Raw genomic sequence first — 115,343 nt, 5'->3', positions numbered from 1 at the left:
CCGGCAGGGCACGGGAGTAGATCACCGAGTAGGAGTACTCCAGGAAGCTCGTCTCCATCTCCTGGGTGACGTCCACGTCCACGATGTGCTCGACGAAGTCCTCGGGCAGGTCGTCCTGAGGGGAACGTGTGGCTGAGCGGCGACGAGCCATCGAGCGGCAACTCCTTGGAATCGGTGCGTGCTCCTGTGTCCGGAGCAGGCGGTTGGCTAGTGTGAAGTCTATGGGTTCCAACGACGAGACTCCGCAGCAGCAGGCCTACCCCGAGTACTGGGAGGCGGACGTGATCCTGCGCGACGGCGCCACGGCCCACCTGCGGCCCATCAGCCCGCAGGACCAGGACCTGCTGCAGGAGTTCCACTCGTCCCAGTCCGAGGACAGCATCTACCTGCGCTTCTTCTCCTACAAGCCCCGGCTGTCCCAGCGGGAGCTCGAGCGCTTCACCACGGTGGACCACCGGGACCGGGTGTGCTTCGTGCTGATCCTGGGCGAGAAGCTGATCGGGGTGGGCCGCTACGACCGCACCTCCCGGCGCGCGGCGGAGGTCGCGTTCATGATCTCGGACCACCACCAGGGCCGGGGCATCGGCTCCATCCTGCTGGAGCACCTGGCCGCGGCCGCACGGGAGAACGGGATCGACCGCTTCACCGCGGAGGTGCTGCCCGAGAACCGCAAGATGCTGCACGTGTTCGTGGAGGCCGGCTACGACGTCTCCCGCCAGTTCGAGGACGGTGTGGTGGTCGTGGAGTTCGACATCGACCCCACCGAGAAGTCCCTGGCCGTGATGGCCGCGCGCGAGCACCGGGCCGAGGCCCGCTCCGTGCAGGACCTGCTGACCCCTGCCACGGTGGCCGTGATCGGGGCCTCAGCCCACGGGGACCACGCGGGCCACCACGCCGTGGAGGGCATCCTCGACGGCGGCTACACGGGCACCCTCTACGGAGTGGGGCACACCCCGTACGAGCGGGCCGGTCTCACCTTCGTCTCCTCCCTCGCGGAGATCGAGGGCACCGTGGACCTCGCGGTGGTCGCCGTCCCGCGCGAGGCCGTGGAGGAGGCGGTGACGGACTGCGGCCGGGCCGGCGTGCGCGCCGTCGTCGTGATGACCGGCGGCTACGCCGAGGACGGGATCGAGGGGGCCGTGGCGCAGCGGCGCCTCGTACGGATCGCCCGTGCCGCGGGCATGCGCGTGGTGGGTCCCGCGAGCCTGGGGCTGATCACCACGGACCCCGAGGTCTCGCTCAACGCCTCCGTGCTGCCCGAGATGCCGCGCCGGGGCGGGCTGGGACTGTTCTCGCAGTCCGGTGCGGTGGGCACCATGCTGTACGGCGCCGCCCTGCGCCACGGCGTGGGGATGTCCAGCTACCTCTCGGCGGGCAACCGCGCGGACGTCTCCGGCAACGACCTCATGCAGTTCTGGGAGGACGACCCGGGGACCACCGTGTGCGGGCTGTACCTGCAGTCGGTGGGCAACCCGCGCAAGTTCTCGCGCATCGCCCGCAGGCTGTCCCTGAGCAAGCCCGTGATCGTCGCCAAGTCGGAGGTCACGGGGCTGCGCCTGCCCCCGGGCCACACCGGACGGGTGACCCAGGCCCCGGCCGGTGCCCTGGACGCGATGTTCCGCCAGGCCGGGGTGATCCGCGCGAGCACCGCCGAGCAGCTGCTGGACATTGCCGCGATCACCGAGAGCCAGCCGCTGCCCGCGTCCCGGCGCATCGCGGTGGTCTCCAACGCGCTCGCCCTGGCCCAGCTCACCGAGGACACCGCGCTGCGCCTGGACCTCGAGCCCACCGTGGTGGACGGTTCGGTGGACACCTCCAGAGGCCCGGCCGCCGCGCACGACGCCGTGCTGGCCGCGGCGCGCGAGCAGCTCGCGGGCGACGCCGCGGACAGTCTCGTGCTCGTCCTGATGCCCGTCCCGGGCCTGGACCATGACGCGCTGGTGCGCGACCTGGCGCTCGCCGCCCACGATGCCGGGCGCACCACGGTGGCCGTGTTCACCGGACAGCACGGCCCCGACGCCGTCACGGCCACCGTGCGCGTGGCGGACGACGCCGCCCTGCCGTGCTTCGACTCCCCGGGCACCGCGATGCACGCCCTCGCCCAGGTGGTGGACTACACCACGTGGCGCTCGCAGGACCAGGGTGTGGTGAACGACCCGCAGGACGTGGACCTGGCCGGGGTGGAGGGCTTCCTGGAACGGCACCGGGACAAGGTCAGCGGGGACACCCTCTACGAGCTGAGCGCGGCGGAGCGCAACGAGCTGCTGGGTCTGGCGGGGATCCGCGTGCTGGAGTCGGTGCACTTCACCGACCCCGAGGAGGCCCCCGCGGCCGCGGAACGGCTCGGCTACCCCGTGGCGCTGAAGACCACCGACCCCTTCCTGCGCCACCGCCTGGACCTGGGCGGGGTGGTGCTCAACATCGAGGACGCGGACCAGCTGCGCGCGGCCATCGACACCATGACGCGCACTCTCTCCGGGTGGAACGTGACGGACTTCGAGGTGCAGCCCATGGCCCCCACGGGACAGACCGTGGTGCTGCGTGCCGCCGAGGACCCCCTGATCGGCCCGGTGCTGTCCTTCGGCATGGCCGGGGACGCCGTGAACCTGCTGGACGACTGGGCCCACCGCGTGCCGCCCCTCACAGACCGGGACATCACCCGCATGGTGCGCGCACCCAAGGCCGCGCGCAAGCTCTTCGGGTACCAGGGGGTGCCTCCGGTGGACACCGCGGGGCTCGAGCAGCTCGTGAACCGCGTGGCCTTCCTCAAGGACCGGTTCCCCCAGATCGCCTTCCTGGAGCTGAACCCCGTGGTGCTCTCCGGCTCCGTGCTCACCGTGCTCTCGGCCTCCGTCAAGATCGGCGACCCCGGGCAGCGCACCGACAGCGCCCGCCGCGCGATGCTGGGCTAGGGCGCACCCCGGAGTGCGGGACACCATTGCCGGCCGCTTCGAGCTGCTGACCCCCATCGCGGAAGGGGGCAGCGGCGCCGTGTGGCGCGCGCACGACCTGCGGCTGGGGCGGGAGTGCGCCGCCAAGGTGCTGCGCCAGCGCGATTCCGCGGACCTGCTCCGGTTCGTTCGCGAGCAGTCCGTAAACCTCGAGCACCCGTACGTCGTGGCGCCGTACGGCTGGGCGGCGGAGGACGAGCACGTGGCGATCGCCATGGAGCTGGTCTCCGGCGGAACGCTGGAGGCGGCCCTGCAGGACAATGGTGCGGTGGCGGACTGGCTCGCGGAGGAGCTCGTGTGCCAGCTCCTCGAGGCCCTGCGCTTCGTGCACACCCGCGGCTGGGTGCACCGGGACGTCAAGCCCGCCAACGTGCTGCTCGAGCCCACGGGCTCCCAGCTGCCCGTGGCCCGGCTCGCGGACTTCGGGATCGCGGTGCGGCTCCACGACGCCCGCCTGACCCACACGGGCACCGTGGTGGGCACCCCCGGCTACCTGCCGCACGAAGCCTACGCGCCGGGCAGCCCCTCGCGGGCCATGGACCTCTACGCCGCGGGGGTCACCGCCGTGCGCATGGTGCTGCCCGAGGCAGACCTCAGCGGAGATCCACTGGGCCCGGACGACGTCGCACGGCTGGGCCTGTTCGAGGACTCGCCCGCCCTGCGCTCCGGGGTCGAGGGACTGCTCAGCCGCATCCCGGACGAGCGCATCGACGCGGCGGACCGGCTCCTCGGACAGCTGCTGGCCGGGGCCGAGGCACGGGCGGGCCGCTCCGGAGAGACCGCCGACGGCGAGCCGTTCGAGGTCTTCGACGTGCTCGAACCCACCACGGAGCGCGAGCTGTCCCCGGTGGCCGACGCCGCCCGGTTGCCCTCGGCGGGCGGCGGGCACGACGCGCCGATCGCGTGGCACGCCGTGCACCGGCAGGCCATCCCGAACCCCGCTCAGCCCGCGATGGCCGAGCAGGGCCAGGACCCGCTGCGTCCGTTCGCACCCGTGACCGCGCCCGGCCCCCGCGTGGACCCAGCGGCGGGCGGTGTGAGCCGCGTGGGCTCTGCCGCGCTCGCGGATCCGGAGGAGCTGCCGGGGCCGGGGACCCGGCCAGCACCGGCGCGGCAGGACACCCCCGGGACCGCAGCACCGGCCACGGACGCCACCCGCTCGCTCGAGGTGGGGGACAGCACCGAGCGACTCGACCCCTCGGCGGTCTCCCTCCCGGACCCGCCGCGCACGGGCCGGACAGCGACCGCGCCGCCGGACCCCTCCCGCTCCGCCCCCGCTCGCGTGGAGAGGCAGTCCCACCCGGAGCACCCGGGGGAGATCACCACGCGGCAGCCCCCGACCACGACCGCGGGCCCCGTCGACTCCCCGCATCCGCACCGTTCCTCCGACGAGGCGATCCCACCGGGGGAGCGGACCGTGCGCATCTCGGCCACCGGTGACGGTGGAACGGACGGCTCCGTTGCGGGGGGCACCACCGATGGGGCGACGCCCGGGAACGGGACAACGCGCCGTCGGGAGCCGGGGCGTCGTGGGCGCGCGCGGTGGCCGTGGTGGCTGGCGGCCCTGGCGCTCGCGGCACTGGCCCTCGTGGCGGGCTACGTGTGGCTGGGGCCCGTGCTGGCGAACTGGTCCGGCGGTGTGGCCCCGGGTGGCCCGGAGTCTGCTGCGCCGAGTGGGCCGGCACCACGGGCAACGCCCTCCGAGGACGCCACCACGCCCGCCCCGGAGGGCACACCCGTGTGCACGCAGCTGGAGGACGGAACCGTCTCGTGCGTCGTCACCCCGTGATCCTGCGACCCCTCCGGCCGGAGGTCATGCAGTGACCCACGAGGTGCAGGGTGTGCTCAGGGCGGCGCGGTGGAGGACAATGGCGCCATGACTTACTCAGCACCCGATGGCTCCCGGCTGATCCAGGACATCGAAAAGGCCGGGTTCTACCCCCAGCTCGTCTCGGACGTGGTCAAGGACTCCCTGGACGGCAGGCGTCCCGTGTCCCACCTCGTGCAGCTGGAGACCCACTTCACCAACACGGAGCTGCACCGCCACATCACCGCGCTGGTGCTCGCCGAGGATGTCCTGCACATCACGCACGTGGACGACCAGAGCTTCGACGAGACCGGCGCGGACGCCGTGGCGCGCGTGTCCACCGAGACGGTCCCCATCTCTCAGATCCGCTCGGTGACCCTCAGCTATGCCTACCACCAGCCGCAGAACTACGAACCGGGTACTGCCATCATGGAGCTGAACCTCGCGGTGAGCTGGACCGGGACCCAGCAGCTCGAGCTGTACCCGGCCATGTGCGAGGACCCCGAGTGCCAGGCGGACCACGGCTACACGGGCACCGCCGCGAGCGAGGACGTGGTCATGCGCATCAGCTCGGAGGCGGACGGCCGGGACGCCGTGGAGGGCGCCCGCGAGTTCGCCCGGACCCTGCGGCGGGCCAACGTGGCGCCGCTCACGGACGCGGGGGCGCAGATCGCCCCGACGCCCGTCCACCAGGCCCCGGCGCGCAAGGACGCCGCGGCACCCCGCACACGCTTCGGGCACCGGCACAACGGCCGGGACGCGGGGCGCACCTCGTGAGTTCCGACGACGCGGCGGCCGCCCCCGCGCTGCCCGCGCCCCCGCGCTACGGCACGCGCAGCATCGCGGAGGTGCTCTCCTCGGCGGCCGCCGCGGTGGGGGTTCCGGGCGAGTGCAACGCGCTGAGCCTGCCCTCCGCCCAGCGCTACGTGGTGGTGCTCGTGGACGGGCTCGGCTCCCGGCTGCTGCGCGAGGTCGGCGGCTACGCCCCCACGCTGCGCGGCGCCGAGTCCCTCGGGGAGCTCGACGCCGCGTTCCCCTCCACCACGTCCGTCTCCCTCTCGTGCCTCGGCACCGGTGAACCGCCTGGGCGGCACGGGATGCTGGGCTACGAGGTCCTGGACCCGGAGCGGGACCGCGTGGTCAACATGCTCGGGCAGTGGCCCGCGGACCTGGACCCGCTCGCGTGGCAGCAGCGGCCCACGGTGCTGGAGCGCTCGGCGCCGCACGTGGCCGCCGCCACGGTGAGCGCACCCCGGTTCGAGTCCTCGGCGCTGACCCGAGCGGCCCTGCGCGGAGGCCGTTTCGTGGGGGCTCAGGGGGTGCACGCGCGCACGGCGCGAACCCTGGAGCAGCTCACGGAGGGCCGCAGGGGGCTTGTCTACTTCTACTGGGACGAGCTCGACAAGACCGGGCACCGCGAGGGCTGGCGCTCGGACGCGTGGCTGCACGCCCTGGAGGAGCTGGACTCCGCCGTCAGGCGGCTCGTGTCACGGCTTCCCGCCAACACCAGGGTGCTGCTCACCGCGGACCACGGCATGGTGGATGTGGCGCAGGAGCACAGGGTGGACGTGAGCGCCGATCCCGCGCTGCTGTCGGGCGTGCGGCACACCGCGGGCGAACCCCGGGCGGTGCAGCTGCACGTGTCCCCGGGCGTCGATCCCGAGGGCGTGGCCGCCGCGTGGCGTGCCCGCTTCGGGGACGCCGTGTGGGTGCTCACCCGCGCGGACCTCGCGCAGGACGGGTACTTCGGTGCGGCACCCGATCCGCAGCTGCTTCACCGCGCGGGGGACGTCTGGGTGCTCGCGCGTGAGGAGCTCGCTCTCTACGACGTCTCACGGCAGGGCACGCGACCCCTGGCCATGGTGGGTCAGCACGGGTCCCTCACGGATCAGGAACGGCTGGTGCCCGCACTGCTCTGGTGACACCCCGGCCGGTCGAGGAGCACCGGGGCGTGGCACCGAGGGTGCGGCTCCGGGGCATGGCACGTGCTCGGGCTGCCCGGGAACGGGCGGGCCGCTAGCCGCCGCTGCCGACCCCGGCGCCGGTGGCCGTGCCCTTGCCCGGCTTGGTCGGGGCCGGCGGAGGCGGGACGGTCGGGTTGGGCGCGGGCAGCTGGGGAACCGTGGGTTCGGGAGCCGGGGGAGTGGGAACCGGGGCCTTGGTGGGTGCCACGGGTGCCTGGGTCTTCTCCGGGGCCCTGCTGGGCTGCGAGGGCACGGGTTGCGGGGCCACCGGCGGCTGGGGCACCGGGACAACGGGCGGCACGGGAGCCACCGGGGGAGCCGGAGCGTAGTACTGCTCGGGCGGCACGGTGGGCTCCGGGGTGGTGGTCGGAGTGGGGGACGGCGACCGGGTGGGGGAGGGGGTGGGCGTGGCCGACGGCGTCGCGGTGGCGAAGTCCGCCGGGGCGGGCTCGTCGGAACCGCCCGACAGACCGGTGAACGCCACGGCACCCACACCGGCGAGCACGAGCAGCGCGGCACCACCCAGCGCCGCGGTCGCGAGGTAGCGGCGTGCACCTGTCCCCGGCTCGGAGGTCGTGGCCCCGGTGGGTTGCGAGTCGTCGCCGAATAGATCGTCCTGAATGGAGTTGCCCATGCACTGTTCCCTAAAGATCGCCCGTGAACGCGCGCGGCCGGGCAATGCTCTCCCCTGATCCCGGCCTGCTCACGAGACTGTACCGCGTGCCGTGGGAATCTCCCACTGCAGCACGTGGCTCCGTGGAGCGGGCCTCACGAACGGTTCGCGCCGAAAACGATGTCGTCCCAGCTGGGGACCGAGGACCGCTTGGCCTTGGGGGTGCGGCCGCGGGGCCCGGCAGGCGTGGCTGCGGAGTCGCCCTCGCCATCCTGACCGTCACTCCCTGCTGCGCCCGTGTGCTCAGGGGTCGTCTCCCCGCCCGATCCGGCCGTTGCCGAAGTCTCTGCAGGGTCCGCGCGGTCGGCCTCGCCGTCCGCACCCGCCGGGTTCTGCCGCGCCTGCTCGGCGCGCCCACGCAACGGGGTCACGGACGAGTGCGGCTCGCTCTGGCCGCCCCGGGAGTCGTCCTCGGTGTCATGCTCCGTCTCCGTGACGTCCACCCAGGGCTGCGGGGCGTCGGTGTGGACGGTGCCCTCCGGGGCGTCGTCGTGCTGGGCGGCGGGGGTGCCGGTTCCGGAACCCTGACCGGCCACCGGCGTGGAATCGTCCACGATCTCGATCCCGTCCTGCTGCAGCGCCTGTGCCTCGGCCACCTGCGAGGCGGCGGGCTGGATCGGGCGGTCGAAGACGGGGGAATCCACCGGTGCGTCGATGGGGCGGGGACGCTGCTCCACCTGGCCCATTCCGCGTCCGAGGATCTCCGCGAGACGGTCGTCGCCGTCCTCGTCGGTCCCGAGACGCCGGCCGCGGCGCGACTGCAGCACGTCCAGCAGCTCGTCCGCCTGGCTCGCCTCGTGCTGCAGCTGCCGCAGCTGCGGGCTCGGTGCGCTCACCGGCGCCGCCGGGGCCGCGGCGCCGAGGGGGCCCGTCTCCCGGGGTTCCTCGCCGAGCGCGTGGGCCCACTCGTTCTCGGGCCGCACGGAGCGGGTGACCGGGTTGTAGCTCCACTGCGCCGGGCCCTCGGAGCCGGGTCCGGCGGCGTCGTGGTCCGTCACGGTGAAGCTCAGCTGGACGGTCCACAGGTGGTCCTCGCGCAGCCAGGCATCCCAGTCGAACGAGGCGCGGTCCACCCCGAGGCGCGGGGCGCGCTCGGAGACCGTCTCCTCCAGGGTCTTGGGCTCGCCCTCGAAGACGGAGCGGTAGCCGTCGTGCGAGGGGTTCGTGCCGGACACCGTGACCCGGCACGCCTCCGTCACCATGTGGGAACGCTCGGCGAGGATGGGCCACTCGTAGCGCTTCACGCGCTCGGGCTCCCACCCGGACTCGGCGACGACGTCGTCCACGCTGGCACCGGCGCGGAACCGGGCCTGGATGTCGCGCGGACCGAAGGAGGATGCGCCGCGGCCACGGGCCGGAGGCTTGCGGCGCGTGTGCTGGATCGTCTGCCGCAGCTGCTGGTCGATCTTCAGCCGGTACCGAGTGGAATCGGGGGTCTCCACGATGAGGTGCTCACCGTCGTCGTGCACTGCCACCAGGCGCAACTGCTCCATGCTGTCCTTCCCTCACCGGCGCGCCGCCCACGTGTCCCGTGGGGCGCGACCGCGCGTACGTGGCGCCAGTCTACTGGCAGGCCCCGGCAGGGACCGCAGGAGTGGGGACGGGGGCGTGCCGCGGCATCGCAGGAGGAGCAGCAGGCCGGCCGGGATTCGCCGCGCGCGGGGCCGAGGACCACCGCCGGAAACCGCAGGAGACCGGGAACGAAGTGCGTGCCGCGAGGTGTGCAGCACACGGCCGTGTGCCCTGTGAGAGAACTCCCCTGGGGGTACTGGCTTTTTCCGCCCCCATGGTGAACAATCTACGCGACACGGCCCCGGGGGAGATCGCCCGGGAACCGTTTCTCACAGCGATCTCGTGAAGACCGGTTGGAGCGGATAGACACATGGCCACAGACTACGACGCGCCGCGCAAGCAGGACGAGGACCTCAAGGAAGACTCCATCGAGGAGCTCCAGTCCCGGCGGTCGGACCACCAGTCCGGAAGCGTTGACGAGGACGAGGCCACCGCGGCCGAGAGCTTCGAGCTGCCCGGCGCGGACCTCTCCAACGAGGAGCTCTCCGTGGTGGTGCTCCCCGCGCAGGACGACGAGTTCACGTGCGGCTCGTGCTTCCTCGTGCGCCACCGTTCGCAGCTCGCCGAGGAGCGCAACGGTGTGAAGTACTGCCACGAGTGCCTGGGCTGATCCCGCAGGCACCACGACGACGGGCGGTCACCCTGGTGGGGTGACCGCCCGTCGTCGTCTGCGGCCCCGCTGTCCCGCCCCTTCGCCCTGCGGCACTGCACGGCGCGCCCGGCAGGCCCGGGAGGGCGCGGGGGAGGCGCTGCGGGGTGTCTCAGCGCGGTGCGGAGCTGACGGCGCGCCGCTGTCCCTCGTTGATCGCCCGCGCGAGCTCGTCCGGGTGGCGGGTGGCGGTGAGCCAGTAGGGGGTGGGGTCCACGGGGTCCACGATCTGGATCCGGCACAGGTCGGGCACGGAGACCCGGAAGTTCATGAAGGCCCGCCCGTCGAGCCCGGGCCCGCGGGCGGCGCGGGCCTCGGCCCCCCGCAGGGCCTCGGCCGCGCCCACGTACTCCCGCTCGATGTGGGCGCGGCCCACGCGCAGGTCCTCGTCCGTGAGCACGATGCGAGGTGCACCCAGGTGCACCGCCAGCCCGATCCCGACCACGAGCACGGCGGCCACGATGAGGCCCACCACGGTGCTGATGGGTGCCACGGCCACGAACCCGGCGCCTCCCACGAAGGCGACGATGAGCCACACCCACCAGGAGACCGTGAGCCTCTCCTCGTAGCGCACGGCCGGTGCGGCTGCGGCACCCGGCTCGCAAGGGGTGGCCTGTTCACGGGGCTGCCGCTGCGCGGCGGGGACGGGGCCCGGTCCGGTGGTGGCCGCGGCGCGCGAGGGGTTTCCACCGGCGCCGGGGGTCGAAGGGTGAGAGCTCATGGTTCCACCTTGGCACACTCTGCTGGGCAGTGCCCCGGGAGCGCACGCGGGGCGGGCGCCGGGGCGTCCTCCGTGCCTTTCACCACCGGCGCACCCCGGGCGAGGCACCATCTCGGCCCGGGTGCGGCCCCGTAGCCCGCGCACCGGTTCCCAGGAGGCGGGGTGCAGGCCCCGGGACCCACCGGGAACGCCCGGGCGCGGCGCGTTAGAGTGGGCCACTGTGACTGACGTGAGTGAGCCCGCCACGGTGGACGTGGCCCTGCACCTGCTGGACCCCGAGCTCCCCCCTCCCGCGTACGCGCGGGCGGGAGACGCGGGCGCGGACCTGCGCGCCCGGCAGGACGTGGAGCTGCCGCCCGGAGAGCGGGCGCTCGTGGACACCGGTGTGGCGGTGGCCATCCCGGCCGGCCACGTGGGCCTGGTGCACCCCCGTTCCGGGCTGGCGGCGAAGCACGGCATCACCGTGCTCAACGCCCCCGGCACGGTGGACAGCGGCTACCGCGGGGAGCTGAAGGTGTGCCTGCTCAACACGGACCCGCGAGAGGCCTACACCGTCCGCCGCGGCGAACGGATCGCCCAGCTCGTGGTGCAGGAAGTGGTCACCGCCCGCTTCCGGACCGTGGCCGAGCTTCCCGGCAGCGAGCGCGGGGACCGGGGCTTCGGCTCGTCCGGGACCCACTGACGGGCCCCCACCACCCTTCCGCCACCCCTCGACGACTCCTTGGAGCAGATGATGTTCGGACGCAAGAAGCGCAGCAGCACCGACACCGCGGACGCGGCACAGCAGACCCACGAGACGACGGGGGCCACCTCGCCGGACGCCGCGCAGAGCACGGACCCGCGCGCCAACGGCCCGTGGGACGAGTCCGAGTTCACGGGCGAGCGCGGCGACTACCTGAACATGGGTGCCCTGCTGGTCCGGCCCCGGTCCGCCGTGGACGTGCGCATGGAGGTGGACCAGCAGACGCAGGTGCCCCGCGCCGTGCACCTGGACTTCCGTGACGGCTCCGTGCAGCTGCAGGTCTTCACCGCCCCCAAGTCCTCCGGGCTGTGGGACGAGGTCCGCGCCGAGCTCGTGGCCGCCCTGCGCCGGGACGGGGGAGACCCCACCGTCTCGGAGGGACCGCTGGGTCTGCAGGTCGACGCCCGTTTCCCGGGCACCACCTCGGACGGCCGCCAGGGCTACCGGCTGGCCCGGTTCGTGGGCATCGACGGACCCCGCTGGTTCCTGCGCGCCGTCTTCACGGGGGGTGCCGCAATGCCCGGGACCACGGCGGAGGTGCTCGACGACGCCGTGCGCGACCTCGTGGTGGTGCGGGGCCAGGATCCCCACCCGCCCCGCGACCTGCTCGCGTTCACGATGCCCGACGACGCCACCCTGCGCCGCACCGATGCACCGCACGCGGAGCCGGCACCGGCGGAGGGCGAGAGGAGCACGGGAGGCGACGCCGCGGCGTCGGGCCCCAAGGTCCAGGCACCGCGCCGCGGCCCCGAGATCACCGAGATCGGCTGACGGTGACCGGCAACAACCCCCTGACGGGGGCCATCGACGTGATGGGCGGCCCCGAGGCGGCGGAGCGGGACCTCACCCCGTCCACCGCGGACCGCCCGCGACGTCGGGCGGTGGTGGAGGGTGTGGTGGTGGAGGTCACGATCGCTCCCGTGACCTCGCCTCCCCGGTTCCGGGCCCTGCTCAAGGTGCCCCGCCCCGGCAGTGCGGTGCCGTGCGCGGTGGAGCTGCTGTGGCACGGTCAGCGCACGGTGCCCGGTGTGGCGGCAGGCACCCGGCTGCGGTGCCTGGCCGTGCTCTGCCACCCGGACGGGGTGCCCACCATGTACAACCCCCGCTACGAGATCGTGACCCCCAAGAAGGTGTGGCGATGAGCCCGGCCCCGGACCTCCCGGATCTGCCCACCACGGAGAACGGGGGAACCGGCTCGAGCGCAGTCGGCCCCGGGGCCGCACAGCCGCGGGGTGACCGGCAGCCCGGCTCGGACCGGGTGCCCGGTCCGAACCGGCGGCGGAACGGCGGAGGCCCCGGTCATGGAACCGCGCAAGAGTCGGCAGCTGCGGGTGCAGCCCCGGACTCCGAGGCCCCCGTGCGCCGCATGGCCGCGGACGTGGCGGAGCGCTCGGGCCTGCGCCGTGACGAGAACGGTCAGCTGGACGTCCTCTCCGCCCTGGGCGGCTGGCGCGGTATCGCGGAGTCCGTGCTCCCGGGTCTCGTGTACCTGGTGTGCGTGGTCGCGGTGGGTCAGCTCTCCGTGGCGCTCGCGGCCTCGCTCGCGGTGGCCGCGGTGTTCACGCTGCTGCGTCTTGCCCAGCGCCAGCCCGCGACCCAGGCCTTCGCCGGGCTCGTGGGGGTGGGCATCTGCGCCCTGTTCGCGCGGGTGGGTGGCGAGGCCCTGGACTACTACGTGTGGGGGTTCATCACCAACGCCGGCGGCATCCTGGTGCTCGGCCTCTCGGCGGCGCTCGGGTGGCCCCTGCTGGGCGTGGTGTACGGCTACGTGCGCGGCGAGGGCGTCGAGTGGCGGGCGGACCCCGTGCGGCGCGGCGCCTACCAGCGCGCCAACGGGCTGGTCATCGCCCTGTTCGCGGCCCGCCTGGCCGTCCAGCTGCCCCTGTTCTTCGCCGAGAACGTGACCGCGCTGGGGATCACCCGGCTGCTGATGGGGGCTCCGCTGTACGCCGCCGCGCTGTGGGCGGCATGGCTGTGGAGCCGCCCTCGTCGAACGCCGCGTGCAGGTTGACGTCCCGGGCCGTGGTGAACATGGCCCGCAGCTGCTCCTCGCCCTCCGCGGTGGTGATGAAGAACAGCTCGTCGCCACCCTCCAGGAGGTCGTCGCCGGACGGGGCGATCGGCACGCCGTCCCGCAGGATCGCCACGAGCGCCACGTCCGGCGGCCACGGCACCTGTGACACGGTGCTCGCCACCACCGGGTGCTCCCGCGGCACGGTGTAGGCGGACAGCGTGGCGGTACCGGTCTGGAAGCTCAGCAGCCGGACCACGTCCCCGATCTCCACGGCCTCCTCCACGAGCGCCGTCATCAGGCGCGGCGTGGACACCGCCACGTCCACGCCCCAGGCGTCGTCGAAGAGCCACTCGTTCTTGGGGTTGTTGACGCGCCCCACGGTGCGCGGCACGCCGAACTCGCTGCGCGCGAGCAGAGACACCACCAGGTTGGCCTTGTCGTCCCCGGTGGCGGCCACCACCACGTCCGCCTCCTCCGCACGGGCGCGCTGCAGCACCTCGAGGTCGCACGCGTCCCCCACGACCCACTGCACGCCGCGCAGGTTGGAGCGCCCGATCACCTCCGCCGTGGCGTCCACCACGACGACGTCGTGACCGTGCGAGAGCAGCTCCCGGGCGATCGAGGAGCCCACTGAGCCCCCGCCCACGATGACCACGTGCATCAGCGCCGCCCCCGCGCGTCATGGGTGGCGGCCAGCGCCACGGCCTCCATGACCTCGTCCGACGGCGGCCGCGACAGGATGCGGGCCACCCGCTCGACGTCCTCGACGCGCATCACGGCGTGCACGATGTCTCCTTGCTGGTAGCTGGTGTCGCTCGCGGGGAGGATGCCCTCGCCGAAGCGGGTGACGAAGGCGATCCGCACCCCGGCGGCCTCCTCGATGCGGTCCAGGTGCAGCCCGGACCAGGAGTCGTCGAGGGGCAGCTCGCCGAGCTGCAGGCGCCCGGAGGCCTCCCGGAAGTCACCCGTGATGGCGTGCTCCGGCAGGATCCGGCGCAGCACCTGGTCCGCGCTCCACCGGACGGAGGCGACCGTGGGGATGCCCATGCGCTGGTAGAACTCGGCGCGGGTGGGGTCGTAGATCCGCGCCACCACGTGTTTCACCTTGAACGTCTCCCGGGCCACGCGGGCCGCGATGATGTTGGAGTTGTCCCCGCTGGAGACCGCGGCGAAGGCGTACGCGTCCGCGATCCCGGCGCGCTGCAGCACGTCCCGGTCGAAGCCGTGGCCCGTGACCTTGCGGCCCTCGAAGGAGGGGCGCAGCTTCCGGAACGCGCGGTCGTCCTGGTCGATCACCGCCACGGTGTGCCCGGAGTCCTCGAGGGCGTGTGCGAGGGTGATCCCCACCCGCCCCACGCCCATGATCACGAAATGCGCCATGGGGCACAGCATAAGTCCAGCGGCGGCGGGACATGGACCCGCTCAGCGACTAGCGTGTTCCCACGTGTATGTGTCCCAGATGCTCCGTCGCGCGCTCGTGGGCAAGCCCATCCACAACGAGCGCGCCGCGGGCACCGTGCTCTCCAAGGGCACGGCCCTGCCCGTCTTCGCGTCCGACGCCCTGTCCTCGGTGGCGTACGCCCCCGACGAGATCGTCCTGACGCTGGCCCTCGCGGGATCCGCGGCCATCGTGGTGTCACCCTGGGTGGGGCTCGCGGTGCTCGCGGTGCTGGCCGTCGTCATCACCGCCTACCGGCAGAACGTGCGGGCCTACCCCTCGGGCGGGGCGGACTTCGAGATCGCGTCCAAGAACCTGGGACGCCCCGCGGGCGCCGCGGTGGGCGCCGCCCTGCTCGTGGACTACACGCTCGTCGTCGCGGTGTCGATGGCCGCCGCGTCCCAGTACCTCGCGGCCGTGTTCCCGCCGCTCGTGGCGCACCGCACCGCCGTGGCGGTGGTGGGGATCGCCCTCGTGGGGCTGCTGAACCTGCGCGGGCTCAAGTTCATGGGTCGCGCTTCCTCCGTGCCCACCTACGCGTTCGTGGCCGTGGTGCTGCTGCTCGTCCTCGTGGGCACCGTCCAGGACCTGGCCGGTTCGCTGGCCCCGGCGCCGTCGGCCGGGTACGACGTGCGGCCCGCGGAGGGCATGGACGAGGGCCTGGTGGGCCTGGCCGGGGCCATGCTCGTGCTGCGCGCCTTCTCCTCGGGCGCCGTGGCGGTGACCGGCGTGGAGACCATCACCCACTCGGTCCCGTACTTCCGCAAGCCCAAGGCGCGCAATGCCGCGCGCACCCTCGCGGTGCTCGGGGCGCTCTCCGCGGCCCTGCTGCTGGGGGTCCTCTACCTCACGTGGCGCACCGGCGTGGTGGTGGTCATGGATCCCGTGCACCAGCTGGTGATCGACGGGCACGCGCCGGACGCGAGCTTCTTCCAGGTGCCCGTGCTCGCCCAGATCGCCCAGGCCGTCACGGGCCCGGACTCGGTCTGGGTGGTGGTGCTCGCCCTCGTGACGGTGGGTGTCCTGTTCATGGCGGCGAACACCGCCTACTCGGGGTTCCCCGTCCTGGCGTCGCGCCTGGCCCAGGCCGCGCTGCTGCCCCGGCAGCTGCAGAGCCGGGGGGACCGCTTCGCGTTCACCAACGGCATCATCCTGCTGTCCGTGGTGGCCGCGGCCTTCACCCTCGTGTTCGGTGCGAACGTCAACGCGCTGATCCAGCTCTACGTGGTGGGCGCGTTCTTCGCGTTCACACTCACCCAGGCGGGCATGGTGCGGCACTGGAACCGTGTGCGCCGCACGCGCGCGTCCAGGGCGAGCAGCCGGGGGCTGGCCCTGCAGCTGGGCGTGGCCGTGGTCGCCCTCGTGGCCTGCGCGGCCGTGTTCGTGGTGGTGCTCGTGACCAAGCTCGCGCAGGGCGCGTGGCTCACCATCGTCGCCATCGCGCTGACCACCGTGTTCATGCGCGCGATCGCCCGCCACTACCGCTCGGTGGACGCCGAGCTCGAGGTGCGCCCGGACTCCTCGGTGCGTGCCCTGCCCTCCCGGGTGCACTCAATCATCGTGGTCACCTCCGTGCGCAAGCCCGTGCTGCGTGCCCTGACCTACGCCCGGGCCTCCCGGCCCTCGACGCTCGAGGCCGTGGTGGTGGACACGGACCGCGGCCGCACCGAGGACGTGGTGCGCCAGTGGGAGTCCCTGGAGATCCCCGTGCCCGTGACCGTCCTCGCCTCGCCGTACCGCGACTCCGTGGGGCCGGTGATCGCCCACATCCGCGGCATCCGCCGCAAGTCCCCGCGGGACCTCGTGATCGTCTACCTGCCCGAGTACGTGGTGGGGCGCGGCTGGGAGCGCTTCCTGCACAACCAGGCCATCCGCCCCCTGCGGACCCGCCTGCACTACGAACGCGGAGTCATGATCGCCTCCGTCCCCTGGCACCTGGAATCGGTGCGCGAACTGCAGATCACGGAGAACCAGCGATGACCCAGGATCCCGACCACCCCGTGCTGCGCCTGGGCGACGTGGCCCACGGAGGCCATGTGGTGGCCCGCACGGACGATGGCCGCGTGGTCTTCGTGCGCCACGGTCTGCCCGGCGAGCTCGTGCGCGTGCGGCTCACGGATGCCGACCCCGCGGCGTCGTTCTGGCGCGCGGACGTCACCGAGGTCCTCGAGCCGGCGCCCGGCCGCCGGGACGCCCACGTGTGGCCCGCCGCCGACGCCGCCCGCGCGGCCTCCGAGGGCCGGTCCCCGCTCGGGGGTGCCGAGTTCGGGCACGCGGACCTGCCCACCCAGCGCGAGCTCAAGCGGCGGGTGCTCACCGAGCAGCTGTCCCACCTCGCGGGCCACGACTGGGACGGGACGGTCCGGGAGGCACCGGGGGAGAGCGCCGACGGCACCGGCTGGCGCACCCGCCTGCACCTGGACGTCGCGCCGGACGGCACCCCGGGGATGCACCCGCACCGCTCCGAGGACCTCGCGCCGCTCACGGACATGCCCCTGGCCACGGACGCGATCCGGCGCCTCGCCCCGTGGTCCCTGCGCCTCGAGGGCGCCGAGCGCGTGGACGTGGCGGCACCGGCGAACGGGCAGCAGCCCCTGCTGCACGTGAGCCTGCGGGCGGACGCGGGCGAGGCACGGACCCACGCGCTGCGTGAGCGGCTCGGTGCGTGGGGCGCGCAGAACGGGGTGAGCGTCACAGCCCGCTCGGCGGACCACCGCCGGATCGGCACCTGGGCCGGGACGGACGAGGTGCGCGAGACCCTTGCCGTCCCGGAGGTCGCCGGACTCGCCCCCGGCGCACTGGAGTGGCGCGTGAGCCCCACGGGCTTCTGGCAGATCCACCGCGCGGCACCCGGCACGCTGGCCCGGGCGGTCCTGGAGGCCGCGCAGCTGCGTCCCGGGGAGACCGTGTGGGACCTCTACAGCGGCGCGGGGCTGTTCACGGCGGTCGCGGCACTCGCCGTGGGGGAGACCGGGGCGGTCTTCGCGGTGGAGGGCTCACCCGTGACCTCCGCCGACGCCGCCCACAACCTCGCCGACGTCCCGCACGTCACGAGCGTGCGCGGGGACGTGGCCCGTGTGCTCACCGGCCGGGGCGGGGGCCGCCGCGGTGGCTCCCGCGGTGCAGGTTCGCGTGCGGCGTCGTCCGGGGCGACCTCGCGGCGCAACGAGGCCTGGGCGCCCCGACCGCCGCGCCCCGACGTGGTCGTCATGGACCCACCCCGCGCCGGGGCCGCCAAGGAGGTGCTCGCCGCGGTGGACCAGGCGGGCCCCCGGGCGATCGTCTACATCGCGTGCGATCCGGCCGCACTGGGGCGGGACCTCGGGCGGCTGCGCCGCCGGGGCTGGCGGATCGACCGGGTGGAGGCGTTCGACCTGTATCCGAACACCCATCACGTGGAGGCCGTGGCGCTGCTGGGCAGGGATTCCTGAGCGCGCGCCACGTGAGCCGGGACACAGGCACGGGTGATCGGGCTCGCGTGATTACCGAGCGGTAGACCTGCCACGGGCTACACTGGCAGGGACCGTTCCGTGCGTGCGGGGGCACCTGTGTGCGCCGCACGTGGCGAACGCAACCAACGGTGGCGAGAGGAGTTCCACACCATGACTGTGGACAGCTTTGGAGCCAAGGGCGTTCTCAACGTCAAGGGCACCGACTACGAAATTTTCCGACTGAACGTCGTGGAGGGAGCACAGAAGCTTCCCTACAGCCTGAAGGTCCTGCTCGAGAACCTGCTGCGCACCGAGGACGGTGCGAACGTGACGAGCAAGCACATCGAGGCCCTGGGGTCCTGGGACCCGAACGCCCAGCCCGACACGGAGATCCAGTTCACCCCTGGCCGCGTGATCATGCAGGACTTCACCGGCGTGCCCTGCATCGTGGACCTCGCCACCATGCGCGAGGCCGTGGCGGACCTCGGCGGCGACCCCTCCCGCGTGAACCCGCTGGCCCCCGCCGAGCTGGTCATCGACCACTCCGTGCAGATCGACGCCTTCGGCTCAGCGGACGCCATCGAGCGCAACATGGACATCGAGTACGAGCGCAACGGTGAGCGCTACCAGTTCCTGCGCTGGGGCCAGACCGCGTTCGACGACTTCAAGGTGGTCCCGCCCGGAATGGGCATCGTCCACCAGGTCAACATCGAGAACCTGGCCCGCGTGGTCATGACCCGTGAGGTGGACGGCGCCCTGCGGGCCTACCCGGACACCTGCGTGGGCACCGACTCCCACACCACCATGGAGAACGGCATCGGCGTTCTCGGCTGGGGCGTTGGTGGCATCGAGGCCGAGGCGGCCATGCTGGGCCAGCCCATCTCCATGCTCATCCCGCGCGTGGTGGGCTTCAAGCTCACCGGCGAGATCCCCTCCGGTGCCACCGCCACGGACGTGGTGCTGACGATCACCGAGATGCTGCGCGCGCACGGTGTGGTGGGCAAGTTCGTGGAGTTCTACGGCGAGGGCGTCGCGGCGGTGCCGCTGGCCAACCGCGCCACGATCGGCAACATGTCCCCGGAGTTCGGCTCCACGGCGGCCATCTTCCCGATCGACCAGGTCACCCTGGACTACCTCGAGCTCACGGGTCGCTCCGAGGAGCAGATCGCCCTGATCGAGGCGTACACCAAGGAACAGGGCATGTGGCACGACCCCGCCAAGGAGGTGGCCTACTCCGAGTACCTGGAGCTGGACCTCTCCACGGTGGTCCCCTCCATCTCCGGGCCCAAGCGCCCGCAGGACCGCATCGAGCTCTCCCACTCCAAGGAGCAGTTCCGCGAGGACCTCGTGAACTACGTGGTGGAGGACGAGAACGTGGAGGTGGACGCCAACGTGGTCGAGTCCTTCCCGGCCTCGGACGCCCCCTCCCACGACGCGGCCGAGGAGCAGGACCCGCAGCACGAGCCGCGCGACTCCACCGCCGAGCAGCTGCGCGAGCGCGCGGAGAAGACCGTGCCCGTGACCATGCCCGACGGCCGCGAGTTCGAGCTGGACCACGGCGCCGTGTCGATCGCCTCGATCACCTCGTGCACCAACACGTCCAACCCCTCGGTGATGATGGCCGCGGCCGTGCTGGCCCGCAACGCCACGGAGAAGGGCCTCAAGGCCAAGCCGTGGGTCAAGACCTCGATCGCCCCGGGCTCGCGCGTGGTCACCGAGTACTACGAGAAGTCCGGCCTGGTCCCCGCACTGGAGGAGCTCGGCTTCTACACCGTGGGCTACGGCTGCACCACGTGCATCGGCAACTCCGGTCCGCTGGAGTCCGAGATCTCCCAGGCCATCCAGGACAACGACCTCGCGGTGACCTCGGTGCTCTCCGGCAACCGCAACTTCGAGGGCCGCATCAACCCGGACGTGAAGATGAACTACCTGGCGTCCCCGCCGCTGGTCATCGCCTACGCCCTGGCCGGCACCATGGACTTCGACTTCGAGAACGAGCCCCTGGGCCAGGACTCGAACGGGGAGGACGTCTTCCTCAAGGACATCTGGCCGGACCCCACCGAGGTGCAGAAGATCATCGACGCCTCCATCGACACGGAGATGTTCGACCGCGAGTACGGCACCATTTTCGACGGCGACGAGCGCTGGCAGAACCTGGACACCCCCACGGGTGACGTGTTCGAGTGGGATCCCGAGTCCACCTACGTGCGCAAGCCACCGTACTTCGAGGGCATGTCCATGGAGACCACCCCGGTGGAGGACATCGAGGGCGCCCGCGTGCTGCTCAAGCTGGGTGACTCCGTGACCACGGACCACATCTCCCCGGCCGGCTCCTTCAAGTCGGACACGCCCGCGGGCAAGTACCTCACCGAGCACGGTGTGGCCCGCAAGGACTTCAACTCCTACGGCTCCCGCCGTGGCAACCACGAGGTGATGATCCGCGGCACGTTCGCGAACATCCGCATCAAGAACCAGCTCCTGGACGGCGTGGAGGGCGGTTTCACCCGCGACTTCACCCAGGACGGCGGCCCGCAGGCCGCCGTGTACGACGCCGCCATGAACTACCAGGAGGCCGGCGTGCCCCTGGTGGTGCTGGGCGGCAAGGAGTACGGTTCCGGCTCCTCGCGCGACTGGGCGGCCAAGGGCACATCCCTGCTGGGTGTGCGTGCGGTGATCGCGCAGTCCTACGAGCGCATCCACCGCTCCAACCTGATCGGCATGGGCGTGCTGCCCCTGCAGTTCCCCGAGGGCGAGTCCGCGGACTCCCTGGGCCTGGACGGCACCGAGACCTTCTCGATCGAAGGGGTGACCGCTCTCAACGAGGGCACCACCCCCAAGACCCTGAAGGTCACGGCCGCCAAGGAGGACGGCTCCACCGTGGAGTTCGACGCCGTGCTGCGCATCGACACCCCGGGTGAGGCCGACTACTACCGCAACGGCGGCATCCTGCAGTACGTGCTGCGCCAGATCGCCAAGTAGCCCCTGCGGCGCTCACGCACCGCTGACGCCACCGGCCGGTGATCCCCTTCCGAGGGGTCACCGGCCGGTGGCACATGTGCGCGCGGTCCGCGGTGCCGCGGCACGCGGGGGAGGCGCGGGCCCTGGCGCGGCGGTCCCCCGAGAAGTGGCGGGCCCCCGTGCCCGGGCGAGTAAGATCGGACGGAGCATTCGGGCGCCGCCACCTCCCGCGCCGCACCCCGGACGGGTTCCCACCCGTTCCGCGCGGGCCGGTGGGCGCCGTGACACCCACGGAAGAGCAGGCAATGACGCTTCTGGAGAGCATCGAGGGACCCGAGGACCTGGCGGGTCTGGACGCCGCGGCCATGGAGCAGCTCGCGGACGAGATCCGGGCGTTCCTCATCAGCCACGTGTCCGCGACCGGCGGTCACCTGGGCCCGAACCTCGGCGTGGTGGAACTGACCCTCGCCGTGCACCGCGTGTTCTCCTCTCCCCGGGACTCGGTGGTCTTCGACACCGGTCACCAGTCCTACGTGCACAAGCTCGTGACCGGGCGTCAGGACTTCGCCACCCTGCGACAGGAGGGCGGCCTGGCCGGCTACCCCTCCCGTGCCGAGTCCGAGCACGACATCGTGGAGTCGTCCCACGCCTCCTCCTCCCTGTCCTGGGCGGACGGCATCTCCCGGGGCTACGCCCTCACGGGCCAGGAGGACCGCCACACGGTGGCGGTGATCGGGGACGGCGCGCTCACGGGCGGCATGGCCTGGGAGGCCGTGAACAACATCGCCTCGGACCGTGATCGCAAGGTGGTGATCGTGGTCAACGACAACGGCCGCTCCTACGCCCCCACCGTGGGAGGGTTCGCGAACCACCTCAAGGACCTGCAGGCGAGCGTCCAGCAGGGAGTCGACGCCGTGCGGATGGACCGGCGCTACGAGCAGACGCTCGAGAAAGCCAAGCACCTGCTGACCACGTCCGGCCAGCTGGGCCAGGCCGTCTACCGGGGCCTGCACGGGATGAAGCAGGGCATCAAGGACGTGGTGGTCCAGCAGGGCATCTTCGAAGACCTCGGCATGAAGTACGTGGGCCCGGTGGACGGCCACGATCTCGCCGCCATGGAGCAGGCCCTCACGAACGCCCGGAACTTTGGCGGCCCGGTGATCGTGCACGCGATCACCGAGAAGGGCCACGGCTACCTCCCGGCCCGCCTGGATGAGAACGACCAGTTCCACTCGGTGCCCGTGATCGACCCGGAGACCGGCAAGCCCACCGGGACCGCGTCGGCGCGCACCTGGACGCACGTGTTCCGGGACGAGATCGCGGCCATTGCGGACGAGCGCCCGGACGTCGTGGGCGTCACCGGGGCCATGCTGATCCCCATGGGGCTGCAGAAGATGCAGCTGGCCCACCCCGAGCGGGTGGTGGACGTGGGCATCGCGGAGCAGCACGCCCTGACCATGGCCGCGGGCATGGCGTTCGCGGGTCTGCACCCCGTGGTGGGCCTGTACGCGACCTTCCTGAACCGCGGCTTCGACCAGCTGCTCATGGACGTCGCCCTGCACCGTGCGGGCGTCACGGTGGTGCTGGACCGTGCCGGCGTCACGGGCCCGGACGGCCCCAGCCACCACGGCATGTGGGACCTCGCCCTGCTGCAGATCGTGCCCGGACTGCACCTCGCGGCCCCGCGGGACGAGGCGACCATGGTCCAGGAGCTGCGCGAGGCCGTCGCCGTCTCGGACGCGCCCACCGTGGTGCGCTACCCGAAGGGCGCCGTGGGTGCTCCCCTCCCCGCGGTCCAGCGCTGCGAGGACGGCGTGGACGTGCTCGCCCGCCACGGCGAGGGCTGCGGTGAGCACGGGGAGCAGCGGGACGTGCTGGTCGTGGGAGTGGGCGCGATGTGCGTGACCGCCCTCGAGGTGGCCGAACGCCTGGCCGCCCATGGGGTGACCTCCACGGTCGTGGACCCCCGCTGGGTGCTCCCGGTCGCAGACTCGGTCGTGCGTCTCGCAGCCGACCACCGGATCGTCGTGGTCGTGGAGGACGGCGTGCGTGCCGGCGGCATCGGCTCTCTCATCCGGCAGCAGATGCGGGCCCACGGCGTGGACACCGCGCTGAACGAGGTGGGCCTGCCCACGGAGTTCCTGGAGCACGCGAGCCGGGACGCCATCCTGCGGCACACCGGGGTCACGGCGCAGCGCATCGCCCAGGACACGCTGGCCTCGGTGCTGGGCACCAGGGTGCCCTACGCCCGCCCCGCCGCGGACGACGCCGCCGCCCCGCTCACCGCACCGCGCACTGCCACCGAGGCCCCCCAGGAGGACTGACGGGGGCGCGGTTCACGGGGGCCCGGGCGGGATGCGGAGCGAGCGGGGACGTGGTGCACTCCCGCACCCACGACGAGCTGCCGCGGAACCGGCAGCCCGGCCCGCACCCGGGCGCGATGAGTGCTCGGGTGCACGAGGGCCCCGGCGGCCACCACGGGCAGACACGCTCCGCCTCGGGTGGCCGAGCACCGGCAGGAGCTTCAGCCCACGATCACGCGGCCCTTCTCGACCTTCACGGGGTAGGGGGTGAGCCCGGTGCTCGCGGGCCCGCCGGTGACGTCCCCGGTGGCCAGGTCGAACACCGAGCTGTGGCACGGGCACACGAACTGCTTCTTGGCCGGGTTCACGGAGCACCCCTGGTGGGGGCACACGGGGGAGTAGGCGGTGAACGTGCCCTCGGTGGGCTGGGCCACCACGGCCTGCACTCCGTCCGTGTCCACGGAGATCCCGGAGCCCACGGGCACGTCCGCCGCCGCGGCAACATCGGTGGGGGAAGTCGGGCCACTGGGGGAGGCGGCGCCGTCGGTCTTCTCACCGCCGCCGCCGCACGCGCTGAGCGTCACGGCTCCCACGGCGGCCGCGCCCACGATCCCGACCGCGCGACGTCGTGAGGGGCCGGGGGAGCCCGCGGCGGGCGCGGTGCCCGTGACCGCGTCCGGTTCCTCGGCGGAGCGCGGGACGGCGGTGTGCTGGTGCTCGGACATGGCGGCGAGTCCTCTCTCGGTGCGGTCCACTTCATCCTAGAGCGCAACGGCCACCCGGTGGCGAGCGGGGTAAACCGCGCGTGCACGGGGATTTACTCAGTACCATGAGGAGCAGCAGCGGGCCGGTACGATCCGGTTCGCGAAGCACACGAGGGAGGCACCATGATCAAGCGGTTTGCATTTGTGGCCGGTTTCGGAATCGGCTTCGTGGTCGGATCGGCGTCCGGCCGTAAGAGCTACGAGTCCCTGCGCGAGAGCGCCATCAACACCTGGAACGACCCCAAGGTCCAGGCCAAGGTCTCCGAGGGCACGGACTGGGTCAAGTCCGAGGTTCCCGTGGTGGGCGAGAAGATCGCCGAGAGCGCCCAGAAGGCCACCGAGACCGTCACCACCAAGGCGTCCGAGGGCGCCGCGGCGGTCAAGGGCAAGGCCCAGGACGGTGCCGCCTCGGTCAAGGAGAAGGCGCAGAACTCCTCCTCCCACGGCACGGACGCCAAGCTCCCCAAGCCCGCGACCACCGAGAAGGACGTGGACATGGAGCCGGCGCACCCGGTGCCGGACGCCAAGGACATGAAGAAGTGATCCACCCGCGGCCCCGCTGACCGGGGCCGCGCACGGCGACGGCCGCACACCCCGGGGTGTGCGGCCGTCGTCGTCACGTGAGGGGCGGGCGCAGGATCACTCCTGCGGCTCACCGGCCCTGTCCGCCCGGCGCCGGGCGCGCAGCTCACGCCACGCCGCGCCGATCACGGGGGCCACGCGCTCCACCTGCCACGGCCGGGCGCCGAGCTCCCGCAGCCGCTCCGCCACGGCGTCGTCGGACGTGGAGCGCGGGGGCTGCCAGCAGAACCGCCGCAGCAGCTCGGGGGTCAGCAGGTTCTCGGTGGGCAGCCCCAGCTCGTCGGCGAGGGCGGCCACGGCGGGCTTGACCACCTTGAGCCGCGCGGAGGCCTCGGGCCGCTTGGTCTCCCAGCCCTTGACGGGCGGCAGGTTCGTGGACGGGATCGTGGCGGGCACGGGCTCCTCCGTGAGACGTGCCTCCTGCACCGCAGCGAGCCAGCGGGGGGCCTCGCGGGACGCGAGCCGGCCGTGGAAGCCGGGGGTGCCCATCAGTTGCGGCACGGTGCGCGGCATGGCGTTCGCCGCCGCCACGATGGCGGCGTCGGGCAGCAGCCGTGTGGGGGCGATGTCCTTGTGCCGGGCCAGGGACTCCCGTGCGAGCCACAGGTTGCGCACGGCAGTGAGCTTGCGCCTCCCGCGCACGTTGCCCAGGCCGTGGGTGCGCCGCCAGGGGTCCTGACGGGGCGCGGGAGGAGCGGCCGTGCGCACGTGCTCGAACTCCTGCAGCGCCCACTCCAGCTTGCCGTCCTGGACGAGGCGCTCCTCGGTGGCCCAGCGCAGCTGCACCAGCACCTCCACGTCCAGTGCCGCGTAGTTGAGCCAGTCGGTGGGCAGTGGTCGCTGGGACCAGTCCACCGCGGAGTGCTCCTTGGAGAGGGTGAAGCCCAGCAGCTCCTCGGTCATCGAGGCCAGCCCCACCTTGCGCAACCCGAGCAGCCGCCCGCCGAGCTCGGTGTCGAACAGGGCGTCCGGGCGCATGTCCAGCTCCGCGAGGCACGGCATGTCCTGGGTGGCGGCGTGGAGCACCCACTCCACCCCTCGCAGCGCCTCGTTCACCTGGGCGAGCGACCCCACGGCCTCGGGGTCGATCAGGATGGTGCCGGCTCCCTCGCGGCGCAGCTGCACCAGGAAGGCGCGCTGGCCGTAGCGGAAACCGGAGGCCCGCTCCGTGTCGATGGCCACGGGACCGCTCGCGGCGGCCAGCTGCTCCGCCGCGCGGGTCAGACCGCGGGCGGTGTCCACCACGCGGGGAATGCCCTCCGCGGGGCCGTTGAGGTGCACGGTGGCGGGGACGGCGAGGTGCTCGAAGCCGGGCACCACGATGTCGGACGGCCCCGGTTCACGAGCGGGAGTCGGATCGTTGGCTGTGCTGTTGATGTGATGTTCCTCGAACGCTGGCGTGACGGCCGCGGACCTGGCTCCGCGGTGCCGCACGGGCTGACTTGACGGTGCGGTACTACCTATACGTATGCCACACCTTCGTGGTGCGGCGGAAGTCCTGCGGCTGTGCACAGGACGTGCGTCCACGCACGCAGGTGGGATTCGGCCCAGTGCGGTGCTCCGCCCTGGGGTGGCTGCGGAACGGGGGTCCAGGACGCCCTGACCTCGACCTGCGCGACGTCGGCGCGGTCGGTGAGGCTCCCGTAGTGCCGTTCCACGGTGCGGGACGCGGTGCCGCCCTCCGCGGTGAACAGGGCGCCGTGCTCTCCGAGGGTGTCCGTGAGCCACGCCCAGCTGACGTCGGTGAGCAGCTCGTCGCGGCCCATCTCGGTGTCCATGCGGGACCGGAACCAGCTCACGATCCGGAAGGGTCCCTGCCACGGTTGGGGACAGGACTCGTCGTAGAGCACCACGAAGCGACCGGAGGCGGGCGCCTCTCGGGGCCCGGCGGCGTCGTGCGCCCGGGCCGCGCGCGGGGACAGGCTGCGCCCCACCTCCGCCGCGAAGGAGATCGCGTGCGGTGCCAGACCGCGGGGCGGGGCGATGCGGCTGAGCGTGATCTCGGGGCGGAACCGGGCAGACTCCAGGGCCCGCACGACTGCGCGAAACACGTCCGGAGTGCTCTTCAGCTCGGTTACCGCTCCCACAAGGTCACAGTAACCACACTGATCACCATCGGTGCGTGTTTGGCATCGTGTCGTCACTGCGGGCCACCGGGGCCGCGGCCCCGGGCCGTGCGGGGAGTCAGGACGCCGGAACCAGGCGCAGCGAGACCGAGTTCATGCAGTAGCGCAGGTCCGTGGGCGTCCCGTAGCCCTCGCCCTCGAACACGTGTCCCAGGTGCGAGTCGCACGTGGCGCACCGGACCTCCACACGCTTCATGCCCAGCGTGGTGTCCTCGATGTAGCGCACCCGATCCTCCGCGAGCGGCGCGAAGAACGAGGGCCACCCGCAGTGCGATGCGAACTTGGTCTCGGAGCGGAAGAGCTCGGCGCCGCACGCACGGCACTCGTAGACGCCCTCGGTGGTGGTGTCCACGTACTCACCCGTGTGCGGCGGCTCGGTCCCGGCCTGGCGCAGCACCTCGTACTCCATCGGCTCCAGAGCCTCCCGCCACTGCGCATCCGTGCGCGCGGCCGCGGCCTCGGGGCTCAGCGGCCGCTTCTCCTGCTGCGCGTGCGCCGCGTCGTTCTCGTGCACGGTGTGCCTCCCTGTTCATCGGTGGTTGTCGTGCCTGTGCAACCACGCGGCGGCCGGGGTTATGCCCGCGGGCCACCCTCGGGGGAGGGTCCGGCGTGCCAGAATGGCGCCATGACTCGGCTCACGCCCTCCCCGCAGGACTCGGAATCCGCACGCTCCTGGCAGCACGGCGCGCTCGTGGGTGCGGCCGCGGGACTCGGTGCGGCCTCCGCCGCGTTCGCCGTCTCGGGCGGTGCCGCCGCGCTCGTCGCCCGGCACGTGGTCACGCCGTCCTCCCGGCCCGGCAACGTGACGGTGCTCAAGCTGGAGAAGGACCCCCACTCGGGTCTGGACCTCGTGACCCTTCCCGCCACCTCGGACACCCGGGTGGCCGGGACCTACGCCCTGCGCTTCGACGACGGCGCGGGGCTCGTCCGGATCGGCTTCATCGTGCGCCAGACCGGTGGCACGGTCACCCGCGTGGTGGAGCGCGTCTACCGCGGGGAGCTCTCGGTGGGTGCGCGCGGCTGGTGGACCGGCACGGTGTACGCGCGCCCCTCGGACGCCGGTCTCGCCTACGGCAAGGTGGAGATCACGACGCCGCTCGGACCGGCCCCCGCGTGGCTCGTGCCGGGTGACGGGGACACGGCCCGTGCCCACCACACGGGGACCTGGGCCGTGATGGTGCACGGCCGCGGGGCCCAGCGGCCCGAGTGCATCCGCGGGGCACGGGTGGCCCACCAGCTGGGGCTGCACTCGCTGATCCTCTCCTACCGCAACGACCAGGAGGCACCCACCACCGAGGACAACAAGTACGGCCTCGGGTTCACCGAGTGGGAGGACGTGCAGGCGGGCATCGAGTACGCACTCGAGCACGGCGCCTCGGACGTGGTGCTGTTCGGGTGGTCCATGGGCGGGGCGATCGTGCTGCGCACCACGGAGCTCACGCGCCACAGGGACCGGGTCCGGGCGCTCGTGCTCACCGGCCCGGTGGTGGACTGGTACGAGCTGCTCGCGCACCAGACCCGAGTGCACCGCATCCCGCGCCGCGTGGGGCGCCTGGCCGCGGACATGATCTCCCACCGCCTGGGCCCCCGGGTCACGGGGCTCGCGGCCCCTGTGGACCTGCATGCACTGGACTGGCTCTCCCGGTGGCAGGACATCACCACGCCCACGCTGATCCTGCACTCCACGGACGACGAGGTGGTGCCCGTGGCGGGATCCGTGAAGCTCGCGGACCTCAGTCCGCACGTGGACTTCGTGGGGTTCTCGGGTGCGCGGCACACCAAGGAGTGGAACATCGACCGCAAGCGCTACGAACGCGCGATGGGGGACTGGCTCGCCGCGGTGCTGCGGGACGGCGCCTGAGTCCCGGCCGAGCGCCGTCGTACGCGGACGCAGAGACCCCCGGACGCGCGGCGGGCCGGGGGTCTCTGCATGGCGGACGCCGCGGCCGCGAACCGTGCCGGTCCCTGCGCCCGCGGCGTCGGCGTCAGCCGGCCTGCAGCGCGGTGATCTGGTGCTTGACGCGGCCCAGCATCGCGGACATCCCGCGCATCCGCAGCGGGGAGACCAGCTTGGTGAGTCCGAAGCGCTCCGGGAGGTCGTCCGGCACGGCGAGCACCTGCTCCGCCGGGAGCCCGTTGAGACCCTCGTGCAGGATCGACGCGAACCCGCGCGTGGTGGGTGCCTCCGCCGGGGCGGAGAAGAAGAGCGAGACCGGGGCCTCAGGCCCGCTGCCCTCCAGCTCCACCGCGAGGAAGAGCGGGGACTGGCACTCCGTCACCTGCTCAAGCTCCTCCGGGTGCTCGCCCAGCCGCGCGGGCAGCTCCGGGAGCGAGCGGGAGAACTCCAGCAGCAGCTGCAGCTTGTCCGGCTCGGGAACCTCGTGGAACTCGGTGACGAGCTCGGCCAGCTGGGCGGGAAGCTCCTGCGCGCTCACCGGGCGGCTCCCGGGACCTCGCCGCGCGCCTCGCCCTGGGCCACGGGCACGCGCACGGCGTTGCCCCACTCGGTCCAGGAGCCGTCGTAGTTGCGCACGTTCTCGAATCCCAGCAGGTGGGTGAGCACGAACCAGGTGTGGGAGGAGCGCTCACCGATGCGGCAGTAGGCGATGACGTCCTCGCCCGGGGTCAGCCCCACCTCGTCCAGGTAGATCGCCTCGAGCTCCGCGCGGGACCTGAACGTCCCGTCCTCGGCGGCCGCGCGTGCCCAGGGCACCGACGCCGCGGTGGGGATGTGCCCGCCGCGCAGCGTGCCCTCCTGCGGGTAGTCGGGCATGTGGGTGCGCTCGCCCGTGTATTCCTGGGGGGAGCGCACGTCGATCAGCGGGGTGGTGCCCAGCGCCTGCAGCACGTCCTCCCGGTAGGCGCGGATCGGGGCGTCCTCGCGCTGCACCACGGGGTAGTCGGTGGGCGTGACCTCGGTGGCGTCGGTGGTGAGCTCGCGGCCCTCCGCGATCCACTTGTCCCGGCCGCCGTCCATGAGCCGGACGTCCTCGTGGCCGAACAGCGTGAACACCCACAGGGCGTAGGCGGCCCACCAGTTGGACTTGTCGCCGTAGACCACCACGGTGTCCTCGCGGGAGATGCCCTTGCGGGACATCAGCGCGGCGAACGCCTCGCCGTCCACGTAGTCGCGGGTCTCGGTGTCGTTGAGGTCCGTGTGCCAGTCCACCTTCACGGCTCCGGGCACGTGGCCCGTCTCGTAGAGCAGGACGTCCTCGTCGGACTCGACCACGACGACGCCCGGGTCGTCGGTGTGCTCCGCCACCCACTGGGTGGAGACCAGCCGCTGCGGGTGCGCGTACTGCGCGAAGGCCTCGTTGTGCTCTGCTTCTGCCGCCATGAAGACGTCTCCTTGTCCTGGTGCTGTCCTGTCCCGGTGGTGCCGGGGGCGGCGCACGCCGGGGCGTGCGCATCTCGGTTCCCAGCGTAGTGGTGCGGCCGTGGGCCGTGCATGCCGGGTGGTCCTCGTTCGTCACGCCCGCGTGTGGTGTTCACCACCGGCTGAGCCGCGCGGACGTGCCGACGGGGCCGCGCGGCGCGCCGGGTAGCATCGGGGAGAGAACGGGGCGAGCCACGCCCCACCGTCCGTCGAGAGCGGGACCGGTGACCGGGGAGCTGCCCACGCGAGCGGCGCGCCCGGTGCCGGCCGGGAGGCCCTGTCACGTGAGCACGCACATCGAACACCTGGTGGAGCGCAATCCGCGCGTCTCCGCGGAGGACCTGCTGGCCGGGTTCCGACCTTCCGAGCGCTTCGGGGAGGTGTCCTTCGACACCTACCGCCCTGACCCCTCCCAGCCCTCCCAGGCCGAGGCCGTGGAGAAGCTGCGGGCGTTCGCGGCCAGCGTGTCCGGGCGCGGCACGCAGGGCGGTGGCGGTTTCTTCGCCAAGCTCTTCGGCGGGTCGAAGGCACCGGTCGCGGCCCAGGGGATCTACCTGGACGGCGGGTTCGGTGTGGGCAAGACCCACCTGCTCGCCTCCCTGTGGCACGCCGTGCCGGGGCCCAAGGCGTTCGGCACGTTCGTGGAGTACACCAACCTGGTGGGTGCCCTCACGTTCCGGCGCACCGTGGACGCGCTGAAGGAGTACTCGCTCGTGTGCATCGACGAGTTCGAGCTGGACGATCCCGGGGACACGGTGCTGATGTCCCGACTGATGCGCGAGCTCGCGGATGCGGGCGTCAAGCTCGCGGCCACGTCCAACACCCTGCCCGGCTCGCTGGGGGAGGGGCGGTTCGCCGCTCAGGACTTCCAGCGGGAGATCCAGGTGCTCTCCTCGCAGTTCGAGGTGGTGCGCATCGACGGCGAGGACTACCGCCACCGCGGGCTTCCGGAGGCCCCGTCACCACTGGCCGACGACGCCGCGCTCGACGCCGCCGTGGAGCAGCACTTCGCGGGTCGTCGGGTGGCCGTGGACGACTTCGACGCACTCGTGGACCAGCTCTCCCGGGTGCACCCCTCCCGCTACCGGGCGTTCATCGCGGACCTGGACGCCATTGCGTGGCGCGGGGTGCGCACGATCGACCAGCAGGCCGTGGCGCTGCGCTTCGTGGTGCTCGCGGACCGGCTCTACGACCGCGACCTCCCCATCCTCTCCACGGGCGTGCCCTTCGACCGGGTGTTCACGGAGGAGATGATGGCCGGCGGGTACCAGAAGAAGTACTACCGCGCCGTCTCCCGCCTCACCGCACTGGCGCGGGAGGCCGACGAGGCCTGAGGCGGTCCGCCGGCCCTGCCGAGCACCCCGCCCGGGCAGCATCGTCGGGCACCGGGCACCGGGCACCGGGCACCGGCCACCGGCCACTGTGCCCGGGGTCGACGACGTCCGAAGCGCCGGTCATGAAAACGGGGGCCCCTTCCGTGAGGAAGGGGCCCCCGTTGCCCTGCGGGGGGCGAGGTTTTACTCGTTGCCACCGAGGTGGTCGCGCACGGCGTCCTGGCCCTGGTCGACCTGGCCCTCGAACTTGCCGCCGGTCTTCTCGTCGACGGCGTCCCCGGCCTTGTCGACGCCCTCCTTGACCTTGTCCTGGTGGTCGCCCGCCAGGTCCTTGGCCTTGTCCGCGAGTCCTCCGAAGTCAGGCATGATCTGTCTCCTTCCGATTGCTGAACCAGCCCGGTTGCGGGTCGGCAGGTTCCCATCCTGCACGCCGGGGCGCTCGCTGGAAAGGGCCTCGCACAACCGTTCGCCGTGAGGGAAACCGGGAGTGGCACCACGGAGATCCGTCGGCGGGGGTGGTGGGGGCGTGGAGTATCCTGAGAGTCCTTTTCCACGAGGACGGCGACCGGTGCCGCGCCCCGCGCGCACCGCTTCCCCGAGCGACCGCCCCGCCCCCAGCACGCTCAGCACCCCTGAGAACTGCATCCACGAAGGAGCCAGTGCGCACCATGACCACCGAACAGGTCGAACTGCTCCGCCACCCGGCGGAGGCCATCAACTGGAACCGCGTCCAGGACGAGAAGGACACCGAGGTCTGGGACCGTCTGACGTCGAACTTCTGGCTGCCCGAGAAGGTGCCGCTGTCCAACGACGTCCAGTCCTGGAAGACGCTCAGCGCCGAGGAGCAGGACCTCGCCATGAAGGTCTTCACCGGCCTCACGCTGCTGGACACCATCCAGGGCACCGTGGGCGCGGTCTCCCTCATCCCGGACGCCAAGACGCTCCACGAGGAGGCGGTCTACACGAACATCGCCTTCATGGAGTCCGTGCACGCCAAGTCCTACTCCTCGATCTTCTCCACGCTGTCCTCGATGAAGCAGATCGACGAGGCGTTCCGGTGGTCCCGTGAGAACGAGTACCTCCAGCGCAAGGCGGACATCGTCCTGTCCTACTACAAGGGCGACGACCCCCTGAAGAAGAAGGTGGCCTCCACCCTGCTGGAGTCGTTCCTGTTCTACTCCGGGTTCTACCTGCCCATGTACTTCTCCTCCCACGCCAAGCTCACCAACACCGCGGACCTGATCCGGCTGATCATCCGCGACGAGGCCGTGCACGGGTACTACATCGGCTACAAGTACCAGAAGGGCCTGCTGCTGGAGACACCGGAGCGTCAGCAGGAGCTGAAGGACTACACCTACGACCTGCTGGACGAGCTCTACGAGAACGAGGTGGCCTACGCCGAGGCCCTCTACGACTCCGTGGGCTGGACCGAGGACGTCAAGAAGTTCCTGCACTACAACGCCAACAAGGCGCTGAACAACCTGGGCTACGAGGCGCTGTTCCCGCGCGAGATGACGGACGTCTCCCCGGCCATCCTCTCCTCGCTGTCCCCGAACGCGGACGAGAACCACGACTTCTTCTCCGGCTCGGGCTCCTCCTACGTGATCGGCAAGGCGGTGAACACGGAGGACGAGGACTGGGACTTCTGATCCGGTTCCACCCGCAGCGGTTCTGCGCACTCGAAGGCCGTCACGTCACCGCGTGGCGGCCTTCGCCGTCCCCCAATGTGCGACTGTGACCGCTGCGGGGCGGTACCTAGACTTGAGAGCGCTAGGGGAGAGCGTCCCCGTTGCCCGCAGAACGTTCCGGGGGGGATCGTCAGGGCGGTGGGGCAGGGTTGACGCCGCGGTGGGGGTGACTCCGTTCGCACCCACCGCGGCAGACTTTCACAGGGAGCTGAGACATCATGCGTGCTGCTGCGATCGTGAGATCCGCGCTGTCGGTGGCCGAGCTGACGGCACTGAACCAGCTGATGCGTGGAACGGGAACCGTGGAGGGCTTCGAACGGGAACTCGTGACCCGGGTGTACACCGGGGCGATGGGATGGGTCCGGGAGCTCGAGGGCAGTGAGCTGACCCGTGACCAGCGCAAGCGGTGGAACGCCGCGGTGCGCTACGTGGACCGGTACGTGTCCCGCGGGGGCGTCACCATGACGTGCCGCCCGCTGCACTCGCTGAACCAGTCCCGCGATCTGCTGGCGGACCACCGCGTGCTCAAGACGGCCATCGTGGCCGCCGCGGCGCACGGGCCGGTGACCTACCCCCGGCGTCGACCCGCGGGCGTGCAGCGCTCCGGGTCCGAGCACCGGGCCGCCGCGCAGCTGGCCACCACCGGCGCCTGAACCGCGTCCGCCGGGCAGCACCGCCGGCTGGACTAGAGTTGGCGCCAGCATGAAACTCATACGTCAGCGCGAGTCCCTGGGTGCCGAACAGGACTACCGCCGCGCCCTCACCATCCTGGATGCCGCCCGCGGCGGCGCCACCGAACCCGTCCTGCGGGTGTACCAGCCGCGCCCCACCGTGGCGTTCGGCCGCCGGGACGAGCTGAACCCCGGCTTCGCCCGTGCGCGTCAGGCCGCGCTCGATGCCGCGTTCACACCGCTCGTGCGCCGGGTGGGTGGCCGTGCCGCGGCCTACCACGGCGGGTGCCTCGTGATCGACCACGTGGAGCCGGACCCGGATCCCAAGACCGGGATCCAGGACCGCTACCGGTTGTTCGGGGACATGGTGGTGGCCGCGCTCGAGGAGCTCGAGATCCCCGCCCAGGTGGGTGAGATCCCGGGGGAGTACTGCGCGGGCGAGTACAGCGTGCACGCACCGGGCACGGCCGCGGACCCGCAGCAGCCCGTGAAGCTCGCCGGGACGGCGCAGCGCGTGGTGGCCGGCGCGTGGTACTTCTCCACGGTGGTCGTGGTGGCGGAGTCCGAGCCCCTGCGCGGCGTCCTGGAGGACGTCTACGCGTGCCTGGGCGTGCCGTGGGAGCCCGCCACGGCCGGGTGCGTCGCGGACGTGCGGCCCGGGACCACGGTGGCCGAGGTCGAGGACGCGCTCATGGGCGTGTACGACCGCTACGCCACCTACATGGGCCACGGCCCCGTGACCGGGGCCGCCGGCACGGCCTGACCCGGCACACCAGACGACCCGGCAACCAGACTCAGGAGGAGCGCACCGTGTGCGGACGCTACGTGATCGCGAGGACCCCCGGGCAGCTGGCCCTGCCCTTCGACGCCCGCGTGGACGACTCCATCGCGGACTCCGCGGCGCCCAACTGGAACGTGGCACCCACCCACACGGTGCCCGTGGTGCTCGAGCGCCTCGCGGAGGACGGCCAGCTGCTCACGGAGGTCCACGCGGCCCGCTGGGGGCTCGTGCCCTCGTGGGCCAAGGACGTCTCGGTGGGTTCCACGATGTTCAACGCGCGCTCCGAGACCGTCATGGAGAAGCCCTCCTTCCGGGCGGCCGTCACCGCGCGGCGCTGCGCGGTCCCCGCGGACGGCTACTACGAGTGGAAGGCCCCGGACACGGGGCACGGAAAGAAGCAGCCCTACTTCGTGCACCCGCAGGACGGCGCGCCCATCTGGTTCGCCGGCATCTACGAGTGGTGGCGCGTACCCGGTGACGCCGCAGCAGCCGTGCGCGGGGAGCAGACGCGGCCGGGCCGCGCCGCATCGCAGGACGACGCCGCGGGGCAGTGGCTGCTCTCGTGCTCGATCCTCACGCGCGAGGCGCCCGACGCCCGTGACGAGAATCCCCACCTCGCGGCTCTCGGCGCCCTGCACCACCGCCTGCCCGTGGGCATGGACGAGGACACCGCCCGGGAGTGGATTGCGCCGGACAAGGACAAGGAGCACACGCGCGCGCTCGTGGACCGGGTGGTCGCCCAGGCGTTCGAGGTCGCCTCGGGGTGGCGCATGCACCCGGTCTCCACGGAGGTGGGCTCGGTCGCGAACCAGGGGGCCCACCTCGTGGAGCCGCAGGAGCCGCTGTTCTCCTGACGCCGCTCGGCCGCGCGACGCACCGCTTCCTCCCGGGTGCGGGGCCGCGGCCCGTGGTCAGCGTGCCCAGCCAGCAGAGGCGGGCCACCCCTCGCGCTCGCGGGGACGGCGGACCGCGTCACCGGGCGTGGCCCCGTGTCGGCTCCCGTTGCTTCCCGGCGGGCCGGAAGCAACGGAGCGCGGCTTGCGGCCCTACAGTGGGAGTCATCAGGACGGACACGGGATGCACGGACCGAGGGCGGACATGGTGGAACTGGGCAGGAACCTGAGCGAGGACGCGCGCTGGCTGATCGGATTCCTCCGCGCGGCGGGCGGCGCGGTGGTGGCGAGCAACAGTGGCACCGGGTACCCCGAGTCCGCGTACGTCAACATCGCGGTCACGGACTCGGCGCGCATCGTGTTCGGCACCAATGCGGCCTCGCGCAAGTTCGAGAACATCAGCTCGGATCCGCGGCTGTCCATGGTAGTCATGCGCGACGGCCGGGACGAGGTGCAGCTCGAGGGGGAGGCCCGCGTCCTGGTGGACTCCGAGGCCGCGGCGGCCGGCGAGACCCTCGAGGCCCAGCACCCCGGCGCCACCGACACCCACGACCCGCAGAGCCTGCGTCTCGTGGAGGTGAGTGTGCGGTGGGCACTGCACACGGACGTCTCGCAGGAACCGCCGGTGCGCGCAGAACTCAGCCTACGCTGAGCGGGCGTCCGGGCGGCGCGGGGAGCACGGCACGGACTGCCCGCGGAGGCCACTCGGGGTAACGAGCCTCAGAGCTCGTCGTGCTCGGGGGTCCAGCGGTTGAAGTCGAGGGTGAGGTAGAGCGCGAGCGCCGCCGAGTTGTCCTCGGGGATCCGCACGCAGACCTCCTCGTAGCCGCTCTCGTGCAGGGCGGCCATCACCTGGCGCACGAGCTGCTCCGCGAGACCGCGGCGGCGGTGGGAGGAGGCGGTGAAGAGCTCGAAGAGGTAGGGGGCGTCGGGCAGCGTGGTGTCCCGGCGGCGCTCCAGGACGATGGCCGCGGCCACGGGGTGGCCCTGCTCGTCCTCGACCAGCTGGGACTGCTCCGCCAGGAACGGACCGTAGGCGCCCTCGAACGCGTCACGGATGACGGCCTCGGCGCGCTCCTGCGAACCGCCCTTCTCGGTGCCGTACGCCTCCAGCAGCAGCTGTGCGAGAGCGGCGGCGTCGTCCTGGGTCACGGAGCGGCTGGGCGTGGTGACCTGCCGGGTGGTGGGCGCCGTCCGGGCGATCAGGGTGATGTTTCCAGTCATCGTGGCCTCCCACGGGTCGGTGCGGAACGAACTCGATCGTGCCCCCAGAGTAGCCGAGAACACCTCCGGATCCGTGGGAGGACTACCGTGGGGTACGGACCGTCGGGCCCGCCGCCGCCCCGCGCGCCGCGGTGCGGTGTGCGGCGACCACGACGACGCCCGGCACGCCCGGGCGCCCCGGCCTCCGCGCGGGGCCGGCCCCACCGCGGCAGCGAGGAGAACGAGAACCATGACGCAGCACACCGAGACCACCTCGACCCCCGAGGGGGAGACCGCCCGGATCTGCCGGGAGCTCATCCGCTTCGACACGTCCAACTACTCCAGCGGCGAGGCCGAGGGGGAGCGGCAGGCCGCCGAGTACGTGGCCGAGCTGATCCAGGAGGTGGGCCTGGAGACCCAGTACTTCGAGTCGGCTCCGGGTCGGGCCAACGTGTTCACGCGGCTGGAGGGCTCGGACCCCACGGCGGACGCGCTGCTGGTGCACGGCCACCTGGACGTGGTGCCCGCGATGGCGCAGGACTGGTCCGTGGACCCGTTCGCCGGGGAGCTGAAGGACGGCATGATCTGGGGCCGGGGTGCGGTGGACATGAAGGACATGGACGCCATGATGCTGTCCGTCCTGCGGCACATGCGGCGCACCGGAACCGTGCCGAAGCGCGACATCGTCTTCGGGTTCTTCGCGGACGAGGAGGCCGGGATGCGCTACGGCTCCAAGTACATGGTGAACGAGCACCCCGAGGTCTTCGAGGGCGTCACGGACGCGCTGAGCGAGGTGGGCGGCTACTCCACCACCATCGGCGGGCGCCGGGCCTACCTGCTGCAGACCGCCGAGAAGGGCCTGCTGTGGCTCACGCTGCACGCCCAGGGGCAGGCCGGACACGGCTCCGGGCTGCACGAGGACAACGCCGTGACCACGCTGTCCCGCGCGATGGCGAACATCGGCGAGTACACGTGGCCCGTCGAGCTGACCAAGACCACCCGGGCGTTCCTGGACCACGTCACCGAGCTCACCGGCGTGGAGTTCGACCCCCAGAACCCCCAGCAGCTGCTGCGGGAGCTCGGGGACGTGGCCCGGTTCGTGGGCGCCACGCTGCAGAACACCTCCAACCCCACGGTGCTCGACGGCGGGTACAAGACCAACGTGATCCCGGGTTCCGCCCAGGGCGCGGTGGACGTGCGCTTCCTGCCGGAGCAGAAGGAGCACGTGCTGGCGAAGCTTCAGGAGCTCGCGGGGGACAAGGTGCGGATCGAGGCGGAGTTCACGGACATCGCCCTGGAGGTCCCCTTCTCCGGCACCGTGGTGGACGCCATGGTGGCGGCCCTGGAGGCCGAGGACCCGGACGCCGTGGTGCTGCCCTACATGCTGGGGGCCGGCACCGACAACAAGTCCCTGTCCACTTTGGGCATCACGGGCTACGGTTTCGTGCCCCTGCAGCTGCCGGACGGGCTGGACTTCACGGGCATGTTCCACGGCGTGGACGAGCGCGTTCCCGTGGCCTCCCTGGAGTTCGGCTCGCGCGTGCTGGACCGGCTGCTGCGCTCGTACTGAGCGGCACGCCGCTGTCCGGACGACGACGCCGCGCCGCCACGTCCTGGCCACCGCTCGAACACCGCACGACCGTCTGATCGAACACATCGCAACGACCGCACGACGCCGCCCGCCCACCCGTTCCCGCGACCGCACCGCCCCGCCCCGCCCGCGTCGCACACCGGCGGAGCGGGGCGACCGGGCGGCGTCGTCCGAGGAGAGGACACCCATGGACCCCGTGAGAGGCGCAGAGCGCGTGACCACCACCGACCCCGTGACCGAGCTGCTTCCGGAGCACCTGCTCCGGGAGATCAGGGAACGCGCGGCCGACGTGGACCGCGAGAACCGGTTCTTCGCCGAGGACTTCGAGGCGCTGCGGGGGATCGGCTACCTGCGCATGCTCGTGCCCGAGGAGTTCGGAGGCCTGGGCTTCACCCTGGAGCAGGCCTCCCGCGCCCAGCGCAGACTCGCGGGTGCCGCACCCGCCACCGCGCTGGGGATCAACATGCACCACGTGATCGTGGGCATCGGCTACACCCTGCACCTGCGCGGGGACGAGCGGGCGCGCCGCATCTTCGAGGACGCGGTGGCCGGGCACGTCTTCGCGTTCGGGATCTCGGAGGCCGGCAACGACTCCGTGCTCTTCGACGCCACCACACGCGCCGAGCCCGTGGCGGAGGGCTGGCGGCTGCACGGCACCAAGATCTTCACGTCCCTCTCCCCGCGCTGGACCCGGTTGCTGGTCCACGCACGGACCCCGGGGGAGACCGGCCCGGACGCCCCCGAGGACGGCGCCGCGCGTCTCGTCGTGGGACTGCTCACGCGCGACGACCACCGGGACGCGGTGCCGGGGGTGCAGACCCGCGCAGACTGGGACGCCCTGGGCATGCGGGCCTCGCAGTCGTGCACCTCCGTGCTGGACGGGGCCCTGCTGCGGGAGGCGGACCTGCTGACCACCACACCCGTGGGCCCCAACCCCGACCCCGTGGTGTGGGGGATCTTCGGCTGCTTCGAGCTGCTGCTGGCCTCCGTCTACACGGGGATCGCGGACCGCGCCATCGAGGTGGCCGCGGGGATCGTGTGCTCCCGGCGCTCGCTGGCCAGGGACGCCCCCTACTCCGACGGCCCGGACATCCGTCGCCACATCGCCCGCGCCGGGGTGCTGCGGGACGGCGTCGAGCTGCAGCTGCGGCAGTTGTGCGCGGACGTGGACGCGCTGGGCACCGGGCACGAGGTGGCCCACGGTGCGCGCTGGTTCATCCTGTTCTCGGGGGTCAAGCACCGGGCCACCGAGGCCGCCCGGGAGGTCGTGGACCTCGCCCTGCGCGCTTCGGGAGGGTCGCAGTACCGCACGGGCTCGGAGCTGGAGCGGCTGTACCGGGACGTGCTGGCCGGGATGTACCACCCCTCGGACGAGGAGTCCGTGCACGCGGCCGCGGCCACCGCTCTGCTCGGCCCCGTGAGCGGCTGACCCCGGGGCGCGCTGCTCAGAAGGTGCGGTCCACCCGCATGATCCGACGCCGCAGCACGTAGCGCCGCCCTCCGCCGTAGAGCACCACGGAGCGCATGAGCTCCCACTTGCCGTACTCGGCGTGCTCACCCACCCTGGCCCGCGCCTCGGTGGGCTTCTCCTGCGGCGCCACCGTGAGGGAGAGGTACTCGTAGCGCTCGTCGTGCGCGGTCATGGTGGGGTGGCCGGTGACCGAACTGTGTTTCAGGCGTTGTTCTCTCATTGCTCCCATTCTGCTCCGATAACGACTAACGTCTACCTCATGAGCACCGATCCCCGCGCCGCACTGCAGGCGCTCGTCAATGCCCTGGAAGAACATCTTGCCGCGGCCGCCAACCGCCGCTCCGACGACGACCCCTCGGTGGACAAGGCCTACGTAGCCATCGCGAACTCCTTCGAGGCGTACGAGGAAGCGCTCTACGACGCCTACGACGAGGTCACCCCGCTCACCGTGTTCGCGGACGACGACGATGACGACCTCGACGACGAGGACGAGGACGATCTCCTCGAGGACGACGAGATGCTGGACGAGGACCTCGTCGACGAGGACGACTACGACGAGGACGAGACGGCCGAGGACGGTTCCGAGCGACGCTCCGGTCGCTGACCGGCCCCCACACCTGCGTGCGGCCCCCGCCACCCGGCGGGGGCCGCACGCGTCTCCAGGGGGTTCCCAGTGCCTCTCGCCCCGGGGCCCCGGAACGTTCGGCGGGTGTGCCGTACAGTTGTCGCGTGAACTGGATCGAAGCCATCATCCTGGGCCTGGTGCAGGGCCTGACAGAATTCCTCCCCGTCTCCTCCTCGGCGCACCTGCGCATCGTGGGGGAGTTCCTGCCCCACGGTGGGGACCCCGGCGCCGCCTTCACGGCCATCACCCAGCTGGGGACCGAGACCGCCGTGATCCTCTTCTTCTGGCGGGACATCGTGCGGATCATCAAGCAGTGGGCACTCTCGCTCGCCGGCCGTGTGGACCGCAAGGACCCGGACGCCCGCATGGGGTGGTTCATCATCCTGGGCTCGTTCCCCATCGCGATCCTCGGGCTGCTGCTGCAGGACCTCATCGAGACCCAGTTCCGTTCCCTGTGGATCACCGCCACCATGCTGATCGTCTTCGGCCTGTTCCTGGCGGTCGCGGACCACGTGGGCAAGCAGGAGCGCCACCTGGAGAACCTGACCACCAAGCACGCCGTGGGCTACGGCGTCGCGCAGGCGCTCGCCCTGATCCCCGGTGTCTCCCGCTCGGGGGGCACCATCACCGCGGGTCTGCTCATGGGCTACACCCGGGCCGCCGCGGCACGCTACGCCTTCCTGCTGGCCATCCCCGCGGTCTTCTCCTCGGGACTGTACGAGCTGTACAAGGTGGTGACGGGCAAGGTCCCCGCGGGGATCTACACCATGGGCCAGACCGCCGTGGCCACCGTGATCGCGTTCGCGGTGGGGTACCTCATCATCGGCTGGTTCATGCACTACATCTCCGAGCGCAGCTACAGCCTCTTCGTGTGGTACCGCATCGTGCTGGGTGCCGCGGTCTTCGTCCTGCTCGGCACCGGCATCCTGACCGCCTGACGCCCGCCCCGCACTGCGCCCGACGCCGCCCCGTGCCGCCGGGCGCGCACGGCCGCGCAGTGCGGGGAATAGCGTCCCGCAGGCTCCCGTTGCGCTCGTGAGACTCGAACGACCGTCCAACCGAAGGTGAACATGAAGTCCTGGACCTCCCGACCCGTCCCGCCGCTGCCGGGTGCCGCCGCGGCGCCCCGCGTCTTCGACACGAGCACCGGGGAGCCGGAGGAGCTGGCGGCCCGTGACGGACGTGCGGGGCTGTACGTCTGCGGGATCACCCCGTACGACGCCACCCACATGGGCCACGCCGCCACCTACGTGACCTTCGACCTGCTGCAGCGCGTGTGGCGGGACGCAGGGTTCGCCGTGGACTACGTGCAGAACGTCACGGACGTGGACGACCCCCTGCTCGAGCGCGCGAACGCCACCGGGGTGGACTGGCGGGAGCTCGCCGAGTCCCAGACCGAGCTGTTCCGCACGGACATGGCCGCGCTCAACGTCCTGCCCCCGGACCACTACGTGGGGGCCACGGAAGCCGTGGAGTGGATCGTGCCCGCCGTCGAGCGTCTCGTGGAGCGCGGCCTCGCCTACCGCGTGCCGGCCGGAACGGGCCAGGACGGAGAGCCGGCACCCGCCGGGGACGTCTACTTCGACGTCGGGGCCGCCGGGAGACTGCGCACCGAGGACCCGGACGCGTGGGTCGTGGGCGGCACGTGCCGCCTCGAGGGGGACCGGGACGGGATGCTGCCGCTGTTCACGGACCACGGCGGGGACCCGGACCGCACGGGCAAGCGGAATCCCCTGGACCCCCTGCTGTGGCGCGTGGAACGACCGGGTGAGCCCGCGTGGGACGGTGCCTCGCTCGGTGCGGGCCGCCCCGGGTGGCACATCGAGTGCAGTGTGATCGCCCTGCGGCACCTCCCGCAGCCCTTCACGGTCCAGGGCGGCGGCTCGGACCTCGCGTTCCCCCACCACGACATGGGCGCGGGGCACTCCTACGCGCTGTCCGGCACGCCCATGGCCGAGCACTTCGTCCACACCGCCATGGTGGGTCTGGACGGCGAGAAGATGTCCAAGTCCAAGGGCAACCTGGTGCTGGTGTCCACCCTGCGGCGGGCCGGTGTGGATCCCGCCGCCATCCGGCTGGCGATCCTGTCGAACCACTACCGCACGGACTGGTTCTGGACCGAGGACCTGCTGGAGCAGTCGCAGCGGCGGCTGGCCACGTGGCGCGAGGCGGCCGCGAAGCCCGAGACGGCCGGGGCGGACGCGATGCTCGAGGCCGTGCGCGCGGCGCTGGCCGAGGACCTGAACGCCCCGGCGGCGCTCATCGCGGTGGACGCGTGGGCCGCGCGGAACCTGGGCGGGGCCGCGACACGGGGTACGGCGGCGTCGGCGCAGGACACCGAGCTGGCCCGGAGCACGGTGGAGGCGCTGCTGGGCATCGTCCTCTGACAGCAGGCCGCGCGGCGTCGCCCAGAGGCCTAAGACGTGTGCACGCGGGGAGCGCCCCGGTCCGGCAGCCACCGGACCGGGGCGCTCCCGTGTGCGGGGACGTTGGCGTGGCCGGAGGGCCGCCGGTGGCGCTCAGTCGCGGTCGTCGCGACGGCGCAGGTAGCGCTCGAACTCCCGGGCGATCGCGTCCCCGGTGGCTTCGGGCAGGTCCACCGTGTCCTTGGCCTCCTCGAGCTGCCGGACGTAGTCGGCCACCTCGGGATCCTCCTCCGCGAGCTCGTCCACGCCGCGCTCCCACGCCTGCGAGTCCTCCACCACGGGGTCCAGGGGCAGGGACATCCCCAGCAGGTCCTCGAGCCGGCGCAGCAGCGCGAGCTGCGCCTTGGGGGAGGGGGAGTGCGCCACGTAGTGCGGAACGGCGGCCCACATGCTCAGCGTGGGGAACCCGGCGAGGGCGGCCATGTGGGACAGCACGCCCACGATCCCGGTGGGGCCCTCGTACTGCGGCGCCTCGATGTCCAGCTCGGTGCGCAGCTGCTCGGTGTCCGAGGTCAGGGTCACGGGGATGGGCCGCGTGTGGGGCACGTCCGCGAGCAGGGAGCCGAGCATGACCACGAAGTCCACGTCCAGTGCCGTGGCCTGCTCCAGCAGCTGCGCGGTGAAGGCGCGCCACCGGTAGGACGGTTCCCAGCCGTGCAGCAGCACCACGTCCAGGTTGGTGTTCGGCACGCTGGCCCGGGACAGTTTGGTGGAGGGCCAGTGCAGCTTCTGCTCGCCGGACAGCGAGCGCCGGATGACCGGGCGGGAGTACTGGTAGTCGTAGTAGTCGTCGGAGGCCACCTCGAAGACCTCGCGTGCGCCCAGGTGCTCACGGATGAGCTTGAGGGTGTCCGTGGCGGCGTCCCCGGCGTCGTTCCAGCCCTCGAACGCCGCGATGAGCACCGTGACGGTCTCCTGGGTGCCGTCCTGCACCACCCCGAAGGGCCCGGTGCCGGGCTGCTGCGAATTGCTGTCCAACGTGCTCACCCGCCCTACTGTACGGCCAGGATCCGCACCCGCTCCACGGCCTCCCGTCCAGCGCGGGCCCCGGTGGGCGACCTACCATGAGCACCATGCCTGCTCCCCGCGACAGTGATCCCGCGCACGACGACGCCGCCCCGGCCGCAGCGGGTGCCACCCGTCCCCGCGGTGTGCGCCTGGGACGGGTCACCGGGGTGGAGCTCTTCCTGGACCGCTCCTGGTTCGTGATCGCGGCGCTCACGGTGGTGATGTACGGACCCGTGCTGTGGCGGCTGTACCCGCAGCTGGGCTGGGTGAACCTGCTCCTGGCCCTGGGCTTCGCGGTGGGTCTCGCACTGAGCGTGCTCGTGCACGAGCTCGCGCACGCCGCGGCGGGCCGAGCAGCGGGGTGGCCCGTGACCCGGATCGTGCTGACGCTGATGGGCGGGCACACGGCGTTCGGCGCGGTGCACTCCCGGCCGCTGCCCACCGCTCTCGTCTCACTGGCGGGCCCCCTGAGCAACGTGGCTCTCGCCGCGGCGGGCACCGTGGGGCTGTCCTTCGTGCCGGAATCGGCGGCCGGGCCGGTGTGGGCGCTCGCGGAGCTCGTGGTGCTGGCCAACTGGGTGCTGGGCGTGTTCAACCTGCTCCCGGGGCTCCCGCTGGACGGTGGGCGCGTGGTGGAGTCCGTGATCTGGGCGGTCACGGGGTCCGAGTCCCGGGGCACCGTGGTGGCCGCGTGGTGCGGGCGCGCGATTGCCGCGGGAGTGCTCGCGTGGGCCATGTGGACCGGGCAGTGGCGCCAGCCCGCCGTGATCGCGGTGACCCTGCTGGTGGCGGGGTTCATCTATGTGGGGGCGGGCCAGGCACTCAAGCAGTCCCGGCTCATGGGGGTGCTCGACGCCGTGCGTGCCGGGGACATCGCCCGCCCCGCCGTCGAGTTCGCACCCACCACACCGCTGTCCACCGTGGACGCCGCGGTCGTGGCGGTCACCGGGGACGGCTACCGCGGGTGGACCCCGGACGCCGTGGCGCGCGATCCCCGGCGCCGGGCGCTCGGGGTGCTGGACCCGGCCCTCGCCGCACGGGTGCCCGGGCCGCAGCGCTCCCGCGTGGCCATGGGCGACGTCGCGGCCTGGGTCCCGGACGCCGCGCGGGTGACCCCGGAGGTGCGCGGCGGGGACCTCGTGAGGTTCCTGGAGGCCCGCGGGCTGGCCTGGGCGTGGGTGGTCGACGGTGCGGACGAGGTGCTCGGCGTGGTGCACCACGAGGACCTCGCGCGGTACGCGCTGCGGGGCTGAGCCCGCGCCGTGGAGGTGGCGGGCGGCGTCGGGCTACGGTGGGAGAATGGAGCACGGAGCTTCCCCCGAGCGGGGCCTCCACCGAGTCCGGACACCGCAGGTGTCACCCCGGCGTGAAAGCGAGCACATGAGCGAGCAGCAGTCCCCAGAGTCCCGCCCGAGCCCCACCGGTGCCACGGTGCGGGGCGCGGCCAACCGGCGCGGGCCGTTCCGTTCCGGGGAGCGTGTCCAGCTCACGGACGAGAGCGGGAAGATGACCACCATCACCCTGGTGGACGGGGGAGAGCACCACACCCACCGCGGGGTGCTGCCGCACGACACGCTGATCGGGCGGCCCGAGGGCACCGTGGTCACCAACACCGTGGGACTGCAGTACCAGGCCCTGCGCCCCCTGCTCAAGGACTTCGTGCTGTCCATGCCGCGCGGCGCGGCCGTGATCTACCCCAAGGACTCGGGCCAGATCGTGACCATGGCGGACATCTTCCCGGGCGCGCGTGTGGTCGAGGCCGGCGTGGGCTCCGGCGCCCTGAGCATCTCGCTGCTGCGTGCGGTGGGGGACGAAGGGCTCGTGCACTCGTTCGAGCGCCGCGAGGAGTTCGCGGAGATCGCCCGCGGGAACATCGAGACCATGTTCGGGGGCCCGCACCCCGCGTGGCGGCTGAGCCTGGGCGACCTCTCCGAGGAACTCGGCGCCACCGAGGAACCCGGCTCCGTGGACCGCGTCGTCCTGGACATGCTGGCACCGTGGGAGTGCCTGGACGCCGTCGCCACGGCCCTCGCCCCGGGTGGTGTGGTGATCTGCTACGTCGCAACCGTGCCGCAGCTCTCCCGCGTGGCCGAGGCCATGCGCGCCGACGGCCGCTTCACCGAGCCCGAGGCCTCCGAGACCATGGTGCGCGGCTGGCACGTGGAGGGCCTCGCGGTGCGCCCGGACCACCGCATGGTCGCCCACACCGGCTTCCTCATCCAGTCCCGCCGCCTCGCGGACGGCTCGCCCCGGCTCGCGCCCAAGCGCCGCGCGTCCAAGAGCGAGTACTCCGAGGAGGACCTGCAGGCCTGGACCCCCGTGGCACTGGGGGAGCGGATCGTCTCGGACCGCAAGCTGCGCCGCACCGGCCGGGACGCCGCGTCACTGGCCCAGCACGCCGCGCGCGCCCAGCGGGAGATCGATGCCGCGCCCGCGGACGACGCCGCCCGCTCCCGCCCCGAGGGGAGCCGGACCCCCGCGGGGGAGCACCCCGGTGGCCGGGAGGCGGGCACCGCTACGGACTCCACCGGGGAGGACACCGGGCGCGGACGGGGCCGTGATGACTGAGTCCCCCCAGCAGCCCGCCGGCCGGCAGCCCACGGCGGACACCACCCAGCGTCAGATCAACCTGCTGCGGGACCAGAAGCGGAACCTGGACAAGCAGGCCGCCGCCCTCGGGTCCCAGAACGAGAAGCTCGTGCGGCTGCTCAACGCGTCCCGCCAGGAGATCGTCAGCCTCAAGAAGACACTGGCCGCGGAGGCCGAGCCGCCCGCCACGTTCGCCACGGTGCTGCAGGTCAACCACGGCCGCCGCCCGGTGGGAGAGAACACGGGGGACGGTCCCGTGGTCACCGGCCCCACCCTGGACGTGCTCGCGGCCGGGCGGAGGATGCGGGTGGCCGTGAGCCCGCTCGTGTCCTTCAGCACGTGCGAACCCGGGATCGGGGTGCTGCTCAACGAGAACTACGTGGTCGTGGCGGTGCTGGACTACGAGCGCACGGGCGAGGTGGCCACCGTCAAGGAGGTCGTGGACCACGACCGCGTGCTCACCGTGGGCCGCTCGGACGAGGAGCGGGTGCTGCTGCTTTCCGGGCGGCTGCGCCGCGAGCGCCCGAAACCCGGGGACGCCCTCACCGTGGACCACCGCACCGGCTTCGCCCTGGAGCCCGTGCAGCGCACGGACGTGGAGCAGCTCGTGCTGGAGGAGGTCCCGGACGTCAGCTACACGGACATCGGCGGTCTGGGGCCCCAGATCGAGGCCATCCGCGACGCCGTGGAGCTGCCCCACGTGCACCCCGAGATCTTCCGCGAGCACGGGTTGCGCCCGCCCAAGGGCATCCTGCTGTACGGGCCCCCGGGCAACGGCAAGACGCTCATCGCCAAGGCCGTGGCACGCTCGCTGGCCGAGCGCAGCGCCGAGAAGGCCGGGCGCACCCGGCCCGAGGGCTACTTCCTCAACATCAAGGGCCCCGAGCTGCTGGACAAGTACGTGGGGGAGACCGAGCGCCAGATCCGCTCGATCTTCGCCAGCGCCCGCGAGCAGGCCGCCCGCGGGGTGCCCGTGGTGGTGTTCTTCGACGAGATGGACTCGCTGTTCCGCGTGCGCGGCTCGGGGCTGTCCTCGGACGTGGAGACCACGATCGTCCCGCAGCTGCTCACCGAGATCGACGGCGTGGAGCAGCTGGACAACGTGATGGTCGTGGGTGCCACCAACCGCGAGGACATGATCGACCCCGCCGTGCTGCGCCCCGGACGCCTGGACGTGAAGATCCGCATCGACCGCCCGGACCGGCAGGGCGCCCGCGAGATCTTCTCTCTCTACGTCACCGAGGACCTGCCGCTGCGGGACGACGACGTCGCCCGGGCCGGGTCCCGCGCGCTCGCCGCCCAGGAGCTCGTCACGGCGGCCGTGGACCGGATGTACGCCCGGGAACCGGACACCGAGTTCCTCACGATCAGCTACCGGGACGGTACCCGCGAGACCCTGTACTTCGCGGACTACGCCTCGGGCGCGGTGATCCGCAACGTGGTGGACCGCGCCAAGACCCAGGCCGTCAAGACCCTACTGACCACGGGCCGGCGCGGCCTCACGGCGGGGCACCTGGTGGCGGCCGTGGACGAGGAGTTCCACGAGCAGCAGGACCTGCCCAGCACCGCGGAGCCGGAGGACTGGGCCCGGCTCACCGGCCGGCGCGCGGACACCATCCGGGACGTGCGCGTGGTGGAGCACCACGATGGCATGGGCGGCGGCACGGCGTCCCGCGGCACCGGGCCCAGGGCCGAGGCCCAGAACACCGCGCCTCACGGCACTGCGTCCCACCACGCCGGGGGAGGTGCGGCATGACGGTGCGCCGGGTGATGGGCAGCGAGACCGAGTTCGGGGTGCTGGCACAGGGCGCCCCGGACGCGAACGCCACCGTGCTCTCCACGCGGGTGGTCACTGGCTACGCGGCGTGGGTCGCCCGGAACCTGCGCACCGCCCGTGGCGCGCACGGCCCGGACGGGGGCGGACCGGACGGGGACGCGAGCGACGTCGGCCACGAGCCCGTGGGGACCGGGTGGGACTACGGCTCCGAGGCCCCGCTCACGGACGCCCGGGGCTTCACCGTGTCCCGCGAGGACGCCCACCCCACGCAGCTCACGGATGAGGCGCCCGTGTTGACCTCCGAGGAGATCGCCGCGGAGGCCATCAGCGAGTCCGCGATGTACGCCGAGGACATGGACTGGCGGCGCGTGGTCATGAACACGGTCATCCCCAACGGGGCACGCGTCTACGTGGACCACTCCCACCCCGAGTACTCCTCGCCCGAGGTCACCACGCCGCGGGATGCGCTCACGTGGGACGCCGCCGGGGACGTGGTGGCCCACCGCGCCGTGGCGGACCTCGCGCAGCGCAGCGCGCGCACGGACGCCCCCGCCGTGAACCTCTACAAGAACAACACGGACAACAAGTCGGTCTCCTACGGCGCGCACGAGAACTACACGGTCGCCCGCTCGGTGCCCTTCGAGCGGATCACCGCCGCCCTGCTGCCGTTCTTCGCGTCCCGCCAGATCATGTGCGGCGCCGGGCGCGTGGGGATCGGGGCGGACGGCGCCACGCCCGGGTTCCAGCTGAGCCAGCGCGCGGACTTCTTCGAGCGCACGGTGGGGCTGGAGACCACGATCCACCGGCCCATCGTCAACACCCGCGACGAGCCGCACGCCGACGAGGAGCACTACCGGCGGCTGCACGTGATCATCGGGGACGCCAACCTCTCCCACACGGCCACGCTGCTGAAGTTCGGCACCACGTCCCTGGTGCTGAACCTCGTCGAGCACGACCGCGTCCCGGACCTCGCCCTGACGGATCCCGTGGCCGCGCTGCAGACCATCAGCCACGACCCCGCGGTCACGGTGCGGGTGCCGCTGCGGGACGGGCGCACGCTCACCGCGGTGCAGCTGCAGCGCGCGTACCTGGACGCCGCGCTCGCCCTGGAGACCGAGCTCGCCCCCGAGGGCATGGACGCCGAGACCGCGGAGATCCTCGAGCTGTGGGACGAGGTGCTCACGGACCTCGAGGCGGACCCCGGACGGCTCGCGGACCGTCTGGACTGGGCCGCCAAGCACGCGCTGCTGGACGCCTACCGGCGGCGGGACGGCCTGGCGTGGGACGATCCCCGTCTCGTGGCGATCGACCTGCAGTACGCGGACGTGCGCCCCGAGAAGGGCCTCTACCACCGGCTCGTGGCGGCGGGACGGATCCGCACCCTCGTGGACCGGGAGCGCATCGTCCGCGCCGCGGACCACCCTCCGGAGGACACCCGGGCCTACTTCCGCGGCACCGCCGTGGCCACCTACCCGCACGAGATGGCGGGCGTGGGCTGGGACACCGTGAACGTGGCCTTCCCGGGCGTGCGCCGCGGGGCGCGGATCGCCATGCCCGAACCACGGGACCTGAGCAGGGACGTGTGCGGGTCCTGGTTCACGGCCCCCGACGCCGAGCAGTGGGTCCGCGAGGTCGCCCGCCACCGCCCGCACCTCGTGACGGGCAGCGACATCCCGCCCGCTCGGCCGTAGTCGCCACGCCCACGTACCGCGCCCCATCGACCGAGCACCAGGAGGACACCATGGCACAGGAACGCATCTTCGGCACCGGCTCCCGCCGCGAGGAGGAGACCGACACGCCGGAACCCACCACCCCGCCCACGTCCGGGGCCGCACAGGCCCAGCGGGACACGCAGGGAACGGACGATCTCCTCGCCGAGATCGACGGCGTGCTGGAGACCAACGCGGAGGCCTTCGTCAAGGGCTTCGTCCAGAAGGGCGGCCAGTAGTCCCGTGGAACGCCGGATCTACGGGATCGAGACCGAGTTCGGACTGACGCACAGCGCCCCGCAGGGACGCCCGCTGAGCGCGGACGACGCCGCCCGGCGGCTCTTCGCGCCCGTGCTCGCGTGGGGCCGGGCCTCCAACGTGTTCCTGCCCAACGGCGGCCGGCTCTACCTGGACGTGGGATCCCACCCCGAGTACGCGACCGCCGAGGCCGACTCCCTGCACGATGTCGTCGCCCAGGACGCCGCGGGCGAGCGCATCGTGGACGACCTCCGCGCGCAGCTGCAGCAGAGCCTGGACGCCGAGGGCGTGGCGGGCACGGTGCACCTGTTCAAGAACAACGTGGACTCGGCGGGCAACTCCTTCGGCTCGCACGAGAACTACATGATCTCCCGGCGCACCGAGTACACCCGCCTGCTCCAGCACCTGCTGCCGTTCCTCGTGACGCGGCAGATCCTGGTGGGGGCGGGCCGCGTGCACCCCACGGGGCAGCCGGCGTTCGGGGCGCTGACCCCGGGTGACGGCTCCCCGAGCTACTCCTTCTCGCAGCGCGCGGACCACATCTGGGAGGGCTCGTCCTCGGCGACCACGCGCTCGCGGCCCATGATCAACACCCGGGACGAGCCCCACGCGGACGCCCAGCACTACCGGCGGCTGCACGTGATCACGGGGGACTCCTCGATGTCCCAGACCACCACTGCCCTGAAGATCGGCACCACGGACGTGCTGCTGCGCCTGATCGAGGCGGGACAGATCCTCCCGGACCGCACCCTCGCGGACCCCGCCGCCGCCCTGCGCACGGTGTCCCACGACCTCACGGGCACCGCCCCGCTGGAGCTCGCGAGTGGCGAGCGCCGCTCCGCGCTGGAGCTGCAGCAGGAGTACCTGGAGGCCGTCACGAGGTTCGTGGACCGCCACGGCACGCACCACGACCGCCTGGACTGGGTGCTGGAGCTGTGGGAGCGCGGGCTGCGCGCGGTGGCGGAGCAGAATCCCTCGCTCGTGGACCGGGAACTGGACTGGGCCGTGAAGAAGAAGCTGCTGGACTCCTACGCCGCGGCCCACGGCATGGACTACTCCCACCCGCGGATCGCCCAGCTGGACCTCGCGTACCACGACACCTCCGCGTCCCACGGGCTGTTCCACATGCTCGAGCGGCGCGGCGCGGTGGAGTCGTTCGTGGCACCGGAGGACGTCTCCCGGGCCGTGTCACAGGCGCCGCCCACGCGCGCTAGCCTGCGCGGGCGCTTCGTCGCCGCCGCCCACGACGCCGGTGTGAACCACACCGTGGACTGGGTGCACCTCAAGCTCAACGGCGAACGGCAGCAGCGCACCCTGAGGTGCACGGACCCGTTCGCCACCACCCAGGAGGACGTGGAGGAGGCCATCCGGGAGCTCGCCCGCGGCGACGTCTGACCCGCTGTCCGGGCGCGTTCCCAGCCGCGCCCCACACCATTGCTCTACATTGGGGCCGAGCCACGCCCCCGTTGACGAAAGGCCGTTCCGTCGTGCGAAAGATCATCCCCGCCAGTGCCACCGCCCTGGCCCTGTCCCTCCTGCTCACCGGCTGCGGTGCCTCCGGGTGGGACTCCGTGGAGCTGTCCGAGAAGCCCTCCGAGGGCAAGGCCCCCTCGGTCTCGTTCGAGACCCCGTTGAAGGTGGACGAGCCGCAGACCAAGGTGCTCCAGGAGGGCAACGGCCCGGACATCGACCCCGGTGACAACGTCATGCTCCAGGCCGCGCTCTACAAGGGCTCGGACGGCTCCACCCTGGGGGACACCTACAGCAAGGGTGCCGGTCAGGTGCTCACGGTCAACGACCAGCTCAAGGGCTCCCTGCCCCAGATGTACGACGCCCTGACCAACGCCAAGGAGGGCCAGATCATCGCGTACAGCTCCCCGGAGACGGCGGGCAAGGCCGGTGACGGGGACGACGCCACCTCGGTGGAGGTCTACCAGGTGACCAAGAAGCTGGAGCCGGCGCTGAACGAGAAGATGAAGACCCCCGCCAAGGGCATGCCGGCCGTGACCCAGGACGACAAGGGCACCCCCACCATCAAGAAGCCCTCGGGCCCCGAGCCCACGCAGCTTGCGTCCGACGTGCTCATCGAGGGCGACGGGGAGACCGTGAAGGCCACCGACACCGTGGTGGCCAACTACGTGGGCGTGCGCTGGGCGGACGGCAAGCCGTTCGACTCCTCCTACGAGAAGGGCACCCCCGTGTCCTTCCCGCTGGACAACGTGATCTCGGGCTGGAAGGAGGGGCTCCAGGGCAAGAAGGTGGGCTCCCGCGTGGAGATCGTGATCCCCGTGGACAAGGCGTACGGCACCGCCAAGGAGCTCGGCAAGGACGCCAAGTACCCCGCGGGCTCCCTCGTGTTCGTAGTGGACGTCCTGGGTCGCACGGACACCCCCGCGGCCGCCACCGAGGGCGCCTCCGGGTCCCCCTCGGCGAGCTCCGCGCCGAAGGGCTCGGCGAGTGCTTCACCCACGGCGAAGGAGTCCGCCCGGGGCAAGTGAGGGCGGCTACACTTGGCCCTCGGCACCGCCCCGCCCCGGGGCCCACGACGAAAGGTGAAGCCCGTGTCATTCGGACAGCGCAAGCTCGATCGCTCCAAGCCCGAGATCGACTTCCCGCAGGATCCGGTTCCCACCGAGCTGCGGATCGAGGACATGATCCAGGGCACCGGCAAGGAGGCCACCCCCGGTTCCACGGTGTCCTGCCACTACGTGGGCGTCACCTACTCGGGCGGCGAGGAGTTCGACGCCTCGTGGAACCGCGGCGAGCCGCTGGACTTCATCGTGGGCGTGGGCCAGGTCATCCAGGGCTGGGACCAGGGTCTGCTGGGCATGAAGGTGGGCGGGCGCCGTCGGCTGGAGATCCCCTCCGAGATGGCGTACGGCAAGCGCGGCGCCGGGGCGCAGATCGGCCCCGACGAGGCCCTGATCTTCGTGGTGGACCTGCTCGACGTCCGCTGAATGCCACGCCAGACCGGCGAGGCGGTGCGCCGTTCCACCACGGCGTCCGCCGAGCGCCTGCTCAACCTGCTGATCGCGCTGCTGGACCGGGAGTCCGGGTACACGCGCGAGCAGCTGCGCGCCATCGTGCCGGGCTACGACCGCGCGGGCAACCAGGACGCGTTCGAGCGCATGTTCGAGCGTGACAAGGCGCACCTGCGCTCCCTCGGGTACCCGGTCGAGGAGATCCCCGACGACGACCCCTGGGCCTCGGACGCGCAGCTGACTCCGCGCTACCGTGTGCCCCGCGGGTCCTACCGGCTGCCGGAGGTGCGGTTCAGCGCCGAGGAGTCCGCCGTGCTCGCGGTGGCCGCGGACGCCTGGAACGACGCCGCCCAGGACCGGCTCGCACGCCGCGCCCTGGACAAGCTCGAACCCGCCCTGAGCAGCGAGGTGACCCCGGGACGGGACGTGCAGCCCACCGTGGCCGTGGCGGATCCCGCGTTCGAGCCGCTGCTCTCCGCAGTGCTCGCGCACCGCACCGTGCGCTTCGACTACGTGGACCGCACGGGCGCCTACAGCCGGCGCACGGTGCAGCCGTGGGGCGTGGGGTCGCGCTACGGTGCGTGGTACCTGGCCGGCTGGGACACCGACCGCGGCGCGCAGCGCACGTTCCGGCTCTCCCGCATCATCTCCGAGGTCGCGGTCACCCGCGAGACCTTCGAGCCGCCCGCGGACTTCTCCATGGGCGGGCAGCTCGCCCGCATGGTCCGCCAGCCCCCGCGGCTGCGCGTGGTCGTGTTCGTGCGCGAGGGCTCGGGGCAGCTGCTGCGCCGGATCGCCGACCCCGCGGCATCGGGCACGTGGCGCGCGCCCGAGGGCTTCGACGCCGTGGAGCTCGCGGTGCACGACACCGAGTCCGCCGCGGAGCACGTGTGCGCGGCGGGACCCGACGCGTGGGTGCCGTGCGAGCCCTCCGCGGGGGACCCGGCGGCGTCGCCCGCGGTGGACCCCCGGGTGCAGGCGGCCGTGGCGGAGGCCGTGACCCGTCGTCTCGCGGACGCCCGCGCCTTCCAGGCGCGCATGCCCGGCGTGGCCGTGCAGTGGGGCAAGCAGCGCCGCCAGGGTGCCGCGAAGGCCAGCACCGAGCACCATCTCGCCCGGCTGCTGCACATCGTGCGCCACGTCTACGCCCACCAGGGCGCCGAGCTCGAGGAGACGGCCCGGCACTTCGGGATCACGGACGCCGAGCTCGTCAACGACCTCCAGACCCTGTTCGTGTGCGGGCGCCCCGGTCACCTGCCGGACCAGCTCATCGACGCCTCGTGGGACGACGGCCACATCTACCTGGGCAACGCGCAGGAGCTCTCCGAGCCCGTGCGCCTGACCGTCCCCGAGGCCAGCGCCCTGCTCATGGGGCTGCAGACCCTGCAGGCGGTGCCCGGCGGCGACAGCCGCGTGGTGCGCTCCGCCATGCGCAAGGTCGCCACCGCGGCGGACGCCCTGCCGCTCGCGGACGCGCTCGCCGCGCCGGAGGGCGACGCCGCCGCGGAGCCGAGGGACAGCGCGCTCGTCGGCGAGCTGCGGCGCGCCATCGCCCAGAACCGGCGCGTGCGGCTGCGCTACCTCGTGACCTCCCGGGACGAGGTCACGGAACGGCTCGTGGACCCCGTGCGGATGATCCTCTCCGACGGCCACCAGTACCTGCGGGGGTGGTGCCTGCAGGCCAACGCGCCCCGCACGTTCCGGGCGGACCGGATCGTGGGCTGCGAGGACGCCGGGGCCGCAGAGGTGCACCCCCGCATGGAGACCGAGGTGCGCTCGAGCATCCAGCCCGCCAAGCGGCGCCCGGTGCAGGCCGTGGTCGTCACGGACCGGCGTGGGCGGTGGATCGTGGAGCACTACCACGCGAAGCGTTTCGTCGAGGTGTCCGTGCCACCGGCCGAGGGCGGGGGAGGGGACGCGACACGCGCGCAGGGCCCCGCGGGGAACTCCCAGCCGGGGGAGACCGTGCGCGCCCGTGCGGCGGGAGGACCCCGGCCGCTGCCGGAGTTCGTGGCCGCCGAGGTGGACTTCCCCACGCTGGACGCCCTGTCCTCCCTGGTCACGCGGCACGCGGGTCACGTGGGGGTGGTGTCCCCGCCGGAGGCGGTGGCGGCCGTTGAACAGTGGCTGAACAGCAGTGGTCCTGGGGTCTGCCCCGGGCCGCGCGCCTGACCCGGCGCCTATACTGTGAGCATGCTCTGGTGGATGTGGGTCCTGCTGTGGACCGTGGTGGTCCTGGCCGGCGCCGCATTCCTCGGGGTGCTCCTGTACCGGGTGCTCACGGGACACGTGCTCCCGGCGCTGGACGACCTCGAGCGCACCGCCACCGACTTCTCGCAGCGGTGGAACGCGGCGGTGGAGGGTCAGCCCGCTCCGCTGCGCAGCCCCGCTCCACCCGCCATGTTCGCCCCGGTGAACGACACCCGCGCCGCGTACCGCCGTGGACGCGACCAACGACAGACGGCTCGGCTCATCCGACGGATGCAGCGCAAGGACGCCCAGGGTCTTCCCCAGCGCTACGGGGACCTGGTCCGAGCCGAACAGAAAGGACTCCGCCATGTTCGGTCGTCTGGCTGACAGCCCCCTGACCCTTGTCTTGATCCTCGTGGTCATCCTGCTCCTCTTCGGCGCCCCCAAGCTCCCCGGGATGGCCCGCAGCCTGGGCCAGTCCATGCGCATCTTCAAGTCCGAGGTCAAGGAGATGAAGAAGGACGACGAGCCGAACGTCACCGTGAACGGCCAGCCGGTCGCGGACGGTCAGCCGGTCGCGGGCACCACGGCGCAGCAGCCGGCTCCCGCCCAGCCCGCCGCCCCCGCGCAGACCACAGCTCCCGTCCAGAACCCGGTGCCCGCCCAGAGCACCGCCCCGGTCCAGACCACCGCCCCGGCCCAGCCGGTCCAGGAGCAGGTGCCCGGTGCCGCGGCTCCGGCCGCGCAGCCGGTGCAGGCACCGGTCGTGGACCAGCGCCAGAACCCCACCGCGTGATCGTCGTTCCACCAGCGGCGCGCGCGTGATGCCGGGGGCCGGACCAGCAGGTCCGGCCCCCGGGCCGTGCGCGTGCGCAGCTCCGTCAGAGAGGTCAGGCAGCCATGCCCACCACGGACTCCGGGACGGCCGAGGAGTCGGCCCGTCGCCAGCGCCGCGCGCGCCGCAGGACCACCGGGCGGCGTCACAACCCGCAGGCCCAGATGGCGCTGCGCGAGCACCTGCGTGAGCTGCGCAACCGCCTGATCAAGTCCGCCGTGGCCACCGTGCTGGGGGCCGTGGCCGGGTTCATGGTGTACGAGCCGTTCATGCAGTACATCACCGAGCCGCTGAAGCGCCTCGCGGAGACCGGACGCACCGCCACGATCAACTACTCCTCCGTGGGCGGTTCGTTCAACACCATGGTGGAGGTGTCCGTGGTGCTGGGGCTGATCCTCGCCTCGCCCGTGTGGCTCTACCAGCTGTGGGCCTTCATCACCCCGGCGCTGCACAGGAACGAGCGCCGCTACGCCATGGGGTTCCTCGCCGCGGCGATCCCTCTGTTCCTGGGCGGCTGCGCGATCGCGGTCACGGCGCTGCCCGCGGCGGTCTACGCGCTCACGGCGTTCACCCCGGAGGGCGGCTCCAACTTCGTGGAGGCCGGTGTGTACCTCCGGTTCTTCCTGCAGCTCATCCTCACGTTCGGGATCGCGTGCGTGGTCCCCGTGCTGCTGGTGGGGCTCAACATGCTGGGCCTGCTCTCGGGGCGCACCGTGCTGAAGTCGTGGCGCGTGGTGGTGGTGATCGTGCTCGTGGTGGCCGCCATGGCGGCGCCGGGGCCCGACCCGGTGACCATGCTGTACCTGGCCATCCCGCTGCTCGTCCTGTTCTTCGTGGCCGTGGGGCTGTGCCTGTGGCTGGACCGGCACCGGGCCAGGAAGCAGGCCAAGCAGGCCGCCGCCACGGGGCTGAGCGCGGACCGTGGCACCTCCGCGGAGCAGCTGCGCTCCCTCGGGAGCACCGCGGCCGGGGAGTGATCCCGCGGCTGCGAGGGTGTCGGGGCCACCGCGTAGGCTGATCGCATGTCTTCCCCCGCCGAACGGTACACAGCCGCGAAGGCCCGCGCGGCGCACGCGGCCACCGAGCTCTCGGCCTTCGAGAACACCCTGGACTTCGAACTGGACCCCTTCCAGGTGCAGGGGTGCCGGGCCCTGGAGGAGGGCCGGGGTGTTCTCGTGGCCGCTCCCACGGGTGCGGGCAAGACCGTGGTGGGGGAGTTCGCCATCCACCTGGCACTGCAACAGGGGAAGAAGGCGTTCTACACCACACCCATCAAGGCCCTGAGCAACCAGAAGTTCCACGAGTTCTCCCGCCGCTGGGGGGCGGAGCGTGTGGGGCTGCTCACGGGGGACACCTCCGTGAACTCCGAGGCGGACGTGGTGGTGATGACCACCGAGGTGCTGCGCAACATGCTCTACGGCGGGTCCGCCACCCTGGCGAACCTCGGTTTCGTGGTCATGGACGAGGTGCACTACCTCGCGGACCGCTTCCGCGGCGCGGTGTGGGAGGAGGTCATCATCCACCTGCCCGAGTACGTGCAGCTGGCCTCACTGTCCGCCACCGTCTCCAACGCGGAGGAGTTCGGGGCGTGGCTGGACGACGTCCGGGGCAGCACGGACGTGGTGGTCTCCGAGCACCGGCCCGTGCCACTGTGGCAGCACGTGCAGGTGGGCCCACGGCTCTACGACCTCTTCCTGGACGACACCACGGTGGAGGAGGCCGCCCAGCGCCAGTCGGACAAGCACCGCGAGGAGCCCGCGGTGAACCCCGAGCTGCTGCGCCTGTTCCGCTCGCAGCACCCCCGCGGTGGGCGCTCCGGGGGCCGTGGACCGGGCCACCGGGGCCGACGCCGCGGCGGGCACCACCAGGAGCACCGCACCGGGCGCCAGGAGCGCGTCTCACGCCCGCACCTGCTGCGACGGCTGGACGCCGAGGGCCTGCTGCCGGCCATCACCTTCATCTTCTCCCGGGCCGGGTGCGATGCCGCCGTGGCCCAGTGCGCGGCCGCGGACCTGTGGCTCACCACTCCCCAGGAGCAGAAGACCATCAAGGCCTACGCCGCCGAGGCCACCGCGCACATGTCCACCGCGGACCTCGCGGCACTGAACTACGAGGACTGGTACCAGGGCCTGGTGCGCGGCGTGTCCGCCCACCACGCGGGCATGCTGCCGGTGTTCAAGGAAGTGGTGGAGCAGCTGTTCTCGCAGGGGCTCATCAAGGCGGTCTTCGCCACGGAGACCCTCGCGCTGGGCATCAACATGCCGGCCCGCTCCGTGGTGCTCGAGCGACTGGACAAGTTCAACGGCGAGTCCCGCGTGGACATCACCCCGGGGGAGTACACGCAGCTCACGGGGCGCGCGGGCCGGCGCGGCATCGACGTCGAGGGTCACGCCGTGGTGCTGTGGCGTGACGGGATGAACCCGCAGGCCGTGGCCGGGCTGGCCTCCACCCGCACGTACCCGCTGAACTCGAGCTTCCGGCCCACGTACAACATGTCCGCGAACCTCATCGCGCGCTTCGGTGCCAAGCGCTCCCGCTCGATCCTGGAGACCTCGTTCGCCCAGTTCCAGGCGGACCGCTCCGTGGTGGGCATCGCCAGGCGCGTGCGCTCCCAGGAGAAGACCCTGCAGGCCTACCGGGAGGCCATGTCCTGCCACCTGGGGGACTTCTCGGAGTACGCCGCGCTGCGGCGCGAGCTGGCCGGGGAGGAGAAGTCCGCGAGCAGGTCCCGCACCGCTCGCCAGCGCAACGACGCCGCGGTGGCCCTGCAGGACCTGCTGCCAGGGGACGTCATCGACATCCCGCAGGGCCGCAACGCGGGCTGGGCCGTGGTGCTGCGCGAGGACGCACACCCGTTCGACCCGCGCCCCCACATCCTCACGGTGGACGGCAAGCTGCGCCGGGTGGGCGTCAACGACCTCGACGGACCGCTCTCGCCCGAGTCCAGGATCCGGATCCCCAAGCACTTCTCCGGCAAGTCCCCGCAGGAGCGCAAGGACCTCGCCGCCACGGTGCGCGCGGCCCTGCGCGAGCACCGGCCCGCCCGTGAGGGCTCCTCGGGCCGGGCCATCCGCTTCGACCGCGGCACCTCCGCACGCGACCACCGGATCGAGGACCTGCGGCGTCGGCTGCGCGCGCACCCGTGCCACGGCTGCTCGGACCGCGAGCAGCACGCACGCTGGGCCGAGCGCGCGTGGAAGCTGGAGAAGGACACGCAGGGGCTGCGCAAGCAGATCGCCGGGCGCACCGGGAGCATCGCCGCCACCTTCGACCGCGTGTGCGGGGTGCTCGCCCACTTCTCGTACCTGGAGCGGGACGGCTCCGGCCACCTCGTCCCCACCGCGGCGGGAGAACAGCTGCGCCGGCTCTACGGGGAGCGGGACCTGCTCCTGGCCCTGAGCCTGCGGGACGGTTTCCTCGACGGCCTGGACGCCCCCGGTCTCGCGGGCGTCATGACGGCGCTCGTGTACCAGCCGCGCAGGGAGGACCAGGGCGGCCGCCCCAGGATGCCCACCGCCCCCATGGACGCGGCAGTCCAGACGCTGGTGCACAACTGGTCCGTGCTCTCCGCCCAGGAGGCCGAGCACCGCCTGCCGCTCACGGCGGCACCCGAGCTGGGTCTCGCGGAGGCCATGCACCGGTGGGCCCGGGGATCCACGCTCACCCGCACGCTCACCGGCACCGACCTCGCGGCCGGGGACTTCGTGCGGTGGGCCAAGCAGACCATTGACGTCCTCGACCAGCTGCGGACCGTCGCGGACCTCGACCCCGTCCTGCGGGAGACGGCCCACCAGGCCATCGAGTCCGTGCGCCGCGGCGTGGTCGAGTACAGCGTCTTCGAACAGTAGGAACCAACCGGCCCGGGCACCGGCCCGCGGCCAGGAGAGGGAGCACGTGACGGCAGCACAGCAGCACACCCGGGTGTGGCTCAACGGATCGGTCTACTCGCCGGCGGACCCGTTCGCCACGGCACTCCTCGTGACCGGCTCCACGCTCGCGTGGGTGGGCTCGGACGACGCCGCCCGGTCCGTGGCCGGCCCGCAGGTCACCCCCGGCGATCTTCGGGCCGCCGTGGTCACCCCGGCCTTCGTCGCGCACCACCGGGTCGCGGATGCCTCCCGGGACGCCGGCGCGCTGCCGCGCACGGAACAGGGCTACGGGGCCGTGGAGCTGCTCGGCGCGGATGCCGAGGCGCTCGCGGCGGTGGCCGAGCAGGTCGTGGCGGGCGGCGCGCACGCGCTGCCCGTGCTGGTGCGGGCGGTGACCGGCGAGGCGGAGATCGCCACGTCCGAGCTCCCGTCCCCGGCACTGGGGTTCGACGCCGCCGCGCGCACGGATTCGGCGGAGCTGCGGGATGCGGCACGCCACCACCTCGTCGCGTGCACCCGCAAGGGGATCCAGGCGGTCCTCGTCCTCCCGGAGCGCCCCGCGGGGGCCCACTCGAACGGCGGGTCGCCCACGACCGGGGGAGGCAGCACCTCCGGCGTCGCACCCACGACGGAGACCGGCTCTGCGGGTGTGGGCTCACCCCTGACTGCGGACACGCCCGGCGGGGGTGCCGCGGCCTCGTCGTCCGGGCTTGCACCGGACGCCGTGACGAACGCGCTGCTGGAGGCGGCGCAGGGAGCGCGGGACGAGGTGGGGGAGCGCGCCTTCCGCGCCCGGGGCCACCGGCTCGTGGGGGTGGGACCCCTGGACGACGAGCAGTGCCGGCGGCTCGCGGAGCTCAACCTCACCGTGTCCTGCCGCGCCGGGGCCGCCCCGCTGCGCGAGCTCTCCCGTGCGGGGGTGCCCGTGACGCTCATGACGGACGCGTCCAACCCGTGGTCCGCGGTCAAGGACGCCCTGGAGGCCCCGGAGGAGAGGCTGCGCACGTCCGCACGCGCGGCGTTCCTCGCCCTCACCCGCGGGGCGTGGCGGGCCCACCCCGGTGGCAGTGCGCTCGCGGGTCAGCTCGTGCCCGGCGCGGAGGCCGCCCTCGCCGTGTGGGACGCGGAGTCCGTCATGGTCCAGCAGGCCCAGGGCACGGGGGCGTCCTGGAGCACCGACCCCCGCGCGCGGACCCCGGTGCTGCCCGCCCTGGACGACGCCCGTCTGCCCCGCTGCGAGGCCACGCTCGTGGCCGGAGAGCTCGTGGCGGGGACCGAACCCCGCCCCTGAACGGGCCGCGACGTGTTGGTCCTGGACCGGGCTGAGGTTAGACTGGGTTCTTACTGCCGGGTGGGTCCATCCGTCCTTAGAAAACAGAGCGTGACCCCGCGTCCCCTCTGGTCCGAAGGCGGATGGGCCTGCCCAGTGGTCTGTCCGGGACCGGATGCCCGGATGCCAGCGGCATGAAAGGACGCTCGGTGCGAGTTCTCACCATCATTCCCACGTACAACGAACGTGAATCGCTGCCCACGGTCATCACGCGGCTGCGTGCCGCCGTGCCGGACGCCCACGTGCTCATCGCGGACGACAACAGCCCCGACGGCACCGGGGACATGGCGGACGAGCTCGCGGCCCGGGACGCCAACATCCACGTGCTGCACCGCGCCGCGAAGGAGGGCCTCGGTCCGGCGTACCTCGCGGGCTTCGCGTGGGGGCTCGAGCGCGGCTACGACGTCCTCGTGGAGATGGACGCGGACTGCTCGCACCAGCCCGAGCAGCTGCCCCTGCTGCTGGACTCGATCGAGCGCGGCGCGGACATGGCCATCGGCTCGCGCTACGTCCCGGGGGGACGCACCGAGAACTGGCCGCTGCAGCGCCAGCTGATCTCCCGCGGCGGCAACCTCTACTCGCGTGTGCTGCTGGGAACGTCGATCCACGACATCACCGGCGGGTTCCGCGCCTACCGGGACACCACGCTGCGCGCCCTCGAACTGAACTCCGTCCAGTCCCGCGGCTACTGCTTCCAGATCGACCTCGCGTGGCGCGCGGAGCGTCTGGGGTTCACGATCGTGGAGGTGCCCATCACGTTCGTCGAGCGCGAGGAGGGCGTGTCCAAGATGAGCAACGACGTCACCATCGAGGCCGCCACGAACGTGGCCCGTTGGGGTCTCACCGCCCGCGCCGAGACGCTCGCGCGGAAGCTGCACCTCCGCGGCTGAGCGGCGACCGCCGGAACCTCTGCACCCCGGCAGTGCCGCTGAACAGCTGGATCCCGCTGAACGACTGTGGCCCCCGTCCTCGGACGGGGGCCACAGTCGTCGGTGCACCACGGTCCGGGCCGCGGCGGTGCGGGTCAGAGCGCGTGCTGCTCCTTGTAGAACACCAGGCGCTGCTGGAGGGTCTCCTCGAGCTCCTCGACACTGCGCCGCTCCAGCAGCATGTCCCAGTGGGAGCGCTGGTGCTTCTCGTTGGGGTTCTCCGGCTTCTCGCCGTTGACCAGGATGGCCTCCTGGCCGGTCTTGGTGGTCCACACCGGGGGGATCTCCGCCTCGGCGGCGAACATCACCGAGACGGACTCACCGTCCGCCGTGCGGTACTCCACGCGCTGACGCGGTGCGGGCTCCACACCGGCCTCGGTCTCCATGGACTGGGAACCCAGGCGCATGCCTCGTAGGCTGCGATCACTCACGCAACGATCCTTCCTGACGTACGGTCACGCGGGGCGCCTCCGGGAGCCGAGGAGCTCGGACCGGGCGCGACCCGCCCTTTTCCACCAGCGTAACGGGGCGTCAGCGGGATTCATTCCCCGGCACGGGCCCCTGGTCCGGGCCGGTGTGGCGCGGTGTGGCACCATCCGCGGCGGTCTCAGGGTCTGCGGGGCCCGACGCCGCGGCGTCGCCCGGCGCGTTGCCCACATGGGGGTCCGCGGCCTGCTGTGCGATCGGCGAGGAGTACGGGGACTCCGGCATCTCGAACTCGCGCGGGTCGGTCAGGGTGAGGTCCGGTTCGAGGTCCTCCTCCGTGACCTTCACGGCTTCGTGCGCCACGATGGGGGCGTCGTGACCCGTGGCGCGCGGCGCGACGTCCTCGTCCGCGGCGTCGTCCTCCGGGCCCTCCGAGGAGCCGGGGTTGAGGTAGGAGCCCACGCCGCGCAGGGCGGTGGAGAGCTCGGCGGGGATCATCCACACCTTGTTCGCGCTGCCCTCGGCCACCTTGGGCAGGGTCTGGATGTACTGGTAGGCCAGCAGCTTCTGGGTGGGCTTCGCACGGTGGATCGAGTCGAAGACCTTGGCAATGGCCTGGGCCTCGCCGTCCGCACGCAGGATGGCCGCCTTCGCGTCACCCTCGGCGGAGAGCACGGATGCCTGGCGCGAGCCCTCGGCGGTGAGGATCTGGGACTGCTTCTCGCCCTCGGCCGTCAGGATGGCCGCGCGGCGGTCCCGCTCGGCGCGCATCTGCTTCTCCATCGAGTCCTGGATGGACGGCGGGGGAGTGATCTCCTTGATGTCCACGCGGGAGATGCGGATGCCCCACCGTCCGGTGGTCGAGTCCAGGACACCGCGCAGCTCGGCGTTGATCTTGTCGCGGGAGGTCAGGGTCTCCTCCAGGTTCAGCCCGCCCACCACGTTGCGCAGCGTGGCGCTCGTGAGCTCGTCCACGGCCTGGATGTAGTTCGTGATCTCGTAGGTGGCGGCCCGGGGATCGGTGACCTGGAAGTACACCACGGTGTCGATGCCGACCACCAGGTTGTCCTCGGTGATCACGGACTGGGCGGGGAACGGGACCACCTGCTCACGCAGGTCGATCAGCGGCAGCAGCCGGTCGATGAACGGGATCAAAAAGTGCAGCCCGGGATTGAGCGTGGTCTGGTACTTGCCCAGCCGCTCCACGATGCCCGCACGCGACTGCGGGATGATCCGCACCGCCTTCACGAGTGCGATGACCGCGGCGAGCACCACCACGATCAGGAGGATGAGGATGAGGGTTGGCATGGTGTCCTTTCGGTGGGGTGGGGGTGCCCGGCACGCGGGGCCGTGGGCGGGGCCGTCGTGTCCGCGCGCTACCGGGGCACGACGCCGCCGGGGGGCGGGTCAGGGGCGCACGCCGCGCGCGTGCCCCGGGGCCTCCGGCGAGGCGGGAGCCGTGGCGCCCACCACCGCCGTGGCGCCGTCGATGCGGTGGACGTGCACGTCCGCGCCCTCGGGCAGGGTGGCCCCGTCCGCGGTGCGGGCGGTCCAGATGTCCCCCTCGAGGCGCACGAGGCCGCTGCGCTGGGTGACGGGTTCCAGCACGGTGCACGGCAGCCCGATCAGCCGCTCGGCGTTGGAGCGGGTGCTGGGTGTGGAGCGGTTGAGCCGGCGCAGGGCCATGGGCCTGATGAGGAAGATCAGCAGCACGGAGACCACGGCGAAGAGCACCACCTGCAGGGTGACGTTCTCCACCACCAGGCTGACGCCCGCCGTGACGAGCGCGGCGAGGGACATCATGAGGAACAGGAAGTCCAGGGTGAGCATCTCGACGGCCGCCAGGGCCAGCATCACGATCAACCAGAAGAGCCACGGATTCGTGACCAGTGCATCCCACACGTCGGAACTCCGTTCTGCTGCGAATCGGGTGGGAACCGCCCCGGTGCCCACCGGGAGCTCCCACCACTGCCTCCATCCCATTGTGCCCCACGACACCCCCACGACCCCGGAACCGGGTGGCTCCGGTGCGGCCACCACACGGCGCGCGCGGGGCAGCGCACCGGCGCGCGGGTTTTTCCGTGAGAGAAATCGGGTGCACAGATCATCAGTACCCGTAATATGTGTCACGAAGCCGGACCGCACACCCACTTGCGGGTGCGACGGCCTGCGGCGCGCAACCCGTGCGTCGCGAGCAGAGACTTACTGAGGAGTTAATGCGATGTCCACGTTCGACGTGAATGCAATTCTGTCCAGCACGGCCTACGGTTCCGACGGCGACAAGATCGGCAAGGTCGAGCAGGTGTTCCTGGACGACAACTCCGGCGAGCCCACGTTCCTGACCGTGAACACCGGTCTGTTCGGCGCCAAGGAGAACTTCGTGCCGGTCAAGGGCGCTCGTCAGGACGGCGACCGCGTGGTTCTTCCCTACACCAAGGACGTCATCAAGGACGCCCCGAAGGTGGACGCGGACCAGCACCTGTCCCCCGCCGAGGAGGAGGAGCTGTACCGCTACTACGAGATGAACTACGACGGCGGCCGCACCGCGGGCACCGACCGTGACCGCAACGCCGCCGCTGCGGGCACCGCGGGTGTCGCCGGGGCCGGTCAGCGCCACGCCGACCGCGACCACGACCGCGCCGGTGTGGACCAGGACCGCCGCGCCGCCGCCGGTGAGGACGCCTCCGTGATCCGTCACGAGGAGCGCCTCAACGTGGGCACCCAGCAGCGCGAGGCCGGCCACGCCCGCCTGCGCAAGTACGTGGTGACCGACCACGAGACCGTCGACGTTCCCGTGGAGCGCGAAGAGGTCACCGTGGAGCGGACCCCCCTCAACGGCACCGAGGCCCACGCAGGCACCGGCCGGATCGGCGAGGAAGAGGTGGACGTCACCCTGCACGAGGAGCGTCCCGTCGTCGAGAAGGAAACCGTGGCCGTCGAGGAGGTCGGGCTGAACAAGCAGACCGTCCGCGAGACCCAGCGCGTCGAGGCGGACGTCCAGAAGGAGCAGGTCGACGTCGAGACCGACGTGGACCGCAACGGTGTGGGCCGCGACGATCTCGGCCGCAACGGCGAGGCTCCCCGCCGCTGAAGCACCACGCGCGAGTGACCTCGCGTGAGCACTGACACGTGTGCCCCGGGTGATCCACCCGGGGCACACGTGCGTCCCGGGCCGCGGCCCCGGCCGCCGGGCGCTGACCGCACCGACCTGCCCGGGCGGCGTCGTGCGCGTGCGTGACGAGGCGGTAGCATCGGGGAGGTCGCGGGCGCCGCTCCGGCGCGCCCCGCGCTCTGCGCGCCCCCGGTACGGGCGGGCACCCACTGGACTCACGAGGAGACACACCATGACGGATGCCCCTGACCTTCGACTCACCGTGGACGGCGAGCCCCGCACCGCGGAGTCGGGAACCACGGCCGCTCAGCTCTACACCGAGCAGCGCGACGTGGTGGTGGCGCACGTCAACGGCGTCCTGAAGGACCTCTCCACCGAGCTGCGGGACGGGGACGTGGTGGAGCGTGTGCTCGTCAGCGACCCCGAGGGGCTCGAGGTGCTGCGCCACTCCACGGCGCACGTCATGGCCCAGGCCGTCCAGGAGCTGCGCCCCGACGCCAAGCTCGGCATCGGCCCGTACATCACGGACGGCTTCTACTTCGACTTCGACGTCGCGGAGCCGTTCACGCCCGAGGACCTGAAGAAGCTCGAGAAGTCGATGCTCAAGATCGTCAACAGGAACCAGATCTTCCGCCGCCGCAGCGTCACGGAGGACGAGGCCCGCGAGGAGATGGCGGACGAGCCGTACAAGCTGGAACTCATCGACCTGGCCGGCGGCCCCGGCTCGGGTGCCGTGGAGAGCTCCGCCGATGGTGCCTCCGTGGAGGTGGGCGGCGGCGAGCTGACCGTGTACGACAACGTGGACCGCAAGAGCGGCGAGGTCGTCTGGCGGGACCTGTGCCGCGGTCCGCACCTGCCGGACACCAAGCACATCGGCAACGGCTACGCCCTGATGCGCTCCGCAGCGGCGTACTGGCGCGGGGACCAGGACAACCAGCAGCTGCAGCGGATCTACGGCACCGCGTGGCCCAGCAAGGACGAGCTGAAGGCCTACAAGGAGCGGCTGGCCGAGGCCGAGCGCCGCGACCACCGCAGGCTCGGTGTGGAGCTGGACCTGTTCTCCTTCCCGGACGAGCTGGGCTCGGGACTGCCGGTGTTCCACCCCAAGGGCGGGATCATCCGCAAGGAGATGGAGGACTACTCGCGCGAGCGCCACGCGCGCGCCGGGTACGAGTTCGTCTACACCCCGCACATCACCAAGGGCCACCTGTACGAGGTCTCGGGACACCTGGACTGGTACCGGGACGGGATGTTCCCTCCCATGCACGTGGACGAGGAACGCAACCCGGAGACCGGTGAGCTGACCAAGCCGGGCCAGGACTACTACCTCAAGCCCATGAACTGCCCCATGCACAACCTGATCTACCGCTCCCGCGGCCGGTCCTACCGCGAGCTGCCGCTGCGGCTGTTCGAGTTCGGCGCGGTGTACCGCTACGAGAAGTCGGGTGTGATCCACGGGCTCACGCGCGTGCGCGGCATGACCCAGGACGACGCCCACATCTACTGCACCCGTGAGCAGATGAAGGAAGAGCTGACCGGAACGCTGAACTTCGTGCTCTCCCTGCTCAAGGACTACGGCATGGAGGACTTCTACCTGGAGCTCTCCACCAAGGACCCGAACAAGTTCGTGGGCTCGGACGAGATCTGGGAGGAGGCCACCCGCACCCTGCAGGAGGTCGCCGAGGACTCCGGGCTGGAGCTCGTGCCGGACCCCGCCGGGGCGGCGTTCTACGGCCCCAAGATCTCGGTGCAGGCCCGGGACGCGATTGGCCGGACCTGGCAGATGTCCACCATCCAGCTGGACTTCAACCTGCCGGAGCGCTTCGACCTGGAGTACCAGGCCTCGGACGGCACCCGGCAGCGCCCGGTGATGATCCACCGTGCGCTCTTCGGTTCCGTGGAACGCTTCATGGGCGTGCTCACCGAGCACTACGCCGGGGCGTTCCCCGCGTGGCTCGCCCCCGTGCAGGTCCGCGCGATCCCCGTGGCCGAGGCGTTCAACGACTACCTGGAGGACTTCGCCCAGCTGCTGCGGGAGCAGGGGATCCGCGTGGAGGTGGACGCCTCCTCGGACCGGTTCCCCAAGAAGATCCGCACGGCGTCCAAGGACAAGGTCCCGTTCGTGGTGATCGCCGGCGGCGAGGACGCCGAGGCCGGGACCGTGTCCTTCCGCTTCCGCGACGGCTCGCAGCACAACGGCGTGAGCCGCCAGGAGGCAGTGGAGCTGATCACCCGGCACGTGCGCGAGCGCAGCAACGAGGACCCCACGGCCCCCGCCGGGGGGCTCGAGGTGAAGGAGACCGTGGTCGAGGATCCTGCCGCCGCGGGCCCGGAAGCGTCGGGCCGGTCGTGACCGGACGGGACGCGGCGGCGTCGGACGGGGACGGTGTGCAGCGGGACGAGTTCGGGCTCCCGGGGGTCCCGGACGGCTTCCAGCGGCTGTGGACCCCGCACCGCCTCGCGTACGTGCGCGGGGAGGACACCTCGGTGGAGCAGCCCCCGGGGTGCCCGTTCTGCAGCGCGCCGCCGCGCCCGGACGAGGACTCGCTCATCGTCCACCGCGGTGAGCACTGCTTCGTGGTGCTCAACCTGTTCCCGTACAACCCCGGCCACCTGCTCGTGTGCCCCTACCGCCACGTCGCGGACCTGGACGAGCTCACGGACGACGAGCTGTGGGAGCTGAACACCCTCACCCGCACCGCGGTGGCCGTGGTCCGGGAGGTGGCCCACCCGGCCGCCTTCAACGTGGGGCTGAACCTCGGATCCGCCGCGGGCGGCTCCGTGGCGGAGCACCTGCACCAGCACGTGGTGCCACGCTGGGTGGGGGACTCGAACTTCATGCCCGTGGTGGCCCACACCAAACCGCTCATCCAGACCCTCGGCTCCACCCGCGAGGACATTGCCCGGGCCTGGCCCGAGAGCTGACCCCCGGGTGCTCGCACCCGCTGACTAGGATGGAGACCATGTCCCGACCTCTCGTACGAGTCCTCGGCCAGGGGGTGCGCTGGGCGTCGAGCCTGCGCGGCGGCGGCTCCGCCTTCCCCGGCCTGTTCATGGAGAAGCTGCACCCCGGCTTCGTGGCCGAGGAGCTCGCCAAGCTGCCCCGGGGTGTGGTGGTGATCAGCGGCACCAACGGCAAGACCACCACCACCAAGATGACCGTGCAGCTGCTGCGCTCACAGGGCTTGCGCGTGTTCACCAACCGCACGGGCTCCAACTTCGTGCGCGGTGTGGCGGCCTCCCTGCTTGCAGAGATGGACGCCTTCGGCCGCCTGGACGCGGACGTCGCGGTGCTCGAGCTGGACGAGGCCCACGCGGTGCACTTCGTGAAGCAGGTGCGGCCCCGGATCTGCCTGCTGCTCAACGTGATGCGCGACCAGCTGGACCGCTTCGGGGAGATCGACACGACCCGTCGCATGCTGCGGCAGGTGGCCCTGGCTACCACGGAGACCGTGGTGCTCAACCGCGAGGACCCGCGGATCGCGGGGCTCGCGGAGGACCTCCCGGCGGGCACGGGTGTGAGCTGGTTCGGGCTCTCGGACGCCCTGCGCCCCATGTTCCCCTCGGACGACGACATGCGCGACGGCCTGCGCCAGGTGGACCCGGGGGAGCAGGACTCCCAGGTCCCCTCCACGCAGCGCCCGGACGCGGACGTGGTGCTGCGCGCCGTCAACGCCCGCACCGTGGAGCTCGAGGTGCGTGGTGCGGCGCACGAGGCCACGGTGGACCTCTACGGCGTCTACAACCAGTACAACGCCGCCGCCGCGCTGGCCGCGAGCCTCCAGGTCCTGGGCGACGACGCCGACGTCCCCGCCCTCGTAGCCGAGCTCGGTAGTGTCACCCCGGCCTTCGGGCGTGGGGAGACCATCACGGTGGAGGACAAGCCCCTGCAGCTGCTGCTGGTGAAGAACCCCGCCGGCTTCCGGCTGTCCCTGGCCTCGGCCTCCGCGCAGGACTATGCCACGATGATCGCGATCAACGACCAGTACGCCGACGGTCGGGACGTCTCCTGGCTGTGGGACGTGGACTTCGACAGTCTGCGTGAGGGCGGCGTGGACGTGGTCTCCGGCGTGCGGGCGTGGGACATGGCGCTGCGCCTGGACTACGACCTCGTGCGCGTGGGCACGGTGGAGCCGGAGCTCGAGGACGCGCTGAAGCAGTTCATCGCGCAGTCCGGCGAGCGCCCCATGCGAATTTTCTGCACCTACACGGCCATGCTCTCCCTGCGCAAGATCCTGGGCGGCATGACGCACGTGGCAGCGATCTAGGAGGACACCGTGGTCGAGAACACCGCCGCACCGCTGCGCATCGTGCAGCTCTACCCCCGGGACATGAACATCTACGGCGACTGGGGCAACACGCTCACGCTCAAGCGCCGCGCCGAGCGCCACGGCCTCGCCGTGGAGATCGTGGACCACAACCCGGGCGACCCGTGGCCCGAGCACGCGGAGCTCTTCGTGGGCGGCGGCGGGCAGGACTCGGGGCAGTTCCGCGTGGCCGAGGACCTGCAGGCCGTGGCCCCGCGGCTGCTCGACGCCGTGGAGCGCGGGGTGCCCATGCTCGCCATCTGCGGCCTCTACCAGCTCTTCGGCCGCAGCTTCCGCACGGGGGCGGGGGAGACCCTGCCGGGGATCGGCATCTTCGACCTCGAGACCGTGGGCGGCACCGAGCGGCTGATCGGCAACATCGTCACGGAGTCCCCGGAGCTCGGCACCATCGTGGGCTACGAGAACCACTCGGGGCTCACGCACCTGGGCGCCGGTCAGGAGCCCCTGGCCACCGTGGTCTCGGGTGCGGGCAACAACGGCGAGGACGGCACCGAGGGAGCACGCACCCGCAACGTGCTGGGCAGCTACCTGCACGGTTCGCTGCTGCCCAAGAACCCCCGCGTGGCGGACTTCCTGCTCTCCCGCGCCCTCGAGCTGCGGGGTCAGTCCCTGCCCGCGGCACCGCTGGACGACACGCTGGCCGAGCGCGCCCGCGACGTCGCCGCGTCCCGCCCGCGCTGAACCCGCCCTGCGCGCGCCCGGCCGCTCCCGCACCACGACGACGGTGCGCGGCCGGCTGCCGCGGATCGTCCGCACCCCCGGTGTGACAGCGCTGGGGTGGCGCTCGGTATCATGAGAGCCAATCCACCATTGCGTCCGGCCCGTTCGTGGCCGGACGCACTCTGTCGAGGAGGTCATCCATGTCAGGTCACTCCAAGTGGGCCACGACCAAGCACAAGAAGGCGGCGATCGACGCCAAGCGCGCCAAGGCGTTCGCCAAGTACATCAAGGGCATCGAGGTGGCGGCCCGCATGGGCGGCGCGGACACCTCCGGCAACCCGGCGCTCGAGCTCGCGGTCTCCAAGGCCAAGAAGAACTCGGTGCCCAACGACAACATCGACCGCGCGGTCAAGCGCGGCGCCGGGCTCACGGGTGAGACGATCGACTACACCGAGATCCTCTACGAGGCCCGAGGCCCGCAGGGCACCGCGCTGTACATCGAGTGCCTGACCGACAACAAGAACCGCGCGGCCTCCGAGGTGCGCGTGGCCGTGACCCGCCACGGCGGCACCATGGCGGACTCCGGCTCCGTGGCCTACCTCTTCGAGCGCAAGGGCGTGGTGGAGGTGGCCAAGACCGGCGGCCTCACCGAGGACGACGTCCTGATGGCCGTGCTCGACGCCGGCGCGGACGAGGTCCTGGACGAGTCCGACGTCTTCGAGGTGGTCAGCGAGGCCACGGACCTGCCCGCGATCCGCACCGCGCTGGACGAGGCCGGTCTCGAGTACAACAACGACGACCCCCAGTTCCGGGCCACCATGAAGGTGGACCTGGACGCGGACGGCGCGCGCAAGTTCCTCAAGCTCGCGGACGCGGTCGAGGAGCTGGACGACGTCCAGAACGTCTACTCCAACGCGAACATCCCGGCCGAGGTCATGGCCGAGCTCGAGAACGACGAGTAGTCGGGTGGCGGTCCCCGGCGGCCGGGGCACGCGGCGTGTGCTCGCCGTGGATCCCGGGCTCACCCGGTGCGGCTTCGCCGTGGTGGACATGTCCGCTCAGCGCACCGGGACGTTCGTCCACGTCCAGGTGAGCGGGACGAGCGCCCACGAGGCGCTCGAACGCCGGGTGCTGACCATCATGGAGACCGCGGAGGAGCTCATGGAGCGCTTCCGACCGGACGTCGTCGCCGTGGAGCGTGTCTTCGCGCAGAACAACGCGCCGACCGTGGTGGGCACCGCCCAGGCCACGGGCGTCGTGATCGCGGCGGCCGCTCGGCGCGGCATCCCCGTGGCCTGGCACACCCCCTCCGAGGTCAAGGCCGCGGTCACCGGGGACGGTTCGGCGGACAAGGAGTCCGTGAACCGCATGGTGGTCCGCATCCTGCGCCTCGACGCGCCGCCTCGGCCCGCCGACGCCGCCGACGCCCTGGCCCTCGCGGTCTGCCACGGCTGGCGCGGCGGCATGGCCGGCGTCAACGCGGCCGCCGCCACCTCCACGCACTCGGGGTCCCGCCCGGCCCAGGCACCCCGCGGCGCGGCGCTGACCCCCGCGCAGCAGGCGTGGCGCCGCGCGGAGACCGCCTCCCGGGGTCCCGCACCAGGCGGCGCGCCCGGACGCCGGAGCACGGGACGCGCCTGAACACCCCGTCGCCCCGAGCCCGTCCGCTCCGGTTGCTAGAGTGGCGGGCAGAGATTCGCACACGTGTTCGAATGCGCGTCGGCCCCCGCCGCCGCGCGCGGGTGCCGCACCCAGGGGTGTCCCGGCACGCTGTGCGCCGCACGATCCCGGCCACCCGGCCGGAAGAGGGGAGCAGTACCGTGATTGCCTCGGTGACCGGTGAGGTGCGCTTCGTGGGCGCGGCCCTCGCCGTGGTGGAGGTCTCGGGCTTCGGCATCGAGGTCCACGCGAGCCCCCACACCCTGTCCGGCTTGCGGGTGGGCTCCACGGCGCACCTGCACACCGCGTACATTGCCCGCAAGGACGAGTCCCCGCTGCTCTTCGGCTTCGCCCGGCCGGACGAGAAGGAGATCTTCACGGTGATGCTCGGGGTCTCCGGGGTGGGTCCGCGCACCGCTCTCGCCGCGGTCTCGGTGCTCGGCCCCGACGACGCCCGCCGAGCCATCGCGGCCGGCGACGACAAGGCCTTCACGGCCGTCCCGGGCATCGGCCCCAAGTCCGCCCGGCGGATCGTGCTGGAGCTCGCGGACAAGCTCGTGCTCCCGGAGCCCGCCGCCCACCCCGCAGCCGAGCCGCAGATCCAGGTGTGGCGCGAGCAGGTCGTGGACGCCCTCACCGGCCTCGGCTGGAGCGAGAAGGACGCCGCCCGCGGCATCGACGACGCCCTTGCGAGCCAGCCCGAGCTCGCGGACTCCGGCAACGTGGCCGAGATCCTGCGCACCGTGCTCTCGTGGCTCGGCACGGCCAAGGGCACCACCCACGCACCCACGGGGAGGCGCTGAGCATGGCCGTGGAGGAGCGCGGGGCGGCGGGACCGCAGCGCCTCGTGGGCGCCGAGGGCGACTACGACGACCAGCAGCTCGAGGCCTCCCTGCGCCCGGGCACGCTCGACGACTTCGTGGGCCAGCAGCGCGTGCGGGCCCAGCTCTCGCTCGTGCTCGAGGCCTCCAAGCTGCGGGGGCGCACCGCGGACCACGTGCTGCTCTCCGGCCCTCCCGGGCTCGGCAAGACCACCCTGGCCATGATCATCGCGGAGGAGCTGGGCGTCCCCCTGCGGATCTCCTCCGGCCCCGCCATCCAGCACGCGGGAGACCTCGCCGCGATCCTCTCCTCGCTCACCCACGGGGAGGTGCTCTTCCTGGACGAGATCCACCGGATGTCCCGCCCGGCCGAGGAGATGCTGTACATGGCCATGGAGGACTTCCGGGTGGACATCGTGGTGGGCAAGGGAGCCGGTGCCACCTCCATCCCCCTGGACCTGCCCCCGTTCACCCTGGTGGGTGCCACCACGCGCGCAGGGCTGCTGCCCGGACCCCTGCGGGACCGCTTCGGCTTCACGGGGCACCTGGAGTTCTACTCGGTGCCGGAGCTCGAGCTCGTGCTGCGCCGTTCGGCCGCCCTGCTGGACCTCGCCATGACGTCCGAGGCGTTCAGCGAGGTGGCCTCCCGCTCGCGGGGAACCCCGCGCATCGCCAACCGGCTGCTGCGTCGCGTCCGGGACTGGGCACTCGTGCACGGTGTGGAGCGCATCGACGCCCGCGCGGCCGGCGCCGCCCTGGACATGTACGAGGTGGACGTGCGCGGTCTGGACCGGCTGGACCGCAACGTGCTGAGCGCCCTGGTGGGCAAGTTCAACGGCGGACCGGTGGGCCTGTCGACCCTGGCGATCGCCGTGGGGGAGGAGACCGAGACGGTGGAGACCGTCGCCGAGCCCTTCCTCGTGCGGGAAGGCCTGCTCGGGCGCACCCCGCGCGGGAGGATCGCCATGGCGGCGGCGTGGGAGCACCTGGGGCTCGACGTCCCGGACCACGCGGCCTTCAAGGACCCCGCGCTGAGGACCGCGCTCAGCACGGAACCGGGCAGCGCGGATCGAGGGAGCACGGGCTCGGGGAGCGACGACGCATCCAGCGCCTGACCAGATCCATCCCCTAAGCTGAGGTGGATCGTGCCCGTCCCCCGCGCACCACCGTGCGGGGCGGACACACCCATCGACTCCCGACAGAACGGATCCTTCGTGACCATCCTCGCAGAGACCCAGCAAGCCGCCGCAGGAGGCGGAACCGCGTGGTTCCTCCCCGTGATGCTCGTGGTCATGGTGCTGCTGCTGTGGCTGCCCATGCGCCGTCAGAAGAAGGCCCAGGCCGAGATGAAGGCCAAGCAGGCCACCATGGAGCCCGGCACGCGCGTGATGACCAGCTTCGGTCTCTTCGGCACGCTGCGGGACATGGACCGTGAGCAGAACAAGGCCGTCCTGGAGATCTCCCCGGGTCAGCTCGTCACGGTGCACTCCCAGACCGTGACCACCGTGGTGGACGAGACCCCCGCGGTCGCGACCACCACCCCGGACGCCGAGGACGCCGCGAGCACGGAAGCGGCCTCCCCGGCCGCTCCGGCGCGCGGCACCGAGGACGGCTCCACGGCAGCGGACCCCACCGAGACCCGCCCCGGTACGGACGCGGCTCACCCCGGCCCCGCCGCCGACCGCCCCGCGGAGCGCACCGAGCACCGCACCTGGCGTGACGCCCGCGAGCAGGGCGAGAACGGCAACCCCACCATCTGACACCACCCCCCGCAGAGTCACGGGCCGAGGACCTCGGCCCGTTTCTCATGTGACCAGCGGCTCCCCGCGCGGTCACGGGCTTCCCGAAGGACGGCCATGGCAGCAGAGAAGAAGAGGACGGAGACGTCCGGGTCCGCCCGCGTCTCCCGTCGGCGCCGGCGGGCGACGACGCAGGGCCAGGAGCGCTCCGGGGGAACCCGGAGCAGCGCCTCCCGGAACCGGGAGTCCCGGGACCGACGCCCGCGCACTGGGGCCGCGGCAGCGGCGTCGTCGGCGCGCAGGGCCCTGCTGGCGCTCGTGGCGGTGACCGCGCTTCTGGCGGGCCTGCTCGTCTACGGCGTCAGCACGGACCGCACGGGCTGGGGGCCGAAACTCGCCCTGGACCTCGAGGGCGGCACCCAGATGGTCCTCTCGCCCTCTCTCCAGGGGGACAAGGCCGGTCAGGACATCACCCAGGAGCAGCTGGACCAGGCGGTGGAGATCATCCGCCAGCGCGTGGACGGCTCCGGCGTGTCCGAGGCCGAGATCACCACGCAGTCGGGGAACAACATCGTGGTCTCGATGCCCGGTGTTCCCTCCTCCGAGACCCGGGACCTGATCCAGACCTCGGCGCAGATGGCGTTCCGCCCCGTGATCGTCACCGGTCCCGGTGAGGCCACGCCCAAGGACAAGCGCACGGACCCCAAGTCCGTGCCCAAGCCCAGCGGCAAGCCCAAGGACTCCTCGGACCCGAACTGGGTGACCCCCCAGCTGCTCGCGCAGTACGAGGCCCTGGACTGCACCGCCCCGCAGCCGCAGGAGGACCGTGCGTCCCAGCCCCAGGACAAGGCCGTGGTGGCGTGCGACCCGCAGAGCAGGACCAAGTTCATCCTGGGACCCGTGGAGATCCCCGGAACCGACATCGCGGACGCCTCCTACGCCCAGGCCACCAACTCGCAGGGCAACGCCACCGGCGGTTTCGCGGTGAACCTGCAGTTCGACGGCGAGGGCACGCAGACGTTCAAGGAGCTCTCCGAGCGGCTGCACGGCTTCGGCCAGGGCGGGCAGAAGGATCCGCGCTCGCAGTTCGCGATCGTGCTGGACGGCTCCGTGGTCTCCGCGCCCACGATGAACGCGGTGATCACGGACGGCAAGGCGCAGATCACGGGCAGCTTCACGGAGGACGAGGCCAAGTTCCTGTCCCAGCAGCTGAAGTACGGGGCCCTGCCGGTGTCCTTCTCGATCGACTCCGAGCAGCAGATCTCTGCCACGCTGGGCAGCAACCAGCTGCGCATGGGCATCGTGGCCGGTCTGATCGGACTCGCCCTGGTGTGCCTCTACTCGCTCTTCCAGTACCGCTGGCTGGGGCTCGTGACCATTGCCTCCCTGGTGGTGGCCGGCGTCATCACCTGGCTCTCGATCACCCTGCTGGGCTGGAGTGCGAACTACCGGCTCTCGCTCGCGGGCGTCGCCGGTCTGGTGGTGGCCATCGGCCAGACCGCGGACTCGTTCATCGTCTACTTCGAGCGCATCCGTGACGAGATCCGCGCGGGCCGCACCATTCCCGCAGCCGTGGACCACGGCTGGCAGCGGGCGCGCCAGACGGTGCTCGCGTCCAAGGCCGTGAACCTCCTGGCCGCCGTGGTGCTGTACTTCGTGGCCGTGGGCAACGTGCGCGGCTTCGCGTTCACGCTCGGGCTGACCGCCATCGCGGACCTCATGGTCGTGTTCCTGTTCACCCACCCGGTGATGGTCCTGCTGGCGCGCACCCGCTACTTCGGCTCCGGTGCCAGGAACTCGGGGCTGGACCCCGAGGCGCTCGACGCCGTCCCGCTCTACCGCGGGGCGGGTCGGCTGCGCACACCGGAGGACTCCGACGGTCTCACGATCGCGGAACGACGCCGCCGCGCCGCCACCGCGGGCAGCGGTACCGCGGACGCGGAGGCCGTTGACGGGAAGGCCGTGACCCCGGGCGAGGCTGGCACGGAGGGTGATGAGCGCGCCGACGCGGCATCGTCGTCCCGTGCCGGGACGGCACCCGCCGGGGGACCGTCCTCCGGGAACCACACCGGCGCGGGTTCCACCGCCGCCGGAACCGACTCCGAGGAGGCCCGGCGATGAGCAACCGTTTCGCGCGATTCGGCAACGACCTGCACAGCGGGCGCCGCTCCTACCCGTTCGTCCAGAAGCGCGGCCTGTGGCTGGGGATCGCCCTCGCCCTGGTGGTCCTGTCCGTGCTGGTCCCCGTGGTCAAGGGCGGCTTCAACCTGGGCATCGACTTCACGGGCGGCTCGGAGTTCACGGTCTCGGACGTGGCGAACACGGACGTGGCCCTCGGGGAGAGAGCCGTGGCCTCGACCTCCGGTGCGGACGAGGCCACCGTCACGAACATCGCCCCGGGCACCGTGCGGGTGCAGACCCAGCAGCTGGACGACGACCAGACCCTCGCCCTGAAGAAGGAGCTGCAGAGTGCCTACGGGGTGGGCGAGGACCGGGTGACCTCCACGTTCGTGGGGCCCACGTGGGGCCAGGGCGTCACCCAGCAGGCCCTGTGGGGGCTGCTGGTCTTCGTGGCGCTGGCACTGGTGCTGATGGCGCTGTACTTCCGCACGTGGAAGATGTCCGTCTCCGCGATTGCCGCCATGCTGTTCACGATCGTCGTGACCGCCGGGGTGTACTCGCTCGTGGACTTCGAGATCACGCCGTCGGCGGTGATCGGCTTCCTGACGGTGCTGTCCTACTCGCTCTACGACTCCGTGGTGGTCTTCGACAAGGTGCGGGAGAACACGGCCGGGCTGGTGGACGGCACCGCCCCGGCGGAGCGGAAGAAGCGCACCTACGCGGAGCAGGTGAACCTCGCGGTCAACCAGACGCTGGTGCGCTCCATCAACACCTCGGTGGTGGGCATCCTGCCCGTGGGCTCCATCCTGTTCATCGGCGCGTACCTGCTGGGCGCGGGAACGCTCAAGGACCTCTCGCTCTCCCTGTTCGTGGGCATCATCGTGGGAACCCTGGCCACGCTCTTCGTGGCCGCGCCCCTGTACTCGGTGCTGCGCGACCGGGAGGCCGCGGTGCGGGAGCAGTCCCGAGAGGTGCTCGCCCGGCGCACCACGGACGCTCCGCCGGTGAGCGCGGACCCCGTGTCCGCCTGATCCCGCGGCCGCCGGTGGTGCGCGGCTCGTCCGGCGCCCGCCGGATCCGTCACCGCCGTGCGCACGACGCCGCCGGGCCCCGTCCTCCCCGCGAGGGCGGGGCCCGTGCCCGTTCGGCCTCCCGACGGCACTACACTGGTGCCTCAGCCGCGCCGAGCAGGCCAGACGACCTCGGCCAGCGCGGCAACGGTGAGGAGGCCGCGGAGCATGTCCAGCCAGTCCGAGACCCGGAGCGCCCGGAGCCCCGAGGAGTCGTCGTCCCCCGCCGACCCGCGCCCCGGGACCGCGTCTGCGTTCTCCACCCCGTCAGGTGCCGACGGCGCGCCCCGTGCCGGTCAGACCCCGGACGCCCCGTCCGCGCCCCCTGCCACCACCGCGCCGGTGCCGGGACCCCGGCACGCGACCCCGCCCGTCGGACCGTCGATCCCCTCAAGCACACCCTCCGGCAGTGGGTCCTCGAGCTACACCGTGGGCACCCACTACGTGCTGCCGGCGTCCCGCCCGGTGTTCGGGCGTGCCGTGTTCCCCGGGCGCAGTGAGCGCACCCGGTCCACGCTGTCCGTGCTCAGTGGCGAGTCGGTGCCCAGCTCGCCCGTTCTCGTCCCCCTGCTGCGCACCGTGCAGAGCACCCACCCCGAGGAGGACCTCGGCGTCCTGGAGCGCGCCTTCGCAGTGGCGGACACCCACCACGAGGGCCAGAAGCGCAAGTCCGGCGACCCCTACATCACCCACCCGGTGGCGGTGACCACGATCCTCGCGGAGCTCGGCATGACCGGGCCCACCCTGGTGGCGGGTCTGCTGCACGACACCGTGGAGGACACGTCCTACACCCTGGACGAGTTGCGTGCGGAGTTCGGGGACGAGGTGGCGCTGCTCGTGGACGGTGTGACCAAGCTGGACAAGATCCAGTACGGGGAGAACGCGCAGGCGGAGACCGTGCGCAAGATGATCGTGGCCATGGCCAAGGACATCCGCGTGCTGGTCATCAAGCTCGCGGACCGGCTGCACAACGCCCGCACGTGGCGCTTCGTCTCCTCCGAGTCCTCCGGGAAGAAGGCGCGCGAGACCCTGGAGATCTTCGCCCCGCTGGCGCACCGGCTGGGCATGAACACCATCAAGTGGGAGCTCGAGGACCTCTCCTTCGCGGCGCTCTACCCCAAGGTGTACGAGGAGATCGTGCGCATGGTGGGGGAGCGCACTCCCGAGCGGGAACGCCACCTCGCGCAGATCCGGGGGCAGATCGCGGACGCGCTGGACGACTCCGGGATCGAGGCGACCATCACGGGGCGCCCCAAGCACTACTACTCGATCTACCAGAAGATGATCGTGCGCGGGAAGGACTTCGACGAGATCCACGACCTGCAGGCGGCCCGCGTGCTCGTGAACTCGGTGCGGGAGTGCTATGCCGCCCTGGGTGTGCTGCACGCCAAGTGGCGGCCGCTGCCGGGGCGGTTTAAGGACTACATCGCCATGCCGAAGTTCAACATGTACCAGTCGCTGCACACCACGGTGATCGGTCCGAACGGGCGCCCGGTGGAGATCCAGATCCGCACGCACGAGATGCACCGCCGCGCGGAGTACGGCGTGGCCGCGCACTGGAAGTACAAGGACAAGGTCAACCAGGCGAACTCCGCCACGCCCAGGGCCAAGGAGGGGGAGTTGAACTGGCTCAGCTCCCTGGTGTCCTGGCAGGAGGAGGCCAAGGACTCCTCGGACTTCCTGGACTCCCTGAGGTACCAGATCAACACGTCCGAGGTGTACGTCTTCACACCCAAGGGTGAGGTCATGGCGCTGCCCACCGGCTCCACCCCGGTGGACTTCGCGTACGCGGTGCACACCGAGGTGGGCAACCGGACCATTGGCGCGCGTGTCAACGGCAAGCTCGCCCCGCTGTCCTCCACGCTGCAGCACGGCGACCGCGTGGAGATCCTCACGTCCAAGTCCGAGCAGGCGGCCCCCTCGCAGGACTGGCTCAAGTTCGTGGGCTCCCCCCGGGCGCGCACCAAGATCCGGCAGTGGTTCTCGAAGGAGCGCCGCGAGGAGGCCATCGAGCGGGGCAAGGAGCTGCTGACCAAGGCGCTGCGCAAGCACCACCTCCCGCTGCAGCGCACGGTCACCAGCGAGTCCCTGCTCGCCGTCGCCCAGGACTTCAACCGCGGGGACGTGGCGGCGCTCTACGAGGCGCTCGGCTCGGACGCGGTCAGCGCCCAGCAGATGGTGGAGAAGCTCCTGGAGCACCTGGGTGGAGCGGACGGCACGGAGGAGGACCTCGCGGAGACCACGCGGGTCACCCAGCCCGTGCGGGCCGGGGCCACGGACGCGGGGGTCCTGGTGCAGGGCGCCTCGGACGTGTACGTGAAGATCGCCCGCTGCTGCACACCCGTGCCGCCGGACGAGATCGTGGGCTTCGTGACGCGCGGCTCGGGGATCTCGGTGCACCGTCGGGACTGCGTGAACATGCTGGTCATCCCCGACGGCGACGACCGTGTCAAGGAGGTCTCCTGGGCGCCCACCCAGTCCTCCCTGTTCCTCGTGGAGATCCAGGTGGAGGCGCTGGACCGCAAGTCCCTGCTCTACGACGTCACGCGCGTGCTCTCCGAGAACCACGTGAACATCCTCTCGGCCCAGGTGCACACCTCCCGGGCCCGGCTGGCGATCTCCCGCTTCTCGTTCGAGATGGGGGACACCCGCTACCTGGACCACGTCCTCAACCAGGTGCGCCGCATCGACGGTGTGTACGACGTGTACCGCGTCTCGGGGCACCGTCCGGTCGGCTCCTGAGCGCGGCGCCGGGGCTCACCCCGCCAGGGCGCGGGCCAGCTTGCGCGCCCGGCCCAGCGCGGCACGGCGCCCGGGGGCCTTGCCGAGCGCCGTGAGGTCCGCCACGAGCTGCTCGGCGGTGCACGCGAGCCCCGCCCCGCCCAGCAGGGCCAGCAGGGCGGCGTCGCCGGCGGGGCCCTGGACGTGAAGGGCGAGGTCCAGGGCGGTGCGCCGCGGCGACGTGAGAGTGATCCCGTGGCGCGTCACGAGGTCCCCCGGTGCGAAACTCGTCTGGTGCAGCACGATGCCCAGCGGCACGGAGGTGGTGGTGCGCGCGGCCTTGTCCACGAGCACGGGCAGCGGTGACGGCACGGACGCGCAGCGGTAGAACCACGCGGCGCCGAGCCTCCCCAGCACACCCCGCAGCTGCAGGTGCCCCGGGAGCGCCCGGCTCAGCACGGCGGCGCGGACCTGCTCGGAGGCGGGCTGCCAGGCGTGCACGTAGGCGTCCGGCAGCTCACGGCGCAGTACGCCGTCCGCCGCGAGGGCATGCAGCTCCGTGTGGCTGAACGGGTGGCCGGGCACGAACACCGCCACGGTGGCCTCCCGGGTGACGACGGGCGCGGGGCGCTGCACGGGCGCGAGTGAGGTCATGGACCCATCCCACCCCAGTCCGCCCCCGCAGCACAGGTGAGGACCGCGGCTGTGGAGAACGGGTGGGACGGCGAACGCCCCCGTGCCGGGGGTGCCGGCTCGGGGGCGCTGCGGAGGTGGAGCGGATCAGCCCAGCTCTGAGGCGGAGGCCTGCAGGGTGGCCAGCCACTGCTCACTCGTGGCGAGGTCCTTCTCCAGGGACACGGCCTTCTTCTCGTTGCCGGACGCGCGGGCGGCCTCGACCGCCGCGCGCTGGTCGGCGATCTTGCTCTCCAGCTGCGAGAGCATCGAGTTGGACCGCGCCTTCGTCTCGGGGTCCGTGCGGCGCCACGTGTCGTCCTCGGCCTTCTTCACGGCGTCCTCCACGGAGCGCAGCTCGTTCTCCACGCGGCGCATGTGGGCGCGCGGGACCTTGCCCGCATCCTCCCAGCGCTGCTGGATCGAGGCGAGCCGCTTCTTCGCGGTCTCCAGGTCCTTGACCGGGAGGATCGTCCTGGCCTCCGCGAGCAGCTGCTCCTTGACCTCGAGGTTGCCCTCGAACTCCTTGTCGATCTGCTCGTTGGTGGTCTTGCGGGCGTCGAAGAAGACGTCCTGCGCCGCGCGGAACCGGGCCCACAGGGCGTCGTCCTCCTTGCGGGACGCCCGCGGTGCCGCCTTCCAGCGGTCCATGAGCTCGCGGTACTTTCCGGCGGTCTCACCCCAGTCGGTGGAGGAGGACAGTGCCTCGGCCTCCGCGATCAGGGCCTCCTTGACGCGCTTGGCCTTGGCGTTCGTCTCGTCCAGGGACGAGAAGAACGCCTTGCGGTGCCGGTCGAACGTGGTGCGGGCCTTGCGGAAGCGCTTCCACAGGGCGTCCTCGTCCGTCTTGGACAGCCGACCGCCGGACTTCTGGTGCTCCTGCCACTGCGAGAACAGCTCGGCCATCCGCGCGGACGAGTGCTTCCACTGCGTCTTCTCCGGGTCCTGGCCCGCGACCTCCTCGGCGGCCTCCACGATGGCCGTGCGGTGCGCCAGCTGCTCGGCCCGGTGCTTCTTCGCGTCCTCGCGCTCGCGCTCCTGGGCCACGCGGATGGCGTCCTCCAGGGTGTCCAGGCGCGTGGAGAGGTCCACGAGGTCACCCACCATGGTGTGGGCCGCCACCTGCTCGCGCACGTGGTGCACGGTCTTGCGCATCTCCCCGGCCGGCGCCTTCGCCGCGATCCGCTGCTCGAGCAGCGCCACCTGCGCCTCGGCGTCGTCGAACTTGCGTGCGAAGTACGCGAGCGCCTCGTCCTGGGTGGCGTCCGGGAACTGGCCGCACTCGTGCTCGGTGCCCCGCACGCTCACGTACACGGTCCCGTTCTCGTCCGCGCGACCGAACCGCCTGGCGCGCGCCACGGACTCGGCGGGTGCGAGAGCCGCGTGCGCGGCATCGGCGGCGGGGGGCTGGGGTGCGCGCACCGGGGCGCCCGGCGCCCCGGCACCGGGGACCGCGGGCCTCGGGGCCGACGACGCCGCACCGGGCCTGGGTGCGGTCGTGGCCGTGGGGCGCGGGGCGGCATCGCCCTGCGGTGCGGGCACGGGGGAGCCGCCCTCGTGGGGCTGCGGGTCCGCGGGTGCGGCGGGGGTGCGCTCCTCGGACGCGGGGGGCACGGACGGTCCCGGGACGGGACGGCGGTCGTCGGATTCAGGACGTTCTGTCACCGCTGCAACTCTTTCTGCACGGCCTCTCCCGGGGGTCAGTGTGGTGCACCTCACCGGGCGGGGGTTCGAATGGCGGACACGGCCATCCTAGTCAGCCGTGCGCCCTAGAATGGCAGCAGACACCGCCGCGGTGGTCGCGCCCGCCCCGCCGGGCGCGCCCTCCCGCCCCGGCACCGCGCCCGCGATCGAGGAGTTGCCCCCATGGCCCGCACCACGTCACTGTCCGGTTTCCCCGAATGGCTCCCGGAGGAACGGATCGTGGAGCAGCACGTCATGGACTGCCTGCGCCGCACGTTCGAGCTGCACGGCTTCTCCTCCATCGAGACGCGCGCCGTGGAGACCGTGGAGCAACTGTTGCGCAAGGGGGAGATCGACAAGGAGGTCTACGGCGTCTCACGCCTGCAGCAGGACGAGAACGAGACGAGCCCCGAGGGTGCGCTCGCGCTGCACTTCGACCTCACCGTGCCCTTCGCCCGCTACGTGGTGGAGAACGGCGGGCACCTCACGTTCCCGTTCCGCCGCTATCAGATCCAGAAGGTGTGGCGCGGCGAGCGTCCCCAGGAGGGTCGCGCGCGCGAGTTCACCCAGGCGGACATCGACGTGGTGGGGGACGGCACGCTGCCCTTCCGCTACGACGTGGAGCTCGCGCTCGTCACCGTGGACGCGCTGTCCCAGCTGCCCATCCCGCCGTTCGTGCTGCGCGTCAACAACCGCAAGCTCGCGGAGGGCTTCTACCGCGCCGTGGGCCTCGAGGACGCCCCGGCGGTGCTGCGCGAGATCGACAAGCTGGAGAAGATCGGCGCGGACGCGGTGTCCCGCAACCTGCAGGAACACGTGGGTGCCACCCCCGAGCAGGCGCGGGCGGCCCTGACGCTGGCCGCCATCCGCGCCGAGGACACGTCCTTCGTGGAGCGGGTGCGCGAGCTCGGCCACAGCAACGAGCTGCTGGAGGAGGGCCTCGCGGAGCTCGCGGAGGTCGTGGGAGAGGCCGCTCGCCGGGCCCCCGGAAAGGTCGTGGCGGACCTCTCCATCGCCCGCGGCCTGGACTACTACACGGGCACGGTCTACGAGACGGTGCTGGTGGGCCACGAGCAGCTCGGCTCGGTGTGCTCCGGCGGGCGCTACGAGTCCCTGGCGAGCAACGGGAAGAAGACCTACCCGGGCGTGGGGCTCTCCATCGGCGTCACCCGGCTGGTCACCCGCATCCTGTCCCAGTCCATGGCCACCGCCTCCCGTGCCGTGCCCTCCGCGGTGCTCGTGGCCCTGAACGACGACGCCTCGTGGCCCGCCGCGCAGGACGTCGCCACCGCGCTGCGTGCCCGGGGCATTGCCACCGAGGTGGCCGCGAGCGCCCAGAAGTTCGGCAAGCAGATCCGCTACGCCGAGCGCCGCGGCATCCCCTTCGTGTGGTTCTCCACCGTGGGCGAGGACGGCACCGTGGGCCACGAGGTCAAGGACATCCGCTCGGGCGAGCAGGTTCCCGCGGATCCCGCCTCGTGGCAGCCGCCCGCCGAGGACCTGCACCCCACGGTGGTCCGTTCCGAGGGGCTCGGGGACTGATCCCCGTGGCCTGCGGGCCACGGGTGCGCTTGTAGACTCGCGGGAGACGTGGCGCCGGGTGAGCGACGTCGTCCGAGCGGCACCGTCGCGAGCGGCGGGCCGGGGGCAGGGCGCGCCCGCGCGTGGCACCCTGCGCGAGCCCGGTGCCGACAGACACGACCGGGGTGCTGCGCCCCGGGAAGCAGACGAACGAAAAGGTGAGTGCACTTGTTGCGAACGCATGACCTCGGCGCGCTGAGCGCCGAGAACATTGGACAGACCGTCACGCTGGCGGGCTGGGTGGGACGCCGCCGCGACCACGGCGGTGTGGCGTTCGTGGACCTGCGGGACGCGTCCGGGGTGGCGCAGATCGTGGTGCGGGACGAGGAGCAGTTCCACCAGCTGCGCAACGAGTACGTCCTGCAGGTCACCGGCACCGTGGAGCGGCGCCCGGAGGGCAACGAGAACCCGAACCTGCCCTCGGGCGAGGTCGAGGTCATGGTGGACGAGCTCACCGTGCTCAACACCGCGGCCCCCCTTCCGTTCCAGATCGACGAGCACGTGGAGGTGGGTGAGGAAGCCCGCCTGAAGTACCGCTACCTGGACCTGCGCCGCCCCGAACCCGCCCGCATCATGCGGCTGCGCTCGGAGGTCAACCGTGTGGCCCGCACCCTGCTGCACGAGCAGGGCTTCACCGAGGTGGAGACCCCCACCCTCACCCGTTCCACGCCCGAGGGTGCCCGCGACTTCCTGGTGCCCGCGCGCCTGGCCCCCGGGTCCTGGTACGCGCTGCCGCAGTCCCCGCAGCTGTTCAAGCAGCTGCTGCAGGTGGGCGGGATCGAGAAGTACTTCCAGATCGCCCGCTGCTACCGGGACGAGGACTTCCGCGCCGACCGCCAGCCCGAGTTCACCCAGCTGGACGTCGAGGCCTCCTTCGTGGAGGAGGACGACGTCATCGCCCTGGGCGAGCAGATCGTGAAGGCGCTGTGGGCGCTGATCGGCGTGGACATCACCACCCCCATCCCGCGCATGACCTACGCGCAGGCCATGGCGGACTACGGCTCCGACAAGCCGGACCTGCGCTTCGACCTCAAGCTCACCGAGCTGACCGAGTACTTCAAGGACACCCCGTTCCGCGTGTTCCAGGCCCCGTACGTGGGTGCCGTGGTCATGCCCGGCGGTGCCTCGCAGCCCCGCCGCCAGCTGGACGCGTGGCAGGAGTGGGCCAAGCAGCGCGGTGCCAAGGGTCTCGCCTACGTCCTGTTCAAGGAGGACGGGGAGATCGCCGGGCCCGTGGCCAAGAACATCTCCGAGCAGGAGAAGGCCGGCCTGGCCGAGGCCGTGGGCGCCCAGCCCGGGGACTGCGTGTTCTTCGCCGCCGGTGGCGTGAAGACCTCCCGCGCGCTGCTCGGCGCGGCCCGTGTGGAGATCGGCCACCGCGTGGGGCTGATCGACGAGAACGACTGGGCGTTCGTGTGGGTCGTGGACGCGCCCCTCTTCGAGCCCGCCGCGGACGCCGTGGAGTCCGGTGACGTGGCCGTGGGCTCCGGCGCCTGGACCGCGGTGCACCACGCGTTCACCTCGCCCAAGCCCGAGTTCATGGACACGTTCGACACGGACCCCGGCTCGGCGCTCGCGTACGCCTACGACATCGTGTGCAACGGCAACGAGATCGGCGGCGGGTCCATCCGCATCCACCGCCGGGACGTGCAGGACCGCGTGTTCCGCGTGATGGGACTGAGCGAGGAGGACGCCCGCGAGAAGTTCGGCTTCCTGCTGGACGCCTTCCAGTTCGGCGCGCCCCCGCACGGCGGCATCGCGTTCGGCTGGGACCGCGTGGTCGCGCTGCTCGCGGGCACCGAGTCCATCCGCGACGTCATCGCGTTCCCCAAGACCGGAAACGGCTACGACCCCCTGACCGCGGCTCCCGCGCCCATCACGGCGCAGCAGCGCAAGGAGGCGGGCGTGGACGCCAGGCCCGAGAAGAAGACCGGGGACAAGGCCGCAGCCACGGGCGAGGACGGGACGTCACGCTGACCCCCGCTCAGCAGCGTGGTCGCACCGGCCAGGGCCTCGTGGCCCTGGCCGGTGTCGTTGTCACCGCATTCACACTGCGGCTGGCCGTCTCGGGTGTCTCACCCGTTCTGGGGCGCATCACCGACGAGCTCCACCTCACCCCCGGGGAGGCCGGTGTCCTCGCGATGATGCCCTCCCTGGGCTTCGCCCTCACGGGCATCCTCACCACGCTGGCGATGCGCCGGGTGGGACTGGAGGCCCTGCTGATCGTCTCGTGCGCCCTGGCGGCCGTGGGCACCCTTGCGCGGGCACTGAGCCCGGACGACCTCACGTTCGTGGTGCTCACGTTCGTGACGATGTGCGGACTGGGCATGGGCAACGTGGTGCTGCCGCCCGTGATCAAGAAGTACTTCCCGCACCGGATCGCCGCGCTCTCCGCGGTGTACTCCATGCTGCTGGGCTTCTCCACGGCCACCGCCCCGCTGTTCGCGATCCCGCTCGCGGACGCCGCGGGCTGGCGCGTGTCCGTGGGGTCGTGGGGCGTGTTCTCCGTGGTGGCGCTGCTGCCGTGGCTCGTGCTGTGGATCGCCGCGCGGAGGGGAACACGGTCCCCGGCGGAGCAGACCCCGGACCTCACGGTGCTCCCGGACGCCGTGGTGGCCCCCGCCGCCACCGCACGGGTCAAGCCGTGGCACTCGAAGATCGGCTGGGGCGTGGTGCTGATGTTCACCGGAACGTCCGCCAACACGTTCTCCATGTTCCTGTGGCTGCCGCGCTTCCTGCAGGACACCGGCTTCTCGGAGCACACCGCCGGGCTGATGCTGTCCTACTACGCCATCATGGCGGTGCCCGTGAGCTTCGCGGTCCCGTTCCTGGTCCGGCGCTTCGGCAGCACCGTGGTGCTGGGACTGAGCACCGTGGTGCTCTACGCCCTGGGCTACCTGGCGATCCTGCTGTGGCCCCACGCGCAGCTGGGGGACTTCCCCCTGGTGTGGGCGTGGATCACGGTGTTCGCGCTCGCCCAGGCCTCGTTCCCGCTGTCGATCACGCTGATCAACGCCCGCACCCGCACCACGGCGGGCGCGGGGTCGCTCTCCGGCTTCGGCCAGGGTCTCGGCTACCTCGCGGGGTCGCTGGGGCCGCTCGCGTTCGGCCTGCTGTTCGGCGCCACCGGCTCGTGGTGGCCCTCCTTCGGCTACCTGTGGGCCATGCTCGCGGTCCTGAGCGCGGGCATCGTGCTGACCGGCAGGCACCGTTTCATGGAGGACGACGCCGCCCGCTGACCCGCCGCGGTCCGGGAACGGCCCGTGCGGCGTCGTCGGACAGGGCCCGCCCGCGACGCACGGTGTGGTGGACTGGGAGGCATGAGAATCGTGCTGCAAGTCGTGTCCCGGGCGTCCGTGTCGGTGGAGGGAGAAACCGTCGGTGAGATTGCCGGGCCGGGCCTGCTCGCCCTCGTGGGAGTCACCCACGGTGACACCGCGGAGACGGCCGTGAAGCTCGCGGGCAAGGTCGCGGGCCTGCGCATCCTCCCCGGTGAGACCTCGTGCGCGGACGCACCTGCTCCCGTGCTCGTGGTCAGCCAGTTCACGCTGTACGGGGACGTGCGCAAGGGGCGCCGGCCCTCGTGGTCCCGCGCGGCACCGGGGGAGACGAGCGAACCGGTCGTCGAGGCGTTCGTGGCCGCCCTGCGGGAACATGGCCTGGCCGTGGAGACCGGACGGTTCGGTGCGCACATGGAGGTCTCCCTGGTCAACGACGGCCCGGTCACCCTGGTCGTGGACAGCGACGAGCTGGAGCGGCCACGGCGCGGTTGAGCCGGCGGGTCAGGGCGCGTCGCGGCCGGTTCTGCCTGTCCGGGGCGGGCGCTACCCTCGGGGCGTGAGCAACTCCCTGTTCGACCTCCCCGACCCGCTGCACGGCGAGGACGGCGCCCGCCCCGAGACCGCGGCGGGCTCGTCCCACCGGGCGCGCTCCCGGGCTCCGCTCGCGGTGCGCATGCGTCCCCGTTCCCTGGACGAGGTGGTGGGCCAGAAGCACCTGCTGCGCACCGGGTCCCCGTTGCGCGCGCTGGTGGGCGGGCGCACGGGGCCGGCGGCACCGTCGTCGGTCATCCTGTGGGGACCGCCGGGCACGGGGAAGACGACCATTGCGCAGGTGATTGCGCGCGGGCAGGACACCTCCTTCGTGGAGCTCTCCGCGGTGACCGCCGGCGTGAAGGACGTGCGGCGCGTCATGGACGAGGCACTGACCGCCCGCGACCTGCACGGGCGCACCACCGTGCTGTTCCTGGACGAGATCCACCGCTTCACCAAGGCGCAGCAGGACGCCCTGCTGCCGGGCGTGGAGAACGGCTGGGTGACCCTCGTGGCGGCCACCACCGAGAACCCCTCGTTCTCCGTGGTCTCCCCGCTGCTGTCCCGCTCGCTCATGCTCACGCTGCAGCCGCTCACGCGCGAGGACATCGGCGGGCTGTTGGACCGCGCCGTCGTCGATCCCCGCGGCCTGGACGGCGCCGTGGCCCTGAGCCCGGAGGCGAGGGACCACCTGCTGGACGTCGCCGCCGGGGACGCCCGCAAGGCCCTCACCTCCCTGGAGGCGGCGGCGGGCGTCACGCTCTCCCACGGGGACCACTCCTCTGCCTCCGGTGTCGCGCGCGACCACGAGGACGGGGCCGACGGGGAGGCACGGACCGCGGATCCCGCCACCGTGACCCTGGAGCACGCCGAGGAGGCCGTGAACCGGGCCGCGGTGCGCTACGACAAGCAGGGGGACCAGCACTACGACGTGGTGAGCGCCTTCATCAAGTCCATCCGCGGCTCGGACGTGGACGCCGCGATGCACTACCTCGCCCGCATGATCGAGGCGGGGGAGGACCCGCGGTTCATCGCCCGCAGGCTCGTCATCTCCGCGTCCGAGGACATCGGCATGGCGGATCCCACGGCGCTGCAGACCGCGGTCGCTGCGGCCCAGGCCGTGCAGCTGATCGGGATGCCCGAGGGGCGCATCCCGCTCGCGCAGGCTGTGGCCCACCTGGCCACCGCGCCCAAGTCCAACGCGTCCTACCTGGCCGTCGATGCCGCGATCACGGACGTCCGCGCCGGCCGTGCCGGTGCCGTGCCCCCGCACCTGCGGGACGCCCACTACCCCGGTGCGGGACAGCTGGGCCACGGCAGGGGCTACGTCTACGCCCACGACGCCCCGAACGCCGTGGCCGCCCAGCAGTACCCGCCGGACGAGCTCGTGGGCCGCGACTACTACACCCCCACGCCGTACGGGCACGAGAAGCAGGTCTCCCGCAGGCTGGAGATCCTGCGGGACATGGTCCGGGGCCCGGGCCGGGGGAGCGCCCGCTGCGAGTGAGGTGCGCCACCCGGTAGGGTGTCCGGGAGCACGTCATGGCCCACCCCCAGGTTGGTTCTCCCGTTCCCGCCCGAGGACTATCGTGTGATCCACCCGAAAAAATCATCGGCTACCCATCGGTAGACAGGAGCGGCAACCGTGCCTCTGACTTCTCTGAACGCCCAGCAGCGCAGCAACGACCTCCAGGCCATGGCGGACCACCCCGTGGACGTCCTGGTGATCGGAGGTGGCATCACGGGCGCCGGGATCGCGCTGGATGCCGCCACCCGCGGTCTCTCGACCGCCATCATCGACGCCCAGGACTGGGCCCAGGGCACCTCCTCGCGCTCGTCCAAGCTGGTCCACGGCGGTCTGCGCTACCTCATGCAGCTGAACTTCGCGCTCGTCGCCGAGGCGCTCAAGGAGCGCGACCTCCTCATGCACCGGCTGGCCCCGCACCTGGTGAAGCCCATCCAGTTCATGTACCCCCTGACCCACAAGGGCTGGGAGCGTCCCTTCGTGGCCACCGGCATCGGCATGTACGACGCCCTGGCGCACGTGGGTGCCAAGGCGGAGACCCTGCCCATCCAGCGCCACCTCAGCGCGGAGGGCGTCCGCAAGACCTTCCCCGCCATGCGCGACGACGCCGCCGTGGGCGCCATCGCCTACTGGGACGGGCGCGTGGACGACGCCCGGCTCACCCTGGTCCTCGTGCGCACCGCGCAGCGCTACGGCGCGCTCGCCGCCAACCGGGCCGCGGCGCGCAACCTGATCCGCGACGAGACCGGCCGCGTGGTCGGCGCGCACGTGGAGGACCTCACCACGGGGCAGACCCGGGAGGTGCGCGCCAAGATGGTGATCGCCGCCGCAGGCGTGTGGACCGAGCCCGTCCAGGACCTCGCGGAGTCCGAGACCGGCCTGAAGGTGCTCGCCTCCAAGGGCATCCACGTGGTGGTCCCCAAGGAGCGTCTGGACGGCTCCACCGGCATCATCCTGCAGACCGAGAAGTCCGTGCTGTTCATCATCCCCTGGGACAACTACTGGGTCATCGGCACCACCGACACCCCGTACGAGCGGGACCTCGCCACCCCCACGGCCACGCGCGAGGACGCCCAGTACGTGCTGGACCACGCGAACAAGATCCTGCGCGACCCGCTGACCATGGACGACGTCATCGGGACGTGGGCCGGTCTGCGCCCGCTCGTGCAGCCGGGCACCAAGGGCGAGACCACCCCGTCCACCAAGATCTCCCGCGAGCACTCCGTGGTGGAGGCAGCACCCGGACTGTTCACGATCGCAGGCGGCAAGCTCACCACCTACCGCGTGATGGGCAAGGACGCCGTGGACGCCGCCCTGGGCAAGAAGGCCGCGAAGCAGAACCCCTCGATCACCGAGCACGTGGCCCTGCTGGGCGCCCAGGGCTGGTCCGGTCTGATGAACCAGTCCGAGCACCTGGCCGCGCGCACGGGTCTGGAGCGTGTGGTCGTCGAGCGCCTGCTCAACCGCTACGGGGACGAAACCCTCGAGATGCTCGACACCGTGGCCGACCAGCCCGAGCTGGGAGAGCCCGTGCCGGGTGCCGAGCAGTACCTGAAGATCGAGATCCAGCGCGCAGCCACCCACGAGGGCGCCCTGGACCTCGAGGACGTGATGTGCCGACGCACCCACCTGAACTACGAGCAGCGTGACGGCGGGACCGCCGCGGCCCCGGAGATCGCCCGCATCATGGGTGACGTCCTCGGCTGGGACGAGGTCGAGCGCGCCCGCCAGGTGGAGCTGTACGAGACCATGCGCCGCGCCGAGCAGGCGGCCCTGGCGGAGAACGACGAGGACACCGCCCAGAAGCTGCGTGAGGGCGCGGGCAACCCGTACCCGAGGCAGGGCTGACGCACGAGATCCCGGGTCCGGAACCCCTCCGGACCCCCGACACCCAATGGAGGGTGCAGTGAATGAAGTGACCGAGGTGGCCCTGTCCACCGTGTTCATGTCCGAGGCGTTCGGCACGGCGGTGCTGGTGCTGCTGGGCTGCGGCGTGGTGGCCAACGTGGTGCTCCCGCGCACCAAGGGCAACGGCGCGGACTGGGTGCTCATCAGCTTCGGCTGGGGCTTCGCCGTCTTCGCCGGCGTGTACGTGGCGCACGCCTCGGGCGCGCACCTGAACCCGGCCGTGACGGTGGGCATGCTCGCCGCGGACAAGGGCGAGTACGCACCTGGCGTGGCCATCACCGCGGCGAGCACCGTGGTCTACCTCGTGGCACAGTTCGTGGGCGGCATGGTGGGTGCGCTCGTGTGCTGGCTGGCCTACAAGAAGCACTTCGACGAGGCCGGCCGCGAGGGCGTGCCCACCATCGACGTGTTCTCCACCGGACCCGAGATCCGCAGCTACGGCTGGAACTTCGTCACCGAGGTGATCGCCACCTTCGTGCTCGTCTACGTCATCCTGGTGTTCGGCCAGACCCCGAGCGAGCTGGGGCCCCTGGCCGTGGCCGTGCTCGTGGTGGCCATCGGCATGAGCCTGGGCGGGCCCACGGGCTACGCCATCAACCCCGCTCGTGACCTCAGCCCCCGCATCGTCCACGCGCTGCTGCCCATCCGCGGCAAGCTCACCAGCAACTGGTCCTACGCCTGGGTCCCGGTCCTCGGCCCCCTCGTGGGCGGCGCGCTGGCCGGTGTGGCCGCCGCCGTGATCGGCTGACCCGGGCCTCGCCACCTCAACAGCACTCTCGACGAAGGAGTCACCCATGTCCGAACCCCAGTACGTGATGGCCATCGACCAGGGCACCACGAGCACGCGCGCCATCGTCTTCGACCACGCCGGCACCATCGTGAGCGTGGGCCAGTACGAGCACGAGCAGATCTTCCCGCGCGCGGGATGGGTCGAGCACGACGCCCAGGAGATCTGGCGCAACACCCGCCGCTGCGTGGCGGATGCGCTCGCCGAGCGCGAGCTCACCCGCGAGGACCTCGCGGCGGTGGGCATCACCAACCAGCGCGAGACCACCGTGGTGTGGGACAAGAACACGGGCGAGCCGGTCTACAACGCCATCGTGTGGCAGGACACCCGCACCCAGGACATCGTGGACGAGTTCGCGAAGGACGGCGGCGAGGAGCGCTTCCGCGAGCTCACCGGACTGCCCCTGGCCAGCTACTTCGCCGGCCCCAAGGTGAAGTGGATCCTGGACAACGTGGAGGGCGCGCGTGAGCGCGCCGAGGCCGGGGACCTGCTGTTCGGCACCACCGACAGCTGGCTCGTGTGGAACCTCACGGGTGGAGCGAACGAGGGTGTGCACGTCACGGACGTGACCAACGCGTCCCGCACGTTGCTCATGAACATCGACACCCTGGACTGGAACGAGGACCTCTGCCGGACCATGGGCATCCCCATGTCCATGCTCCCCGAGATCCGCTGCAGCTCCGAGGTGTACGGCAAGGGCCGTGCGCGCGGGTTCCTCAAGCAGGTCCCGATCGCGGGCATCCTGGGCGACCAGCAGGCCGCGATGTTCGGCCAGACGTGCTTCGAGCCCGGCATGGGCAAGAACACCTACGGCACGGGCAGCTTCCTGCTCATGAACGTGGGGGAGACCCCGGTGCGCTCGGACCACGGGCTGATCACCACGGTCTGCTACCAGATCGAGGGCGAGAAGCCGGTCTACGCGCTGGAGGGCTCCATTGCCGTCACGGGCTCGCTCGTGCAGTGGATACGGGACAACCTGGGACTGATCCAGGACGCCAGGGAGATCGAGCCCCTTGCCCGCGCAGTGGAGGACAACGGCGGGGCGTACTTCGTGCCCGCCTTCTCCGGCCTGTTCGCCCCGCACTGGCGTCCCGACGCCCGTGGCGCCCTGGTGGGTCTCACGCGCTACGTGCGCAAGGAGCACATTGCCCGTGCGGTTCTGGAGGCCACCGCCTACCAGTCCCGCGAGGTCGTGGAGGCCATGAACAGGGACTCCCAGCAGGACCTGGTGGAGCTGCGCGTGGACGGCGGGATGACCGCCAACGAGCTGCTCATGCAGTTCCAGGCGGACCAGCTGGACGTGCCCGTGATCCGGCCGAAGATCACCGAGACCACTGCCCTGGGCGCCGCGTACGCCGCGGGACTCGCCGTGGGGTTCTGGGCGGACCTGGACGAGATCACGAGCAACTGGGCCGAGGACAAGCGCTGGCACCCGCAGGGTGAGCGCGAGCAGCAGGACAAGCTGTTCCGCAACTGGGGCAAGGCCGTGACCAAGTCCCTGGACTGGGTAAACGAGGACGTCGACTGAATCGGCTATAGTGGACGGTTGGCTGGCACGTCGTGCCCCCTCATGTGCCGTGTCCGTGGCACCCTCACGGACCGGGACCGGGAGCACGACGCTAGGCATGTCGGATTGCGGCTGATCCGCACCTCTCCCGTGGGAACAGATTTCGCCACGCAGGAGGCCAGTACCACCCAGAACGGAACGCGGGCCCTGCCCGTACGCCGTCGAACCGCAGGAAAGGCAAGCTTTGTCCCAGAACAACAGCTCCCGTGCGCGCCGTCAGGTGCGCAAGTCCCGTGCCCTCGGCATCGCGCTGACGCCGAAGGCCGAGAAGTACTTCGAGCGTCGTCCGTACGCTCCCGGTGAGCACGGCCGTGCCCGCCGGAAGCAGGACTCCGACTACAAGGTGCGTCTGACCGAGAAGCAGCGGCTCCGCGCTCAGTACAACATCCGCGAGAAGCAGATGCACCGCGCCTACGTCGAGGCCAAGCGCGTGGAGGGCCAGACCGGTGAGAACCTCATCGCCCTGCTCGAGACCCGCCTGGACGCCCTCGTGCTGCGCGCGGGCTTCGTCCGCACGATGGCCGCTGCCCGCCAGGCCGTGGTGCACCGCCACATCATGGTGGACGGCCAGCGCGTGGACCGCCCCTCGTTCCGCGTGCGCCCGGGTCAGATGATCCACGTGCACCCGCGTTCCGAGAAGATGGTCCCGTTCCAGGTCGCCGCGACCGGTGCGCACCAGGATGTCCTGCCGGACACCCCGCCGTACCTCGACGTGACGATCGACCGCCTGCAGGCCACGCTCACGCGCAAGCCGGAGCGCTCCGAGGTCCCCGTGACCTGCGAGGAGCAGCTCGTGGTGGAGTACTACGCACGCATGGCCTGACCATTCGTGTTGCGTGCCGCCCCCGACGGGGCGGCAACCGGACAGCCCGCGGTGCACACCGCGGGCTGTCCGCGTTCCCGGACCGGGCCGGAGTGCCGGTGGGTCCGGGTTGTTGGGTAGAGTTGCGGATCGGTCGGTGTTGCCGCACCGATGTCAATGGCACTGCATGGACGGAGAAGTGGTCACCCATGGACGGTGGAGAGATCGCGGGGCTGCTCGCGGTGTTCGTGTTCGCGGTCCTGGTGGGCCTGCTCGCGCTGCCGATCGTGAAGCTCGGGCGCGTGTTCGACGAGCTGCGACTGACCATCCGTTCCATCAACGACGGCACCACGCCCCTGATCGACGAGGTCACCCGCACGGTGAGCACCACCAACACGCAGCTGGAGAAGGTGGACGGCATCACGTCCAACGTCTCGGACGCCTCCGCCAACGTCTCCGCGCTGTCCTCGCTCGTGGCCTCCACGGTGGGCCAGCCGCTGATCAAGGTGGCGTCCTTCTCCCACGGTCTGCGCCGGGCCTTCTCCCCCCAGCCGGGAGCCGCTCCCGGCAACCGGGCGGCTGCCGCGGACGCGGGCGCCCCCGGGGCCGCGAGCACCGGACACGCGCACACCGGCGCCGCAGGCACCACCACGGACCCGAGGAGCTGAGCATGGGAGTCTGGTCGAAGCTGGCACTGCTGGCAGCGGGCGCGCTCGTCGGGGGCGCGGCCACGCGGGTGGCCTCGGACCCGGCCGCCCGCGACGCCATCGGGCGCCACCTGCAGCCCGGCACCACCGTGGCCACCACGTCCGGCGGTGACGTCGCACGCCGCCCCGCCTCGCGTGCCGTCGAGCTGCTGCACGGGACCGCCCGGCGTCTGGGTGCGTTCGCGGCGCGCGTGCGGGCCGGCATGGACGAGCGCGAGGCGCAGCTGCGTGAGCAGTTCGGGGTCCGCTCGCCCGTGGACCACACCGCCAACCACCCGGCCGACCCCCATCGCGCCGCCGCAGGCCCCGCCGCGCACGACGATGCCGTGCCCGCCGCGGGTGCCCCGTGGCACGCCGTCACGGCCCACCACTGTGCATCCGCCCCGGAGGAACCCCGGGGCAGGATCGTCGACAACGTCCCTTCGGAAGGAAACGAGCGGTAATGCTCTCTCATGAGATCACCCAGCGCTGGCTGAGCTACTTCGAAAGCAAGGGCCACCACGTGGTGCCCTCGGCGTCGCTGGTGTCCCAGCAGCCCGGGGCCATGTTCACCATTGCGGGCATGGTGCCGTTCATCCCCTACTTCCTGGGCCAGGAGACCCCGCCGTACCGCCGCGCCACGTCCGTCCAGAAGTGCATCCGCACCCTGGACATCGACGAGGTGGGCAAGACCGCACGCCACGGCACGTTCTTCCAGATGGCAGGCAACTTCTCCTTCGGCGACTACTTCAAGTCCCAGGCCATTCCCATGGCGTGGGAGCTGCTCACGAGCTCCGCCGAGCAGGGCGGCTTCGGGCTGGACCCGCAGCGGCTGTGGGTCACCGTCTACGAGGGGGACCAGGAGTCCTACGACCTGTGGCACGACACCGTGGGTCTGCCCGCGGAGCGCATCCAGCGCATGGGCCGGGACGAGAACTACTGGGACACCGGTCAGCCGGGCCCCGCCGGGCCGGACTCGGAGATCTTCTACGACCGCGGTCCGCGCTACGGCCGTGACGGCGGCCCCGCGGTGGACGACGACCGCTACATCGAGATCTGGAACCTCGTGTTCATGCAGTACCAGCGCGGCGAGGGCAACGGCAAGGACTACGAGATCCTCGGGGACCTGCCCCAGCAGAACATCGACACCGGTCTGGGCGTGGAGCGCCTGGCCATGCTGCTGCAGGGCGTGGAGAACTTCTACGAGACGGACCAGGTCCGTCCCGTGCTGGACGCCGCGGCGAAGCTCTCGGGGCGCAGCTACCACGGCGCCGAGAAGGCCGGCGAGGAGGGCTACGAGGACGACGTCCGGATGCGCGTGGTGGCCGACCACGTCCGCTCGTCGCTGATGCTGATCGCGGACGGCGTGACCCCCGGCAACGAGGGCCGCGGCTACATCCTGCGCCGCCTGCTGCGCCGCGCGGTGCGCGCGATGCGTCTGCTGGGCGTGACCGAGCCGTGCCTGCCCGTGCTGCTGCCCGAGTCCCGCGACGCCATGAAGGGCGTCTACCCCGTGGTGGAGAAGGACTTCGAGCGCATCTCCCGCATCGCCTACGCCGAGGAGCGCGCGTTCCTCAAGACCATCGAGTCCGGCACCACGCGCCTCGAGCACGCGGTGGACGTGGCCAAGGGCGAGAAGCGCGCGCTGAGCGGCGCGGACGCGTTCGCCCTGCACGACACCTTCGGCTTCCCCATCGACCTCACCCTCGAGATGGCCGGCGAGGCCGGGGTGACGGTGGACGAGAAGGCGTTCCGCGAGCTCATGGCGGAGCAGCGTCAGCGCGCCCAGGAGGACGCCCGGTCCAAGAAGGGCGCCATGGCGGACCTCTCCGAGCTGCGCCGCATGCTGGACGACCACGGCAGCGAGTTCACCGGCTACACCGAGCTCGTCACGCCCACCACGGTCCGCGCGATCCTCTCGGGCGGTGCTTCGGTGCCCGCCGCGAGCGAGGGCGAGCACGTGGAGGTCGTGCTGGAGCGCACCCCGTTCTACGCCGAGGCCGGCGGCCAGGCCGCGGACGTGGGGGTCATCGACTCCGACGCCGGGCTGCGCCTCACGGTCGAGGACGTCCAGCAGCCCGTCAGGGGCCTGTCCGTGCACAAGGTCACGGTGGCCACCGGCCAGGTGGTCGTGGGGGACGAGGTCACGGCCCGCGTGGACTCCCGCCGCCGTCACGACGGTGAGGCCGCCCACTCCGGCACGCACGTGATCCACGCGGCCCTGCACGACGTCCTGGGCCCCGATGCGGTGCAGCGCGGCTCCTTCAACAAGGAGGGCTACCTGCGCTTCGACTTCTCCCACGGGGAGGCGCTGAACGCCGCCCAGATCCAGGAGATCGAGCAGATCGCCAACACGGCGATCCGCGACGACTTCGAGGTGGTCACCCGTGAGATGCCGCTCGCCGAGGCCAAGAAGCTCGGGGCCATGTCCCTGTTCGGCGAGAAGTACGGGGACGAGGTCCGCGTGGTCGAGATGAACGGCCCGTGGTCCCGTGAGCTGTGCGGCGGCACCCACGTGGGCTCCACCGCCCAGCTGGGTTCGCTGTCCCTGGTCTCCGAGCAGTCCGTGGGTTCCGGCAACCGCCGCGTGGAAGCCCTCGTGGGCCTGAACTCGTTCAACCACCTCGCAGCCGAGCGCACCCTGGTGAACCAGCTCACCGGAATGCTCAAGGTGCAGTCCAGCGCCGAGCTCCCCGAACGCCTGGCGGCCACCCTCGAAAAGCTCAAGGAGACCGAGCGGCAGCTCGCCGGACTGCGGCAGCAGCAGCTGCAGGCCCAGGCCGGACAGCTCGCGCGGGACGCCGAGCGGGTGGGCGCCGTCACCGCCGTGCTGCACGACGCCGGGGAGATCGACTCCGCCGACGCCCTGCGCACGCTCGCCCTGGACCTGCGATCCCGGCTGGGCTCCGAGGCCGCGGTCGCGGCGGTGACGGGCGTGGCCAACGGCCGTCCGCTCGTCGTCGTGGCCGTCAACGACGCCGCACGGCAGGCCGGCCTTGCCGCGGGCCAGCTCGTGCGCACCGCGGCCACCACGCTCGGCGGCGGGGGCGGCGGCAAGCCGGACGTGGCGCAGGGCGGCGGTTCCGACCCCGCGAGGATTCCGGACGCGCTGGAGGCCCTCCGCCGCCAGATCGCCTCGGTGGCCTGATGCCGGAGGCGTTCGAGCGCGGCGTGCGCATGGGCGTGGACGTCGGGCAGGTCAGGGTGGGCATCGCCCTGACCGACCCCGACTGCGTCCTGGCCACGCCGCACCAGACGCTCACGCGGGACCCCAACCCCCGCAAGGCCTTCGACGTGAAGATCATCACGAGGCTGTGCGAGGAGAGGGACGTGCGCACCGTCTACGTGGGCCTGCCGCGCAGCCTGGACGGCGGTGAGAACCGTTCCACCGAGATGGCCCGCGATTACGCCGCATCACTGCTTCGTCGGCTAGGCTCACGGGGGTGCACCACGTCGGTGCGCCTGGTGGACGAGCGGCTGTCCACGGTGACTGCCCACCAGTCGCTGCTGGACTCCGGGGTCTCCCGGCGCCACCACATGGACCGTGTGGACCAGGCCGCCGCCGTGACGTTCCTGCAGACCGCAGTGGACCACGGTGTGCGATCCGGCACGGAGCCGGGTGAACAGGTCCACGGCTGAGCGCACTTCCGCGGCATGCCGGAGCCGCGAACCAGACCGGCGTGCCACCCGAAAGACCACCAGAACGGCGGACGGAGAGAACTCGTGAGCGATGAGCCGCGGCGCAACGGCACCGGTGACGGGACACCCGAGTACCGGGCCCACGGTGATGGGCCGACCTCTCCGAAGGACTCGGACGCGGGAGCACACTCCGCCCTGGCGGGATCGTTCGAGCACCACGACGTCACCCCGGAGCAGCGCAAGCGCCGAAAGGCCCGCTCCCGGGCCTCGATGACCACCGCCATCGCCCTGTTCGTGGCCGCCCTGGTGGTCGTCGTGGCGGTGCTCGGCTCCACGTTCGGGCTGTTCGAACGCAAGGACTACCACGGCTCCGGGGACCAGCCCGTCAACTTCTCCGTGGCGGACGGCAGCACCACGGGGCAGATCGCCCAGGAGCTGCAGTCGCAGGACATCGTGGCCAACGCCTCCTACTTCGTGAGCCAGTTCCAGAAGCGCTACCCCGAGGACTTCATCCAGCCCGGCGACTACCAGCTGAAGACGAAGATGAGCTCCGAGGACGTCATCAGCACCTTCATGGACAAGGGCGAGGCCACGCACTACGCGGCCATCGCCAAGACCCAGCGCCTGGACGACACCTTCACCACGCTCAGTCAGGCCACGGGCCTCAAGAAGAACGAGTTCGAGACCCTGGCCTCCGACAAGACGAAGTTCGGCGTGCCCGAGAAGTTCCCGGACCTCGAGGGCTGGCTGCACCCGGGGGAGTACCGTTTCCCGCTGGACGCGACCGCCGAGCAGGTGCTCCAGGAGATGGTGGACCGCACCAAGGACACGCTGAAGAAGAACGACGTCCCCGAGGACAAGTGGTTCGAGGTGCTCACCGTGGGCTCCATCGTGGAGTTCGAGGGCACGCCCGCGAACTACCCGTCCGTGGCCGGCGCGATCGAGAACCGCATGAACAACCCCGACGGCGAGACCAGCGGCTTCATCCAGTCCGACGCGTCCGTGACGTACGGCCTGGGCAAGAAGACGGTGCACCTCACGGACGAGGAGAAGAAGGACAAGTCCAACCCGTACAACACGTACGCGAACCCCGGATTGCCCGTGGGTCCCATCGGCTCGCCCAGCGACGACGCGATCGCCGCGGCCGCCAAACCCGAGAAGAACGACTACTACTACTGGGTCACGGTCAACCTGGACACGGGTGAGACCAAGTTCGCCAAGACGTACGAGGAGCACCAGAAGTACGTGGAGCAGTACCAGCAGTGGTGCGCAGACAACGAGGGCAAGTGCTCCTGACGTGGCACCGCTGAACCACCAGGTGCTGCGCGCGGCGGTGCTGGGACACCCCGTGGGGCACTCCCTGTCCCCGGTGCTCCACTCCGCCGCGTACGAGACCCTGGGCCTGTCCGCCGAGTACGGCCGCCACGACGTGCCCGAGCAGGACTGGAAGGCGTTCTGGACGGCCGCCCGGGGTGCGGGGGACTGGTCGGGGTTCTCCGTGACCATGCCCCTCAAGCCGCTCGCGGCTCGCGACGCGGACGAGCGCACCCCGCTCGTGGCGGCTCTCGGCGTGGCCAACACCCTCGTGCTCCACCCCGGCGGCTCCGTGACGGCGGACAACACCGACGTCATGGGCATCATGGCCGCGCTCACCGCCGCGGGCGAGATCCCGGCGGACCCGCGCGCCGTCGTGCTGGGAGGTGGCGCCACCGCGAGTGCGGCCCTCGCCGCTCTGCACGGCCTGGGTGCCCCCCGGGTGGACGCCGTGGTGCGCTCCGGCCACCGGGTGGCAGCGCTGCGGGACGTCGCACGCGCGGTGGGAACGGAGGTGCGCGTGCGCTCCTGGGACGAGGCACCCGAGGCGCTGGACGGCGCGGACGTGGTGGTCTCCACGCTGCCGCCGCGGGGTGCCGACGAGCTCGCGGCCCGGTGGCGGGCCCGCGGGCCCGCGGTGACCGGCGTGCTGCTGGACGTCGCCTACGACCCGTGGCCCTCCGAGCTGGCCGCCGCGTGGCGCCACGCGGGCGGTGCCACGGCGCCCGGGCTGGATATGCTGATCTTCCAGGCCGTGGACCAGGTGCGCTGGTTCGCGCTCGGTGGCGCAGGGAGACCCCTGGACCACGAGGACGCCGTCACCGCGGCCATGTGCCGTGCGGTGGGCCGCCCCGAACGGGCGGTCCCGGCGCGGGTGCGCGAGGCGCAGGCCACGCGGCTCGCCCGCTGACGGGGTGCCCCGGACCGCAGACCGTGCGGTGCGGCGTCGCAGGCGGCACGCCAGAGGCCCTGGACCCGGTTCCGGGGCACCGGGAGCGTGCCCGGGCGGGACGGGCAAGACGACCACCGGGGATCCACCGGATCCCCGTCGAGAACGGGAGATGTGCATGCTGCGTTGGCTCACGGCCGGAGAGTCCCACGGCGAGGCCCTGGTGGGCATCGTCGAGGGCGTGCCCGCGGGGGTGGAACTGACCACCGGGATGATCCAGGACGCGCTGGCCCGGCGCCGGCTCGGCTACGGCCGCGGCGCACGGATGAAGTTCGAGCAGGACCGCGTGCGGCTGCTGGGCGGCGTGCGCCACGGGCGCACGCAGGGCGGCCCGGTGGCCATCGAGATCGCCAACACGGAGTGGCCCAAGTGGCAGGACGTGATGAGCGCGGACCCCGTGGACCCGCAGGTGCTCGAGGGCCGTGCGCGCAACGCGCCGCTGACGCGGCCCCGCCCCGGCCACGCGGACCTCACGGGCATGCAGAAGTACGGCTTCGACGAGGCCCGTCCCGTCCTGGAGCGCGCCTCGGCGCGCGAGACGGCCACGCGTGTGGCCCTCGGCGTGGTGGCCTCCCAGGTCCTCGCGGCCCTCGGGGTGCGCCTGGTGTCCCACACCACGGCGATTGCCGAGGTGGTGGTCCCGGACGGCGCCGCGCTGCCCGGACCCGAGGACGTGCCCGCCCTGGACGCGGACCCGCTGCGGTGCTTCGACCCCGAGACCTCCGCCGCCATGGTGGCCGCCGTGGACGAGGCCCACAAGGCGGGGGAGACGCTCGGCGGCGTCGTCGAGGTGCTCGCCGAGGGGATGCCCCCGGGACTCGGCTCCTACGTCCACTGGGACCGCCGGCTGGACTCCCGGCTGGCCGGGGCGCTCATGGGCATCCAGGCCATCAAGGGCGTGGAGGTCGGGGACGGCTTCCGCACCGCCGCCCGCCCGGGGTCCCAGGCCCACGACGAGACGCTGCGCGCGGACGGCGCGGTGCACCGCGTGTCCAACCGCGCCGGGGGCATCGAGGGCGGCATGTCCACGGGCGACGTGCTGCGCGTGCGTGCCGCGATGAAGCCCATCGCCACCGTGCCCCGCTCGCTGCACACCGTGGACGTGGCCACGGGGGAGCCCGCCCGGGCCCACCACCAGCGCTCCGACGTGTGCGCCGTGCCCGCCGCCGGCGTGGTGGCGGAGGCCATGGTGGCGCTCGTGCTCGCGGAGGCCGCCCTCGAGAAGTTCGGCGGCGACTCCGTGGCGGAGCTCGTGCGCAACAGGGACTCCTACCTCGCGGCGATCCCCGAGGCGCTGCGCACCTCCCCGGAGCTCGCCGACCCCGCCGCGCTGGCGGCCCTGGACGAGGTGCGCGGGGACCGCTCGTGAGCACGCACCCCCTGCCCGTGGTGCTCATCGGGCCCATGGCGGCCGGCAAGTCCCGCGTGGCGCAGCGGATGGCCACGCGCTACGGGCTGCCCCACGTGGACACGGACAGCGTGATCGAGTCCCGCCACGGGGCCATTCCCGAGATCTTCCGCACCCGGGGGGAGGACGGGTTCCGCCGCATCGAGGCCGAGGTGGTGGCCGAGCTGCTGGCGGATCCGCGCCACGCCCGCTCCGTGATCTCCCTGGGAGGTGGCGCACCCATGTCCCCGCTGGTGCAGCCGCTCCTCGAGGGACGCACCGTGGCCTACGTGGACGTGGACCTGGACACCGTGCGCCCGCGGATCCGGGGCAACACCACCCGCCCCCTGCTGCAGCCGGACCCCGAGGCCCGGTGGGCGCAGATCATGGCCGAGCGCCGGGAGACCTTCGAGCGCCTGGCCACCATCACCCTCGACGGCCGCGCCCCGCGCACGGTGGCCCAGATGGCACGAGAGCTCTACGACGCGCTGGGCGCCCCCGCGGCCCCGGCGCACGGAAAGGACCGCACAGCATGACCGAGACCGTGATCCCCGTCCGCGGGGCCACCCCGGAGAACCAGTACGACGTCCTGGTGGGCCACGGCCTGCTGGGCCGCGTGCCCGAGCTGCTGGGGGAGCGGGTGAAGAAGGTGCTGATCATCCACCCGCGGGCCCTGCGCGCCACGGGCGACCTGGTGCAGGAGGACCTGCGCGCCGCCGGGATCCAGAGCTTCGTGGCCGAGATCCCGGACGCCGAGGAGGGCAAGCGCGTGGAGGTGGCGGCCTTCTGCTGGCAGATCATGGGCCAGTCCGACTTCACCCGCACGGACGCCGTGGTCTCCGTGGGCGGCGGGGCCGTCTCGGACCTCGCGGGCTTCGTGGCGGCCACGTGGCTGCGCGGGGTGCGCGTGGTGCACCTGCCCACCACCCTGCTGGGCATGGTCGACGCCGCCGTGGGCGGGAAGACCGGCATCAACACCGCCGAGGGCAAGAACCTGGTGGGGGCGTTCCACCCGCCGGCCGCCGTGGTGTGCGACCTCGACTCGCTGGCCACGCTGCCGGAGAACGAGCTGCTCACCGGCATGGCCGAGGTGGTCAAGTGCGGGTTCATCGCGGACCCCGAGATCCTCACGCTCATCCGGGAGAATGCCGAGGCGGTCCGGGACAGCACGTCGGCGGTGGTGCGCGAGCTCGTGGAGCGCAGCGTGCGGGTCAAGGCGGAGGTGGTCTCGGCGGACCTGAAGGAGTCCGGGCGCCGCGAGTTCCTGAACTACGGCCACACCCTGGGCCATGCGATCGAGCACAACGAGCGCTACCAGTGGCGCCACGGCGCGGCGGTCTCCGTGGGCATGGTCTTCGCCGCGGAACTGGGGCGCGCGGCGGGAACCCTGTCCGACGACGTCGTGTCCCTGCACCGCGAGATCCTCACCTCCCTGGGGCTGCCGGTCTCCTACCGGGCGGACCAGTGGCCGCGGCTGCTCGAGGTGATGAAGCGCGACAAGAAGACCCGGGGCAGCCTGCTGCGCTTCGTGGTGCTGGACCGGATCGGGGCCCCCCGGATCATGGAGGTCCCGGACCCTGCCATCCTCTTCGCGTGCTACCAGGAGATCGCCGACTGACACGCCCGCGGCCGCGGCCCCCGCGCCCCGCAGGACCGGGGGTACACGGCACGCGGTAGACTGGTCCGGCTCCACGAGCCCCACCCAGTGCGGCGACGTTCCCGACGAGAAAGTGACACCGTGGCAACCAGCAACGACATCAAGAACGGCACCATCCTCAAGCTGGATGGCAACCTCTGGCAGACCATCGAGTTCCAGCACGTCAAGCCCGGCAAGGGTGGCGCGTTCGTGCGCACCAAGCTGCGCAACGTGACGAGCGGCAAGGTGGTGGACAAGACGTTCAACGCCGGTGCCAAGATCGAGACCGCCACGGTGGACCGCAGCGAGTACCAGTACCTGTACCAGGACGGCGAGGACTACGTCTTCATGGACAACTCCACGTACGACCAGATCACCGTGCCGGGTGTCGTGGTGGGGGACGCCGCGAACTTCATGCTCGAGAACCAGAACGTGACCGTGGCCATCCACGAGGGTGCGCCGCTGTACATCGAGATGCCGCCCTCGGTCGTGCTGGAGATCACCTACACCGAGCCCGGTCTGCAGGGCGACCGCTCCACGGGCGGCACCAAACCGGCGACCGTGGAGACCGGTTACCAGATCCAGGTCCCCCTGTTCCTCGAGCAGGGCACCAAGGTCAAGGTGGACACCCGCACCGGTGACTACCTGGGACGCGTCAACGAGTGAGCGGCGCCCGGAGCAAGGCGCGGATCCGCGCCGTCGAGATCCTGTTCGAGGCCGAGCAGCGCAACGAGTCCGTCCGCGACGCCCTGGTGCGTCGGCGCGAGAACTCGTCCTCCCCGGTGGCGCCCTACACGGTGGACATCATCGAGGGCGTGGACGGGCGCCGCGAGGACATCGACGAGTTCCTCGAGACGTACTCGCAGGGCTGGGCGCTGAACCGGATGCCCGCTGTGGACCGCAACGCGCTGCGCGTGGGGGCGTGGGAGCTGCTGTACAACGACGAGATCCCGGACGGCGTGGCCGTCGCGGAGGCCGTCGCGGTCACGCGGCAGCTGTCCACGGACGACTCGCCCCGGTTCGTGAACGGCCTGCTCGGGCGGCTGCAGAAGGTCAAGCCGACCCTGCTGGACGACTGAGCCGCAGACCCCGGTTCGTGGGCACCCACGGGCCGGGGTTTCGCGTGTGGTAGCTTCGGGAACTGATCGCACCCTTTAAGTCCGTCCCGTGAGGCGGGGAAGGAGGCGGCACGTGAGCGTGCCCGCACACGCCGAGACGACCCCCGGGGGAACCACCTCCTGCGTGATCCTCTCGACACCCGACATCGACCGGGCCCTGTCCCGGATCGCCCACGAGATCCTCGAGTCCAACAAGGGCTCCGAGAACCTCATTCTGCTGGGCATCGCCCGCAGGGGATACCCGCTCGCCCAGCGCCTCGCCGCGCGGCTCGAGCACATCGACCCCGCGTTCCACGCCGCAGCCTCCACCGGTCAGCTGGACATCACCATGTACCGGGACGACCTGCGCAGCAATCCGGCCCGCACCCCGCAGCCCACGATCATCCCGGAGTCCGGGATCGACGGGCGCACGGTGGTGCTCGTGGACGACGTCCTGTGCTCCGGGCGCACCATCCGCGCGGCCCTGGACGCCCTCGTGGACGTGGGCCGTCCGAGCGCGGTGCGCCTCGCGGTGCTCGTGGACCGCGGCCACCGCGAGCTGCCCATCCGCGCGGACCACGTGGGCAAGAACCTGCCCACCTCCTCCCAGGAGAAGGTCCGGGTGCTGCTGCGCGAGACGGACCCCGAGCCCCGGGCGCAGGGCCACGAGGACTGCGTGGTCATCGACGCACCCGTGGCCTCGGACCCCGACGTCGCCCGCGCCCCCGGGCAGACCGGGGGAGGTGCGCGCGCATGAAGCACCTGCTGACCACCCGCGACCTCCGCTACGCGGACGCCGTGCAGATCCTGGACACCGCGGACCAGATGGCCGCCGTCTCCTCCCGCGCCGTGAAGAAGCTGCCCGCACTGCGCGGACGCACCGTGGTGAACCTGTTCTTCGAGGACTCCACGCGCACCCGGATCTCGTTCGAGACCGCGGCCAAACGGCTCAGCGCGGACGTGATCAACTTCTCCGCGAAGGGCTCCTCGGTGTCCAAGGGGGAGTCGCTGAAGGACACGGCCCAGACGCTCATGGCCATGAGCGCGGACGCCGTGGTGATCCGCCACGCCTCCTCGGGTGCCCCGCAGCAGCTGGCCGGCTCCGGCTGGATCGACGCCGCCGTGGTCAACGCCGGGGACGGCAAGCACGAGCACCCCACCCAGGCCCTGCTGGACGCCATGACGCTGCGCCGCGTGCGCTCGCGCGCCACCGGCACCGCGACCACGGGCATGGACCTGGAGGGCATGCACGTGGTGGTCGTGGGGGACGTGCTGCACTCCCGCGTGGCCCGCTCCAACGTGTGGCTGCTGAGCACCCTGGGTGCCCGCGTCACGCTGGTGGCGCCGCCCACGCTCGTGCCGGTGGCCACGGACGACTGGCCGTGCGAGATCGGCTACGACCTGGACGAGGCACTGGCCCAGGCTCCGGACGCCGTGATGATGCTGCGGCTGCAGCGCGAGCGCATGAACGCGGCGTTCTTCCCGAGCGAGGCCGAGTACACGCGCGGGTGGGGGCTCACGGCGCAGCGCGTGCAGCGGCTCGAGGCCATGGGTGCGCCCACCGTGTTCATGCACCCCGGTCCCATGAACCGCGGTCTGGAGATCTCCTCCGAGGCCGCGGACTCCCCGCGCTCCACGGTGCTGGAACAGGTCTCCAACGGCGTGTCCGTGCGGATGGCCGTGCTTTTCCGCCTGCTCTCCGGTGACGAGAGCACCCCCGCCACGAACGCCGCGAACGAGAACTGAGGACCTGAGATGAGCTGCTACCTGATCACCGGTGCCCGCCCCGAGGGTGGCGACCCCGCGGACCTGATCGTCAGGGACGGGACCATCACCGCCGTGGGCGCCCCGGGTTCCCTGGACGTCCCCGAGGACGCCGAGACCGTCGACGCCGCCGGGCTGGTCGCCCTGCCCGGGCTGGTGGACATGCACACCCACATGCGCGAACCGGGCCGCGAGGACGCCGAGACCGTGGAGACCGGCACCCGGGCCGCGGCGAAGGGCGGGTACACCGCCGTCTTCGCCATGGCCAACTCCGATCCCGTGGCGGACACCGCGGGCGTGGTGGAGCAGGTCTGGCGGCTGGGCCGCGACGCAGGCTGGGCGGACGTGCACCCCGTGGGCGCGGTGACCGTGGGGCTGGCGGGTGAGCAGCTCTCCGAGATCCGCGCGATGGCGGACTCGCGCGCCGGCGTGCGGATGTTCTCCGACGACGGCAAGTGCGTGCACGACCCCGTGCTGATGCGGCGCGCCCTCGAGTACGTCAAGGCGTTCGATGGCATCATCGCCCAGCACGCCCAGGAGCCGCGCCTGACGGAGGGCGCCCAGATGAACGAGGGCACCGTGTCCGCGGACCTGGGTCTCACGGGCTGGCCAGCGGTGGCCGAGGAGGCGATCATCGCCCGGGACGTCCTGCTGGCCCAGCACGTGGGGTCCCGGCTGCACATCTGCCACCTCTCCACGGCGGGCTCGGTGGAGATCGTGCAGTGGGCCAAGTCCCGGGGCGTGGACGTGACCGCGGAGGTGACTCCTCACCACCTGCTGCTCACGGACGAGCTCGTGCGCACCTTCGACCCGGTGTACAAGGTCAACCCGCCGCTGCGCACGGACGAGGACGTCCAGGCGCTGCGCCGCGCGGTGGCCGAGGGCACGATCGACGTGGTCGGGACCGACCACGCCCCGCACACCACCGAGGACAAGGAGTGCGAGTGGACGTGCGCGGCCCACGGCATGACCGGGCTGGAGACCGCCCTGTCCGTGGTGCAGCACGCCCTCGTGGACACCGGGCTCGCGGACTGGGAACGGGTGGCGCAGATCATGTCCCGGCGCCCGGCCGAGATCCTGGGCCTCACGGACCAGGGGCAGCGGCTCGTGGCCGGGGCACCCGCGAACATCGTGCTGTGGGACCCGCAGGGCGCCACCCCCGTGGATCCGGCCCGCCACGCGTCCAAGGGCCGCAACAGCCCCTACCGCGGAATGAGCCTGCCCGGCGGCGTCCGGGCCACCTTCTACCGCGGGCACCCCGTGGTGCGTGACGGCGAGCTCGCCACGCCCCTGCCCCGCTGATCCCACCCCACCCCCGAAAGGTCTTGGTGACCATGTCCGACAAGCTCGTCCCCACGCTGCTCACGGCGCTGATCGTGGTGGTGGTCTTCGCGCTGCTGTGGTGGGGCTGGCGCGGCCGCGTGAAGCGGCAGTCGGGGCTCTCCGAGCTGACGTCCCCACCACGGGACCTGCTGGAGCGCGCCACGGCCCGGGTGGACGGCATGTACGTGGTCACCACCTACACCGATCAGCCGCTCGAGCGGATCGCCCGCCACGGTCTCGGGGTCCGTACCAACGCCGAGGCCGTGGTGGCCCCGGACGGCATCTTCCTGAACCGCCAGGGCGCCCCGGACCTCTTCATCCCGCGCCACGACCTGCGCGCGGTGTCCACCGCGTCCGGGATGGTGGGCAAGTTCGTGGAGCGCGACGGCCTCGTGGTCTTCACGTGGGACCTCGGGGACACCCGCGTGGACACCGGCTTCCGCGCCCGCAGCGGCGAGGAGTCGCACGAGCTGGAGGACGCGGCGTCGGCCCTGCTGGGCGCCTGAGACGCCCCACCGAGACGTAGACACCGGGAGCCGCCACGCCGGCGCTCCCGCACGCTGAACGAAAGGAGTTCACCATGAGCTCACCACGCATCGAACCGGCCGTACTGGTCCTCGAGGACGGCACGGTCTTCGAGGGCCGCGCCTGGGGTGCCACCGGCACCGCCTTCGGCGAGGCGGTCTTCGCGACCGGCATGACCGGTTACCAGGAGACCCTCACCGACCCCTCCTACGCCGGGCAGATCGTCATCCAGACCGCGCCCCACATCGGCAACACCGGGATCAACACCGAGGACATGGAGTCCCGCAGGATCTGGGTCAGCGGGTTCGTGGTCCGGGACCCGGCGCGCCGCCCGTCCAACTGGCGCAGCGAGCGCACCCTGGACGAGGAGCTGGACGCCCAGGGCATCCCCGGCATCCAGGGCCTCGACACCCGCGCGCTCACCCGGCACCTGCGGGACAGGGGCGCCATGCGCGCCGGGATCTTCGCGGGCGACGACGCCGCGCTGCCCGTCGCGCAGCTCGTCCAGCGCGTCACGGAGCAGCCCGGGATGGCCGGGCAGGCGCTCGCCGCGCAGGTCAGCACGGACGAGCCCTACACTGTGGAGCCCGCGGAGCACGGCTGGGACGGGCCCGTGAAGCACACCGTGGTGGCCGTGGACCTCGGGATCAAGTCCATGACCCCGCAGCGCCTGGCCGAGCGCGGTGTGCGCGTGCACGTGGTCCCCGCGGACGCGGACTTCGCCCAGATCCGGCGCCTGGACCCGGACGGCGTGTTCTACTCCAACGGCCCCGGCGACCCCGCCACCGCCGACGAGCAGGTGGCCACCCTGCGCGAGGTGCTCGACGCCCGCATCCCCTTCTTCGGGATCTGTTTCGGCAACCAGCTCCTGGGCCGCGCCCTGGGCTTCGGCACGTACAAGCTCACCTTCGGCCACCGGGGCATCAACCAGCCCGTCAAGGACCTGGCCACCGGGACCGTGGAGATCACGTCCCAGAACCACGGCTTCGCGGTGGACGCGCCCGTGGGGGAGACCGTGACCGCCCCCGAGCAGCGCTACGGCCGGGTCACCGTCTCCCACGTGGGCCTCAACGACAACGTGGTGGAGGGGCTGCGCTGCGAGGACGTCCCCGCGTTCTCCGTGCAGTACCACCCCGAGGCGGCGGCCGGACCCCACGACTCCGCGTACCTCTTCGACCGTTTTGTGGACATGATGGACCGGGCCCCCCAGGGCTCCGGGCCGGAAGCAGGAGACAACTGATGCCCCGCAGGCAAGACCTCAACAGCGTCCTGGTGATCGGCTCCGGGCCCATCGTGATCGGACAGGCCGCGGAGTTCGACTACTCCGGGACCCAGGCCCTGCGCGTCCTCAAGGACGAGGGCCTGCGCGTGATCCTGGTGAACTCCAACCCGGCCACGATCATGACCGACCCCGAGTTCGCGGACGCCACCTACGTGGAGCCCATCACCCCGGAGACGGTCGAGAAGATCATCGCCAAGGAGCGCCCCGACGCCGTCCTGCCCACCCTCGGCGGGCAGACCGCGTTGAACACCGCGCTCGCCCTGGACGCCAACGGCGCCCTGGAGAAGTACGGCGTGGAGCTCATCGGGGCGGACGTGGCCGCGATCAACCTGGGCGAGGACCGCGAGGCGTTCAAGGGCGTCGTCGAACGCTGCGGCGCCGAGTCCGCCCGCTCGGTCATCGTGCACTCCATGGACGAGGCGCTCGCCGCCGCCGAGCAGCTGGGCTACCCCATGGTCGTGCGCCCGTCCTTCACCATGGGCGGGCTGGGCTCGGGACTGGCCTACAACGAGACGGACCTGCACCGCATCGCGGGCGCAGGGATCCAGTACTCGCCCACCTCGGAGGTGCTCCTGGAGGAGTCCATCCTGGGGTGGAAGGAGTACGAGCTGGAGATGATGCGCGACGCCAAGGACAACGTGGTGGTCGTGTGCTCCATCGAGAACGTGGACCCCGTGGGCGTGCACACCGGGGATTCCGTGACCGTGGCCCCGGCACTGACGCTCACGGACCGCGAGTACCAGCGCATGCGGGACATCGCGATCGCCGTGATCCGCGAGGTGGGCGTGGACACCGGCGGCTGCAACATCCAGTTCGCGGTGGAGCCCGCCACGGGGCGCATCGTGGTGATCGAGATGAATCCCCGCGTCTCCCGCTCCTCGGCGCTGGCGTCCAAGGCCACGGGCTTCCCGATCGCCAAGATCGCCACCAAGCTGTCCCTGGGCTACACCCTGGACGAGATCCCCAACGACATCACCCGCAAGACTCCCGCGAGCTTCGAGCCCACGCTGGACTACGTGGTGGTCAAGGTCCCGCGCTTCGCGTTCGAGAAGTTCCCGGCCGCGGACCCCACCCTGACCACGACCATGAAGTCCGTGGGCGAGGCCATGGCGATCGGGCGCAACTTCACGGAGGCGCTGCAGAAGGCCCTGCGCTCCCTCGAGCAGAAGGGCTCGTCCTTCAGCTTCGCGCGCCCTGCCGTGGAGCCCGGGCCCAACACCGTGGCCCGCCTGGTGGAGAGGTGCCGCGAGACCACCACCGAGCGGCTGCGCAACGTGCAGCGCGCTCTGCTGGCCGGGGCCACCGTGGAGCAGGTCTTCGAGGCCACCGCGATCGACCCCTGGTTCCTGGACCAGATCCAGCTGCTCAACGAGACCGCGGACGCGATCCGCGCGGACCCGGACCTGCGGCCCGCCACGCTGCGGGAGGCCAAGCGGCACGGCTTCTCGGACGCGCAGATCGGGGAGCTCGTGCACCTGGACGAGTCCGTGGTGCGCGGCGTGCGTCACGCCCTGGACATCCGCCCGGTGTACAAGACCGTGGACACGTGCGCGGCGGAGTTCGAGGCGTTCACCCCGTACCACTACTCGAGCTACGACCGCGAGACCGAGGTGGCCCCGCACGAGAAGCCCTCGGTGCTGATCCTGGGCTCCGGGCCCAACCGGATCGGGCAGGGCATCGAGTTCGACTACTCGTGCGTGCACGCGTCCATGGTGCTGCGCGGGGCCGGGTACGAGACCGTGATGCTCAACTGCAACCCGGAGACCGTCTCCACGGACTACGACATCTCCACACGCCTGTACTTCGAGCCGCTCACGTTCGAGGACGTCATGGAGGTCGTGGAGGCTGAGCGCCGCTCGGGCGGCCTGCTGGGCGTGTTCGTGCAGCTTGGCGGACAGACCCCGCTCAAGCTCGCCGCGGACCTCAAGGCCGCGGGCGTCCCGATCCTGGGGACGAGCCCCGAGGCCATCGACCTCGCGGAGGACCGCGGGGAGTTCGCCCGCGTGCTCACCGAGGCCGGGCTGCGCCAGCCCAAGAACGGCACGGCCCACGACTTCGCGGAGGCCAGCCGGATCGCCCACGAGATCGGCTACCCCGTGCTCGTGCGCCCCTCGTACGTGCTGGGCGGGCGCGGCATGGAGATCGTCTACGACGAGGCCTCGCTGAAGACCTACCTGGAGAACGCCACCGAGGTCAGCCCCAGCCGGCCCGCGCTGATCGACAAGTTCCTCGAGGACGCCATCGAGATCGACGTGGACGCGCTGTTCGACGGCCGGGAGTGCTACGTGGGCGGGATCATGGAGCACATCGAGGAGGCCGGGATCCACTCCGGGGACTCGGCGTGCGTCCTGCCGCCCATCACGCTGGCCCCGGACGTCGTCGCCCGCGTCCGCGAGGCCACGGAGGCCATCGCCCGCGGCGTGGGGGTCAGGGGACTGATCAACCTGCAGTTCGCGCTCGCCTCGGACGTGCTCTACGTGATCGAGGCGAACCCCCGCGCCTCGCGCACCGTCCCGTTCGTCTCCAAGGCCACGGGCGTGCAGCTGGCCAAGGCCGCGGCGCTGATCGGCACGGGCAGCACGGTTGCCGAGCTGCGGGCGCACGGTGTGCTGCCCGCGCACCACGACGGCACCACCCTGCCCGAGGGCACCCCCACGGCGGTCAAGGAGGTCGTGCTGCCCTTCGCGCGCTTCCGCACCCCCGAGGGCACCGTGGTGGACTCGCTGCTCGGCCCCGAGATGCGCTCCACGGGCGAGGTCATGGGCGTGGACAAGTACTTCGACACCGCGTTCGCCAAGGCCCAGGCCGCGGCGGGCGGGCCGCTGCCCACCTCGGGCTCGCTGTTCGTCTCCGTGGCGAACAAGGACAAGCGCTCGGCCGTGATCCCCGTGAAGATGTTCTCGGACCTCGGCTTCGAGATCGTCTCCACGGGTGGCACCGCGCAGGTGCTGCGCCGCAACGGCATCGAGTCCACGGTGGTCGCGAAGATCGCGGACGCCGAGGGCGACGAGCCCACGGTCGCGGACCTGATCACGGACGGGAAGATCGACCTGATCTTCAACACCCCGTCCGGCGGCCAGGCGGCACGCGGGGACGGCTACCAGATCCGCGCGGCGGCCACCTCCGTGGGCGTGCCCACCATGACCACCGTCTCGGAACTCGGGGCCGCGCTGCAGGCGATCACCGCCCAGCGGCAGTACTCGTGGTCCGTGACCTCCCTCCAGGAACACGATCAGACCCTGCGCGAGCGTGCCGCACGGGAGGCCTCCCGTGACTGAGCCGGCTGCCGGGGATCGCCACGACGCGGATTCCCTCGACGACGCCGCCACGTCCGCCGCGGCGCCGCGCGAGCCGTTCGGGGTTCGCCTGGCGCGTGCCATGGCAGAGCGCGGCCCGCTGTGCGTGGGCATCGACCCCCATCCATCCCTGCTGGACGCGTGGGGTCTGCCCGCCACGGCACAGGGGCTCGAGACGTTCTCGCTGCGGGCGCTCGAGGCCGCGGCCGGCCAGGCCGCCGCGGTGAAGCCCCAGGTGGCGCTCTACGAGGCCTGGGGCTCGGCGGGCTTCACGGTGCTCGAACGGGTGCTGCGCGAGGCCGCGGACGCGCAGCTGCTGAGCATCGCGGACGCCAAGCGCGGGGACATCGGCTCCACGATGGCCGCATACGCCGCCGCGTGGCTCTCGGACGACTCCCCGCTGGCCGCCGACGCCGTCACGCTCAGTCCCTACCTCGGGTTCGGGTCCCTGCGTCCGGCCCTGGACCTCGCACGCCGGACCGGGCGCGGCACCTTCGTCCTGGCGCTGACCTCCAACCCCGAGGGGGCCGGCGTCCAGCACGTGGGCGGCGCCGACTCCGTGGCCGGCGGCATCCTCGCCGCGGTGGCCCGCGAGAACGGTGCGGAGCGTGCGGGTGATGACGCGGCGTCGTCGTCGGAGGGGCCGCGGGGCGTCGACCGAGGACGGGGAAGCAATCGTGACCAAATCGTGACGTCGTCCGATGCACCGGGGGGTCTCAGCTCGTGCGGCGTGGTCATCGGCGCCACGGTGGGGGAGGACCTCGAACGCCTGGGCCTCGACCTGCGTATCCTGAACGGGCCGATCCTGGCCCCCGGGTACGGGGCGCAGGGCGCGGACGCGGACGCCGTGGCCACGGTGTTCGGGCAGGTCAGGGGCACAGTCCTGGCGAACTCCTCGCGCGGTGTCCTGGCCCACGGCCCGAGCGTGCGCTCCCTGCGCGAGGCGGTCGAGCGCGCCAGGGGGGAGCTCTCGGAGGCCCTCCAGGAGCGGTGAGCGCGCCGCAGGACGCCCCGAACAGCGCGTGACGGCGCCCGTCGGGGGCGTCCTGCGTGTTTACGCGGGCAAATGCGTCGGGTACTTTCGTGCTGACGGTTCCCGCGCACCAACCCCCGGTCCACGGTGCGCGGCAGGGCCGGAGGGCTATCAGGAGGAGAGCTGGGCATGGCACTGCGGCCACTGACCGACGAAGAGCGCGCCCGCGCGCGCGACAAGGCCACC

The 115,343-nt window shown here is 72.0% G+C and carries 104 protein-coding genes (2 of these 104 cut by a window edge); 82 read left to right on the top strand and 22 right to left on the bottom strand.

Annotated features, from left to right (window positions below):
• Window positions 1-151, bottom strand: partial view of a DNA gyrase/topoisomerase IV subunit A gene (locus tag EAE32_RS08240; protein ID WP_121864716.1) — the beginning only. Its footprint begins 2,408 nt before the window's first position; the window shows 151 of its 2,559 coding nt (coding positions 1-151); its start codon is at window positions 149-151; its stop codon lies beyond the left edge, outside the window.
• 70 nt (window positions 152-221) lie between these two features.
• Here EAE32_RS08240 and EAE32_RS08235 point away from each other — a divergent pair, with 70 nt between their 5' ends.
• From EAE32_RS08235 to EAE32_RS08220, 4 genes are all read left to right on the top strand, one after another.
• Entirely contained in the window at window positions 222-2,912 is a 2,691-nt protein-coding gene (locus tag EAE32_RS08235) for a bifunctional acetate--CoA ligase family protein/GNAT family N-acetyltransferase (protein WP_121846520.1), read from the top strand.
• Window positions 2,913-2,925: 13 nt separating this feature from the next.
• The gene (locus tag EAE32_RS08230) at window positions 2,926-4,740 is read left to right on the top strand and encodes a serine/threonine protein kinase (protein ID WP_121864715.1); all 1,815 of its coding nucleotides are present in this window, start codon (window positions 2,926-2,928) and stop codon (window positions 4,738-4,740) included.
• Window positions 4,741-4,827: 87 nt separating this feature from the next.
• A complete protein-coding gene (locus tag EAE32_RS08225; RefSeq protein WP_165860415.1) occupies window positions 4,828-5,535 on the top strand; it encodes a DUF5998 family protein in 708 nt (235 codons plus the stop codon).
• The gene (locus EAE32_RS08220) at window positions 5,532-6,680 is read left to right on the top strand and encodes an alkaline phosphatase family protein (protein WP_165860468.1); all 1,149 of its coding nucleotides are present in this window, start codon (window positions 5,532-5,534) and stop codon (window positions 6,678-6,680) included. Before EAE32_RS08225 ends, EAE32_RS08220 begins: the two co-directional genes overlap by 4 nt.
• A gap of 94 nt (window positions 6,681-6,774) precedes the next feature.
• On the opposite strand, the gene EAE32_RS08215 is transcribed toward EAE32_RS08220, so the two are convergent.
• Complete coding sequence (locus EAE32_RS08215; protein ID WP_121864714.1) at window positions 6,775-7,356, bottom strand: hypothetical protein; 582 nt, start codon at window positions 7,354-7,356, stop codon at window positions 6,775-6,777.
• A gap of 134 nt (window positions 7,357-7,490) precedes the next feature.
• The gene (sepH, locus tag EAE32_RS08210; RefSeq protein ID WP_121864713.1) at window positions 7,491-8,888 is read right to left on the bottom strand and encodes a septation protein SepH; all 1,398 of its coding nucleotides are present in this window, start codon (window positions 8,886-8,888) and stop codon (window positions 7,491-7,493) included.
• A 389-nt stretch (window positions 8,889-9,277) separates the two neighbouring features.
• Here sepH and EAE32_RS08205 point away from each other — a divergent pair, with 389 nt between their 5' ends.
• Window positions 9,278-9,577 (top strand): DUF4193 domain-containing protein, encoded by a 300-nt coding sequence (locus EAE32_RS08205; RefSeq protein WP_110920878.1) that lies wholly within the window; start codon window positions 9,278-9,280, stop codon window positions 9,575-9,577.
• A gap of 151 nt (window positions 9,578-9,728) precedes the next feature.
• On the opposite strand, the gene EAE32_RS08200 is transcribed toward EAE32_RS08205, so the two are convergent.
• A complete protein-coding gene (locus EAE32_RS08200; RefSeq protein WP_243635631.1) occupies window positions 9,729-10,337 on the bottom strand; it encodes a DUF3093 domain-containing protein in 609 nt (202 codons plus the stop codon).
• A 220-nt stretch (window positions 10,338-10,557) separates the two neighbouring features.
• On the opposite strand from EAE32_RS08200, the gene dut reads away from it, so the two are divergent.
• The 4 genes from dut to EAE32_RS08180 all read left to right on the top strand — a co-directional run bounded on the left by dut (window position 10,558) and on the right by EAE32_RS08180 (window position 13,090).
• Window positions 10,558-11,019, top strand: coding sequence for a dUTP diphosphatase (dut, locus tag EAE32_RS08195; RefSeq protein ID WP_240625168.1), 462 nt, complete (start codon window positions 10,558-10,560; stop codon window positions 11,017-11,019).
• Window positions 11,020-11,067: 48 nt separating this feature from the next.
• Complete coding sequence (locus EAE32_RS08190; protein ID WP_240625167.1) at window positions 11,068-11,850, top strand: DUF3710 domain-containing protein; 783 nt, start codon at window positions 11,068-11,070, stop codon at window positions 11,848-11,850.
• A 2-nt stretch (window positions 11,851-11,852) separates the two neighbouring features.
• Entirely contained in the window at window positions 11,853-12,221 is a 369-nt protein-coding gene (locus EAE32_RS08185; protein WP_121846302.1) for a hypothetical protein, read from the top strand.
• A gap of 224 nt (window positions 12,222-12,445) precedes the next feature.
• Window positions 12,446-13,090, top strand: coding sequence for a DUF3159 domain-containing protein (locus EAE32_RS08180; protein ID WP_121846306.1), 645 nt, complete (start codon window positions 12,446-12,448; stop codon window positions 13,088-13,090).
• On the opposite strand, the gene EAE32_RS08175 is transcribed toward EAE32_RS08180, so the two are convergent.
• On the bottom strand, window positions 12,996-13,754 hold the full coding sequence (locus EAE32_RS08175; RefSeq protein ID WP_121846301.1) for a potassium channel family protein: 759 nt from the start codon (window positions 13,752-13,754) through the stop codon (window positions 12,996-12,998). The genes EAE32_RS08180 and EAE32_RS08175 overlap by 95 nt on opposite strands.
• Complete coding sequence (locus tag EAE32_RS08170) at window positions 13,754-14,473, bottom strand: potassium channel family protein (protein WP_121864853.1); 720 nt, start codon at window positions 14,471-14,473, stop codon at window positions 13,754-13,756. Before EAE32_RS08170 ends, EAE32_RS08175 begins: the two co-directional genes overlap by 1 nt.
• A 79-nt stretch (window positions 14,474-14,552) precedes the next feature.
• Here EAE32_RS08170 and EAE32_RS08165 point away from each other — a divergent pair, with 79 nt between their 5' ends.
• From EAE32_RS08165 to dxs, 4 genes are all read left to right on the top strand, one after another.
• A complete protein-coding gene (locus EAE32_RS08165; protein ID WP_121864852.1) occupies window positions 14,553-16,511 on the top strand; it encodes an APC family permease in 1,959 nt (652 codons plus the stop codon).
• Window positions 16,508-17,962, top strand: coding sequence for a class I SAM-dependent RNA methyltransferase (locus tag EAE32_RS08160; RefSeq protein ID WP_121864711.1), 1,455 nt, complete (start codon window positions 16,508-16,510; stop codon window positions 17,960-17,962). The genes EAE32_RS08165 and EAE32_RS08160 overlap by 4 nt, the downstream gene beginning before the upstream one ends.
• 171 nt (window positions 17,963-18,133) lie before the next feature.
• A complete protein-coding gene (gene acnA, locus EAE32_RS08155; protein WP_121864710.1) occupies window positions 18,134-20,941 on the top strand; it encodes an aconitate hydratase AcnA in 2,808 nt (935 codons plus the stop codon).
• 284 nt (window positions 20,942-21,225) lie between these two features.
• Complete coding sequence (dxs, locus tag EAE32_RS08150; RefSeq protein ID WP_121864709.1) at window positions 21,226-23,244, top strand: 1-deoxy-D-xylulose-5-phosphate synthase; 2,019 nt, start codon at window positions 21,226-21,228, stop codon at window positions 23,242-23,244.
• 200 nt (window positions 23,245-23,444) lie between these two features.
• Here the strand turns inward: dxs and EAE32_RS08145 are convergent, their stop codons facing one another.
• Window positions 23,445-23,948, bottom strand: coding sequence for a Rieske (2Fe-2S) protein (locus EAE32_RS08145; RefSeq protein ID WP_165860467.1), 504 nt, complete (start codon window positions 23,946-23,948; stop codon window positions 23,445-23,447).
• Between the two features lie 162 nt (window positions 23,949-24,110).
• Here EAE32_RS08145 and EAE32_RS08140 point away from each other — a divergent pair, with 162 nt between their 5' ends.
• The gene (locus EAE32_RS08140; RefSeq protein ID WP_121846201.1) at window positions 24,111-24,530 is read left to right on the top strand and encodes a hypothetical protein; all 420 of its coding nucleotides are present in this window, start codon (window positions 24,111-24,113) and stop codon (window positions 24,528-24,530) included.
• Window positions 24,531-24,626: 96 nt separating this feature from the next.
• Here EAE32_RS08140 and EAE32_RS08135 read toward each other — a convergent pair whose 3' ends face one another.
• From EAE32_RS08135 to msrB, 3 genes are all read right to left on the bottom strand, one after another.
• Window positions 24,627-25,889, bottom strand: a complete 1,263-nt coding sequence (locus EAE32_RS08135; RefSeq protein ID WP_121864708.1) for an HRDC domain-containing protein — start codon at window positions 25,887-25,889, stop codon at window positions 24,627-24,629.
• 140 nt (window positions 25,890-26,029) lie between these two features.
• Window positions 26,030-26,620 carry a DUF3000 domain-containing protein gene (locus EAE32_RS08130; RefSeq protein ID WP_240625151.1) on the bottom strand — a complete coding sequence of 197 codons (591 nt, stop codon included), beginning with the start codon at window positions 26,618-26,620 and terminating at the stop codon, window positions 26,030-26,032.
• A 133-nt stretch (window positions 26,621-26,753) separates the two neighbouring features.
• Window positions 26,754-27,164, bottom strand: a complete 411-nt coding sequence (msrB, locus tag EAE32_RS08125) for a peptide-methionine (R)-S-oxide reductase MsrB (RefSeq protein WP_121864850.1) — start codon at window positions 27,162-27,164, stop codon at window positions 26,754-26,756.
• 156 nt (window positions 27,165-27,320) lie between these two features.
• Here msrB and EAE32_RS08120 point away from each other — a divergent pair, with 156 nt between their 5' ends.
• Complete coding sequence (locus EAE32_RS08120; protein WP_121864707.1) at window positions 27,321-28,556, top strand: alpha/beta hydrolase family protein; 1,236 nt, start codon at window positions 27,321-27,323, stop codon at window positions 28,554-28,556.
• A gap of 124 nt (window positions 28,557-28,680) precedes the next feature.
• Here the strand turns inward: EAE32_RS08120 and EAE32_RS08115 are convergent, their stop codons facing one another.
• A complete protein-coding gene (locus tag EAE32_RS08115) occupies window positions 28,681-29,130 on the bottom strand; it encodes a SufE family protein (protein WP_121846205.1) in 450 nt (149 codons plus the stop codon).
• Window positions 29,127-30,035: a sulfurtransferase gene (locus tag EAE32_RS08110; RefSeq protein WP_121864706.1), complete on the bottom strand. Its 909-nt coding sequence runs from the start codon at window positions 30,033-30,035 to the stop codon at window positions 29,127-29,129. The genes EAE32_RS08115 and EAE32_RS08110 overlap by 4 nt, the downstream gene beginning before the upstream one ends.
• 323 nt (window positions 30,036-30,358) lie before the next feature.
• Here EAE32_RS08110 and zapE point away from each other — a divergent pair, with 323 nt between their 5' ends.
• A complete protein-coding gene (zapE, locus tag EAE32_RS08105) occupies window positions 30,359-31,408 on the top strand; it encodes a cell division protein ZapE (protein ID WP_121864705.1) in 1,050 nt (349 codons plus the stop codon).
• 183 nt (window positions 31,409-31,591) lie between these two features.
• Here the strand turns inward: zapE and EAE32_RS08100 are convergent, their stop codons facing one another.
• Window positions 31,592-31,774: an antitoxin gene (locus EAE32_RS08100; protein WP_121846208.1), complete on the bottom strand. Its 183-nt coding sequence runs from the start codon at window positions 31,772-31,774 to the stop codon at window positions 31,592-31,594.
• A gap of 302 nt (window positions 31,775-32,076) precedes the next feature.
• On the opposite strand from EAE32_RS08100, the gene nrdF reads away from it, so the two are divergent.
• The 5 genes from nrdF (at window position 32,077) to EAE32_RS08075 (ending at window position 36,093) form a co-directional block, all read left to right on the top strand.
• On the top strand, window positions 32,077-33,057 hold the full coding sequence (gene nrdF / locus EAE32_RS08095; protein WP_121846215.1) for a class 1b ribonucleoside-diphosphate reductase subunit beta: 981 nt from the start codon (window positions 32,077-32,079) through the stop codon (window positions 33,055-33,057).
• A gap of 257 nt (window positions 33,058-33,314) precedes the next feature.
• Entirely contained in the window at window positions 33,315-33,749 is a 435-nt protein-coding gene (locus EAE32_RS08090) for a hypothetical protein (RefSeq protein ID WP_243635630.1), read from the top strand.
• Window positions 33,750-33,798: 49 nt separating this feature from the next.
• On the top strand, window positions 33,799-34,530 hold the full coding sequence (locus EAE32_RS08085; protein WP_121864704.1) for a lipoate--protein ligase family protein: 732 nt from the start codon (window positions 33,799-33,801) through the stop codon (window positions 34,528-34,530).
• A gap of 47 nt (window positions 34,531-34,577) precedes the next feature.
• A complete protein-coding gene (locus EAE32_RS08080; protein WP_121864703.1) occupies window positions 34,578-35,402 on the top strand; it encodes an SOS response-associated peptidase in 825 nt (274 codons plus the stop codon).
• A gap of 223 nt (window positions 35,403-35,625) precedes the next feature.
• Window positions 35,626-36,093 (top strand): pyridoxamine 5'-phosphate oxidase family protein, encoded by a 468-nt coding sequence (locus EAE32_RS08075; RefSeq protein WP_243635629.1) that lies wholly within the window; start codon window positions 35,626-35,628, stop codon window positions 36,091-36,093.
• 68 nt (window positions 36,094-36,161) lie between these two features.
• On the opposite strand, the gene EAE32_RS08070 is transcribed toward EAE32_RS08075, so the two are convergent.
• Window positions 36,162-36,665 (bottom strand): GNAT family N-acetyltransferase, encoded by a 504-nt coding sequence (locus EAE32_RS08070; protein WP_121846211.1) that lies wholly within the window; start codon window positions 36,663-36,665, stop codon window positions 36,162-36,164.
• A 229-nt stretch (window positions 36,666-36,894) separates the two neighbouring features.
• Here EAE32_RS08070 and EAE32_RS08065 point away from each other — a divergent pair, with 229 nt between their 5' ends.
• Window positions 36,895-38,214 carry a M20/M25/M40 family metallo-hydrolase gene (locus EAE32_RS08065; RefSeq protein ID WP_121864702.1) on the top strand — a complete coding sequence of 440 codons (1,320 nt, stop codon included), beginning with the start codon at window positions 36,895-36,897 and terminating at the stop codon, window positions 38,212-38,214.
• Between the two features lie 208 nt (window positions 38,215-38,422).
• Entirely contained in the window at window positions 38,423-39,664 is a 1,242-nt protein-coding gene (locus EAE32_RS08060; RefSeq protein ID WP_121864701.1) for an acyl-CoA dehydrogenase family protein, read from the top strand.
• Between the two features lie 16 nt (window positions 39,665-39,680).
• On the opposite strand, the gene EAE32_RS08055 is transcribed toward EAE32_RS08060, so the two are convergent.
• The gene (locus EAE32_RS08055) at window positions 39,681-39,878 is read right to left on the bottom strand and encodes a DUF5703 family protein (protein ID WP_121846072.1); all 198 of its coding nucleotides are present in this window, start codon (window positions 39,876-39,878) and stop codon (window positions 39,681-39,683) included.
• 87 nt (window positions 39,879-39,965) lie between these two features.
• Here EAE32_RS08055 and EAE32_RS08050 point away from each other — a divergent pair, with 87 nt between their 5' ends.
• The 3 genes from EAE32_RS08050 (at window position 39,966) to mshC (ending at window position 42,718) form a co-directional block, all read left to right on the top strand.
• Entirely contained in the window at window positions 39,966-40,310 is a 345-nt protein-coding gene (locus EAE32_RS08050; protein ID WP_121846073.1) for a primosomal protein, read from the top strand.
• A gap of 125 nt (window positions 40,311-40,435) precedes the next feature.
• Entirely contained in the window at window positions 40,436-41,269 is an 834-nt protein-coding gene (locus EAE32_RS08045) for an undecaprenyl-diphosphate phosphatase (protein WP_121864700.1), read from the top strand.
• 132 nt (window positions 41,270-41,401) lie between these two features.
• Entirely contained in the window at window positions 41,402-42,718 is a 1,317-nt protein-coding gene (mshC, locus tag EAE32_RS08040; RefSeq protein ID WP_121846075.1) for a cysteine--1-D-myo-inosityl 2-amino-2-deoxy-alpha-D-glucopyranoside ligase, read from the top strand.
• A gap of 132 nt (window positions 42,719-42,850) precedes the next feature.
• Here mshC and EAE32_RS08035 read toward each other — a convergent pair whose 3' ends face one another.
• Window positions 42,851-43,744 (bottom strand): PAC2 family protein, encoded by an 894-nt coding sequence (locus EAE32_RS08035; RefSeq protein ID WP_121864699.1) that lies wholly within the window; start codon window positions 43,742-43,744, stop codon window positions 42,851-42,853.
• 86 nt (window positions 43,745-43,830) lie between these two features.
• Between EAE32_RS08035 and EAE32_RS08030 the strand changes: the two genes are divergently transcribed.
• The 15 genes from EAE32_RS08030 (at window position 43,831) to EAE32_RS07960 (ending at window position 62,193) form a co-directional block, all read left to right on the top strand.
• A complete protein-coding gene (locus tag EAE32_RS08030; RefSeq protein WP_121864698.1) occupies window positions 43,831-45,018 on the top strand; it encodes a site-2 protease family protein in 1,188 nt (395 codons plus the stop codon).
• Between the two features lie 127 nt (window positions 45,019-45,145).
• Window positions 45,146-46,333 carry a tRNA (adenine-N1)-methyltransferase gene (locus EAE32_RS08025; protein WP_240625105.1) on the top strand — a complete coding sequence of 396 codons (1,188 nt, stop codon included), beginning with the start codon at window positions 45,146-45,148 and terminating at the stop codon, window positions 46,331-46,333.
• The gene (gene arc / locus EAE32_RS08020) at window positions 46,326-48,110 is read left to right on the top strand and encodes a proteasome ATPase (protein WP_243635628.1); all 1,785 of its coding nucleotides are present in this window, start codon (window positions 46,326-46,328) and stop codon (window positions 48,108-48,110) included. The genes EAE32_RS08025 and arc overlap by 8 nt, the downstream gene beginning before the upstream one ends.
• On the top strand, window positions 48,107-49,822 hold the full coding sequence (gene dop / locus EAE32_RS08015) for a depupylase/deamidase Dop (RefSeq protein ID WP_121864697.1): 1,716 nt from the start codon (window positions 48,107-48,109) through the stop codon (window positions 49,820-49,822). Before arc ends, dop begins: the two co-directional genes overlap by 4 nt.
• A gap of 50 nt (window positions 49,823-49,872) precedes the next feature.
• Complete coding sequence (locus EAE32_RS08010; protein ID WP_121846079.1) at window positions 49,873-50,079, top strand: ubiquitin-like protein Pup; 207 nt, start codon at window positions 49,873-49,875, stop codon at window positions 50,077-50,079.
• 4 nt (window positions 50,080-50,083) lie between these two features.
• A complete protein-coding gene (pafA, locus tag EAE32_RS08005) occupies window positions 50,084-51,493 on the top strand; it encodes a Pup--protein ligase (RefSeq protein ID WP_121846080.1) in 1,410 nt (469 codons plus the stop codon).
• Window positions 51,494-51,585: 92 nt separating this feature from the next.
• Entirely contained in the window at window positions 51,586-52,596 is a 1,011-nt protein-coding gene (locus EAE32_RS08000) for an FKBP-type peptidyl-prolyl cis-trans isomerase (RefSeq protein ID WP_121864696.1), read from the top strand.
• A gap of 63 nt (window positions 52,597-52,659) precedes the next feature.
• Window positions 52,660-53,055, top strand: a complete 396-nt coding sequence (locus EAE32_RS07995) for an FKBP-type peptidyl-prolyl cis-trans isomerase (RefSeq protein ID WP_121864695.1) — start codon at window positions 52,660-52,662, stop codon at window positions 53,053-53,055.
• Window positions 53,056-55,251, top strand: a complete 2,196-nt coding sequence (locus EAE32_RS07990) for a WYL domain-containing transcriptional regulator (protein ID WP_121846083.1) — start codon at window positions 53,056-53,058, stop codon at window positions 55,249-55,251.
• Between the two features lie 21 nt (window positions 55,252-55,272).
• On the top strand, window positions 55,273-55,656 hold the full coding sequence (locus tag EAE32_RS07985; protein WP_121846084.1) for a hypothetical protein: 384 nt from the start codon (window positions 55,273-55,275) through the stop codon (window positions 55,654-55,656).
• Window positions 55,637-56,065, top strand: coding sequence for a Sec-independent protein translocase subunit TatA (gene tatA, locus EAE32_RS12015; protein WP_121864694.1), 429 nt, complete (start codon window positions 55,637-55,639; stop codon window positions 56,063-56,065). The genes EAE32_RS07985 and tatA overlap by 20 nt, the downstream gene beginning before the upstream one ends.
• Before the next feature lie 203 nt (window positions 56,066-56,268).
• Entirely contained in the window at window positions 56,269-57,081 is an 813-nt protein-coding gene (gene tatC, locus EAE32_RS07975) for a twin-arginine translocase subunit TatC (RefSeq protein WP_121864849.1), read from the top strand.
• Between the two features lie 45 nt (window positions 57,082-57,126).
• Complete coding sequence (locus tag EAE32_RS07970; RefSeq protein ID WP_121864693.1) at window positions 57,127-59,952, top strand: DEAD/DEAH box helicase; 2,826 nt, start codon at window positions 57,127-57,129, stop codon at window positions 59,950-59,952.
• Between the two features lie 46 nt (window positions 59,953-59,998).
• Complete coding sequence (locus tag EAE32_RS07965; RefSeq protein WP_121864692.1) at window positions 59,999-61,264, top strand: amidohydrolase family protein; 1,266 nt, start codon at window positions 59,999-60,001, stop codon at window positions 61,262-61,264.
• A 188-nt stretch (window positions 61,265-61,452) separates the two neighbouring features.
• The gene (locus EAE32_RS07960) at window positions 61,453-62,193 is read left to right on the top strand and encodes a polyprenol monophosphomannose synthase (protein WP_121846619.1); all 741 of its coding nucleotides are present in this window, start codon (window positions 61,453-61,455) and stop codon (window positions 62,191-62,193) included.
• 134 nt (window positions 62,194-62,327) lie between these two features.
• On the opposite strand, the gene EAE32_RS07955 is transcribed toward EAE32_RS07960, so the two are convergent.
• The 3 genes from EAE32_RS07955 to EAE32_RS07945 all read right to left on the bottom strand — a co-directional run bounded on the left by EAE32_RS07955 (window position 62,328) and on the right by EAE32_RS07945 (window position 64,560).
• Window positions 62,328-62,663 (bottom strand): RNA polymerase-binding protein RbpA, encoded by a 336-nt coding sequence (locus EAE32_RS07955; RefSeq protein WP_121864691.1) that lies wholly within the window; start codon window positions 62,661-62,663, stop codon window positions 62,328-62,330.
• Between the two features lie 100 nt (window positions 62,664-62,763).
• The gene (locus tag EAE32_RS07950; RefSeq protein WP_121864690.1) at window positions 62,764-63,966 is read right to left on the bottom strand and encodes an SPFH domain-containing protein; all 1,203 of its coding nucleotides are present in this window, start codon (window positions 63,964-63,966) and stop codon (window positions 62,764-62,766) included.
• 99 nt (window positions 63,967-64,065) lie between these two features.
• A complete protein-coding gene (locus tag EAE32_RS07945; RefSeq protein WP_121864689.1) occupies window positions 64,066-64,560 on the bottom strand; it encodes an NfeD family protein in 495 nt (164 codons plus the stop codon).
• 319 nt (window positions 64,561-64,879) lie between these two features.
• Here EAE32_RS07945 and EAE32_RS07940 point away from each other — a divergent pair, with 319 nt between their 5' ends.
• The 12 genes from EAE32_RS07940 to secF all read left to right on the top strand — a co-directional run bounded on the left by EAE32_RS07940 (window position 64,880) and on the right by secF (window position 78,129).
• Window positions 64,880-65,749, top strand: a complete 870-nt coding sequence (locus tag EAE32_RS07940) for a PRC and DUF2382 domain-containing protein (RefSeq protein ID WP_121846444.1) — start codon at window positions 64,880-64,882, stop codon at window positions 65,747-65,749.
• A gap of 253 nt (window positions 65,750-66,002) precedes the next feature.
• Window positions 66,003-68,123 carry a threonine--tRNA ligase gene (thrS, locus tag EAE32_RS07935; protein ID WP_121864688.1) on the top strand — a complete coding sequence of 707 codons (2,121 nt, stop codon included), beginning with the start codon at window positions 66,003-66,005 and terminating at the stop codon, window positions 68,121-68,123.
• Complete coding sequence (locus EAE32_RS07930) at window positions 68,120-68,695, top strand: HIT family protein (protein WP_121864687.1); 576 nt, start codon at window positions 68,120-68,122, stop codon at window positions 68,693-68,695. The genes thrS and EAE32_RS07930 overlap by 4 nt, the downstream gene beginning before the upstream one ends.
• A gap of 29 nt (window positions 68,696-68,724) precedes the next feature.
• On the top strand, window positions 68,725-70,038 hold the full coding sequence (locus EAE32_RS07925) for a Mur ligase family protein (protein WP_121864686.1): 1,314 nt from the start codon (window positions 68,725-68,727) through the stop codon (window positions 70,036-70,038).
• A 9-nt stretch (window positions 70,039-70,047) separates the two neighbouring features.
• Window positions 70,048-70,779 (top strand): type 1 glutamine amidotransferase, encoded by a 732-nt coding sequence (locus EAE32_RS07920; protein WP_121864685.1) that lies wholly within the window; start codon window positions 70,048-70,050, stop codon window positions 70,777-70,779.
• A 179-nt stretch (window positions 70,780-70,958) separates the two neighbouring features.
• A complete protein-coding gene (locus tag EAE32_RS07915; RefSeq protein WP_121846439.1) occupies window positions 70,959-71,720 on the top strand; it encodes a YebC/PmpR family DNA-binding transcriptional regulator in 762 nt (253 codons plus the stop codon).
• Window positions 71,721-71,724: 4 nt separating this feature from the next.
• Complete coding sequence (gene ruvC / locus EAE32_RS07910; RefSeq protein WP_121846438.1) at window positions 71,725-72,399, top strand: crossover junction endodeoxyribonuclease RuvC; 675 nt, start codon at window positions 71,725-71,727, stop codon at window positions 72,397-72,399.
• A gap of 179 nt (window positions 72,400-72,578) precedes the next feature.
• A complete protein-coding gene (ruvA, locus tag EAE32_RS07905; protein ID WP_121864684.1) occupies window positions 72,579-73,220 on the top strand; it encodes a Holliday junction branch migration protein RuvA in 642 nt (213 codons plus the stop codon).
• Window positions 73,221-73,222: 2 nt separating this feature from the next.
• A complete protein-coding gene (gene ruvB / locus EAE32_RS07900) occupies window positions 73,223-74,353 on the top strand; it encodes a Holliday junction branch migration DNA helicase RuvB (RefSeq protein WP_121864683.1) in 1,131 nt (376 codons plus the stop codon).
• A 99-nt stretch (window positions 74,354-74,452) separates the two neighbouring features.
• A complete protein-coding gene (locus tag EAE32_RS07895) occupies window positions 74,453-74,998 on the top strand; it encodes a preprotein translocase subunit YajC (protein ID WP_243635626.1) in 546 nt (181 codons plus the stop codon).
• Between the two features lie 96 nt (window positions 74,999-75,094).
• On the top strand, window positions 75,095-77,098 hold the full coding sequence (gene secD, locus EAE32_RS07890; RefSeq protein ID WP_121864682.1) for a protein translocase subunit SecD: 2,004 nt from the start codon (window positions 75,095-75,097) through the stop codon (window positions 77,096-77,098).
• Entirely contained in the window at window positions 77,095-78,129 is a 1,035-nt protein-coding gene (gene secF / locus EAE32_RS07885) for a protein translocase subunit SecF (protein ID WP_121846612.1), read from the top strand. The genes secD and secF overlap by 4 nt, the downstream gene beginning before the upstream one ends.
• Window positions 78,130-78,272: 143 nt before the next feature.
• On the opposite strand, the gene EAE32_RS11885 is transcribed toward secF, so the two are convergent.
• Window positions 78,273-78,431: a hypothetical protein gene (locus EAE32_RS11885; protein ID WP_206059893.1), complete on the bottom strand. Its 159-nt coding sequence runs from the start codon at window positions 78,429-78,431 to the stop codon at window positions 78,273-78,275.
• 166 nt (window positions 78,432-78,597) lie between these two features.
• On the opposite strand from EAE32_RS11885, the gene EAE32_RS07880 reads away from it, so the two are divergent.
• Window positions 78,598-80,910 (top strand): RelA/SpoT family protein, encoded by a 2,313-nt coding sequence (locus EAE32_RS07880; protein ID WP_121846613.1) that lies wholly within the window; start codon window positions 78,598-78,600, stop codon window positions 80,908-80,910.
• 15 nt (window positions 80,911-80,925) lie between these two features.
• On the opposite strand, the gene EAE32_RS07875 is transcribed toward EAE32_RS07880, so the two are convergent.
• Together EAE32_RS07875 and EAE32_RS07870 are read right to left on the bottom strand one after the other, a co-directional pair.
• Entirely contained in the window at window positions 80,926-81,543 is a 618-nt protein-coding gene (locus EAE32_RS07875) for a type IV toxin-antitoxin system AbiEi family antitoxin (RefSeq protein WP_121846614.1), read from the bottom strand.
• A gap of 126 nt (window positions 81,544-81,669) precedes the next feature.
• Complete coding sequence (locus EAE32_RS07870; RefSeq protein ID WP_243635625.1) at window positions 81,670-83,175, bottom strand: DUF349 domain-containing protein; 1,506 nt, start codon at window positions 83,173-83,175, stop codon at window positions 81,670-81,672.
• A gap of 252 nt (window positions 83,176-83,427) precedes the next feature.
• Here EAE32_RS07870 and hisS point away from each other — a divergent pair, with 252 nt between their 5' ends.
• From hisS to mihF, 28 genes are all read left to right on the top strand, one after another.
• On the top strand, window positions 83,428-84,786 hold the full coding sequence (gene hisS, locus EAE32_RS07865; RefSeq protein ID WP_121864681.1) for a histidine--tRNA ligase: 1,359 nt from the start codon (window positions 83,428-83,430) through the stop codon (window positions 84,784-84,786).
• 207 nt (window positions 84,787-84,993) lie between these two features.
• Window positions 84,994-86,802: an aspartate--tRNA ligase gene (gene aspS / locus EAE32_RS07860; protein ID WP_121846343.1), complete on the top strand. Its 1,809-nt coding sequence runs from the start codon at window positions 84,994-84,996 to the stop codon at window positions 86,800-86,802.
• A 38-nt stretch (window positions 86,803-86,840) separates the two neighbouring features.
• Complete coding sequence (locus EAE32_RS07855; RefSeq protein ID WP_121864680.1) at window positions 86,841-88,064, top strand: MFS transporter; 1,224 nt, start codon at window positions 86,841-86,843, stop codon at window positions 88,062-88,064.
• An 81-nt stretch (window positions 88,065-88,145) separates the two neighbouring features.
• Entirely contained in the window at window positions 88,146-88,598 is a 453-nt protein-coding gene (gene dtd, locus EAE32_RS07850; RefSeq protein WP_121846338.1) for a D-aminoacyl-tRNA deacylase, read from the top strand.
• Between the two features lie 64 nt (window positions 88,599-88,662).
• Window positions 88,663-90,144, top strand: a complete 1,482-nt coding sequence (locus tag EAE32_RS07845; protein ID WP_424321733.1) for a replication-associated recombination protein A — start codon at window positions 88,663-88,665, stop codon at window positions 90,142-90,144.
• 138 nt (window positions 90,145-90,282) lie between these two features.
• Window positions 90,283-92,010, top strand: coding sequence for a glycerol-3-phosphate dehydrogenase/oxidase (locus EAE32_RS07840; protein WP_121864679.1), 1,728 nt, complete (start codon window positions 90,283-90,285; stop codon window positions 92,008-92,010).
• A gap of 58 nt (window positions 92,011-92,068) precedes the next feature.
• The gene (locus tag EAE32_RS07835; RefSeq protein ID WP_121864678.1) at window positions 92,069-92,818 is read left to right on the top strand and encodes an MIP/aquaporin family protein; all 750 of its coding nucleotides are present in this window, start codon (window positions 92,069-92,071) and stop codon (window positions 92,816-92,818) included.
• 46 nt (window positions 92,819-92,864) lie between these two features.
• Entirely contained in the window at window positions 92,865-94,385 is a 1,521-nt protein-coding gene (gene glpK, locus EAE32_RS07830; protein ID WP_121864677.1) for a glycerol kinase GlpK, read from the top strand.
• 223 nt (window positions 94,386-94,608) lie between these two features.
• Window positions 94,609-95,247 carry a 30S ribosomal protein S4 gene (gene rpsD, locus EAE32_RS07825; protein WP_121846334.1) on the top strand — a complete coding sequence of 213 codons (639 nt, stop codon included), beginning with the start codon at window positions 94,609-94,611 and terminating at the stop codon, window positions 95,245-95,247.
• Window positions 95,248-95,435: 188 nt separating this feature from the next.
• Complete coding sequence (locus tag EAE32_RS07820) at window positions 95,436-95,894, top strand: DUF948 domain-containing protein (protein WP_240625175.1); 459 nt, start codon at window positions 95,436-95,438, stop codon at window positions 95,892-95,894.
• Between the two features lie 2 nt (window positions 95,895-95,896).
• Window positions 95,897-96,376: a hypothetical protein gene (locus EAE32_RS07815; RefSeq protein WP_121864676.1), complete on the top strand. Its 480-nt coding sequence runs from the start codon at window positions 95,897-95,899 to the stop codon at window positions 96,374-96,376.
• A complete protein-coding gene (alaS, locus tag EAE32_RS07810; RefSeq protein WP_121864675.1) occupies window positions 96,376-99,060 on the top strand; it encodes an alanine--tRNA ligase in 2,685 nt (894 codons plus the stop codon). Before EAE32_RS07815 ends, alaS begins: the two co-directional genes overlap by 1 nt.
• On the top strand, window positions 99,060-99,551 hold the full coding sequence (gene ruvX, locus EAE32_RS07805) for a Holliday junction resolvase RuvX (protein ID WP_121864674.1): 492 nt from the start codon (window positions 99,060-99,062) through the stop codon (window positions 99,549-99,551). The genes alaS and ruvX overlap by 1 nt, the downstream gene beginning before the upstream one ends.
• 84 nt (window positions 99,552-99,635) lie before the next feature.
• On the top strand, window positions 99,636-100,847 hold the full coding sequence (gene mltG, locus EAE32_RS07800) for an endolytic transglycosylase MltG (protein ID WP_121864673.1): 1,212 nt from the start codon (window positions 99,636-99,638) through the stop codon (window positions 100,845-100,847).
• Window position 100,848: 1 nt separating this feature from the next.
• A complete protein-coding gene (locus tag EAE32_RS07795) occupies window positions 100,849-101,775 on the top strand; it encodes a shikimate dehydrogenase (RefSeq protein WP_243635624.1) in 927 nt (308 codons plus the stop codon).
• Between the two features lie 157 nt (window positions 101,776-101,932).
• Window positions 101,933-103,183, top strand: a complete 1,251-nt coding sequence (aroC, locus tag EAE32_RS07790) for a chorismate synthase (RefSeq protein WP_121864672.1) — start codon at window positions 101,933-101,935, stop codon at window positions 103,181-103,183.
• Window positions 103,180-103,737, top strand: a complete 558-nt coding sequence (locus EAE32_RS07785; RefSeq protein ID WP_121846349.1) for a shikimate kinase — start codon at window positions 103,180-103,182, stop codon at window positions 103,735-103,737. Before aroC ends, EAE32_RS07785 begins: the two co-directional genes overlap by 4 nt.
• Window positions 103,734-104,819 (top strand): 3-dehydroquinate synthase, encoded by a 1,086-nt coding sequence (gene aroB, locus EAE32_RS07780; RefSeq protein WP_121864671.1) that lies wholly within the window; start codon window positions 103,734-103,736, stop codon window positions 104,817-104,819. Before EAE32_RS07785 ends, aroB begins: the two co-directional genes overlap by 4 nt.
• A gap of 120 nt (window positions 104,820-104,939) precedes the next feature.
• Window positions 104,940-105,503: an elongation factor P gene (gene efp, locus EAE32_RS07775; protein WP_055084651.1), complete on the top strand. Its 564-nt coding sequence runs from the start codon at window positions 104,940-104,942 to the stop codon at window positions 105,501-105,503.
• Window positions 105,500-105,916, top strand: coding sequence for a transcription antitermination factor NusB (nusB, locus tag EAE32_RS07770; RefSeq protein ID WP_121846347.1), 417 nt, complete (start codon window positions 105,500-105,502; stop codon window positions 105,914-105,916). Before efp ends, nusB begins: the two co-directional genes overlap by 4 nt.
• 112 nt (window positions 105,917-106,028) lie before the next feature.
• On the top strand, window positions 106,029-106,691 hold the full coding sequence (gene pyrR, locus EAE32_RS07765; RefSeq protein WP_121864670.1) for a bifunctional pyr operon transcriptional regulator/uracil phosphoribosyltransferase PyrR: 663 nt from the start codon (window positions 106,029-106,031) through the stop codon (window positions 106,689-106,691).
• Window positions 106,688-107,680, top strand: coding sequence for an aspartate carbamoyltransferase catalytic subunit (locus tag EAE32_RS07760; protein WP_121846345.1), 993 nt, complete (start codon window positions 106,688-106,690; stop codon window positions 107,678-107,680). Before pyrR ends, EAE32_RS07760 begins: the two co-directional genes overlap by 4 nt.
• A 9-nt stretch (window positions 107,681-107,689) precedes the next feature.
• Entirely contained in the window at window positions 107,690-109,000 is a 1,311-nt protein-coding gene (locus EAE32_RS07755) for a dihydroorotase (protein ID WP_121864669.1), read from the top strand.
• Between the two features lie 32 nt (window positions 109,001-109,032).
• Window positions 109,033-109,527, top strand: coding sequence for a PH-like domain-containing protein (locus tag EAE32_RS07750; RefSeq protein ID WP_121845930.1), 495 nt, complete (start codon window positions 109,033-109,035; stop codon window positions 109,525-109,527).
• A gap of 74 nt (window positions 109,528-109,601) precedes the next feature.
• Complete coding sequence (gene carA, locus EAE32_RS07745; protein ID WP_121845927.1) at window positions 109,602-110,786, top strand: glutamine-hydrolyzing carbamoyl-phosphate synthase small subunit; 1,185 nt, start codon at window positions 109,602-109,604, stop codon at window positions 110,784-110,786.
• Entirely contained in the window at window positions 110,786-114,106 is a 3,321-nt protein-coding gene (carB, locus tag EAE32_RS07740) for a carbamoyl-phosphate synthase large subunit (protein ID WP_121864668.1), read from the top strand. The genes carA and carB overlap by 1 nt, the downstream gene beginning before the upstream one ends.
• Complete coding sequence (gene pyrF / locus EAE32_RS07735) at window positions 114,099-115,118, top strand: orotidine-5'-phosphate decarboxylase (protein ID WP_121864667.1); 1,020 nt, start codon at window positions 114,099-114,101, stop codon at window positions 115,116-115,118. The genes carB and pyrF overlap by 8 nt, the downstream gene beginning before the upstream one ends.
• Window positions 115,119-115,286: 168 nt before the next feature.
• On the top strand, window positions 115,287-115,343 hold the start of the coding sequence (mihF, locus tag EAE32_RS07730; RefSeq protein WP_121845924.1) for an integration host factor, actinobacterial type. 258 nt of this gene lie beyond the right edge of the window; only the first 57 of its 315 coding nucleotides appear in the window; its start codon is at window positions 115,287-115,289; its stop codon lies beyond the right edge, outside the window.

Source organism: Kocuria tytonicola (assembly GCF_003687175.1).
Classification (GTDB): Bacteria; Actinomycetota; Actinomycetes; order Actinomycetales; family Micrococcaceae; genus Kocuria; species Kocuria tytonicola.
The sequence above is the reverse complement of the archived record's forward strand: the minus strand, read 5'-3'. Positions and strand labels throughout refer to the sequence as shown.

What these genes read in the sequence shown, in the direction of transcription:
- EAE32_RS08235 (WP_121846520.1), top strand. Translation starts at nt 222, where the DNA reads ATGGGTTCCAACGACGAGACTCCGCAGCAGCAGGCCTACCCCGAGTAC.
- EAE32_RS08225 (WP_165860415.1), top strand. Translation starts at nt 4,828, where the DNA reads ATGACTTACTCAGCACCCGATGGCTCCCGGCTGATCCAGGACATCGAA.
- EAE32_RS08215 (WP_121864714.1), bottom strand. Translation starts at nt 7,356, where the DNA reads ATGGGCAACTCCATTCAGGACGATCTATTCGGCGACGACTCGCAACCC.
- sepH (WP_121864713.1), bottom strand. Translation starts at nt 8,888, where the DNA reads ATGGAGCAGTTGCGCCTGGTGGCAGTGCACGACGACGGTGAGCACCTC.
- EAE32_RS08205 (WP_110920878.1), top strand. Translation starts at nt 9,278, where the DNA reads ATGGCCACAGACTACGACGCGCCGCGCAAGCAGGACGAGGACCTCAAG.
- EAE32_RS08200 (WP_243635631.1), bottom strand. Translation starts at nt 10,337, where the DNA reads ATGAGCTCTCACCCTTCGACCCCCGGCGCCGGTGGAAACCCCTCGCGC.
- EAE32_RS08190 (WP_240625167.1), top strand. Translation starts at nt 11,068, where the DNA reads ATGATGTTCGGACGCAAGAAGCGCAGCAGCACCGACACCGCGGACGCG.
- EAE32_RS08180 (WP_121846306.1), top strand. Translation starts at nt 12,446, where the DNA reads ATGGCCGCGGACGTGGCGGAGCGCTCGGGCCTGCGCCGTGACGAGAAC.
- EAE32_RS08175 (WP_121846301.1), bottom strand. Translation starts at nt 13,754, where the DNA reads ATGCACGTGGTCATCGTGGGCGGGGGCTCAGTGGGCTCCTCGATCGCC.
- EAE32_RS08170 (WP_121864853.1), bottom strand. Translation starts at nt 14,473, where the DNA reads ATGGCGCATTTCGTGATCATGGGCGTGGGGCGGGTGGGGATCACCCTC.
- EAE32_RS08165 (WP_121864852.1), top strand. Translation starts at nt 14,553, where the DNA reads ATGCTCCGTCGCGCGCTCGTGGGCAAGCCCATCCACAACGAGCGCGCC.
- EAE32_RS08160 (WP_121864711.1), top strand. Translation starts at nt 16,508, where the DNA reads ATGACCCAGGATCCCGACCACCCCGTGCTGCGCCTGGGCGACGTGGCC.
- acnA (WP_121864710.1), top strand. Translation starts at nt 18,134, where the DNA reads ATGACTGTGGACAGCTTTGGAGCCAAGGGCGTTCTCAACGTCAAGGGC.
- dxs (WP_121864709.1), top strand. Translation starts at nt 21,226, where the DNA reads ATGACGCTTCTGGAGAGCATCGAGGGACCCGAGGACCTGGCGGGTCTG.
- EAE32_RS08145 (WP_165860467.1), bottom strand. Translation starts at nt 23,948, where the DNA reads ATGTCCGAGCACCAGCACACCGCCGTCCCGCGCTCCGCCGAGGAACCG.
- EAE32_RS08140 (WP_121846201.1), top strand. Translation starts at nt 24,111, where the DNA reads ATGATCAAGCGGTTTGCATTTGTGGCCGGTTTCGGAATCGGCTTCGTG.
- EAE32_RS08120 (WP_121864707.1), top strand. Translation starts at nt 27,321, where the DNA reads ATGACTCGGCTCACGCCCTCCCCGCAGGACTCGGAATCCGCACGCTCC.
- EAE32_RS08110 (WP_121864706.1), bottom strand. Translation starts at nt 30,035, where the DNA reads ATGGCGGCAGAAGCAGAGCACAACGAGGCCTTCGCGCAGTACGCGCAC.
- EAE32_RS08100 (WP_121846208.1), bottom strand. Translation starts at nt 31,774, where the DNA reads ATGCCTGACTTCGGAGGACTCGCGGACAAGGCCAAGGACCTGGCGGGC.
- nrdF (WP_121846215.1), top strand. Translation starts at nt 32,077, where the DNA reads ATGACCACCGAACAGGTCGAACTGCTCCGCCACCCGGCGGAGGCCATC.
- EAE32_RS08090 (WP_243635630.1), top strand. Translation starts at nt 33,315, where the DNA reads ATGCGTGCTGCTGCGATCGTGAGATCCGCGCTGTCGGTGGCCGAGCTG.
- EAE32_RS08085 (WP_121864704.1), top strand. Translation starts at nt 33,799, where the DNA reads ATGAAACTCATACGTCAGCGCGAGTCCCTGGGTGCCGAACAGGACTAC.
- EAE32_RS08075 (WP_243635629.1), top strand. Translation starts at nt 35,626, where the DNA reads ATGCACGGACCGAGGGCGGACATGGTGGAACTGGGCAGGAACCTGAGC.
- EAE32_RS08070 (WP_121846211.1), bottom strand. Translation starts at nt 36,665, where the DNA reads ATGACTGGAAACATCACCCTGATCGCCCGGACGGCGCCCACCACCCGG.
- EAE32_RS08065 (WP_121864702.1), top strand. Translation starts at nt 36,895, where the DNA reads ATGACGCAGCACACCGAGACCACCTCGACCCCCGAGGGGGAGACCGCC.
- EAE32_RS08060 (WP_121864701.1), top strand. Translation starts at nt 38,423, where the DNA reads ATGGACCCCGTGAGAGGCGCAGAGCGCGTGACCACCACCGACCCCGTG.
- EAE32_RS08055 (WP_121846072.1), bottom strand. Translation starts at nt 39,878, where the DNA reads ATGACCGCGCACGACGAGCGCTACGAGTACCTCTCCCTCACGGTGGCG.
- EAE32_RS08050 (WP_121846073.1), top strand. Translation starts at nt 39,966, where the DNA reads ATGAGCACCGATCCCCGCGCCGCACTGCAGGCGCTCGTCAATGCCCTG.
- mshC (WP_121846075.1), top strand. Translation starts at nt 41,402, where the DNA reads ATGAAGTCCTGGACCTCCCGACCCGTCCCGCCGCTGCCGGGTGCCGCC.
- EAE32_RS08030 (WP_121864698.1), top strand. Translation starts at nt 43,831, where the DNA reads ATGCCTGCTCCCCGCGACAGTGATCCCGCGCACGACGACGCCGCCCCG.
- EAE32_RS08025 (WP_240625105.1), top strand. Translation starts at nt 45,146, where the DNA reads ATGAGCGAGCAGCAGTCCCCAGAGTCCCGCCCGAGCCCCACCGGTGCC.
- arc (WP_243635628.1), top strand. Translation starts at nt 46,326, where the DNA reads ATGACTGAGTCCCCCCAGCAGCCCGCCGGCCGGCAGCCCACGGCGGAC.
- dop (WP_121864697.1), top strand. Translation starts at nt 48,107, where the DNA reads ATGACGGTGCGCCGGGTGATGGGCAGCGAGACCGAGTTCGGGGTGCTG.
- EAE32_RS08010 (WP_121846079.1), top strand. Translation starts at nt 49,873, where the DNA reads ATGGCACAGGAACGCATCTTCGGCACCGGCTCCCGCCGCGAGGAGGAG.
- EAE32_RS07990 (WP_121846083.1), top strand. Translation starts at nt 53,056, where the DNA reads ATGCCACGCCAGACCGGCGAGGCGGTGCGCCGTTCCACCACGGCGTCC.
- EAE32_RS07985 (WP_121846084.1), top strand. Translation starts at nt 55,273, where the DNA reads ATGCTCTGGTGGATGTGGGTCCTGCTGTGGACCGTGGTGGTCCTGGCC.
- tatA (WP_121864694.1), top strand. Translation starts at nt 55,637, where the DNA reads ATGTTCGGTCGTCTGGCTGACAGCCCCCTGACCCTTGTCTTGATCCTC.
- tatC (WP_121864849.1), top strand. Translation starts at nt 56,269, where the DNA reads ATGGCGCTGCGCGAGCACCTGCGTGAGCTGCGCAACCGCCTGATCAAG.
- EAE32_RS07970 (WP_121864693.1), top strand. Translation starts at nt 57,127, where the DNA reads ATGTCTTCCCCCGCCGAACGGTACACAGCCGCGAAGGCCCGCGCGGCG.
- EAE32_RS07950 (WP_121864690.1), bottom strand. Translation starts at nt 63,966, where the DNA reads ATGCCAACCCTCATCCTCATCCTCCTGATCGTGGTGGTGCTCGCCGCG.
- EAE32_RS07940 (WP_121846444.1), top strand. Translation starts at nt 64,880, where the DNA reads ATGTCCACGTTCGACGTGAATGCAATTCTGTCCAGCACGGCCTACGGT.
- thrS (WP_121864688.1), top strand. Translation starts at nt 66,003, where the DNA reads ATGACGGATGCCCCTGACCTTCGACTCACCGTGGACGGCGAGCCCCGC.
- EAE32_RS07925 (WP_121864686.1), top strand. Translation starts at nt 68,725, where the DNA reads ATGGAGACCATGTCCCGACCTCTCGTACGAGTCCTCGGCCAGGGGGTG.
- EAE32_RS07915 (WP_121846439.1), top strand. Translation starts at nt 70,959, where the DNA reads ATGTCAGGTCACTCCAAGTGGGCCACGACCAAGCACAAGAAGGCGGCG.
- ruvB (WP_121864683.1), top strand. Translation starts at nt 73,223, where the DNA reads ATGGCCGTGGAGGAGCGCGGGGCGGCGGGACCGCAGCGCCTCGTGGGC.
- secD (WP_121864682.1), top strand. Translation starts at nt 75,095, where the DNA reads ATGGCAGCAGAGAAGAAGAGGACGGAGACGTCCGGGTCCGCCCGCGTC.
- secF (WP_121846612.1), top strand. Translation starts at nt 77,095, where the DNA reads ATGAGCAACCGTTTCGCGCGATTCGGCAACGACCTGCACAGCGGGCGC.
- EAE32_RS07875 (WP_121846614.1), bottom strand. Translation starts at nt 81,543, where the DNA reads ATGACCTCACTCGCGCCCGTGCAGCGCCCCGCGCCCGTCGTCACCCGG.
- hisS (WP_121864681.1), top strand. Translation starts at nt 83,428, where the DNA reads ATGGCCCGCACCACGTCACTGTCCGGTTTCCCCGAATGGCTCCCGGAG.
- dtd (WP_121846338.1), top strand. Translation starts at nt 88,146, where the DNA reads ATGAGAATCGTGCTGCAAGTCGTGTCCCGGGCGTCCGTGTCGGTGGAG.
- glpK (WP_121864677.1), top strand. Translation starts at nt 92,865, where the DNA reads ATGTCCGAACCCCAGTACGTGATGGCCATCGACCAGGGCACCACGAGC.
- EAE32_RS07820 (WP_240625175.1), top strand. Translation starts at nt 95,436, where the DNA reads ATGGACGGTGGAGAGATCGCGGGGCTGCTCGCGGTGTTCGTGTTCGCG.
- EAE32_RS07815 (WP_121864676.1), top strand. Translation starts at nt 95,897, where the DNA reads ATGGGAGTCTGGTCGAAGCTGGCACTGCTGGCAGCGGGCGCGCTCGTC.
- alaS (WP_121864675.1), top strand. Translation starts at nt 96,376, where the DNA reads ATGCTCTCTCATGAGATCACCCAGCGCTGGCTGAGCTACTTCGAAAGC.
- ruvX (WP_121864674.1), top strand. Translation starts at nt 99,060, where the DNA reads ATGCCGGAGGCGTTCGAGCGCGGCGTGCGCATGGGCGTGGACGTCGGG.
- aroC (WP_121864672.1), top strand. Translation starts at nt 101,933, where the DNA reads ATGCTGCGTTGGCTCACGGCCGGAGAGTCCCACGGCGAGGCCCTGGTG.
- aroB (WP_121864671.1), top strand. Translation starts at nt 103,734, where the DNA reads ATGACCGAGACCGTGATCCCCGTCCGCGGGGCCACCCCGGAGAACCAG.
- EAE32_RS07760 (WP_121846345.1), top strand. Translation starts at nt 106,688, where the DNA reads ATGAAGCACCTGCTGACCACCCGCGACCTCCGCTACGCGGACGCCGTG.
- EAE32_RS07755 (WP_121864669.1), top strand. Translation starts at nt 107,690, where the DNA reads ATGAGCTGCTACCTGATCACCGGTGCCCGCCCCGAGGGTGGCGACCCC.
- EAE32_RS07750 (WP_121845930.1), top strand. Translation starts at nt 109,033, where the DNA reads ATGTCCGACAAGCTCGTCCCCACGCTGCTCACGGCGCTGATCGTGGTG.
- carA (WP_121845927.1), top strand. Translation starts at nt 109,602, where the DNA reads ATGAGCTCACCACGCATCGAACCGGCCGTACTGGTCCTCGAGGACGGC.
- carB (WP_121864668.1), top strand. Translation starts at nt 110,786, where the DNA reads ATGCCCCGCAGGCAAGACCTCAACAGCGTCCTGGTGATCGGCTCCGGG.